This window comes from Leifsonia sp. EB34, from assembly GCF_041260585.1.
GTDB lineage: Bacteria > Actinomycetota > Actinomycetes > Actinomycetales > Microbacteriaceae > Leifsonia.
Genome location: NZ_JBGCCV010000001.1, coordinates 333,540 through 445,295, shown reverse-complemented (window position 1 = coordinate 445,295; position 111,756 = coordinate 333,540). Strand labels below are relative to the sequence as shown.

Below are 111,756 nucleotides of genomic sequence, written 5' to 3'. Positions count from 1 at the left end.
AGAATGACGTGAACAACTCACGCAGCACCAAAGGGCAACGGCGCCGCTCCATCGCGCGACGTGCCACCATCGCCGTCGGAGCGGCCGTCGCCGCGGCCGTCGCGCTGACCTCGTGCTCGCTGTCGCCGAGCGCAGCGGGCAGCGGCAGCGGCAGCAACACCCTCACCGTCGCCATCTGGAAGGGCTACGGCGCCGACCTGCCCTGGGTCGCCACCGACTTCAAGAAGCAGACCGGGGCCACCCTCAAGTTCCAGTACATCGACTCCGAGTCGAACGAGTTGCAGCTGGTGAACAAGGCCAACGGCGGCATCGACGTCGCGCTGCCGAACATCCAGTACATCGGCCAGGGCATCGACCAGGGCATCTTCCACGAGCTGGACACCTCCAAGCTGACGAACTACACCGACTTCTACCCGGAGTTCTCCGGCCGCAAGGAGATCCGCAAGGACGGCAAGCTCTACGGCGTCCCGTGGACCTGGGGGAGCACCGGCCTCTTCTTCGACGGCAGCAAGGTGGCGCCGACCCCCGACTCGCTCAGCGTGCTGTGGGACCCGAAGTACAAGGGCCAGATCGCCCTCATCGACGACGCGACCGTGCTCGTCCCGATCACCGCCCTCTACCTCGGTGAGGACCCGCAGAACCCGGACATGGCCAAGGTCACGCCGGCGCTGCAGAAGCTGAAGGACAACGCCAAGCTGCTTTACTCGTCCACCGACGACCTCGCCAAAGGCATCGCGAGCGGTGCCATCGTCGCGGGCATCGCGAACTCCGACGGCATCGGCGGACTGGTCGCCGGCAACGCGCCGGGCACGTCGAACTTCCGGTACGAGGTCACCAAGGAGGGCGCGGTCGGCTGGATCGACAACTGGGCGATCGCGGCCAAGACGCAGCACCTCGACCTCGCCTACAAGTGGCTGAACTACATGACAGGCAAGGACTTCCTGACCAAGTGGGCGAACACCCCCGCCGACTCCTCGCCCGCCCCGGCGAACAAGTCGGTCGTCGCGTCGCTCGAACCGGCCACGCTGGACCGCCTCCAGGCCAACCCCGACAAGATCTCGAGCCTCGCGCTGCAGCTCCCGCAGCCCGCGGACCGGCTCCAGTCGTGGGTCGACGCCTGGACGCAGGTGAAAGCCGGCTCCTGATGACCACCGCCCCGCTGTCCCTGGCCCGCCGTCCCCGGCGGCGGGCCAGGGGGGCCCTGGGCACGGGCTTCCTGCTCACGCCCGGCGGCCTCCTGCTCGTCCTGTTCGCGCTGCTGCCGCTGGTCGCGTTGCTGATCATCGGCTTCACGAACGGCTCGGGCGGCGTCACCGTCGAGAACTTCACGGAGATGTTCTCGAGCGCGGTGTACATGTCGTTGCTGGGCCGGACGCTGCTGATCGCGTTCTGCGTGACGGTGGTCAGCATCGCGCTGGCCTGGCCGGCGGCGTGGGCGCTGGCCCGCTACACGAGCCCGAAGGCGAAGCCGCTGATCCTCGGGTTCGTCATCATCCCGTACATCACGTCGCAGCTTCTGCTGATCTACGGGTTCGTCAGCCTGATCCAGGCCGGCGGCCCGGTGATGTCGCTCCTGTCCTCGATCGGGCTGGCCGACCCGCAGGCGTCGATCATGTACACCCCCGCGGCGAACATCCTGATGCTGGTCCAGGAGTCCATCCCCACCGCCATCCTGGTGATGTACTCGGCGTCCGAGCAGATCAGCGGTTCGGTGCTGGAGGCCTCCCGCACCCTGGGCGCGTCGGAGGGGTTCGTGTTCACCCGCGTGATCTGGCCCTTATCGACCGCGATGATCGGCGTGAACTTCGCGCTCACCTTCGTCCAGACCGTCGGCGCGTTCGCCGAGCCCGCCATCCTCGGCGGACCGAACGGGCAGATGCTCGGCAACACCATCTCGGCGCAGCTCTCGGCGGGAGTCCACCAGCAGTTCGCCGTTGCGATGTCGCTGGTGCTGCTCGTGACGTCGCTGGCGATCGTCGGCGGGGTGACCGGGCTGCTGTCGTGGTCGCGCTCCGCGCTGTCGGGCGTGTCCAAGGCGAGGCGGCCCCAGGCCGAGCGGGTGACCGCGCAGGCGCGGCTGGCGGAGGATGCGCTGACAACCGAAGGAGTGCTCCGATGAAGACCGCCGTCCTGCCCCGGCTGATGAAGATCTGGCTGTACGTGGTGCTCGTCGTCCTGGCGCTGCCGCTGCTGGCCATGACCGCGCTCAGCCTCAACCAGTCCCGGTACGGCACCTTCCCGTTCCACTTCACCTTCGACTGGTACGCGAACCTCGCCAACAACCAGGCCCTCGTCGACGCGCTGCTCACCAGCCTCAACCTGGCCATGCAGGCGACCATCTTCGCCGTGATCGTCGGCACCCTCCTCTCGCTCGGGATGGCGCGCAGCCGCATCTACATCACCGCGCCGATCAACAGCCTCCTGCTCGCCCTGCTCACGGTCCCGGCGCTGATCCTGGCCGCCGGGTTCGTCGTGGTGTTCGGCTGGCTGGGCCTCGGGTCGAGCACGCTCGGGCTGATCCTCGCGTCGATCGTGACCTCGCTGCCGTTCGTCGTGCTGATCGTCTCCGGCCGCCTGCGCGACCTGAACCCGCACTACGCGGAGGCCGCGCACTCTCTCGGCGCGGGCCCGCTGCGGACGTTCCTCACCATCACCATCCCGCTGATCGGACCGTCCATCATCGCGGGCGGCCTGCTGGCGTTCGTGATCACGTTCAACAACTTCGCGATCCAGCTGTTCTTGGCTCCGATCGGGGTCTCGACCCTGCCGGTGCAGATCTACTCGATGGTGCGCCTGGGTGTGACGCCGGATGTGGATGCGCTGGCGACGATCATCATCCTCTCCACGGTGCTGCTGGTGGTCATCCTGAACTGGCTGTCCGGCAACGCCGCCAAGCTCTTCACGACTTCTACGAACAAAGGAAACTGATGGCCGAGCTCACTGTGACCGGTGTGTCCAAGACGTTCAACGGCACCCGCGTCCTCGAACCGCTGGACCTGACCGTCGGCGACGGCCGGTTCTCCTGCATGCTGGGCTCCTCCGGGTCCGGCAAGTCCACCCTGCTGCGCATCGTCGCCGGACTGGAGGACCCCGATGGCGGGGCGATCCGGGTCGGGAACCGGGATGTGACCCGGCTGTCGGTGGAGAAGCGCAACATCGGGTTCGTCTTCCAGAACTACGCGCTCTTCCCGCACCTGAGCGTGCTGGCGAACGTGATGTACGGGCTGCGCGCCCGCCGCACCCCGCGGTCGGCGGCGAAGAAGAAGGCGGAGGAGATGCTCGGCCTGGTCGGCCTGGGCGACTTCGGCGGCCGTTCCCCGGCCCAGCTCTCCGGAGGCCAGCAGCAGCGTGTCGCGCTGGCGCGGGCGCTGGTGACCTCCCCGGACCTGCTGCTGCTGGACGAGCCGCTCTCCGCGCTGGACAAGAAGATCCGCGGGGAGATGCAGCGCGAGCTCAAGCGCATCCACCGGGAAACGGGCTTGACCACGATCATGGTCACCCACGACCAGGAGGAGGCGATGGACCTCGGCGACCAGGTGATGATGCTCGACCACGGTGTCGTCCAGCAGAACGACACCCCCGAGTCCCTGTACCGCGCGCCGGGCAACCGGTTCGTCGCCCAGTTCCTCGGCGGCCAGTCCCTCGGCACCGGCGTCGTCCACGGCTTCGGGGCGGCCGCCACGGTGGAGATCGGCGGCCTGTCGCTGACCACCTCGCAGGACGACCTCCGCGAGGGCGACCGCGTCGACGTGCTCGTCATGGCCGAGCGGGTGCGCATCCTGGCGGACGACGCGGCGACCACCGCCGGATCCGCGTCCGGCGTGCTGCGCGCGCTCGACTTCTTCGGGCCGTTCGCGCGGGCCGAGATCGTCGCCGGCGACCTCCGCATCCCGGTCACGATGCTCTCGCAGGCGGCCGACGCACTCACCCCCGGCCAACAGGTCCGCTTTACCATCGCACCCGAGGGCCTGCACGCCTTCCCCGAAGAGCGCGCCGCCTGACCATCGGTTCCGGAGTTGTGCACGCGACACGCCGTCGGAAGGCGTGCACAACTCCGGAATGGATAGCGGCGGCTACGTGGGGCAGACCGTGATGCCGGCGAGGAGGGTCTCGACCACGCGGGCGGTGTCGAGGCCGCGGCCGTCGGAGATGTCGCGGTCGAGGAGGACGAGGTCGGCGGCGAAGCCGGCGGCGAGTCTTCCGGTCACGTCCTCCATCCGCCCGACCCACGCCGCCGTGCCCGTGTACGCGTCCAGCACGGTCGCGAGCGGCAGCGCCTCCGCGGCGAGCAGCGGCTCCGTCAGCGCTTGCCCTGTCGCGTGCGGGTCGGTGGAGGGCGCCAGCCGCGTCGTGCCGGTGTGCATCGCCCACAGCGGGTTCGGGTCGGAGACCGGCCAGTCGCTGCCGCCGACGATGCGCGCGCCGTGCCGGCGGAGCGACTCGAACGGGAAGTGCCGCGTGGCGCGGTCGTGGCCCATCATCGGCAGCTTGCGCTCGACGATCTCGGTGTCCGTGCGCGCCCAGAGCAGCTGCGCGTTGGCGGTGACGTCCAGCGCCGCGAAGCGGTCGAAGTCGGCCGGGTCGACCACGTCGAGGTGGGCGAGCTGGTGGCGGCCGCCGTCCGGGCCGTTGGCGGTGCGCGCGTGCTCCACCGCGTCCAGGCACTCGCGGACGGCGCGGTCGCCGACGGCGTGCAGGTGCACGTCGAAGCCGTGCGCGTCCAGTTCGGCGACGATCGTCTTCAGCAGGTCGGGCGGGATGAAGGAGTCGCCGTTCCCACCAGAGCCGTCGGCATAGTCCTCCAGGAGGGCGCCGGTGTGGTTCTCGATCACGCCGTCCTGCATGATCTTGACGACGCCGGCCGTCACGCCGGGGACGTCAGCGGCCCGCTCGCGCCGCTCGATGAGCTCGTCCACCTGCTCGAGACCGCGGTCGCGGTCCCACCACTGGCAGAGCACGACCCGCGCGGTGAGTGCGCCGCGGGAGGCGAGGGCCAGATAGCTGTCGAAGGAGTCCGGCCCCAGCTCACTCTTGCCGACGGCCGCGTCGTGCCAGGTCGTGATGCCGACCGAGTGGAGGCGCTGCTGCGCGGCGAGGATCGCCTCCTCCAGAAACCCGGGCGCAGGCGGCGGCGTGATGGCCTCCAGTGCCTGCACCGCGGTGTCGAGCAGCACGCCGGTGAGGCGTCCGGCGCCGTCGCGCACGAACCGGCCGCCGAGCGGGTCGGTCACGTCGTCGCGCACGCCCGCGGCCTCCAGTGCCCGCGAATTCACCCAGACACCGTGCCCATCGTGGCTGGTGAGGATGACCGGGCGCCCCGGGACCACGGCGTCGAGCAGTTCCCGCGTGGGGAGGCCGCCGGGGAAGACGTCGCCGTACCAGCCGACGCCGACGATGGTGTCGAGCTCGGGATGCGCTGCCGCGTACGCCGCGATCACCCGGCGGTACTCGCCGGCGTCGTGCACCGGCATCAGGTCGATGCCGAGCAGCGAGCTGCCCGCCATCGGCGGGTGCACGTGCGTGTCGTGGAAGCCGGGGAGGAGGGAGCCGCCGGCCGCGTCGCGGACGACCGTGCCGGCGTCCCGCAGCGCTGCGAGCTCGTCGTCCGCTCCGACCGCCGCGATGCGGCCGTCGCGCACGAGCACTCCGCCGTCCCGCCAGACGCCGTCGCCCAGGTACAGGCGTGCGTTCGTGAAGTGCAGACTCGTCATCGGCGTCCCTTTCGCGTATCCGACCAGTCTCGGCGGGCGCGATAGATCATGCAAATAGTTTCGGTTGGATCAGTTCATCATCCACGCAGATGTGTGATCTGCCCGAAACGTCGTCGTCATCTCAGGCGCGCAGCGGGTCGGGGTTCAGCGCCTCCGCGACCACCTGGGCGGCGATGTCGCTCACCGCGCGCGCCCGGGCCGTCGCCCGCACCGAGCGCATCGCCGCGAGCACCACCGGGAGGGCGGGGACGCTGTCCGCGATGGGGAGCGCCGCCACCCGCTCGCCGTCGTAGCTGAAGTCGTGCCGCGGCCGCTGGTTGAGGATCGAGAAGCCGTGCCCGTGCGCGACGAACGCGCGCACGGTCTCGTAGTTGAGCGACCGGTGCCGGATCTCGGGCTGGAGGCCGGCGCCGGCGAGGATCCCGAGGAAGTACTCGCGGCTGTGCGGCAGGTCGAGCAGGATCATCGGCTCACGCGACAGCTCGCGCAGGAACACCTGCGGCGACGCGGCCAGCGGGTGGTCGGCGGGCAGGATCACGTGCGGGGGAGCATCCGACAGCACGGCGGTGCGGATGTCGTTGCCGAAGCCGAAGTCGTAGCCGATCAGCAGCTCCACCCGGCCGCTGCGCAGCGCCGCCCGCGCACCGTCGGTATCCAGCTCGTCCACCTCGATGTCGAGATAGGGATGCTCGGACCGCACCCGGCTGACGATCGCCGGGAGGATGAACGGCGCGAGCGTGACGAAGCAGCCGATCCGGATGGTGCCGCGGACCTGGTTGTCGATGCCGCGCGCGGTGTCGAGCGCCTCCTCCAGATTGAGCAGGAGCGCCCTGGCGTCGCCGAGGAACTGCTGCCCGGCGGGCGTGAGCGTCAGCCCGCGCGAGCGCTGGCGGATGAAGAGCTGCGCGCCGACCTGCTGCTCGAGCTGCGCGATGGCGGACGAGACGGCCGACTGCGCGACGAACAGCTCCTCGGCCGCGCGGGTCATCGAGAGGTGCGTCGCGGCCTCGATGAAGTAGCGGAGCTGCGCGAGCGTGACATCCGGCTTCTTGCTCATGCGAGGCCTCCCGTCGGTCGGGCCGATTACGGCGATGTTTCGGTTCGGTTTCCCGCGGCGCGGTATCTAACGAAGTGATGCAGTGCTTCAGGCAACCTTACTTGATAGATGCGGCGCAACAGCAGAGGCTTCTATGCCAAGCGACGAACAACCCGAAGCACCAGGGCGAGGAGCACACCATGACCACAGAGGTCCGCAGCGACGCCCTCGGCGTCGAGACCCGCACCATCGACTACATCCCCGAGGATGAGCGACACGGCAAGGCCCGTAACCTGTTCACGATCTGGTTCGGCGGCAACATCATGATGCTGTCGATCGCGACGGGCCTCCTCGCGACGGCGGTGTACGGCCTCCCGATCTGGGCGGCGATCGTCGCGCTCGTCGTCGGCAACCTGGTCGGCGGCGTCGTCATGGCGCTGCACGCCGCGCAGGGCCCGCAGATGGGCGTGCCGCAGATGCTGCAGACCCGGGCGCAGTTCGGGTCGTACGGCAGCCTCCTGGTCGTGGTGATCGTGGTCGGGATGTACGTGGCCTTCTTCGCCTCGAACGTGATCCTGGGAGGCCAGGCGCTCGACTCGCTCACCCACCTCGGCGCGTTCTGGTCGACCGTGATCGTCGGCCTCATCAGCGTCTTCGGAGCCGTGTTCGGCTACCGGCTGCTGCACGTCTTCGGCACCGTGATGAGCATCGTCGCCGGCCTGACGATCGCGATCGTCTTCGTCTACATCTTCGCCGCGGGTACCCTCCCCGCCAGCGCCATCAACTACGGCTCGGTCACCGCCACCGGCATCATGGGCACCGTCTCCGTCGCGGCGCTCTGGCAGATCGCCTACGCGCCATACGTGTCCGACTACACCCGCTACATGCCGAAGGACACCGGCGTGCGCGCCGCGTTCTGGGCGACGTTCGCCGGCTGCGTCGCCGGGTCGGTCATCCCGATGGTGCTCGGCTCCATCGTCGGCGCCGCGTTCCCGAAGGACGACGTCGCGACCGGCCTCAGCGCGCTCGTCCCCGGGATCGCCGGGCTTGCGATGCTTGTGTTCGGCGTCGGCATCAGCGTCAGCAACGGGATGAACCTCTACTGCGGCAGCCTCGCCATCATCACCATCGGGCAGACGCTGTTCCCGAAGTGGATCCCGCGGGCCGTCACCCGCGGCGCCATCGCGGTCATCCTCTTCCTCGTCGCGCTCGTGCTCGGCTTCGCCTTCTCGGCCAACTTCCTGGTCAACCTGTCGAACCTGATGATCCTGCTGCTCTGCGTGCTCATCCCGTGGACGGCCGTCAACCTCGTCGACTACTACGCGGTCAAGCACGGCAAGTACGACATCGCGTCGCTGTTCCGCCAGGACGGCGGAATCTACGGCCGGATCAGCCGCAACGCCGTGATCTGCTACGTGCTCGGCGTCCTCATCCAGCTGCCGTTCATCAACACCGCCTTCTACACCGGCCCGATCGCGACCGCGCTCGGCGGCGTCGACATCTCGTGGATCGTCGGCCTGGCCGTGATCTGCCCGCTCTACTACGCGCTCATGAAGTGGGCGCCGTCGAAGACGCCGGTGCTCGCCGTGGCCTCCACCTCCCTCCCCACCACCGTCGCAGGAGCAGAATGACCCTCGATCCAGCAGCACAGCCCGCCGCCGCCGAGTACGACCACGTCGTGGTCGGCGGCGGCACTGCGGGCGCCATCGTCGCCGCGCGCCTCTCCGAGAAGCCGGACGTGACGGTCGCCCTCCTGGAGTGGGGCCCGAGCGACCGCGACGAGGGTCGCGCCCGCGAGCTCCGGCGCTGGGAGGAGATGATCGAGAGCGAGTACGACCTCGACTACCGCAGCGTGCCGCAGGAGCGCGGCAACTCGGGCATCCGCCAGTCGCGGATGCGGATCCTCGGCGGCTGCTCGACCGCGAACACCATGATCGCCTGGCGTCCGCTCGCCTCCGACCTCGCCGAATGGGTGGAGGCCGGGGCCGCCGGGTGGGACGCGGAGAGCTTCCAGCCCTACTTCGACCGACTCGCCATCCCGGTGCACCCGGTCGGGGCGGCGGACCGGAATCCGTTCGTCGCGGATGTGGTCACCTCCGCCGTCACGGCCCTCGGCCTCCCGTTGCAGGAGCGCTGGAACGACGGCCGCACTGACTCTTTGGCGCGCGGCGCGGGCTTCTTCGAGGTCGGCTACGATCCGGCGACGAACGTGCGCGGGTCGAGTTCCATCCACTACCTGCACGACGTGATGGACACGCGCGCAACGCTGGACGTCATCACCGGAGCGCGGGCCTCGCGGATCGTGGTGGACGACGGCCGTGCCGGCGCCGTGCACTACCGCGACGCCACCGGCGCGCTGCACGAGGTTCGCGCACGGCGGGAGATCGTCCTCGCCTGCGGCGCCATCGACACCCCGCGGCTGCTCCTGCTCTCCGGGATCGGGCCGTCGACGGTGCTGTCGGCCGCGGGCGTCGACACCGTGCTCGACCTCCCCGGTGTCGGCGAGAACCTGCAGGACCACGCCGAGGGCCTGGTCGTCTGGGAGGCCGTGTCGCCTCCGCCTGCGGTCTCCGCCTCCGGCTGGGACGCCGGCGCGATGGTCGGCGTGGACGGCGACCCGACCAAGCCGGACGTGCTCATGCACTTCCCGGTCGAGCCGGTCGTCGACCATCCGCGCGCCCGCGGTGTGCGGTTCCCGTCCTCGATCGTCGCCATCGCACCGAACGTCGCCAAGCCGCACAGCCGCGGCCGTGTCACCATCGCCTCCGCCGACCCCGACGAGCCGCCGGTGATCGACTACCGCTACTTCACGGACGCGGCCGGGCACGACGAGCGGATGCTGGTCGCCGGGGTGCGGCTCGCGCGCGAGATCGCCGAGGCAGAGCCGATGCGCAGCCACCTGGTGCGGGAGGTCTTCCCCGGCCCCGACGTCCAGACGGACGAGGAGCTGTCGGCCGTGCAGCGCGCCATCCACCAGACCGTGTACCACGTGAGCGGAACGTGCCGGATGGGCGCGGCCGACGACGAACTCGCGGTCGTGGACCCGGAGCTGCGCGTGCGCGGGATCGCCGGCCTACGGATCGCGGACGCGTCGGTGTTCCCGACGCTCACGTCGGTGAACCCGGTCATCACGGTGATGATGGTGGCCGAGCGCGCGGCGGAGCTTGTCTCGGCCGCGGCCGTCCCGGCCTGAACCGCTGTCGGCAACGGAGGACATCCGCCACCCGCGGGCCTCGAAACGCAGTGAACGGAGGAGACCCCGGCCGCCTGGGCCGGGGTCTCCTCCGTTGTCCGCGGGTGCGGTGGCCGCTCAGTCGCGCACCGGCTCCAGCAGCACCTCGGGCCCCGCGTCGACGCGCCGGTCCCGCGCCCGCTGCCAGAAGTATCCGGCCAGCGCCAGCACCGTGATGACGATCAGTGTGCCGACCGTGAAGCCTTCGAAGGTCGGCCGGTCGACGCCCCAAGTGTCGACGAAGTCGTACTTGACGCCGAGGACCGACTCGAGCGTTCCCGGGAAGACCGCGACCCACGACCCGAGCAGCACCCACGCGTAGATGACCACCACCGCGGTCCACAGCCCGGCGCGGCCTCCCGGCACGCGGAACGGCCGCTCCACGTCCGGGTACTTCTTCCGCAGCCGGATGATCGACGGGAAGATCACCAGGTACGACAGCAGCAGCGTCGAGATGGCGACGGTCAGCACCACCGTGAACACGGCCGCCGTGCTGCCCTTCAACAGCAGCGTCGCCGCGACGCAGAACACCGTCGCCACGATCCCGGACAGCAGGTTCATCCGCACCGGGGTGCCGAACCGCTTGGAGAAGACACCGAAGTAGCGGAAGAACGCGCCGTCCGCGCCCGCGGCGGCCTGCACGCGGTCGGAGGCGATCATCCACGCGCTCGCCTGGGTCAGCACCACGAACACGAACAGCAGCGCCGCGACGACCATCACGGGTCCCGTCGCGATGCCGTAGACGGAGAAGACCTCCTTGAACGCGTCCAGGAGGCCGCTGGCGCCCTGCACCTTGTTCGCCGGCAGCACGGCCAGGATGGCGAAGATCGGCACGAGGTAGCAGAGGATCGAGATGATGCCGGAGGACGTGATCGCCCGCGGCACGTCCCGCTGCGGGTTCCGCATCTCCTCGGCCGCCCCGTTCGGCGCCTCGAAGCCGACGACCGCGAACAGGATGACCGGCGTCACCGCGAGGAACCCGCCGAGCGTCGGCGAGAACGCGCCGGCCGCATAGCCGTGCACGCCGTTCTTGACCGCGTACACGGCGACGGTGACGACGAAGACCACGAGCAGCAGGATCTTCACGATCGCGCCGGCGGCGACGATGTGCTTGCCGTACTGGAGGCCGATGATCGCCGTGCCGATGGCCAGCCAGATGAAGACCAGCTTGAACGCGATGTCGCCGACGCTGCCCTCCGGGAGCGGGGCGATGTACGCGCCCCAGGTCGCGGCGGAGATGAACACCAGCGAGCCGCCCATCCAGAGCGGGTTGGTGATCCAGTAGAACAGGGTCGCGATCGCCGCCGTCAGCTTGCCGAACGCGAGCCGCACCCAGACGAAGGGGCCGCCCTCGTCGTGGAAGGTGCTGCCGAGCTCGGAGATGACGAGCGCGTACGGGAACAGGAACGTGAGGCCGATCACCGCGGTCCAGGTGAATGCCTCTGCGCCGCCTCCCGCCGCGATCTGGGCGACGGTGTCGATGGAGATGACCGCGCTGATCGACAGGAACACGATGTCGAGCCGGCCGAGGGTCTTCCGGAAGTGCTGGGTGCGGATGTTCGAGGTCTGGAGCTTCGTGTCGGTCATCGGGGACTCCTTCGTCCTTGCATTCTCTTCGGGTGGGGACTGGTGGGGAAAATCCGGCGGAGGGCGGGGACTGCGCCGGTCAGGGATCAGCCGTTGGGCGCGCGGTCCTCCTACGCGTGCTGGAACCACGTGGTCTTCAGGCCCACGTAGTTGTCGATGGCGTGCCGGGAGAGGTCGCGGCCGAAACCGGACTGCTTGAACCCGCCGAACGGTGTCGTGGCGCCGAGCGCGTCGACGGTGTTCACCGAGACGGTGCCGGCGACCAGGCGCTCGGACACCCGGTGGGCGCGGGAGAGGCTGGAGGTCCAGAGCGACGCGGCGAGGCCGTAGTCGGTCGCGTTGGCGGCCCGCACGGCGTCGTCCTCGTGGTCGAAGGCCTGGACGACGACCAGCGGGCCGAAGACCTCCTCGCGGTGCAGGGCGTGCGACAGCGGGAGGCCGGCGACGATCGCCGGGTCGATGAACGCGCGCGAGCCCTGCCGCTCGATGCGCTCGCCGCCGATCAGGTCGCCGTCGCGGGCTGCGGCCTCGATGGCTGCGGCGACGCCGTCGGCATGCGACTCGGAGACGAGCGCGCCGTTGCCGCTGGCCGGGTCGAGCGGGTCGCCCGAGCGGTAGGCCTCGGCGGCGGTGGTCAGCAGCGCCACGAACTCGTTGTAGACCGTGCGCTCGACGAAGATGCGCGAGTTGGCCGAGCAGACCTCGCCCTGGTTGTAGAACGCCCCGAACGCGGCCTTCTCGGCGGCCAGCGCCAGGTCCTCCACGTCGGCGAAGATCAGGTTGGAGCTCTTGCCGCCCGCCTCCAGGCTCAGCCGCTTCATGTTCGACTCGCCCGCGTAGGTCAGCAGCTTCTTGGCAACCGCCGTCGAGCCGGTGAAGGTGAGCGCGTCGACGTCCATGTGGAGGCCGAGCGCCCGGCCGATCACCGAGCCGGGACCGGGGACGACGTTGAGCACACCAGCGGGGATACCGGCCTCCAGCGCCAGCTCGCCGAGGCGGAGGGCGGTGAGGCTGGTGGTCTCCGCGGGCTTCAGGACGACGCTGTTGCCGGCGACCAGTGCAGGCGCGAGCTTCCAGGCGGCGATGTCGAGCGGGTAGTTCCACGGGACGATCGCGGCGACGACGCCCAGGGCCACCCGGCTGACGATCGCGGTCGAGCCCGGGGGAGTGGAGGGCACCTCGTCGGTGAGCTTGTCGGCGAGCTCGCCGTACCAGCGGAAGGTCGTCGCGGTGCCGGGCACGTCGACGGTGCTGGTCTGCGCGAGTGGCTTGCCCATGTCGAGGGATTCGAGGAGGGCGAGCTCGTCGGCGTTCCGCTCGATGAGGGCGGCGAGGCGGCGGAGGACGGCGCCGCGGTCGGCGGCGTCGCGGCGGCTCCACGCGCCGGACTCGAAGGCGGCGCGGGCCGCGGCCACGGCGCGGTCGACGTCGGCGGCGCCGCCCTTGGCGACCTCCGCGAGCGCCTCGCCGGTGGCCGGGTTGATCGTGACGAACGTCTCGCCCGACGCGGAGGGGACGCGGTCGCCGCCGATGACGGCGCGGCCGTCGATGCGGGTCGCGAGGCGGATCGTGGTCTCGAGCGTCATACGGGGCTCTCCTCCGTTCGCCACGGCCGGGGACCTCCCGCCGTGGTCTTCGCAGAGTACGCACCAGTGGTGCATCGAAACGAGCGTTGAAAAGCGTTGAAGTGCATCATTTGAACTGATGCAATCGTCTGGCGTGGCCGGGCCGTCGCGATCGAGAGGTTGGATTCGCGCACACGTCGCACACGCGAGCATCACTTCTACTGATCTAATGCCCCGATTCTCATTGTTTTACAGATTCGCGCTGACCTGCTGACAATGGCCAGACCATCACGCATCAGCGAAGGAGATCAGCATGTCGAGCCAGGAAATCGAGGTCCTCGTCGTCGGCGCGGGACAGGCCGGTGTCGCGATGAGCGCCCACCTGACCGAGCGCGGCATCCCGCATCTCGTGCTGGAGCGCGGCCGCATCGCCGAGCGCTGGCGGTCCGGACGCTGGGACTCGCTCGTCGCGAACGGGCCGGCCTGGCACGACCGCTTCCCCGGCCTGGAGTTCGACGACGTCGACCCGGACGGCTTCGCGCCCAAGGAGCGGGTCGCCGACTACTTCGTCGCCTACGCCGCGATGACGAACGCGCCCATCCGCAGCGGCGTAGAGGTGCTGTCGGTCCGCCGCAACACCGGCGCGCCCGGCTTCCAGGTGGAGACCACGGACGGCTCGTACACCGCGCGCTATGTCGTGGCCGCGACCGGGCCGTTCCAGAAGCCGGTCATCCCCACCGTCATCCCGGCCGCGGCGGGCGTCGAGCAGCTGCACTCCAGCGACTACCGCAACCCGGGCCAGCTCCCGGCCGGCGGCGTGCTCGTGGTCGGCGCCGGCTCCTCGGGCGTGCAGATCGCCGACGAGCTGCGCCGCGCCGGCCGGCAGGTGCACCTCTCCGTCGGACCGCACGACCGGCCGCCGCGCCGCTACCGGGGCCGCGACAACGTGTGGTGGCTGGGCGTCCTCGGCAAGTGGGAGGCCTCCGCCCCCGCCGCCGGCGCGGAGCACGTGACCATCGCCGTCAGCGGCGCGCGCGGCGGCCGCACCGTGGACTTCCGCGAGCTCGCCGAGAGCGGCATCACGCTGGTCGGCCGCACCCAGGACTACGCAAACGGCGTCATCCGGTTCGGCGGCGACCTGGCCGCCAACATCCACGCCGGCGATGCCAACTACCTCTCGGTGCTCGACGAGGCCGACGCCTACATCGAGCGCAACGGTCTCGACCTCCCCGAGGAGCCGGAGGCGCGCATCCTCGGCGCGGACCCCGCGTGCGTCACCGACCCGGTCACCGAGCTCGACCTCGCCGCGGCCGGGATCACCTCCATCGTGTGGGCGACCGGCTTCGGCGTCGACTACAGCTGGCTGCAGGTGGATGCGCTGGACGCGGCGGGCCGGCCCGTGCACCAGCGCGGCGTCTCCGCCGAGCGCGGCGTCTACTTCCTGGGCCTGCCGTGGCAGTCGCGCCGCGGCTCCAGCTTCATCTGGGGCGTCTGGCACGACGCCGGCTACATCGCCGACCAGATCCAGATCCAGCGCACCTACCTGTCGTACGAGAACGCCGCGGTCGCGGCGGAAGGAGCAGCCGTCTGATGCCGACCCACACCCGCATTCGCCCGTTCAACACCAAGGACACCTACCCAGAGCAGAACCTCGACAACGACCTCTGCCAGGCCGTCGTCGCGGGCGGCGTCGTCTACCTGCGCGGCCAGATCGGCCAGGACCTCGACACCCGCGAGTCGGTCGGCATCGGCGACGTGGAGGCGCAGGCCGAGAAGGCGATGGCCAACATCGCGATGCTGCTGGAGGAGGCCGGATCGAGCCTCGAGGACGTCGTGAAGGTCGTCATCTACATCATCGACCCGCGCTACCGGGAGGCCGTCTACCGGGTGGTCGGACGCTGGCTGAAGGGCGTCTTCCCGGTCTCCACCGGCATCGTCGTGTCTGCGCTGGCCCGGCCGGAGTGGCTGGTCGAGATCGACGCGACGGCGGTCATCAGCTCGCCGACCGCCGCGGCGGGAGGCGCGAAGTGACCTTCTCCATCCTCGCCGTCGACGGCACCGGGGCGATCGGCTCGGCCATCTGCTCCTCGTCGCCCGCGGTCGCCGCCCGCTGCGTGAACCTCGCCGACGGCGTCGGCGGCGCGCACTCCCAGAACATCACCGACCCCCGCCTCGGGCCGCAGCTCATCGACGGCCTGAGCGACGGCCGGTCGGTGGGGGAGGTGCTGGCGTGGGTCGTGGACTCCACGCCGGATATCGACTACCGGCAGCTCCTCGTGATCGACCGGAACGGCCGCTCGGCCATCCACTCGGGCTCGCACGTGCTCGGCCACCACGGCCAGGCGCAGTCGGCGCACGCCGTCGCGGCGGGCAACATGCTCGCGTCCGACGACATCCCGCAGCGCATGGTGGACGCGTTCGAGGCGTCCACGGGCGAGCTGGAGGTGCGGCTGCTGGCCGCGCTCCAGGCCGCGATCGCCGCGGGCGGCGAGGAGGGGCCGGTGCACTCGGCCGGCGTCGCGGTCGTGCGCGACGCCGGCTGGCGGGTCACCGACCTCCGCGTCGACTGGGCAGAGAACCCGGTCGAGCTGCTGGGGGAGATCCTGGTCGAGACGTGGCTCCCGCAGCGGGACGCGTACGTGACGCGCGGGCTGATGCCCGCGGGCGCGCCGAGCTACGGAGTGCCGGGGGATGAGTGAGGTCGCGGTCGACGCGGCCACGAGTCTGAAGGACCGCGTCCGCGCGCTCGTCGACGCCGGCCTCCCGTCGCTCGTCGCCCTCTCCGAGGCGCTGCACGCCGACCCGGAGACAGCGTGGAACGAGCACCGCGCCAGCGCCCGCCTCCAGGAGGCCCTGGCCGCCCGCGGCTTCGCCGTCACGCCCGCCTACCTCGGCCTGGACACGGCGTTTCTGGCCACGGCCGGTTCGGGGCCGGTCCGCATCGGCGTCTGCGCCGAGTACGACGCCCTCCCCGGCCTCGGGCACGCCTGCGGCCACAACCTCATCGCCGCGATCGGCGTCGGCGTCGCGTCCGCTCTCGCCCCGCTCGCCGATGAACTCGGCATCACCGTGGAGGTCTACGGCACCCCGGCCGAGGAGGGTGGCGGCGGCAAGATCGAGCTGCTCGACCGCGGAGCGTTCGGCGGCCTCGACCTCGCGCTGATGGCGCACCCCGGGCCCGTGGACGTTGCCGAGGCGCGCCCGTTCGCGGTCGCGCACTCGCACGTTCAGTACGACGGGAAGGCGGCCCACGCCGGCGCCTATCCCGAGGAGGGCGTCAACGCCAACGACGCCTTCGTGGTCGCGCAGGTGGCGATCGGGCTGCTGCGCCAGCAGCTCCCGCACTCGGCGCGGGTGCACGGCATCCAGACGGTCGGCGGGCAGGCGCCCAACGCCATCCCGGACCGCACCGAGGGCCGCTGGTACGTCCGCGCCGAGACGCTGGCGGAACTGGAGCGCATCGAGGAGAAGGTGAACCGCTGCTTCGAGGCGGGCGCGCTCGCCTCCGGCACGACGCTCACCGTCACACCGGAGAGCAAGCCGTACTCGGAGTTCCGCAACGACGAGCGGGCGCTGGCGTTCTACCGCGCGAACGCCGAAGCGCTCGGCCGGGTGTTCGACGGCTCGTCCGCCGCAGGGCGGATGAACCGCGCCTCCACCGACATGGGCAACGTGTCGCAGGTCGTCCCGGCCATCCACCCGTACATCGGCGTCGGCAGCCTCCCGGCGACCAACCATCAGCCCGAGTTCGCAGCCGCGTGCGTCGGGCCGCTCGCCGAGAAGGCGCTGCGGGACGCCGCGGTCGCGCTCGCACAGACCGTCGTGGATGTCGTGTCGTGACCGCGACCCGAATCGAGCACGACTCGCTCGGGCCGGTCGAGGTGCCGGCCGACGCCTACTGGGGCGCGCACACCCAGCGCGCCGTCGAGAACTTCCCGATCTCCGGGCGGGGGATCGGCACGTATCCCGAGCTCGTGACCGCCCTGGCGCTGGTCAAGCAGGCAGCCGCACGGGCGAACGCGGAGATCGGGGTGCTGGAGCCGTCCGTCGCCGGCGTCATCGACACCGCCTGCCAGGACATCGTGGAGGGCGGCCTGCACGACCAGTTCGTGGTCGACCTCATCCAGGGCGGCGCCGGCACCTCCACGAACATGAACGCCAACGAGGTGATCGCGAACCTCGCGCTCGAACGCCTCGGGCTTGCGCGCGGGAGGTACGACGTCCTCCACCCGTTGGACCACGTCAACCGCAGCCAGAGCACGAACGACGTGTACCCGACCGCCGTCAAGGTCGCGCTCACCATCGGGCTGCGGCGGCTGATCGCCGAGCACGCCCTGCTGGCGTCGGCCTTCCGCGCCAAGGGAGTGGAGTTCCGCGACCACCTGAAGATCGGCCGTACGCAGTTGCAGGACGCCGTGCCGATGACGCTCGGCCAGGAGTTCACGGCGTTCGCGGTGACGATGGACGAGGACAACCTGCGGCTGACCGAGACCATCCCGCTGCTGGCCGAGATCAACCTCGGCGCGACCGCGATCGGCACCGGCATCACCGCGTCGCCCGGCTACGCGTCCGCGGTCGTGCGGCACCTGGCGGCGTCGACCAGGCTGCCGCTCGTGACCGCCACCGACCTCATCGAGGCGACCTCGGACACCGGCGTCTTCATGCTCGTCTCGGCGGCCCTGAAGCGCGCCGCGATCAAGCTGTCCAAGATCTCCTCGGACCTGCGCCTGCTGTCGAGCGGCCCCCAGTTCGGCTTCGGCGAGCTGCACCTCCCGCCGCGCCAGGCCGGCTCGTCGATCATGCCCGGCAAGGTCAACCCGGTCGTCCCGGAGGTGGTCAACCAGGTCGCGTTCGCCATCGCGGGCGCGGACGTGTCGATCACCATGGCGGCCGACAACGGCCAGCTCCAGCTGAACGCGTTCGAGCCGGTCATCGCCAACGCGCTGCTGCAGGGGATCACCTGGCTGACGAACGCGTGCCGCACGCTGCGGGTGAACTGCGTGGACGGCATCCAGGCCGACGCCGAGCTGCTGCGCACCCGCGTGGCCTCCTCCGTCGGCCTCGTGACGGCGCTGACTCCGCGGATCGGCTACACCACAGCCGCGCAGATCGCCCACGAGGCGCTCGAGACCGGCGGAGACGTGCGCACCGCGATCGTCGGCCGCGGCCTGCTCACCGCGGAGGAGTACGACGCGATCACCGACCCCCGCGCCCTCACCGGCGCGCGCTGAGCCCCGCGCCATCGGTTCCGGAGTTGTGTACGCCTCCACTCGGCGTGTCGCGTGCACGACTCCGGGAGCGATGGCTCGGGTCAGTCGGCGGGGATCACGCGCACAATGCGCTCGAGGCCGGCGAAGTCGGCGAGGTTGTGCGTGACGATCGCGGCGCCGTGCGCCCGGGCGACCGCGGCGATCATGAGGTCGGCGATCCGACCGCGCGGTGACCTCCCGGAGGCGTGCACGGCCTCGACGATCCGTCCGTAGTACATCGCTGCGACATCATCGAATGGGACTCCGCTGCCGAACGCCTGCCGGATTTCGAGAACCTGGAGCTTGCGATCGGCAAGCGCCGCCGCATCCAGGTCGGGCGCGACGAGCCCCTGCTCGAGTTCGGCGTAGCTGATGGAGCAGATCGACACTTCGGTGATCTCGTCCGGCACGACGTATCCGCCGGTGATGACGACGTTGGTGTCCAGCAGCGCCCTCACTGCCAGGGGTCTCGCAGGTCCTGCTCGGAGCGCTGAGCCTGGAGCTCGTGCGCCCAGTCCTCGTCGCCGCTCCTGCCGAGAAGGGGCGCGACCTGGCCGACCGGCACCCAGGCCGAGTCGACGTGCGGCACGATGTCCGCGATGGCCCTGCCATGGCTGGTCACCACATAGCGTTCGCCGCTTTGGACATCGGCGAGCATCTTCGTCGGGTTCTGTCGAAGCTGCCCGACCGTGATGCTGTGGTCAGCGATGGTCGAAATCATCTCTCAACCGTACATCCCCCCGTAGACAATTGTCTACAGGGGGTATCAGCTCGCCCAGTCGCGGAGGGTCGCGGCGGCGGGGGAGGCGGTGCCGCTCAGCCACGGCACGACCGCTGTCGCGAGCGTCCGGCGGACCTGCGTCGTGTCGTCCTCCACGGATTCCGCCGCCCAGATCACCTGTTCGCCGGCGTAGACCGAGTCGAGCAGGCGCACCAGTGGCTCGATCGGCGTGGTCGCCACGAGCTCGCCGTCGGCCACCGCGTCCGCGAGCGCCGTGCGGGTCAGCTCGGTGAACTCGCGCGGCCGGCCGAACGCCGAGCGGGGGTCGGAGCCCGCGTGCACCTGCCCCCAGAACGCCACCACCACGCGCGCTTCCTCGCGGGTCACCGCGGACGTCGGCAGGATCTCCTCCGCGATCGCGAGCAGCGCCGCGAGCCCGCGGGTGTCGCCCGTGCGCGCCGCGATCCGCTCCAGCGTGCGGTCGATCCCCCGCTGGGCCGCTGCCTCCGCGATCTGTTCGACCGAGTCGAAGTAGTGCCAGAGGGTGCCCGGCACCACGCCGAGGTCGGCCGCGACCGAGCGCCCGTGCGTCCCGGCGACGCCGGTGCGCGCGAGCACGCGCAGGTAGGCGTCCACGATGTCGCGGCGGCGCTGGTCGTGATCGACGATCTTCGGCACGCGTCCCATCTTGCACGACGAGGGGGTCGCGCTCTTCCCAACACGGGTTTTTGACGCTACAGTCAATAACAATCGGGATCCGCCGACGAAGGAGTTTCTGGAATGTCCCTGACGATCGCCACCGCGACCTCCCACCCGCTCGCCGCGCTCACCGGAGCCGAGATCGACCGCGCCCGCGAGGTGTTCGCCGCCGCCGGCCTCGTGACCGAGCACACCCGGTTCACCTACGTGATGCTGCGCGAGCCGCACAAGCGCGACGTCCTCGACCCCGACCGCGCCGCCGGCCTGCACCGCGAGGTGGAGGCCCTGCTGCTCGACTTCTCGACCGGTGCCGTCACCCAGGCCGTTGCCGACCTCACCACCGGCACCGTCGTCCACACCCGCGAGCTCGATCCTGTGACCGAGGGCACCGCGCCCGTCCTGGATGAGGAGTTCGGCCTGGTGGACGAGATCGTCAAGGCCGACGCCGGCTGGGTCGCCGCGCTCGCCAAGCGGGGAGTCCACGACCTCAGCACGGTCCGCACCTGCCCGCTGACCGCCGGCCACTTCGACTACGACGACGAGGAGGGCCGCCGGATGTTCCGCGTGCTCGCGTTCGTCCAGCGGAGCGAGTCCGACCTCCCGTGGGCGCACCCGATCGACGGCGTCGTCGCCCACGTCGACACCCTCTCCCGCTCGGTGATCCGCCTGGTGGAGACCCCGATCGACACCGTCCCGATGGAGTCCGGCGACTACCTCGACCCGGAGGTCACCGGCCCGCTGCGCACCTCGCTGAAGCCCATCGAGATCGCCCAGCCGGAGGGCGTCAGCTTCCAATACCGGGACGGCGTGCTGAGCTGGGAGAACTGGGACCTGCGCGTCGGCTTCAACGGCCGCGAGGGCCTCACCCTCCACGACGTCGCGTTCACCTACCAGCAAGAGCGCCGCCCCATCCTGTACCGGGCCTCCATCTCGGAGATGGTCGTCAACTACGCCGACCCCACGCCCATCCACGGCTGGCAGAACTACTACGACGCCGGCGAGTACCAGTTCGGCCGCCTCGCCAACTCGCTGGAGCTCGGCTGCGACTGCCTCGGCGACATCTTCTATCTGGATGCCGTGGTCGCCGACGACTTCTGCAACCCGCGAGTGATCACGAACGCGATCTGCATCCACGAGGAGGACTACGGCATCCTCTGGAAGCACACCGACGAGTTCACCCACACCTCGGAGGCCCGCCGCCAGCGCCGCCTGGTCGTCTCCTTCTTCACGACCGTCGGCAACTACGACTACGGCTTCTACTTCTACTTCTACCTGGACGGCACGTTCGAGGTGGAGGCCAAAGCGACCGGCATCGTCTTCACCGGCGCCCACGACGGCGGCGACGACCCGTACTCCACCCCGCTCGGGCCCGGCCTCGGCGCACCCGTGCACCAGCACATGTTCTGCGCCCGGCTCGACATGACCGTGGACGGCGTGGCCAACGCGGTCGACGAGATCGACGTCGCACGCGTGCCCGTCTCCGAGAGCAACCCGTGGGGGAGCGCGATCGGCCGGACCATCACCCGCCTGTCCTCGGAGTCCTCGGCTGTTCGAGATGCCGACGGCTCGGTGGGCCGCGTCTGGTCGATCAGCAGCGCCTCCCGCCGCAACCGCGTCGGCCGCCCGACCAGCTACGTGCTGCACCCGTCGTCGGAGCCCGCGCTGTTCTCGGCCGACGAGGCGCACCAGCGTCGCCGTGCGGGCTTCGCCGCCCACCACCTCTGGGTGACGCAGTACGAGCCGTCCGAGCTGTGGGCGGCCGGCTACGCGGTGAACCTGCATCCCGGCGGCGCCGGCCTCCCCGCCTACGTCGCGCAGGACCGCCCGCTCGACGGCGAGGACATCGTGGTGTGGCACACGTTCGGCCTGACGCACTTCCCGCGGCTGGAGGACTGGCCGATCATGCCGGTGGACTACGCGGGGTTCACGCTGAAGCCGTACGGATTCTTCGACCGGAACCCGACACTGGACGTGCCGCGGTCGGCGTCGGCGTCGTGCCACGCTGCACCTTCCACGGCCGCCTCCTGCGGCGCGGATTGCACCTGCGGGCACTGATGCTGCTCGACGTGGGAGCGCTCGGGGCCTCCACGGTCTCCGCGTGCTGCCTGCTCGGATCGCCGCGTCCGGTGCGCGTGTGGGTGTCCGCCGGACTGATGGTGCTGGCGATGGTCGGCTGCGTGCTGGGGGCTTCCGTGCCCGGGGTCGGCTTGGCCTCCGTCGTGCTGTCGCTGGCGTCGGCGGGGTTCGCTCTGCAGCGACGGGCGGGTCGGGTGCAGCCGATGAGCCTCCACCGGGCCCTCGGCGGGGTGACGATGGCGGCGCTCGTGGCGATGTCGCTCGGGATGGCGCACGGCGGCGGCGCTCCTGTTGCGGCGCACGCGCACGGGGTGTCGCTCGGTGCGATCGTGGGCGCGTTCGTCGCGGGGTACCTCGCCTACAGTGCGTGGCTGCTCGTCACGATGGCGCGGGCGCGCAGGCTCCCGCATCGTCTCGGCGCACGCGGACTGCTGGAGTTCGGCGAGGTCGCCGGGATGGCCGTCGGCGTCCTGCTGATGTCGGTGATGTAGGCCGGCTCAGCCTTCGTCGGCCTGCCCGGCCTCCGCGATCGCCACGCGCAGCTCCCGCGAGACATCCTCGAGTGTCCGCCCGGCCCCGACCGCCATCCCGGCGATGTAGGTCGTGAGCGGCGCGGCCGGACGCGTCACCCCGTGGGCGGCGTCCTTCGCGAGGTCGAGCAGGGCGGCGACGTCGCCCGGCTCCAGGCTCACACCCAGCCGCCGCGCGGCTGCACCGGCCCAGGCGTCAAGTTCCTGCGGTTCCATCAGTGTCGCTCCTTCAGTCGTTCGAGGTCGTGCTGTTCGTCGATGTCCGCGACGGCGTCTCGGTGGGCGCGGACGATCGGGAGGCCGAGGTGCCCGATCAGCGCGCGGGCCGGCTGGCCGGCGGTGCCCCCGGTGACGTCGAGCTGTTCGAGCTGCGCCCGGAGCGCCGCCACCGGGACACGCGCGAGCAGCCACTGCACGTTCCCGTCGTCGTCGGCGAGCACGCCCGCGTCGACGGCGTGCAGCGCGGCGATCGTGCTGCGTGGTCGAGCAAGATCGGCCGAGACGATCAGGGTCTCGGAGGCCGTCTCCGGCAGCGCCGCAACGCCCGCCGCGATGCCCGCGCACGGCCCACCCCACCGCGGATACTCGGACACGACCACGACCCTGCGCGGCACCGTCTCGTTGGTCGCAGACACCAGGACGACGGTCCCGCAGCCGCTCACGGCCTCCATCGTCCGCTGCAGCAGCGTGCGCCCATCGACCTCCGCGAGCAGCTTGTCACTGCCGAAACGCGTCGAGCGGCCGCCGGCGATGACGATGGCGGCGGGTGGTGGGGGAGGGAGGGGCACGGGGTCCAGCCTGGCACGGTTTGACCACTATCGTTTGGGAAAACGCACGGTAGACAGCTCGTACCTCCAACTGGGTGTGTCGAGACCAGAGCGTCCCGACAAAGCTGAAGCCGGAAACGAAAGTGGGAGGGCACCCCGTGGCTTCGGCAGGATATTCGGCTGGGGAGGAAGCGCGAATGCGCGCAGCTTTGGCGGCGGAGCACGATCGGCTTGCCGCGATCGCACGCCAGGACGCTGAACGGTGGATGATCGCCCATCGCACGGAAAAGCAGGTCGCGGTCAGTCTGGCTCCTCTGACCGCCGCGGGATACGTCCTCGTCCATGATCGAGGCTGGCCGGGTTCGCGCTCGCGCGCCCAGATCGATCACGTCGTGGTCGGGCCGGGAGGCTTGTTCATCGTCGACACCAAGGCGTGGGCTGACGTCGAGATCATGCTCAACCGAATCTTCCGAGGCCAGGCCGACGTCACCGATGAGCTCGCGGGACTCGCCGAGGTGGGACGTGGCACCGAGGAGGTCATGGCCGAGCTGGGTCTCGCGCCGGGGCAGGTCCACGTGGTCGTCGTGCTCGCCGGACGCACGATGAGGGCGACGGAGGTCGCCGGTGTCGTCGTGGTCGGAGAGAAGCAGGCAGCCAAGCACATCAACTCGTACGGCAGGCGGCTCACAGAGTCTCAGGTCAATGGCGTTCTGACCGCTGCTCTCCGTCACTTCCCGGTCCTCGACGCGGCGCAGATCGACCTCGACGCGAGCATCGCCGAGCCTGTGATCCCAGAGGCCGATCCTGAACCGTTGTTCGATGTCGAGGAGGTTGCCGACATTCTCCTCGAGGGCTTGATGGCGGCTCCGATCGAGGAATGGATGGCGTTCCTTCATCCCAGCCAGGCGAAGCTCGTCCGTCGGAGTTTCAATGGTCCCTCGCGTGTGCGCGGCTCTGCGGGGACGGGGAAGACCGTGATCGGTCTTCATCGAGCTGCCTATCTCGCTCGTTCTCAACGGGACAAGATCCTCGTCACGTCTTTCGTGAGGACGCTTCCCGACGTGCTGGGAAACCTGCTGGCGAGGCTCGCTCCGGACGTGGCCGGACGAGTGGAGTTCACGGGTGTCCACGCTTTCGCGTCACGTCTTCTCAAGCAGCGCGGGGTCCGAATCAGACTCAACGGAACCGAGGCGGATCACGCCTTCACCTCGGCGTGGCTATCGACGGGGGCGCGTGGTGCTCTTGTCGAGGTGGACCACAATCTGCGCTATTGGAAGGACGAGATCAGCTACGTCATCAAGGGACGCGGGCTTACGCGCTTCGAGCAGTACGCGGAACTGACCAGAACCGGTCGACGGCGGCCGCTCGGGCTGGATCAGCGCCGTGAGGTGTGGAGGTTGTACGTCGCCTATCAGGAGGAGCTGAAGCGTCGGGGAGTGGACGACTTCGATGATGTGATCCTGCGCGCGGAGGCGTCTCTTCGGGACAGGCCGCTGGCCGGCTACGGCGCGGTCGTCATCGACGAGGCGCAGGATCTCACGTGCGCGATGGTCCGCATGCTGCATCTGCTCGTAGGCGACAAGGCGGATGGTCTCACCCTCATCGGCGATGGGCAGCAGTCGATCTACCCGGGAGGCTTCACGCTCAATGAGGCGAACGTGTCGATCGCCGGGCGCGGCGTCGTGATGTCGACCAACTACCGGAACACGCGCGAGATCCTGGAGTTTGCGTCCGTGCTCATCGAAGGCGACGTGTTCGCTGACATCGACGGGGGAGTCCGGGGCCGCGATGGCCTCAGCAACGTCCCCCGCTCGGGCCCTGCGCCGATTTCCCGCCGCTTCGACGCGCGAGCCGTTCACGACAGGGAGTTCGTGGCTCACTTCGCGAACCTGCCGTGTCCGCCCGGCGATGTCGGGGTTCTGTGTCTGACGTCGCAAGGAGTACAGGCTGCCATTCGCACACTGACAGCGGCGGGGATTCCGGTGCACGAACTGACCGAATACAAGGGCATCCCCGTGAACGCCGTCAAGGTCGGCACGATCAAGCGAGCGAAAGGTCTCGAGTTCAAGCAGGTGATGCTGCCGCGCGTCCCGGCGTGGGTCGTGGATGCGAACGGCACGGACGACGAGGCCCTGACGATCCACCGACGTGAGCTCTACGTTGGGATGACGCGCGCGCGTGACGGACTCTGGGTGGGCGTGTGCAGTTAGGGGCTGAATAGGTGAAGTCTCGGGTGACGCCGGACGGCCGGATTCCGCATGTTCAGCGAACCTTCCGAGTCGCTGCGAACCCTCCCGTTTTCACCTCGAACGATATATCGTTAACTATCGTTACCGACTCACCCCGATCCCTTTCAGGAGGCACATCATGAGCGGAACATTCACCGGCGGCGGTGGCTGGGGCAACATGAACGCGGACGGCCTGTTCCAGGCGTTCGACCAGCTGCGGTCGCAGTTCGAGAAGAAGGTCGGCACCCGGATGGGCCGCGGCGACGTGCGCGCCGCCGTGCTCGCGCTGCTCGCCGAGAAGCCCATGCACGGGTATCAGATCATCCGGGAGATCGAGGAGCGCAGCGGCGGGAGCTGGAAGCCGTCGGCCGGGTCCGTCTACCCGACGCTTCAGTTGCTCGCGGATGAGGGGCTCATCACGGCCGACGAGTCCAATGGGCGCAAGACCTACTCGCTCACCGAGGAGGGCCGTGCGGCCGCCGAGGAGGCCGGGCCGGCGCCGTGGGCTCCCGAGGAGAAGAAGGAGGACAGCCGCGGCTGGGGTCCGGGCAACTGGACCGGCGGGCACAACCCGTTCGACTCCGAGCTGCCGAAGGCCGGCATGGCGCTCGCGCAGGCCGCCGCCCAGGTGCGGCGCACGGGCACGCCCGAGCAGGTCAAGGAGGCCGCCGCGGTCCTCGACGAGGCGCGGCGGAAGCTGTACTCGATCCTCGCCCAGGACGCCCAGGACTGAGCGGGTGGCGGCGCCCGACGCGGCCGGATCAGGCGCGACGACGACACCAGGGACGAACAACAGGACATCAGCAGTGGCGGGCTCGGGGAAGACCCGGGCCCGCTACCGCCGCATCCTGCGGTTCGCCGCGGCCAACCTCATCCACATCTGGTGGTACGACCTCGTCCTGCCGCGGATCGGGCTCGCGCGTCTCAGTGAACGCGGGCGCACCAAGCGGCTCACGGGGTTCGCCCGCCGCTTCCACAACCTGGCTGTCGAGCTCGGCGGGCTGATGATCAAGGTCGGGCAGTTCCTGTCCTCCCGGCTCGACATCCTGCCGCCGGAGATCACCAAGGAGCTCGAAGGGTTGCAGGACGAGGTGCCGGCGGTGCCGTTCGAGGCCATCCGGCGGCTCGCCGAGGCTGAGCTGGGGATGCCGTTGGAGCGCGTCTTCGACAGCATCGACCCCGTCCCGGTCGCGGCGGCCTCCCTCGGGCAGGCGCACCGGGCGCGGCTCGCCGCACAGGACCGCGAAGAGACGGGGCTCGATACCGTCGTCGTCAAAGTGCAGCGGCCGGGGATCGACGCGATCGTCGACGTCGACCTCGCGGCGCTGCGGCGCGTCGGCGGCTGGCTCAAGCGGGTCCGGGTGGTGGCCGACCGGGTGGACATGCCGGCGCTGGTGGAAGAGTTCGCGGCGACCAGCCTGGAGGAGATCGACTACCTCCACGAGGCACGGAGCGCTGCGCGGTTCGCGGAGGACTTCACCCACGACCCGCGCGTGGCGGTGCCGGAGGTGGTCTGGGAGCGAACCACGCGGCGCGTGCTCACGCTCGAAGACGTGACGGCGATCAAGATTACCGACGTGGTCGCGTTGCGTGCCGCCGGCATCGACCCGGCGCACGTGGCCCCGGTGTTCGCCTCCGTCATGTTCGACCAGCTCTTCACGAACGGGTTCTTCCACGCCGACCCGCACCCGGGCAACATCTTCGTCACGCCCAGAGTCGCGCAGCCCGGCGACGGGATGGACGCGACGACGGCGCACCCGTGGAAGCTGACGTTCATCGACTTCGGGATGATGGGGGAGGTCCCCGAGGGCACACGGCGCGGCCTCCGCAAGCTCCTCATCGCGGCGGCGGGCCGCGACGGCAAGGGGCTCGTGAGCGCGATGCGCGACGTCGGGGTGCTGCTGCCGACCTCCGACACCTCCGAGCTGGAGCGGGCGATGACGCAGCTCTTCGCGCGATTCGGCGGGATGGGCTTCGCGCAGTTGCGGGAGGTCGACCAGCGCGAGTTCCGCGACTTCGCCATCCAGTTCGGCGATGTGATCCGCTCGCTGCCGTTCCAGCTCCCGGAGCACTTCCTCCTCATCATCCGGGCGATGTCGCTCACGTCCGGCGTGAGCAGCGCGCTCGACCCCGAGTTCAACATGTGGGACTCGATCGAGCCGTACGCGACGCAGCTCCTCCGCGACGAGAGCGGCAACATGGTGCAGGACGCCCTGAAGGAGGCCGTGACGATCGCGGGTGTGGCCGTCCGGCTGCCGAAACGGCTCGACGGGATGGTCAACCGCATCGAGGAGGGCAACTTCTCGGTGAAGACGCCGGCGCTCGACCAGCGGATCGGGCGGCTCGAACGCGTCACCCGGCGGCTCATCGCGGCGGTCCTGTTCAGCGGGTTCCTGGTCGCGGGCGCGGTGCTGCTGCCGACGGTGCAGGCGTTCGGGATCGTGCTGATGAGCGTGTCCGCGGTGCCGCTGATCTACGTGCTCGTCGGCGGCCGGCGACACTAGCCGGGCGGCGTCGCTAGCCGGGCGGCGTCGCTAGCCGGGCGGCGTCGCTAGCCGGGCGGCGTCGCTAGCCGGGCGGCGTCGCTAGCCGGGCGGTGTCAGGCGCCCGTCACCCAGTGCCGGGTCACAGCCTGCACGTGCGCGCCGTCCAGGTCCGCGAGCTTCACGGCGGCGAACCGCTGCGCGGCCTCCGACGTCTGCACGCGAGCGGGAGGCTGCGCTGCGGTCAGCGTCTCGACGATCACGTCGGCCACCCCCTCCGGGGTCTGCGCCGCCGCCGGGTCGAACGCGGCGGCGGTGCGCGCCAGGTACGCGTTCAACGCGCCCTCGTACGGCGTCCCCGCCACGGCCGGCGCCTGCTGCGCCTGCACGTTCGCGACGAACTCGGTCGTCACGGCGCCGGGCTCGATCACGCTCACGCCGACGCCCACGGTGGCGGCGACCGGTGTCAGCGACTCCATGAAGCCCTCGACGGCGAACTTCGCGGCGCAGTACGCCTCGTTGAAGGGCTGGCCGACCACGCCGCCGACGCTCGACACGGTGACCACCCGGCCGCCGCTCTCGCGCAGCAGCGGCAGCGCCGCCTTGGTCATCGCGACGACGCCGAAGAAGTTGACCTCCATCACGGCGCGCACGGCCTCGACGGACTCCAGCTCGACCGTCCCGAGGTGCCCGGCGCCCGCGTTGTTGAGGAGGGCGTCGAGGCGGCCGTACGTCGACCGGATGTGGTCGAGGCAGGCCTCGATGGAGCGCGGCGACGTCACATCCAGCGACTGCAGGTCGAGGGTGACGCCGGCGGCGTCGGCAGCCGCGCGCAGCTCGGACGCCCTGCCGAGGTCGCGCATGGTGGCCACGACGGTGAACCCGTGGCGGGCGGCGGCGACCGCGGTCGCGAGGCCGATACCGGAGGACGTTCCGGTGACGAGGAGGATCGATTCGGTCACGATGTCATCCTGCCACCGCGGTCAGTGCTCGGGCAGGGTCACCCGCTCCCCGTCCCGGGTGAACCCGCGCGTCGCCTCGTCGTAGGTCGTGTGCGAGCGTTTCGGCGACGAGTCGGCCGGCGGCGGCACCTCGGCGTGTTCGAGGGCGCGGAGCACGAGCGTCTCGACCAGGTGGGATGCCGTGGTGTGGCGGTGCAGCGCGATCCGGACGAGCGCGGCGTACTCCGGCTCGCTCAGGTGCAGTTTGAGGGGGATGCCTCCGGGCACGGTGCCGGGGCCGAGGGCGGTCGGGCCGGTGGCGTTGGCTTCGCTCATGTGCGGATTGTGCCTCGTGCGGCACCGCCTTGGCTATTCCCGAGATTTTGTCCCCCGGACCAGGCGACGACACGTCTTGCCGCGTCCGGGACGGCAGGTGCATCATGCGGCCACACGTCGCGGGAGACTTTCGGGGGGTGGGCTCATGGACGATTCGAGCGGCACCTTCGTCGCCGTCTTCCTCTACCCGGACGACTCCGCCGAGGGCGTGAGTCGGCGGCTCCCGATCGTCGGCGCCGGCCCTCCCGCGGTGATCCGGGCGGCCTCGGCGTTCGAGGGCGCCGCCGCGGTCGACGTGTTCCGTCTGGTCGACGCCAGCGCGTGGCCGGAGGCCGCGGCCTACCTCTACGAGGGGACGGTGCCCGGCACCCTGGCCGACGACGACGGCGTCGAGCAGGTGTCCACGCCCGACGACTGAGCGCTACCGCGGGGTGTACTCGTACACGACCGCCGACCAGTGGTTGTCCAGCTCGTCCCACGCCGCGTCGTCCATGTACGCCAACCGGAACTGCAGGTTCAGCACCGGGCCGAGCACCTCGAGCACGTCGGGACGGAACGGCATCTCGGGAGGGAGCCCGAGCCCGAAGCTGTGGATGACGCTGTCGTCGGCGGCACGCAGCCACACGCCCCAGCCGCGGTCGAGTGGCATGGCGACCACGCGGAACACGTGCGCTGGCTCGTAGTCGGCGGGGAGCGCGTCCGGGAGGTCGGTCATGGGACCAAACTACACAGCAGGGTCGGACGGGCACAGCAGCAGCGCTACGCCACAGCGCCACAGCGCCACCGGGTCGCCGGGCCGCCGGGCCGCGCTCAGGACGGCGCCTGCGCCTTGGCCGCCGGATCCGCCGCCGCGGTATCGGGCCGCCCACGCCGCACCTCCGCCACCCCGGCGCAGAACGCGCACATCGCCGCCGCCAGCAGCACCACGAGCGCGTCCACCAGCCGGACCGTGCTCAGCTCGGCACCGGGCGTCGTCGCCAGAGCGACCAGGGCGACAATGGCCACCGCCCCCGCGAATCTGGCGAGCTCCCGCATCGAACATCCCCGCATCTCGTTCCGGCCGGCAGCGCGGCCCTGAGCGCTCCGTGGCCGGCCTCCCCACCGGCCGCCCTGCTCGGCCACAGGATGCATCATCGGGACGGCGCCGGGAAGGTCCCAATCGGGTCGGGCGGCCCCGATTCCGAACTTTTCCGGATGCGCGCGAATCGGGTGTAGCCACGGCACGCCGCGCGGGGGTACATTCCGGTCGCCGGGCCGAGGATCCGGCGAAGGGGAGGAGCACCGATCATGAACAACTTCTGGAGTTTCGTGGCGCTGTTCTTCTGGAGCTTCGCTTTCATCGCGTACCTGTTCGCGCTGTTCGCGATCATCGGCGACCTGTTCCGGGACCACACGCTCAACGGGTGGTGGAAGGCGGTGTGGATCATCTTCCTGATCTTCGTGCCCTTCCTCACCGCTCTGGTTTACCTGATCGCCCGCGGCCGCGGGATGGCGGAGCGGAACATGAAGGAGGCCGTCGACACGCAGGCCGCGGTGGACGCGCACATCCGCGACGTCACCTCCGCTGCGAGCCCGGCGGACGAGATCGCCAAGGCGCAGGCGCTGCTGGACTCTGGCGCGATCTCGCAGGACGAGTTCGCGCACCTGAAGGCGCGGGCACTGGGGTAGGCGCGAGCGTCAGGCGTCGATTTCGGGCGCCACGGCGGTTCAACCCCTGTGCGCCGTGGTGCCCGGGTCTTCCCGCGCCTAGTCATGCCTGCGGCGATGACAGGAGATCACCGCTGGATCTCCTGTCGGACGGCGTTCCGCAGGAGTCCGCGCGGCGTGCCGAGCCCGAACTCCTGCCGAGGCGGCGCGTCGGCGCGTAGCGCCGGCCCCGCCGGACCCGTAGGGTCTTACCGAGGCCTCCTCGCCGGAGGCTGCCTCAGCCACGTTCACCCCAGGGCCACGACCCCGTCACTGTAGGAATAAGGAGCAACATGAGCTACGCCGTGACCAATCCCGCCACGGGCGAGACGGTCAAGACCTTCGACACGATCACCGACGCCGGTCTCGAAGCCGCGATCGCGTCGGCCGAGAACGCGTACCGCACCTGGTCGAAGACGACCACGGTGGAGGAGCGCGCGGCCCTGGTGCGCCGCGTCGGGGAGCTGCACATCGAGCGCCGCCAGGAGCTGGCCGACATCATCGTGCGCGAGATGGGTAAGCCGGTCGAGCAGGCGCTCGGCGAGGTGGACTTCGCCGGGGCGATCTACGAGTACTACGCCGACCACGCGTCGGAGTTCCTGAAGGACGAGCCCATCCAGCTGCTCGACGGCACCGGCTCTGCGGTCGTCCGCCGCTCGGCGCTGGGCGTGCTGCTCGGGATCATGCCGTGGAACTTCCCGTACTACCAGGTCGCCCGCTTCGCCGGCCCGAACCTGATCATCGGCAACACCATCCTGCTCAAGCACGCCGAGCAGTGCCCGGAGTCCGCCGCCGCGATCGAGAAGATGTTCCTGGACGCCGGCTTCCCGGAGGGCGCCTACGTCAACATCTACGCGTCGCACGACCAGATCGAGAAGGTCATCGCCGACCCGCGCGTGCAGGGCGTCTCGCTGACCGGCTCGGAGCGCGCAGGTGCGGCGGTCGCCGAGATCGCCGGCCGCAACCTCAAGAAGGTCGTGCTGGAGCTGGGCGGCTCCGACCCGTTCATCCTGCTCTCGACCGACGACCTGGACGCGACCGTGCAGAACGCCGTCGACGCCCGCCTCGACAACAGCGGCCAGTCCTGCAACGCCGCGAAGCGCTTCGTGGTCGCGGACGAGCTGTACGACTCCTTCCTGGAGAAGTTCACCGCCAAGCTCGCCGAGGTGGAGGCCACCGACCCGACCAGCGAGTCCTCCGCGCTCGGCCCGCTCTCGTCGCTGAAGGCGGCCGAGGGCCTGGACGAGCAGGTCAAGCGCGCCGTCGCCAACGGCGCGACCCTGGTGCGCGGCGGCGGCCGCAATGGCGCGTTCTTCGAGACGACCGTGCTCACCGACGTCACCCCGGACAACCCGGCCTCCAAGGAGGAGTTCTTCGGGCCGGTCGCGCAGGTGTTCCGCGCGAAGGACGAGGCGGACGCTGTGCGCATCGCGAACGACACCCCGTTCGGGCTCGGCTCGTACCTCTACACGACCGACGAGGAGCAGGCCCTCCGGGTCGCCGACCAGATCGAGGCCGGCATGGTCTTCGTCAACGTCGTGCTGGCCGACGGTGCGGAACTGCCCTTCGGCGGCGTGAAGCGCTCCGGCTCGGGCCGCGAGCTCGGCCGCTTCGGCGCCGACGAGTTCGTCAACAAGAAGCTCATCCGCATCGGGGGCTGAGGCTCTCGCTGCTACGGACGGCCGGTCGCCTTCGGGTGGCCGGCCGTCCGGCGTTGTGTTTGGGCAAACCAGGAGTAGGGGCCAGTAGACCCTCCGGTCTTGACACTTCCTCACTATCGGCGGGACCCTGTCCCCGTGCAAGAGCTGCCGATCGTCTACTGCCGCGGGTATGCCGGCCCGACCAGCCAGATCGACTCCACGGTCAACGATCCTTTCTACGGCTTCAACGAGGGCGCCACCCACACCCGGGTCAACGGGGATGGCGAGCCGATGTTCTACCAGTTCGAGGGGCCGCTGCTACGGCTGCTGGGGGAGCGCGCCTACCAGGTGCTCGTGCGCGGCAGCCAGAAGGAGCTGCTGGCGACCGCCGCTGACGGCTCGCTGGCGCAGAAGTCCATCTGGATCCACCGCTTCTACGACGAGGCCGCCACCACCTATGCGGCGCCGACGCCGCGCTCCGGTAACCTGTTCGACCGGGCGGTGACCTGGACCGAGGACCTGGTCCACGAGCACTTGGAGTCGCGCGGCTTCGACATCGAGCAGGCCGCGCGCGAGCTGTACGACCTCGTGCTGCTGGTCCGTGCCAAGACCGGGGCGCCGAAGGTGTTCCTGGTCGCGCACTCGATGGGCGGCCTGGTCGCGCGCTGCATGATGCAGAAGGTGTGCGAGGAGGACGGCCGCATCCCGGCGAAGGAGCTGGTCGCCAAGCTCTGCACCTACGCGACGCCGCACGGCGGGATCGTGTTCACCGGCGGCCTCCTCAACTGGCTGATGGAGACCTTCGGCCCGGCCGGGTCGGACATCTTCTCGCCGCCCAAGATGTACGGCTACCTGACCCCGGGCAAGAAGTTCGGGGACACCCCGGTCGGGCACACCTGGGACCCGCGCATCATCCCGCCGTCGGTCTTCGACGTGGACGACGTGTTCTGCATCATCGGCACCGACCAGAACGACTACAACCTGGCGAAGCTCGGCGTCGGGCCGCGCAGCGACGGGCTGGTGCTGATCGAGAACGCCTACGTGAAGGGCGCGCACCGTGCGTTCGTCTACAAGTCGCACTCCGGCCCCTACGGCGAGGTGAACTCCGAGGAGGGCTACCAGAACCTGTCGCGCTTCCTGTTCGGGCACTGGGCGGTGCAGGTCGAGCTGAGCAAGCTGCCGCCCGCGTCGGTCGTGGCCGCGCAGCCGGACGTCGCGTGGCAGGCCGACCTCCAGCTCGCCATCCGCGGGCTGTCGGTGCTGATCACCGAGCAGAAGGCCATGCACTACAACCCGGTTCAGCTCAACGCGGAGATCGCACAGCACGCGCCCGGCGCCACGGGCGACGACTCGGTGGACGCGCCCATCCCGCTGGTGGGGACGTTCCTGTTCTCGAAGGAGCCGCCCGCCGACCTCCCGCCCACGCACGTCACCCCGGGGGTGGGGGACGACACGGGGCCGGCCGCCGCGCCCGCCGCGTCGAGCACCGCGCCCGCCGCGTCGAGCACCGCGCACGCCGCGCCGACCGCGCCGAGCGCCGCGCCCGCGCGCCAGGGCTGGTGGCACCGCTTCGTGGAGTCGTTCGGAGCAGGGGAGGACGAGCCCGCCGCCGACGCCGCCTCGCTCCAGCCGGTGGACATCGCCCTCGAGAACCCCCTCGACCCCACGCTCCCCGAGGTGTCGGCCGCCGCGGTCGCCTCCGTCGCGCACGACCTCACCGCGGCGGCCGCCGCCGCGCCGGTCGCCTCCGACTACGCCCGCCTCAGCCAGGACCTCTCCCGCTACGCCCTCACCCTCCGCGTCTACCAGGTCATCACGCACGACGGCGTCTTCGACTTCTCCAGCAACCTGGAGCAGGTCGGCGACTGGCAGGACGTGCTGATCGTCGACATCGGCCGGGCCGCCGACGGGAGGTTCGGCGCATGGACGGGCTGGAACAGCGCGGTTCCGGGGGCGGTGAACCAGGTCGGCCAGATGGCGGACGAGCTCACGCTGACCCCCGACCGGCAGGACCGCAACGTCATCCACGCCGTGCTCGACCTCCCCGCCGCCGCCCGCGCCCTCCCGATCTTCGGCCCGGCCGCGCAGCTCGCGTTCACGATCGTCAACCGGGACCCGGAGGGGTAGGCCCGGCGGCCCGATGCGGCTAACGTCGGCCGCATGACCTCCGCCGAAACCCTGGACGTCGAGGATCGCGCCCACCCGCACCACCACCACGGCTGGTGGTGGAAAACGCTCCTGGCCGGGTTCGGGCTGTGGGTGGTCACCATCGTGGTCACCGCGTTCACCGGCAATATCAACCTGGTCCCGACGCTCATCCTGCTGGGCAGCTTCCTGGTGCCGTTCTGCGTCGTGCTGTTCGCCATCGAGCGCGTGACCGGGTCGATCAGCACGCTGCAGCTCATCCTCGCGTTCTTCGTCGGCGGCATCTTCGGTGTGCTCGGCGCCTCGCTGCTGGAGGCCGACCTCCACCAGAGCTTCTGGGTCTACGGCCTGGTCGGGCTGATCGAGGAGTTCGTCAAAGTGGTGCTGCTGCTGATCTTCGGCTGGCGGACCGTGCCGAAGACCGCGAAGCAGGGCGCTCTGCTCGGCGCGACGATCGGGGCGGGCTTCGCGGCGTTCGAGTCGGCGGGCTATGCGTTCAACGCGGCCATCACCTCCCGCGGAATCGACCTGGTCTCCCTGCTGCAGACGGAGTTGGTGCGCGCCATCCTCGCGCCGGTCGGGCACGTGCTGTGGACGGCCATCCTCGGCGCGGTGATCTTCGGCGCGGCCCACGGCGGGAGACGGTTCCGCTGGTCGTGGTGGATCCTGCTCACCTACGCGTGCGTGTCGCTGCTGCACGCGGCCTGGGACTCCGCGTCGGACGTCGCCACGTTCTTCGCGGTGCTGACCAACGGGAGGGCGGTGCAGGAGCTGCAGAGCGGAGGGTTGCAGCAGGGCACGGCGAACCAGGTGGAGTCGCTGGCGACCGTGCTCTACGTGGTGGGGCTGGCGATCGTGTCGGCGGCGGGCATCGTCACGCTGTGGCTGGTGCTGCGGCACTACCGCCGGGCGCAGGCGCTCGCGGAGGCGCGGGCGGCGCCCGTGCAATAGCGGTCAGCGCGCGATCGGGCCGGGGCGGTCGGCGTAGGTGCGCCCGGTGACCACGAGCCGAAGGATCGCGGGCGCGACGTCGTAGCGCTCGGCCAGTTCGGCGAGGGGCGTGCCCGCGGCGTACGCCTCGCGGATGCCGCGCACCTCCTCGTCGCCGAGCCGTCTGCGGTGGGCCTCGGCGATCGGACCGCCGTGGCCGGCGTGCGAACTTCCGCGCACGATGAGGCTGACCCGCTGCTGGCTGGTGCCGAACCGGCGGGCGATCTCGGTCTGCGACACCCCGGCGCTGTGCAGCCGGCGCATCTGGACGACCTCGTCGTCGTCACCGGTCGCCTCCGCCACCCCGGTCGTCGCGCCGCGGACGACGGACGCGACCGTCCAGTGCGAGACGCCGAAGCTGTCTGCGATCGCCTGGCGGTCCTCGCCGGCGCGCACCCGCTCGCGGATCCGCTCCACCTGCTCCACGGTCAGCGGCCGGGCGCGCGTCGCCGCGGCGCCGGTCAGCGGGCCGCCGACGTCCGCGAACGCGCGGCCGGAGGCGATATTGGAGACCATCTGGTGCGAGATCCCGTAGCGCTCGGAGACCTCCGCTCGCGAGGCGCCGGCCGCGACGGCCTCCCGGATCGCCACGACCTCCGCGCTCGTCACCTTGCGGGCCTTGCCTGGCATGATCGGGCCGCCGGCCTCCTGACGCGACCTGCCCGTCACCAGGCTCGACACGGTGTTCTGGCGCACGCCGTACTCCGCCGCGAGCTGCACCTGCCGTGCGCCCGCCGCGTACTTCTCGCGCAGCTCGCGCACCTGCGCGTCGGTGAGCGGGACGGAGGCCATGAGCCGAGAGTATCGGTGCGGGCCGGGCTCGGAAAAGGTTCCCCGTGCCGGCCTCCCGCGGCACGGCTCTGTGCGCAGGCGCTACCCGGCGCCGCCCCTACTCGCTACTCTGTCGGCCATGAGCGACAATTCGCGCGGCCGGGTGGTCGTGCAGTCGGCGCAGTGGGGGTTCTTCTTCTTCATCGCGTACATCGGCGCGGCGGTCTACTTCGTGTCGGTCTCCGACGGCTCGTTCTGGGGAGTCGTGCTCGGCCTGCTGCAGGCGATCGTCTGGCCGGCGTACGTGGTCTACCACGTGCTGGTGCTGCTGCATGTGTGAGGCGCCGGTGTCGGACGTGCGCCCTACGATGGCGGAATGACGCCCGCCGCCTCCGCAGCCGCGACCGAGCTGATCGTCGCCGACGCCGCCGCCTGGCGGGCGTGGCTCGACGCCAACGAGGATGCGTCGGACGGCGTGTGGCTCGTGCTCGCCAAGAAGGGCACGACCGACCCGACCTCCCTCAGCTACGCGGAGGCGGTGGACGAGGCGCTCTGCAGCGGTTGGATCGACGGGCAGAAGCGGAGCCGCGACGCGGGGACGTTCGTGGAGCGGTTCACGCCGCGCCGCCCGGCATCGCTGTGGTCGCAGCGCAACATCGGGCTCGTCGAGGCGCTCATCGCCGAGGGCAGGATGCGGGACCGCGGCCGGGCCGAGATCGAGCGCGCCAAGGCGGACGGTCGTTGGGAGCGCGCGTACGCGCCGTCGAGCACGGCGGAGATCCCGGAGGACCTGGCCGCGGCGCTCGAGGTCTCGGCGGCCGCCGCCGCGACCTTCGCGACGCTCAACGCCGCGAACCGCTACTCCGTCATCCATCGCGTGGCCACCGCGCCGAGTGCCACCAGCCGCGGCAACCGCCTCGCCAAGCTGATCGGGATGCTGGAGGCGGGCCAGACGCCGCATCCGCAGTAGCGCCGCATCCGCAGTAACGCCGCATCCGCAGTGGCGCCGCATCCGCAGTGATGCTGCCGCAGTACCCCGGCTGACACCCGAATCGGGGAGCATCGGCGAACGGCCTCGCGCCCTAGGCTCGCTCCGTGACCGACACCGCGCCGCAGCGGACCCAGTACGACCTGGTTCCCGGGATGACCGCCTACCGCCTCAACGCCATCGTGAAGCGCGTGCAGATCGGGGTGTACGTGGCCGCCGGCGCCGTGGTGGCCCTGTACGTCATCGGCGTCTCGATACACGGTCGCCCCGCCGACCGGATCGTCATGACCCTGATCATCGTCGCTCCGTCCCTGACCTGGATCATGGTCAGCATGCTCCTCGTGCGGCGACGCGATATCGCCGAGACGGCCGCCGGATACACGACCCGCGCGGGCGTCCTCCATCAGTTCGACCAAGTGGACCCGGCGACCGGAGTCGTCATCCGGCGCGCGGGCTCCGCCGTGCTCACCAAGCCCGGACGCACGGCCGGGGACGGCGAGACGGCCGGACTGTCCGCGGGGGCGGTGCTGAACGGCGGGTCGTCCGGCGGCGTGCGGTTCGACGGAAGGTCTCGTCGGACGGGCGGCCTGCTCCTCGGCAGCGTCGTGACCGTCGCCCTCCTGCTCGTGGTCGGCATCCCTCTCGTCGTCGCCTCGGCGCACGGCGCGGACATCGGCGTGCCGCTCGTCGTGGTCCTGCTCGTGCTCGGTTTCACGGCCGGAGTCATCGCGATCGTCTACGGCGCCACCGCGCTCCGCACACGCCAGAAGACGAACGCGGTCGCCCGGCGGCGGCCCGACGCCTTCGTCTTCCTCAGCCGGCGCACGCCCGAGCTGGAGGACGCGCTCGAGGAGTGGGAGGGCGCGCACGGCACCCTCGGACAGTCGATCACGGTGTCGGTCGGCCCGGCGGGCGTCGAGCTGTGGCGCGGGTCCGCCGACGAACCGCGGGCTGCTTTCGCGTGGAGCGCGATCGGCCACGTCCATCCCGGGCGGCTGCTCGTGAGCATCAACAATCGGGAGTTCCCGGCCCGCACCATCCACATCTTCCTCGGCGACGGCACCCGGCTGGACGCGCCGCTCCCGGTCTACGGCCGACACGGGATCACCATCGCCGGCGCCGACCACGCCAACGAGGTGCTGGACGCCTTCCGCCGTTACACGACGGTCGCCTGAGCAGCAGCCTCCCCGCTGTCGGCGCCCCCGGCTAAAGTTCCCACCATGGAGCGACGCACCGCGCGTCCCGACGACGTGGACGCGATCACCACCACCATCGCGCTCGCGTTCCGCGACGACCCGGTGTGGGGCCCCGCGCTCGTCTCCGCAGACGGCGGCACCGGCCACCTCCTTCCGTTCTGGCGGTTCTTCGTGGCGGGAGCGGTCGGTCACGGAACCGTCTCCGTCATGGACGGGCCGGCGGGAGAGGCCGCCACGGTCGCGGTCTGGCTGCCCCCGGACGTGGACGAGCTCACCCCTGAGCAGGAGCGCGACCTCGACGCCCTCCTGGTCTCGACGCTGTCGCCGGAGCGATATTCCGCCTACGAAGAGCTGTACGCGCTGTTCGACGGCGCCCACCCGCGGGAGCCCGCCCACATGTACCTGAGCCTGCTGGCGACGCATCCCGACCACCGCGGGCAGGGCATCGGGCAGCGGCTGCTCGCGGAGGACCTCGCCCGGTTCGACGTGGACGGGCTTCCCGCCTACCTCGAGTCGACCAACCCGGCGAACGACCACCGTTACGCGCGCGCCGGCTTCCGGCCGGTGGGCGGCTTCCACGCGGTGATCGACGGCGCCCCCGTCACGACGATGTGGCGCGATCCGGCGGATCGGGGCTAGACGCTCCGTTCGTGCCTGAGGAAACCTCGGCGGTAACGGTGCGCACCACCGCACGGCCCCGAGGGAGAGACCCATGAAGCAGAACGAGCCGACCGCCACCATCGCTGACGCCAACCGCGCGCTGCTCGACACGCTGCCGTTCGCCGACACGGACGACTTCGCCGACGCCGACCGCGGCTTCCTCGGCACGCTGGAGGACGCGGTGATCCGCGACGCCGACGGCAACCCGGTGTGGGACGCGGCGGCGTACGACTTCGTCGACGGGGACGCGCCCGCCACCGTCAACCCGAGCCTGTGGCGGCAGTCGAAGCTGGCCGCCAAGCACGGCCTCTACGAGGTGGTCGAGGGCGTGTACCGGGCACGCGGGTTCGACCTGTCGGTCATGTCCTTCGTCGAGTCGGACACCGGCGTGATCGTCGTGGACCCGCTCATCTCGAAGGAGACCGCCGCGGCCGCGCTCGGCCTGTACCGCGCCCACCGCGGCGACCGCCCCGTGGTCGCGGTGATCTTCACGCACAGTCACATCGACCACTTCGGCGGCGTGCTCGGGGTGGTGGAGTCCGCCGACCTGGAGGGCCGCACGGTGCAGATCATCGCACCCGAAGGCTTCCTCGGCCACGCCATCTCCGAGAACGTCTACGCCGGAACCGCGATGGGCCGCCGTGCCGGCTACATGTACGGCGCGGCGCTCGACAAGGGACCGTCGGGTCAGGTGGGCGCCGGTCTCGGCCAGACCACCTCCGCCGGCGAGCCCGGCATCCTCGTTCCGACCGTGGACATCCGGGAGACCGGCCAGACGCTCACGGTCGACGGCGTCGAGGTCGAGTTCCAACTGGCGCCGGGCACCGAGGCCCCCGCGGAGATGCACTTCTACCTGCCCCGCTACCGCGCGCTGTGCATGGCCGAGAACGCGACCCACAACCTCCCCACAACCTGCTCACCCTGCGCGGCGCGCTGGTGCGCGACCCGCACATCTGGTCCGCCTACCTGACCGAGGCGATCGAGCGCTTCGGCGACCGGTCCGATGTGCTGTTCGCCTCCCACCACTGGCCGACCTGGGGCGGCGACCGCATCCGGCGCTTCCTCGGCGTGCAGCGCGACCTGTACGGCTACCTCCACGACCAGACGCTGCGCGGCATCAACCGCGGCTACACGGGAGCGGAGATGGCCGAGGACTTCGAGCTGCCGCCCGCGCTGGTGGCCGAGTGGAGCACCCACGGCTACTACGGGTCGGTGTCGCACAACGTGAAGGCGATCTACCAGCGCTACATGGGCTGGTTCGACGGCAACCCGGCGCGGCTCTGGCCGCACCCGCCGCAGGCGCTGGCCGAACGGTACGTGGCGGCGATCGGCGGCGTGGACCGCGTGGTCGAGCTCGCGCGGTCGGCCTACGAGGCGGGCGACTTCCGCTGGGCCGCGACCCTGCTGGACCACGCCGTCTTCGCCTCGCCGGCGGACGAGGCGGCCACCGCGCTCTACGCCGACACCCTGGAACAGCTCGCCTACGGTTCGGAGAACGGCACCTGGCGCAACTTCTTCCTGTCCGGGGCGACGGAGCTGCGCGAAGGCAACTTCGGCACCCCGACCGCGACGGCGTCGCCGGCCATCCTCATCCAGCTCTCCCCGGAACAGCTCTTCGACTCGGTCGCGATCCGCGTCGACGGACCGCGCGCGTGGAACCTGGACCTGGCGTTCGACATCACGCTGACCGACCTGGGCCGCAGCTTCCACCTCACCCTGCGCAACGGCGTGTTCGTGTACGTGGAGCGCGAGCCGTCGCGGGAGGCGCCGCTGCACCTCACCCTCACGAAGCCGCGACTGCTGGGGCTGGTCGCCGGCGACACGGAGTCGGACGGGCTGACGGTGGAGGGGGACCTGGGCGTGCTGACGGCGCTCGTCGGGGTGCTGGACCAGGGGGACCCGGACTTCGACATCGTGGTGCCGTAGGGCGGAGGGTGCGGGTCGGGGGTATCGTTTCCGGCGCCCTCGGTCTTGGGGTGGCCTGTTCTCGCTCCGGCTCCCCGTGCCGTTCTCGCTCCGGCTCCAACGTTCTGTTGTGGCTCCGGCTCCCCGTGCCGTTCTCGCCCCGGCTCCCGGGGTCGTTCTAGGGCGCTTCCCCCGGATCGTTCTCGGGCACTTCCTCCGGTTCGAACTCTCCGCGACCCACTTCCAAAGCCTCCGCGACCGCCTCCTCGACGGTGAGTTCCCGCCCGGCCGCGATGGCAGCGGCGACCTCGTCGCCGTGCGGCCCGGAGAGCAGGTCGTCGAGGTAGCGCCGGTGGAACGTGAACGTCGGCCCGTTGTGGAGGCCGCTGCGCTCGCGGAGGGCCTGCGCCGCGCCCGCGAGCTCGCCCGCGCGCTCATCGTCGTGCGACAGTGCGGCAACCGCGACCATGCCCTCCAGGCCGTACGCGATGCCCTCCGGGTGCCCGACCGCCGCGGAGATCGTGACGCTGAGCGCGAAGTCCGAGCGCGCCGCCGCCACGTCGCCGAGCATCAGTTCGGTCCACCCGAGGTGGTAGGACGCGATCCGCTGGCCCACGCGGTCTCCGGAGCGGTTCGTGAGCGCGAGGCTCGCGGTGAAGTGGTCCTGCGCCTCCGCCAGGTCGCCCTCCCGCAAGGCCACCCGCCCCAGCAGCACCAGCGCCATCGACTCGCCCCATGCGCTGCCGGTCGACCGGTACAGGTCGAGGGCGGCCTCCATCACCCGCCGGGCGCGCGCGGTGTCCGGGGCGTCGCCGGCGAGCAGAGCGAGGGCGAGCGAGATGGAGGCGATCCCCTCGCCGTTGGGGTCGCCGGTCTGCCGGAAGAGCTCGATGCTCTCGGCGAGGTCGGCGGCGACGCTGCCGTCGGGGTCCTTCCAGAACATGATGGTGCGGCTGAAGTAGAGCGCGATGGCGCGGGTGTGCGCGGACAGCTCGTCGCCGGACGACAGCGCCTCCTCCATCCAGGTGCGCACCTCGCCGAGGAGGCCGGTGACCCACCAGTACAGGTAGAGGCTGAAGGCGAGGCGCGCGGCCCGGTCCCAGTCGTGGCCGTCGAGCAGGAACCGCTCGGCCGCCCGCAGGTTGTCGCGCTCGTCGCCGAGCCGCTGCATCCACCGGCGCTGCCCGGCCCCGCGGAGGTCGTCCTCCGCGTCGTCGCCGAGGGCGAGGAAGTAGCGCGCGTGCGCGTCGCGGACTGCCGGCTGCTCGCCGCTGCGGGCGAGCTGCTCCCTGGCGTACTCGCGGACGATCGCCTGCAAGGAGAACCGTGGCCGGTCGTCGCTGTCGTGCTGGCCGACGAGGCTGCTGTCGACGAGTGCGGCGAGGCTCTCGAGGACGTCATTTTCGCCGGTGGCGCCGGTGGCGCCGGTGGGGCTGCTGGCGCGGTCGCTGGTCTCGTCTGCACTGACGTCGCCGGTGTCACTCAGCCCACCCCGCGCGTTCTCCGACCCGACGAACTCCGCGGCCTCCAGCGTGAATCCGCCTTCGAACACCCCCAGCCGGGCGAGCAGTTTCCGCTGGTCGCTGTCGAGGAGCTGCGTGCTCCACTCGATCGTCCTGCGGATGGTCTGCTGGCGGGCCGGGAGGTCGCGTGGTCCGCCGACGAGCACGGACAGCCGTCGGTCCAGCCGCTCCAGGAGTTCGGCGGGGGAGAGCACCCGCACCCGCGCTGCGGCCAGTTCGATCGCGAGCGGTACGCCGTCGAGGGCTTCGCAGACCCGTTCGACGGCCTCCTCATTGTCGGGGGTGATCTCGAAGTCCGGTTTGACGGCGTGGGCGCGCTCGACGAAGAGGTCGACCGCGTGCTCGTCGGCGAGCGGCTCGACGTCGTAGCTCTGTTCGCCGCTGATGCGCAGCAGGACCCTGCTGGTGACCATGATCGCGAGCTCGGGTGCCTCCGCGAGCAACGTGGTGAGAGCGGGCGCGGCCTCCACCACCTGCTCGAAGTTGTCGAGCACGAGCAGGATGCTGCGCTCGCGCAGTGCGGTCGCGAGGTTGTCCATGATCGGTGCGTCTCCCGTGTCACGGACGCCGAGCGATTGGGCGATGCGGCTGGGGACCCGTTCGGGGTCGTGCACGGCCGACAGGTCGACGAAGACGGCGCCGTCCTCGAACTCCGGCGCCGAAGCGCGGGCCGCCGCGATGGCCAGCCGGCTCTTCCCGATCCCGCCCGCACCGACCAGGGTGACGAATCGGGTGCCGGACGCGAGCATCCCGCGGATCTCCGCGATGTCCCGCTCGCGCCCGACGAGCCCGGTGAGCGGCACCGGGAGGCGAACGGGATCCGCTACCGCCGGGTCCGGCCCCGACCGTCGGAGGCCCGCGAGCGACGGATCCGGCTCGTCCTGGACCGAGGGCCTGCTCTGATCGAACCGCTCCGCGAGGAGGGTGGCGAGGTCGGCCTCCACCAGCCGGGCGAGCTCTTTGGAGGTCTCGAAGTATTTGTAGGCGGCCCGATCGTCCTCGCGGATCCGGTTCAGGAGGCCCGTCAGCCGCTCGTCGCGGTGGTCGGACGCCTTCACGTAGAGCAACCGCGGGACGTCGTCGGGGCAGAGGTTGTATTCGTCCTCGAGCCCGGAGACCTGCTCGTCGGGCGCCACCCAGCCATATCGTTCCCAGTACAGGCCGAGGAAGACATCGGACTGCTGGAGGTACGAACGATAGAGCTCGCGAGGCGGATGCGGCCGCGCACCGAGCTCGAACATGACGGGAGCGAGGTGAAGCCGTTCGATGGCGTTCCGGGCGGCACGCCGCTCCTCCGCAAGCTCCTGCAGGGTGGAGGAGACGAAAATGCGTAATCGCTGATCGGGAGTCCGGATTACATGAGGGTGGCTCATGTTATGTCATTGTGTTGCGTTCGTATGGAAATGTACAGGGAGGTGTGGCAACGAATTCCTGGTCCGAAGCGGGCGACCCCAGGCGACCCGGCGAGCAGAGGCAGTCTTGCCTGACGGGTCACCGGCTTCGCCCGCCGCGGGAAATCCTGCGGGCTGAGCCTTGCAGGCTCCGCGTTGCCGGCTCTGCCTTCCCGTCCTCCGCTTTCCCGGCTACGAGTCCTTGTCCGCTTTCCCGGTTACGACTCCTCGTCCGCTTTCCCGGTTATGCCTTCCCTCTGCCCACCTCCCCACCCGGCGCCTTGCCACCCTGCGGCGTCGCGTCGGCACCCTTCACCGGCCCGCACCGCACCTGCGCCGTGTCGCATGCGGCCACGTCCGCGTCCATCCGGCTCTGCTGCCAGCCGCTCATGAAGTCGGCGTGACCGGTGACGGGCTCGCCCTGGCTCTGCGGCCCGGTCGAGAGCGTGATCCCCGCGCCGCTCGCGGTGGGATACGTCACGTGGAGCACGATCTGCGGGATGTGCACGGGGTGCGAGGCCGGGCATCCCGTGCTCGTGGCGTAGACCGCGCCGGAGCGGTCGCGGCCGTCCATCGTGTGCCCGTCCCAGCAGTTCGGGAACGTGATGACGAGCCGGAGTTGCGAGCCCGACGGGCAGTCGTGCGGCAACGACGCCTTGCCCGGCCGTGGGTCGGAGGCGGTCGTCGTGCAGGTCCAATCGACGATCGAGGTGCTCTGCGGTGCCGTCGCCGTCTCGTTGCCCGCGATGAGGCTGATGCCCTCCGGCATGGTGCGGGTCGAGGACGCGATCCCCGCCGGGGTGCGCCAGTAGAGCAGGGTGCGCTCCGGCACGAGGGCGGTGCCGTTCTGGTAGACGACGGGCGTCCAGTACGCCGATGCGTCGGCGGATGTCGAGCAAGTCGTCGAGCCGGCGCGGAGCATCGCCGCGGTGGAGGAGGCGTTCACGGCGGGGTTGCCGAAGAAGTCGTGCTGCATCGACATCCCTGTCATGCCCGGCATCATGATCGGGTCGTCGGGTGCGGTCTCGGACCGTGCGCACGTGTCGGTGAAGATGCCCGGGTTGGAGCCTCCGGCGGGGAAGCCGGTCGTGTCGACGCGGGGAAGCGGAGCCGATGACGCGACGGCCGCGGCCGTCGCAGCTGCGGCCCCTGCGGCGAGCACGAGCGCGGCGCCGAACGCGATCAGCAGCGCCAGCGGGCTGCGGAGGCGGGATGAAGTGGACATAGAGAGAGTCAACGCTCGGAGTGTTCGGCGGATGAGAGCGGAATGTAAGGAAACGGTAAGGGAGCGCGGAAACGGGGGCGCGCAGCCGCGTGACCAGAGAAGATGGTCAGGTGAGTGAAGAGAGAGGGCTGGTGCTCGTCGTGGAGGACGAGGCCTCCATCGTCGAGCTGGAACGGCTGTACCTGTCCGGCGCGGGCTTCGGGGTGCACGTCGAGTCCGACGGTCGCGAGGCTCTGGCCGCGGTCGAGCGCCTCCGGCCGGCGGCCATCGTGCTCGACGTCGGGATCCCGAGCCTCGACGGCATCGAGGTCTGCCGTGCCCTGCGGGCGCGCGACGACTGGACGCCCGTCATCTTCGTCACCGCGCGCGACGACGAGGTGGACCGCGTTGTGGGCCTCGAGCTGGGCGCCGACGACTATCTCACCAAGCCGTTCTCACCGCGCGAGCTCGTCGCGCGGGTCAAAGGGATGGTGCGGCGTGCCGCCGGCCCGATCGCAGCGCCCGCCCGCACGGTCGGCGGCGTGCACATCGACGGCGCGCGCCGGCGGGTGGAGACCGCGGCGGGCCGAGTCGAGTTGACGGCGACCGAGTTCGACCTCCTCGACCGGCTGATGAGCCAGCCGGGCCGCGTGTTCACCCGCGAACAGCTCCTGTCGTCGGTGTGGGGGGTCGCGAACTACAGCAGCAGTCGCACTGTCGATGTGCATATCGCGCAGCTGCGTCTCAAACTCGGCGACGCGGCGGGGATCGTGCGCACGGTCCGCGGAGTGGGCTATAGCGTGGCGGACGAGGCCTAGGCGTGGCGCAACCCAGACGGCCGCTCGGTTCGCTGAGCGCGCGATTCGTTCTGGTGACGTTCGCCGTCGCCCTCATCGCGGTGCTCGTGACCGCGCTGGTCGCGGTCCAGGTGATCCAGACGGTCGAGCAGAACCAGGCGCGGCAGCAGCTCAAGGCGCAAGCGACGGCGCTGGTCGCATCGGGACGCGCGGCGGCCGGGCGGGTCGGCGTGGTGGGCGACCGCTTCGCCGTCGTCTCGCCCGACGGCACGGTCACCGGCGCGGCGCGGGGTTCGGTCAGCGCGGACGTGGCCCGGAGGCTCCAGGACGGCAAGCCGGTCTCGGCGAACACGACGCTGAACGGCAAGGACGCGGTCCTGGTGGGCATTCCGGGCCCGAACGGCGGCGGCATCGTCGGCGTGCGCAAGGTGGCCGACATCGCCGCGGGCGACGCGGAGCTGCTGCGCGGCATGGTGCTCGCGCTCGCGATCGGCCTCGCGGTCGCCACCGTGGCGGGTGTCCTGCTCGCGCGCCTGCTCGGGCGGCCGCTGCGCCGGCTGGCCGACATCGCACGGGCGCTCGCCGGCGGCTGGCGTGACGTCGAGATCGAGCCTCAGTCGGTCGCCGAGATCGACGACATCGCGCAGGCGCTCCGCACGCTCGACTCCGCGCTCGCGACGAGCGAGGACCGTCAGCGCGAGTTCCTGCTCTCCGTCTCGCACGAGATCCGCACGCCCCTCACGGCGATCCGCGGCTATGCCGAGGCGCTGGCGGACGGGGTCATCCCTCCCGGCGACGTGGCGGAGGCCGGGCGCACGCTCTCGGCGGAGTCCGAGCGGTTGCGGAGGTTCCTCGACGATCTGCTGGAGCTCGCCCGGCTGGAGGCGGACGAGTTCACCATCTCGAAGACGCACTTCGACGCGCGGGAGACGGTCGGCGCCGTCGTGCGGGCGTGGGCGGGCTCGGCCGGGGGAGCGGACGTGGCCTTGCGCGCCGCGCTGCCGGACGAACCGATCCCGGTCCACACCGACGAGATGCGGCTGCGACAGGTCCTGGACGGCCTCGTCGAGAACGCGCTGCGCGTCGCGCCGGCCGGCACGGAGATCGTCATCGTGGGACGCCTCTCCCCGCAGCGGGTGGTCGAGCTCGCCGTCCGGGACCGCGGTCCCGGGCTGAGCGCTGAGGACACCGCCGTCGCGTTCGACCGAGGGGCCCTCCACGCGCGCTACCGCGGTGCCCGGCCGGTCGGGACCGGCCTCGGCCTCTCTATTGCGCGGGCGCTCGTCGGGCGGCTGGGCGGCTGGATCAACGTGTCCGCTGTCGAGGGCGGCGGGACTGAGTTCCGGGTGGCTTTACCTTCCTCTGACATTCCGTGAGCATGGCCCTGATGTGCGCCTGTCACCGTTGAGACATGGACACGAATGACGCCGGCACCACCCCCGAGAACGACGCGGGGACCGAGAACGACGCGGGGACCGAGAACGACGCGGGGACCGAGAACAACGCGGGGAACAACGTCGAGGACAACGCGGACGATCACCGTGACGACGCTGCGCGGGGAGCGGTGAGCGGTGCGGATGGAGGCCGCGAGCTGCCGACGGAGCCGCTGCCCTGGTGGGTCGAAGCGCATGAGGGCGGGGCTGGGGACACGGTGCCCTTGCGGTCGGTCGACGCGCGGCACGCTACGGCAGCGGGGTCAGCGGATAATCCAGATGATCCGAGGGAGTCGGGTGCAGGGCCGACTTCTCCGCCGCGTGCCGCGTGGGCCGGAGCTTCCAGCGCGCCCGCCGCGGGCATGGCAGTCACGGACTCGATGAAGTCGGGCGAACCGGGTCGGGCCTCGTTCCTGCGACGTCACTTGGTCGGGCTCTCCGTCGCGGCCGCGGCGCTCGCGATCGTCGTGGTCGCAGGCGGGACGGCATGGGGGGTCTCGGCGGCAGTCGCGGGGGGAGACTCCGTGGCCCCGGCAGCGATGAACACCGGGGTGCACGCCAAGAACGGCGGCGCGGGCACCGCCAAACAGAAGCACGCTCACGGCACCGTCGGGGTGGTGACGGCCATGTCCGGCGGCACCTGGACGATTCAGTCGGCCGCCGGCGCGACCGTCACCGTCACCGTCGATTCGGCCACCATGTTCGGCACCGCGAAGAAGCCGGCCGCCCAGGCCTCGTTCGCGGTCGGCGACCGGATCGGGGTGATCGGACCCCGCAGCGGCGACTCCGTCACAGCCACCCGCATCGTTCACCTCGCGCCGGCGAAGCACGGCACGACTGCCACCACGGCTCCGACCCCGAACACCTGATCGGTCCGCGGGGAGAGCCGTGCGAGGCGAGGGGAGGAGGTGAGGATCCCTGGCACGCCAGCGGGTGCCGGGCGAACGGTCCGAGGCGAAGCGGGTGGGTCCCTGATAGCGGGGGGCCTGCGAAGGGAGGCTGAGCGCTTCCTGCGTTGCCGGTGACGAGTGCCGTACGAGACCGAACCGGGACCTGTGGCGGCGGGGGCGGTCCGAGGTGGCGAACACGGCAGGATGGAGGGATGGAGACGGTGCTCGAACTGCGCGATGTGACCTTCCGGCGTGACGGGCGCCACATCCTGGAGGACATCGGCTTCGTGGTGCGCGCGGGCGAGCACTGGGCGCTGCTCGGCCCGAACGGCGCAGGCAAGAGCACGGTGCTCGGCTTCTGCGGCGCCGTCGCGTTCCCCACCTCCGGCACCGTCGACGTGCTCGGCCGGCGGCTCGGACGCGTGGAGCTGCAGGAACTCCGCCGGCACATCGGCCACGTGAACCCGCGTCATCCCGTGCGCTCGCCGCTCACCGTGACGGAGGTCGTCCTCACCGGGATCACCGGCACGCTGGAGCCACCGATGCGCTGGGCGGCGACCGCCGACGAGACAGACCGCGCCCGGGAGCTGATCCGCACGATCGGCCTCGACGACCGGCGCGACGCCCGCTGGCCCACGCTCTCCCAGGGCGAGCGCGGCCGGGCGCTGATCGCGCGGGCGCTCGTGTCCGAGCCGCGGCTGCTGCTGCTGGACGAGCCGACCACCGGGCTCGACGTCGCCGCGCGCGAGCAGCTCCTGGAGACCATCGACGGACTGTCCGTCGCGGTGCCCGATCTCGCCAGCGTCCTCGTCACGCACCACCTGGAGGAGCTGCCGGAGACCACCTCGCACGCGTTGCTGCTCTCGCACGGCCGAATCGTCGCGGCCGGGCCGATCGCGGAGGCCGTGACGACGGAGACCGTGAGCACCGCTTTCGAGCACCCGATCCGGGTGGAGCGGGAGGACGGGCGCTGGAGCGCGCGGGCCGTACGAGGGGAGCGCATGAAGGTCGGGGAGTAGTCGGACACGGGCGGCCCGAGCAGTAGAGCGGCAGAGACCACCCCCGCTCAGCGCAGCTCCAGCAGCAGCTCCTCCACCGGGCCTCCGGCGCCCGCGGCGTAGGAGGACTCCCGCCCGGTCTCCACGAACCCGGCCCGCGCCAGGACCCGCTGCGATCCGACGTTCGCCGCGGAGACGCGCGCGTGAAGCGGTCGGGCCGGCTCCGCCGCGACGAGCAGGAGGAGGGCCGCTGTCGCGATGCCGTGCCCCCAGAGCACGCGGCGGATCCAGTACGTGACCTCCCGGCCGCCGTCGAGCGTGAACGCCGCCACGGTTCCCGCGAAGCCGCCGTCGGCCTCCACCGCGCGCAGCGTGATCGCCGGATCGCTGAGGTGGCGTCGCCACCGTGCGTCGAAGTCGGCCCGGTCGTCGGGGTCGGCAGCGGTGAACGCCGCCATCCGGACGGCCTCCGGATCGCGCATCATCTCGAAGGCGGCGTCCGCGTCGGCGTCGGTCACCGGGCGCAGTCGCACATGCATGCCGCGATGCTAGCGGCGGCGGCCGCTAGACTCACACCCCGTGCCCCCTCTCGCGACCGCCGACGATGGTGTGCCGATCGCGTTCGAGGAACGCGGGAGCGGCGTCCCCCTGCTGCTCATCGCCGGTCAGGCGACCGGGATGCACGGCTGGGGACCGTTCGCGGACGCGCTCCCCGAGGACTTCCGCGTGATCGTGTTCGACCATCGCGGCATCGGCGACAGCGGCGGGGGCGACCCGGCCGCGTACAGCACCCGGCTGTTCGCCGACGACGCGCTCGCCGTGCTGGACGAGGCGGGCGTTTCGGCTGCTCACGTGGTCGGGCACTCGATGGGCGGGCGCGTGGCGCAGTGGCTGGCGGCCGAGCATCCGTCGCGGGTCCGCCGGCTGGTGCTCATCGGCACGACCGCGAGCGACCGGGCCGGAGGGGCGCACGCGCGACGCGACCCGGCCGTCGTCGGCGACCTGCTCAGCGGCGACCGGGAGCGGATGCTGCCGCTGTTCTTCGACGCGGACTGGGCGCAGGGGCACCCGGAGGCCGTGGCCGGGTTCTTCGACCGGGTGGCGTCGCGCCCGGCCCTGCGCGGGCACTTTGCGGCGAGCCGCGATCACGACGCGCGGGAGGCACTCGGCCGGATCCGCGCCGAGACCCTGGTCATCCACGGGCGGGACGACGCGCTCACCCCGGTGTCCCACGCGCGGCTGCTGGCCGCGGGGATCCCGGACGCGCGGATGCTGGAGCTGGACGCGCGTCACGGGCTGCACCTGGACACGCCGGCAGTGCTGGACGCGGTCCGCGCGTTCCTCGCCCGGCCGTGAGCTGCGCTCCCACGTCGCCCTTCACACGCCGAGGGTGACGTGGGGCGCCTCAGACGCGAGCCTGGTTCTCACGGTGGCCGCAACCTCCCGAACCCGGGTGTCGCGACCATCCTGAGAACCAGCCGCGCTCACCCGAACTGGCCGGAGCGGACCGCTTCGACGAACGTCGCGTAGTCTGCTTCGGACTGGTCCGCGTAGGCGTGCGCCCACTCGGCCACCGCTCGCACGAAGGTGCCGCCCGTCCCCATGTACCCGGCCGCGAACTGCGCCTTCGGCGAGCGCGCGTGTGCACGGCCCAGGACGATCGCGCAGGCCTGCGCGTACTCGCCGAACTGGACGCGGTTCATGTCCGCGATCTCGAACGAGGCGTTCCGGTTGCGGAAGATGCGCATGTAGAAGCTGTAATCCTCCACGTTCAGGTAGCCGAGGAACGGGTCGGACACCGCCTGCAGGATGCGTTGGCAGCCGACGACCCGGTAGCCCTCGTGCTGTGCCTCCAGTTCCGGGTCGAGGTAGCCGGCCACGGGCTCGATCCCGCCGAACTGCTGGACGACGGAGCGGCTGGCCTCCTTGAGCTGCAGGATGAGCACGTCGCCGGTCGGGTCGCCGAGGGCGAGGATGAAGCAGCGCGTCCCGACGCTGCCGACGCCGACCACGCGGCGGGCGGCGTCGAGCACGGTGTACTGCGACAGCATCAGCGCGAGGTTCGCGGGGACCGTCGTGCGGTACGCGGCGAAGACCGACTCGATGAGCGTGCGGACCTCCGGCTCCAGCCGGGTGAGCACCGGCGGGTTCTCGACGAACTGCAGGCCCCCGTCGCCGCCCTCCTCCAGGGAGCGCTGGGCGACGCGCTCGCTCGTCCGCTTCTCCGACTCCTTGAGGGTGCGCTTGATCATGCGCTCGCTGTCCGGGCTGAGGATCTGCCGGTCGACCAGGCTGGTGGGGCGGAAGTAGCGGTTGTACAGGGTCTGCTGGAGGGCGTTGCGGAGCGAATTGCGGTACATCGCGGCCGCGGAGATCACGACGGCACGGAGGTCTGAGCCGCCCATCCCGAGCGAGCGCCCGGCCAGGACGACGCTGGCGAGCAGGCGTTTGACGTCCCACTCCCACGGGCCGACCGACGACTCGTCGAAGTCGTTGATGTCGAACACCATCGAGCGCTCCGGCGACCGGTAGATGCCGAAGTTGCTCACGTGCGCGTCGCCGCAGATCACGACCTCGGCGCCGGAGGTCGGAGCCCCCCGCAGATCGGCGGCCTGGATGGCCGCGGTGCCGCGGTAGAAGGCGAACGGGTCGGTGCTCATCCGCTGCATGCGCAACTGCACCAGGTTCGGGAGCCGCGACTCGTTCTGCTCGTGCAGGATGCCGAGGGGGTCGCGCCCGGGCGGCGGCGTGTACTCCGCCTGGGCGGACCGCGGCACCTGCGCGCGGGCCGCGCGGCCGGCCTCGTAGAGCTCGGTTTCGGTGAGCGGGGTCGCGATCGTCGTCATGACGCACCTCCTGGGTGGCGCTCATGCTAGCTCGGTGGGCGGTGGGCGGGTAGACGCTTCTGGTCGGCGCCCGAGAGCCTCCGCGTCCTCCGCCGCTGATTGCCGTCTGGTGCGCCGCATCGGCCGCGGGCTACCATCGGGCAGATTTCCCGGGAGGGGCTGTCATGGCGAGTCGGTGGGGTGCGGTCACGGTGCTGGCGTCGGCGCAGTTCGTGATGACGCTCGACAGCACCGTGATGAACGTCTCCATCTCGACCGTCGTCAAGGACCTGCACACGACCATCTCGGCCATGCAGGCGTGCATCACCTTCTACACACTGACGATGGCGGCCTTCATGCTGCTTGGCGCGAAACTCGGCGATGTCTGGGGCCGGCGCCGGGCGCTCGTGATCGGCTCGATCGTCTACGCGGTCGGCTCCGGCACGACGGCGCTCGCGCCGAACATCGTCGTGCTGTTCCTCGGCTGGTCGGTGGTGGAAGGGCTCGGTGCGGTGTTGGTAATCCCGGCCATCGCGGCGCTGATCGCGAACAACTACACGGGGCACGCGCGAGTGACGGCGTTCGCCACCATCGGGGCCGCTTCCGGCGTGGCGGTCGCCGTCGGGCCGCTGATCGGCGGCTTCCTCACGACCTACGCGAGCTGGCGGTACGTGTTCGCGGGCGAGGTCGTCATCATGGCGATCGTGCTGCTGTTCCGCAACGTCGTGTCCGACACCGGCGAGCGCGCGCACATCCGGATCGACATCCTGTCGGTGCTGCTGTCGGCGGCCGCCCTCGTGCTCATCGTCTACGGCCTGCTGCAGACGAAGACCTGGGGCTGGATCCTGCCGACCCAGCAGGACATCAAGATCCTCGGGATCTCGCCGGTGCCGTTCATCGTGGGACTCGGGGCCGTGCTGCTCTGGCTGTTCTTCCTGCGGCAGCGGCGGCTGATCCGGCTCGGGAGGCCTCCACTGCTGAACACCGCCATCCTGCGGCTGCGCCAGCTCCGGGCGGGCGTCGGGAGCCTCGGCATCCAGTACACGGTGACCGCCGGGCTGTTCTTCATCGTGCCGATCTTCCTGCAGCTCTCGCTGGGGCTGGACGCGCTGGCGACGGGGCTGCGGATCTTCCCGCTGTCGGTCGCGCTCGTGCTGTTCTCCATCCTCGGGACCGTGCTCGCGCGGAGGCTGTCGCCCAAGCTCATCGCCCGGATCGGGCAGTTCGGGCTCGTGCTGTCCAGCCTGGTGCTGCTCGGCTCGGTGGACACCACGCTCTCCAACTGGATCTTCGGCACCGGGATGTTCCTGGCCGGGGCCGCCCTCGGGCTGCTCGCCTCCCAGCTCGGCAACGTCACGATGTCCGCGGTCGGGGAGGACGAGCTCAGCGAAGCCGGGGGAGTGCAGGGCGTCTACCAGAACCTGGGATCGTCGCTCGGCACGGCGCTGATCGGCTCGGTGATGATCGCCTCGCTGACCACGCTCTTCAGCGGAGCCGTCGCGGCGAGCACGCTCCCGGAGTCCGTGCAGCAGCAGATCGCGTCGCAGACGCAGGCGGGCGTCGCCGTCGTGCCCGTCGCGGAGGTGCCGAAGATCGCGACCGACGCCGGCCTCAGCCAGGATCAGGCCAACCAGCTCTCCACCATCTACAGCACGTCGCAGCTCGACGCCCTGCGCCTGTCGTTCGCGGCGCTGGCGATCGTGTCGCTCGGCGCGGTGTTCTTCTCGCGCAACCTGCCGTCGAGCGTGCTGGGGAAGCCGGAAGGGGAGGCGGCGGAGGAGAACGAGGAGTCCGCTCCCTCCCGCTGACGGGTCTGGTGCCGTGCTCGCTCCCGGAGCTAGCATGCGGCCGTCCACGCACGGAACCGGGGCAGGGAGGAGACCGGCATGGAGGCGTTCCCCGACATCGCGGACCACGGTCTGATCGGCGACCTGCAGACCGTGGCGCTGGTCTCGACCGGCGGCTCCATCGACTGGTTCTGCGCGCCCCGGTTCGACTCGCCGACCATGTTCGCGTCGCTGCTCGACCGGGAGAAGGGCGGGTACTTCCGCATCCACGCGCTGGCGGACGACGTGCGGATCCGGCAGATGTACTTCCCGCAGACGGCGGTGCTCATCACCCGGTTCATGTCGTCCGCCGGTGTCGGGGAGGTCATCGACTTCATGCCCGTCGCCGACGAGCCGCGCGTCGCCACCGCCCGGCGCGTGATCGTGCGTGCGGTGCGGGTGGTCCGCGGCGAGCTGACGTTCCGGCTGGAGTGCCGCCCGCGGTTCGACTACGGCCGCAGCGCCCACACGGCCACGGCCTCGGCGAACGGCGTGCTCTTCGCCGACGAGACCACCAGCGCTGCACTGCACGGCGTCCCTGCCGAGGCGCTGGTCGACGGCGACGTCGACCTGGAGTTCACGCTGGCCTCCGGGGACCTGCGGATCTTCGCGTTCGAGACCGAGCCGCGCGGCGAGCCCCGGGAGATCGGCCGCGCCCGCGGCCTCCGGCTGTTCCGTGAGACGGTCGCCTTCTGGCGGGATTGGATCGCGCGCAGCAACTACTCCGGCCGCTGGCGGGAGGACGTCGAGCGCTCCGCCATGGTGCTGAAGCTGCTGCAGTACGCGCCGAGCGGAGCCCTGGTGGCCGCCCCGACCGCCGCGCTGCCCGAGCAGCTCGGCGGGGTGCGCAACTGGGACTACCGCTACACCTGGATCCGCGACGCCTCGTTCTCGGTCTACTCGCTGCTCGCCCTCGGCTACCAGGAGGAGGCCATCGCCTTCGCGCTCTGGATGGCCGACCGGGTGTCCGAGCAGGTGGGCGAGAGCTCCGGCCCGCTGAAGATCATGTACCGCATCGACGGCTCCTCGGACCTGGAGGAGCTGACCCTCGACCACTTCGAGGGCTACGCCGGCTCGACGCCGGTGCACGTCGGCAACGGCGCCGCCGACCAGCTCCAACTCGACATCTACGGCGAGGCGCTGGATGCGCTGTCCATCGCCGAGGACCGCCGCCCGATCGGGCATCCCGGCTGGATGAAGCTCCTCGGCATCCTGGACTGGCTGGCCGACAACTGGGACCAGCCCGACGAGGGCGTCTGGGAGACCCGGGGCGGCCGCAAGGACTTCACGTACGGCCGGATCATGTGCTGGGTCGCCTTCGACCGCGCCATCGCCATCGCCCGGGAGCGCAGCCGCCCGGCGCCGCTGGAGCGCTGGATCACGACCCGCGACGCGATCTACGAGCAGGTCTTCACGAAGTGCTGGAACCCGGAACGCCAGGCGTTCACGCAGCATCCCGGCACCGACGTGGTGGATGCGATCACGCTGCTGATGCCGTTGGTCGGGATGATCTCGCCGCAGGACCCGATGTGGCTGTCCACCCTCGACGTGATCGGGGAGGAGCTGGTCACCGACAGCCTCGTCTACCGCTACAACCCGTCGGCGTCGCCGGACGGCCTCCCGGGTGAGGAGGGCACCTTCTCGCTGTGCTCGTTCTTCTACGTGTGCGCGCTGACCGACGCCGGCCGGCTGGATGAGGCGCAGTACGCGTTCGAGAAGATGCTGACCTACGGCAACCACGTCGGCCTGTTCGCCGAGGAGATCGACCCGGCCGGCCTCCAGCTCGGTAACTTCCCGCAGGCGTTCACCCACCTCGCGCTGATCCGGGCGGCGATCACCCTCGACGCCGCGCTGACCGCCCAGAGCAGCACCAACCGGAAGGCCGCGCGATGATCCCGCTCACCATCGGCACCACCGTCGACGCCCCCGAGCGTCCCGCCGTCATCGACGGGTCGCGCTTCAACCGGCACACCTTCTGGTGCGGCCAGAGCGGGTCGGGCAAGACGTACGCGCTGGGAGTCGTGCTGGAGCAGCTCCTGCTGCAGACCGAGCTGCCGATGGCGGTGCTCGACCCCAACGCCGACTTCGTGCGGGTGTCGCAGACCCGGGAGGACGCCTCGCCCGAGGAGCGCGAACGGTTCGCGGGGTTGGACATCCGTGTCTTCCACTCCAGCACCCGCACCGAGCCCCAGCTGCACGCCCGGTACGTCGACCTCAGCGTGCGGTCGCAGGCCGCCGTCGGGAGGCTCGACCCGATCGCCGACGAGGAGGAGTACAACGCGCTCCTGCACCTGGACAAGTCGCCGGGGCAGCACTTCGACAAGCAGCGCTTCCTGGAAGGGCTGGCCGCCTCCAACGACCCGGCGCAGCGCCGGCTCGGCATGCGGATCGACAACCTGCAGATCCTGGAATGGCCGCTCTGGTCGTTCGGTGGTTCCTCGGCCGTCGACACCATCGACGAGCGGCCACGCGTCACCGTGCTCGATGTCGGCGGGTTCGCCCACCAGGCCGAGCCGCAGGCCGCGGCGCTGTGCGTGCTGGAGCACCTCTGGGAGAAGCGGATGGAGCGCGACCCGCTGCTGATCGTCCTGGACGAGGCGCACAACTTCTGCCCGCCCGTGCCGCGGAACAGCGTGGAGGCCCATCTCACCGAGCAGCTCATCCAGATCGCCGCGGAGGGCCGCAAGTTCGGCCTGTGGCTGTTCCTCTCCACGCAGCGGCCCACCAAGATCCACCCGAACGTGCTGTCCCAGTGCGACAACCTCGGCCTGATGCGGATGAACTCGCCGCGCGACATCGACGAGATCGGCGACGTGTTCGGGTTCGTGCCGCAGCACCTGCTGGAACAGTCCCCGTCGTTCCGTAAGGGCGAGGCGCTGTTCGCGGGCGCGTTCTCGGACGAGCCGCAGCTCGTCCGGGTGGGCCGGCGCATCACCGTCGAGGGCGGCAGCGACCTGTCGGTCGAGCCGAGCACGGTGGCGGTTGGGTGACCCCCCGGAGGCAGCATGACCGAGGAGGCAGCATGAGCCAGGAGGCAGCATGAGCCAGGAGCAGACCCGCCGGGACGCCGCCGAGGCGCGCGGGATCATGAACGACGTCGTCCACGGCAGGCTCCTGCACGTGCCCGCCTCGATCGAGCAGTCCATCGAGGACTTCCACGACACGTCGCAGGAGTGGCGGAGGCTGTTCTCCGAACTGCTGGGCACCTTCTTCCTGGTGCTGGTGGCCGCCGGCGGCGGGATGATGGGCCAGGCGTTCCCGAACACCATCTCCCGCACCGCCGCGGTGACCGCGCCCGCGCTGATGGTGTTCGCGATCATCCTGTTCATGGGCAAGGTCTCCGGCGCGCACCTCAACCCGGCGGTCAGCGTGGCGTTCGCCCTCCGCGGCGACTTCCCCTGGTCGCGCGTGCCCGGCTACATCGTCGTGCAGCTCGGCGGGGCCGCCCTGGCGGCGTGGTTCCTGGAGGGCGTCACGCACGTCTCCGCACGTTACGGGTCGAACTACCCGGCGACCGGCTTCACCTCGTGGGACGCGCTGCTGATGGAGACGGTGCTCACGTTCGGCCTGGTCAGCGTCATCCTCGGCACGGCCTCCGGAGCACAGAACCTGGGCATCATCGGCGCGTTCGGCGTCGGCGCCTACATCGCGTTGGCCGGACTGTGGGGGAGCCCGATCTCCGGCGCCTCGATGAACCCCGCGCGCACCTTCGGTCCCGACCTGGTGAGCGGGCACTGGGACGCCTACTGGGTGTACATCGTCGGGCCGCTCGCCGGTGCGGTGATCGCGGTGGGCGCGGCGTTCCTGCTGCGCGGTCGCGGGGGAGGCCTCGCCGGCTCGGAGGCGGCGCAGGGCGGCCTGAACACGGAGGCGCGCTTCCCCGAACAGGGCTGACGGAGCCCTCGCGCGCGGACCATGATGTCCTCATGGACTCGATGGACCTCAACTCGTCCGCGGCGGAGCCCGGCGACAGCGGCGTCCGCGTGCGGCGCGCGCTGTGGCGGCACTGGGGGACGCCGGCCGGGATCTACGGCACCATCGTCTACGCGAGCGTGGTCGCGGCGAGCTCGGGCGGCGCGTCCAGCCGCTCCGACGCGCTGCACGTCCTGGTCTTCACGCTGGTGAGCATCGTGGTCTTCTGGCTGGCCCACGTCTACTCGACGGCCCTCGGCTTCCACGCCGACGACGAGAGCGCCCGCTCCCGCATCGTCGACTCCCTCCGCCACGCCCTGTTCGAGTCGGGCGGGATGCTGGAGGCGGCGGTGGTGCCGAGCATCCCGCTGCTGCTGGCGGCGCTGGGCATCCTGCCGGCGGCGTTAGGGGTGACGGTGTCGCTGTGGCTGACGGTGCTGCTGCTGGGGCTGCTCGGGTACCTGGTTTTCCTGATCCGGGGGCGGCCGGTGTGGGTGTGCCTGACGGGGGCGGTGGTGACGGGGTTGTTCGGGGTGGTCGTGATCGTGCTGAAGACGACGTTGCAGCATTAGGGGGTCTGCTGAGGACCCGTGCCGTCTGCGCCACCCGGAGCCGACGGCGGCCGGCCACCCGATCGCGCGCCCGCCTTCGCCGAGCGCCGCTCCGCCTTCGCGGCGACGGACTCCTCCTTCATCAGGTCCTTCGTCTCCCGCAGGTCGCCGATCGCGGCCCGCCAGATGCGCGCACGCGGATCGGAGTCGACCAGGATCGCCCGGCCGAGCAGGGTCAGCGGGATGGCGAGGATCGCTCCGATCGCGCCGAGCACCACCGCCCACAGCAGCACGGAGAAGAACGTGAGCGTCTGGCTGAGCGCCACCGCGTTGCCGACCACCTTCGGCTGCACCACCGACTGGACGACGGCGTTGACGACCCCGTAGATGATGATGATCGCGATGACCGTGCCCCAGCCGCCGATGAGGTAGCCGAACACCAAAGGAGGCACCAGCGCCAGGAAGTAGCCGACGTTCGGGATGAAGCTGCACAGGAACGACAGGATCGCCCAGAGCAGCGCGGCGGGCACGCCCAGGATGAAGAGCGCGATGCCGTTGATGACGCCCTGCACGATGCCGAGCAGGGTGGTGACGACCATGTACCGGCGGACACTGTGGGCGAAGCCGGTCATCGCGTAGACCAGGTTCGGTTTGGTCGGCTCGAGCTGGCGCAGCAGCGTCGGCGTGTATGCGGCGTCGGCGGGCATCAGGATGAGCATGGTCAGCACGATCACACCGAACGTCACCAGGCCCAGGGCGCCGCCGAGCAGGCCGCTGAAGAAATTCAGGAGCTTGGTCGGGTCGAAGCCTTTCGTGACCGCCTGGATGTCCTGCACGCTGATGCCGATGCTCGTCAGCCAGCTCGCGAACTGCTGCCCGATCTGCTGGAACTGCTCCTTGTACTGCGGCAGCATCGACACGAACTGGGCCATCGCGATGATCAGGAGCGCGACGAAACCGGCCAGCAGCGCGAACGTCGTCAACGCGACCGCGCCCGTCGCGACACCGCTGGGGGTGCCGTGGCGTTCCAGCCAGACGCGCACCGGCTGCGCGCAGATGACCAGCACGAGCGCCAGCAGCGACGGGGCGAGGATGCCGGCGATCGCGTGCATCCCGATCAGGATGACGGTGCCGCCCGCCAGGCCGAGCAGGATGCGGACGCTGCGGCCGGTAGAGGCGCTGGCCTCCTGTTCGGGGTCCGGCCCGGCCGGCGGTGATGCCTCGGGCCGGCGGGTGCGGCGGCGGAACGGCCAGATACCGCTAGCGGCGGCCATGATCGGATCCTGTGATGGGTGTTCGGAGCGCCATGATGGCCTCCCGGTCGGTGTCGAACAGTCCGGTATTGGGGGCGACGGTCAGCCCGTTCGGCCGGGACGGCGCCGGAGCCCTGGAGGACTCCGGCGCCGTCGCGGTCGGGTCGGTCACGTCGGTCACCGATCCCGTTCGATCACGCGGTGGGCGTTGCCGGCGGCGGGGTCGGCGCGGACGGGGTGGTGGGCGCTGCTCCCGCCGGAGCCGCGTGGGCTCCTGCTCCGGCCTGGTGACCGAGTGCGACGCTCTTGAGGTGCGCGAACTCCTCCGGGGTGATGGTGCCGGCGTCGAGGAGGGCCTTCGCCTTCGCGATCTCGTCGGACGGGCTGGAGGACGCCACCTCGCGGATGTAGGCGTCGGTGCTCTGCTGCACCTGGCGGGCCTCCTTCTGGCTGCGCTCCGCCATCCCCGGCCCGCGGGCGATGAGGTAGACGAGAGCTGTCAGGAACGGCACGAAGATCAGGAAGAGGATCCACACCGCCTTCCACCAGCCGTTCAGCTTGTGGTCCCGGAACAGGTCGCTGATGATCGCGAAGAGCGCGAACAGGTACGCGATGAAAGCGAAGCTCCAGAAGAACAGCCAGATGATGTTCCAGAAGTTGTTCCAGAAATCCATGTCGTTTTACCTTTCCCCCTGGGCTCGGGGCCGAGCCTGGATGTGGGCTGACAGTAACGCCGTCAGGGTTCGGGCGTCTAGTAGGCGATGGGGTGGGGTGGAGGTGAAAATAAGGATGACGCTTATTTACGTTTAATAAGCTAAGTGTAAATAAGGCGTAGTGTTGTTCTCATGTCCGCGATCGACGCCTGGCCCGCCCTCACCCGGGAGCAGTACGCGTGGCAGTCGCGCTACAACCGGGAGCACCTGACCCAGCGCCAATGGGCGGCGAGCCGCGGTCCGTATGAAGCCGCGATCGTGGCGCCGATCGCTGAGCTCGCTGTCCCCGTCAGCCCCGCTGTCGCCGCCGAAGCGGTGGAGGCGGCCGCCCTGCTCACCCGCTTCGACACGGAGTTCGGGGTGTCCGTGCTCCCGTTCGCGTCGATCCTCCTCCGGAGCGAGTCGGCCTCGTCGTCGCAGATCGAGAACCTGACCAGCGGCGCGCGGGCGATCGCGGAGACCGAGCTCGGCGAGCGCGACACGGGCAATGCCCCGCTGATCGTGCGCAACGTTCACGCTATGCAGGCCGCGCTGGAGCTCTCCGACGCCCTCGACGGCGGAGGCATCATCGCGATGCACGCGGCGCTCCTGGAGGATCATGCGCCCGAGCTGACCGGAGGCTACCGCCGCGAGCAGGTGTGGATCGGCGGCTCGGGCGTGAGCCCGCACGGCGCCGCCTTCGTCCCTCCCCACCACGAACGGGTGCCCGCGGCGATGGCCGACCTCGTCGCGTTCGCGGGCCGCTGGGACATCCCGGCGCTCGTCCACGCGGCGATCGCCCACGCGCAGTTCGAGACCATCCACCCGTTCCCCGACGGCAACGGCCGTACCGGGCGTGCGATCGTCCAGGCGATGCTGCGGCGCGCGCGCACGACCACGACTGTCGTCGTTCCAGTGTCGGCCGGCCTCCTCCACGACGTGGACGGCTACTACGACGCGCTCACCGCCTACCGCGCGGGCGACGTCGACCCCATCGTCCGCGCCTTCACGGAGGCGGCAGGGTTCGCGGTCCGCACCGGGCGCGAGCTCGCCGCGTCGATAGCCGAGCTCCGCGGGCGCTGGGACGACGCGCTGACCGGCCTGCGCTCCGACAGCTCGGCACGGCGGGTCGCGACCCTCGCCCTCGAGCAGCCTGTGCTCAACGCAGCGGTCGTGGAGGCCAAGCTCGGGCTGTCGGCGCCCGGTACGTACCGCGCGTTGGAGACCCTAGTAGATCGTGGCATCCTCCACGCGGCGAACTCGCGCAAGCGCAACCGGCTCTGGATCGCGGACGACATGATCCAAGCGCTGGACGCCTTCGCGGACCGTGCCGCCCGTCGGTCGGCGTTGTAACGGCCGGGTCCACTACATCCGGAGGGCCGGATCGGGGACGAGCTACGCCCCCGCCCACTCCAGCACCCGCAGCGCCCGCAGCGTGTTCCACCGGCTCGGCTCGCCGACCGTCTCCATGTCCAGCAGCGCCCGGCCGGAGTGCTCGTGGTCGAGGAGCCAGCGGCCGTCGGGTTGCCTGCGCGACGCGACGACCGACACCGCCTCGGCGGCCCGCTCGTCCGCCGGGACGCCCGACGCGCGCAGGTGGTCGAGGCCGCGCAGGACGTCGAACGACCAGTAGTACGGGAAGGAGAACCGGAGCCAGGTCTCCGCGATGATCGACCCGTCGCTCCGGCGGCGCATCAGCCCGCGCGACAGCAGGTACTCGTGGCCGCGCTCGATCGCCGCTGCCACCTCGGTCGGGCCGCCGGCGTCGCGGTAGGCGGTCAGGCCTTCCAGCGCGCAGATCGTGCTGTGGAACGAGCCGGGGTCCTGGCGGGTCTCGGCGTAGCAGTTCCAGCCGCCGTCGTCCTGCTGCTCGTTCAGCAGCCGCTCCACGATGAGCTCGCTGGGATGCCCGAAGCGTGCGCCGGCGACGAGCACGCGGCCGTTGATGCACGGCTCCACCTCGCCGTCGAAGAAGGGATGGTTCCACCACTCCTCGCCCCAGTCCACCTGGCGCACGACCCGGTCCACCGCGACGCCCATGCGCTCGCCGTCCGCCGGCGCGCCCAGCACCGCGAGCAGCAGCATCGCGTCGTCGACGCCGGTCCGGTCGCGCTGGGTCCAGACGCCGGCTCCCCAGGTGCCGTCCTCCTGCTGCAGGTCGAGCAGGCGGGCGCCCCAGCCCTCGGTCTCCACGTTCGCGCGCTCCGCGGCGACGGCGGCGTCCGGCTCGTGCAGGAGGTCGCGGCGCACCTGCCAGCGGATCGCGGGGTCGCCGTCGAGAAGCCAGCCGATGACATCCACGGCGCACAGGCTACCCGGCGAACGACTGCGTGCCCAGTACCGCCAGCAGCGCCAGCTTCTCCGCCGCCTCGGTGCGCGGCGCGGCCGTCAGCACCAGCAGGCACTGGGACTGGTCCTCGGTGAACAGCGCCTGGCAGTCGAGTTCGATCGCGCCCAGCTCCGGGTGCACGAGCGTCTTGTGGTCCTCGAACCGGCGCGCGACCTCGTGCCGCTCCCACAGTTCCGCGAACTCGGCGCTCCGCTCCAGCAGCGCGCGCACCAGCTCGCCGGCGCGCGACTGCGGTCCCAGCGCGCCGTATGCGTCGCGGAGGGAGGCCACCTGGGCGCGGCTCTGCCGGTCATGGTCGGCCTCCGGGTACATCGCCCGGGCCGCCTCCGGAGCGGTGAACCAGCGGTAGAACTCGCTGCGCTCGAGACCGGTGTAGTGCGACCGGTCTCCGAGCAGCGCGACGGCCAGCCGGTTCTGCAGCAGCGTCTCGCCGAGGTTAGACAGCACCAGTGCCGGGGTGTCGTCCAGCCGGTCGAGCACGCGCTGCAGCGCGGGAGGCACGTGCGCGCCGCCGAGCCGGTCGGGGGTGTTGTGGCCGGCCACCCGGTACAGGTAGTCGCGCTCGTCGGCCGACAGCCGCAGGGCGCGGGCGAGGGAGGCGAGCATCTGGTCGCTCGGCTGCGGGCCCCGGCGCTGCTCCAGCCGCGTGTAGTAGTCGTTCGACATCGCGGCGAGGAGGGCGACCTCCTCGCGGCGGAGGCCCGGCGCGCGGCGGCGGGCGCCGGAGGGCAGGCCGACGTCCTCCGGGCGGAGCGCCTCGCGGCGGCGGCGGAGGAAGTCGGCGAGCGCGGTGCGGTCCATCACACCATCATCCGTCGCCGGGCGCGCCCGAGCCAGGGATCGCGGATCCCCCGATGAGCGCTCCGCTCCCGCCCGCGGGGGAACGCCCGCAGAGTGGAGGCATGAACATCACAGGGAACACCGTCTTCATCCCCGGCGCCACCAGCGGCATCGGGCTCGCCCTCGCCGTCGCGCTGCACGAGCGCGGCAACACCGTCATCGTCGGAGGCCGCCGCACCGAGCTGCTCGAGCGGATCGCCGCCGAGCACCCCGGCATCGACACGGTGCGGATCGACACCGCCGACGCCGGGAGCATCCGGGAGGCCGCGGACACCGTGCTCGCCGCCCACCCTGACCTGAACGTCCTGGTCACGATGGCCGGCATCATGCGCGCGGAGGACTGGCGCCGCCCGGAGGCGTTCCTCGCCTCCGCGGAGTCGATCGTCACCACCAACGTGCTCGGCCCGATCCGGCTGATCGCCGCGTTCGTGGAGCACCTGCAGACCCGCCCGGACGCCACGATCGTGACGGTCTCGTCTGGCCTGGCGTTCACGCCCCTGAAGGTGACGCCCAGCTACAACGCCAGCAAGGCGGCCATCCACATGCTGAGCGAGAGCATCCGCCTGCAGCTCTCGGGCACGTCCGTCAGCGTCGTGGAGCTGGAGCCGCCGGCGGTGCGCACGGCGCTCATGCCGGGCCAGGAGGAGAGCGACTTCGCGATGCCGCTCGACGAGTTCGTGGCGGAGGTCATGGAGCTCATCGAGACGCAGCCCGACGCGACGGAGCTCCAGGTCGAACGGGTGAAGTTCCTCCGCTACGGCGAGGCCCGCGGCGACTACGACCGCGTCGTCGAGGTGCTCAACGGCTCCGACCCGCACGCCCGCGAGTCCGCCGCCTGACCGCCGGAGGGTGCGGAGGGCGGTTACGACTCGATGCGCGACTTGCGGCGCCGCAGGGCGATCGCCCGCACCAGCACCGGACCGACCGAGATGACGACGATCCCGATGAGCACGTAGTCCAGGTACTTCGACACGAAGTCCGCGACGCCCGGGATGTGGCCGAGCCCGTAGCCGATCAAGGTGACCCCGGCCGCCCACACCGCGGCGCCGATCACGTTGAAGACGCTGAACACGCGGTGGCGCATCCGGCCGACGCCCGCCGCGACGGGAGCGAAGGTGCGGACGACGGGCACGAACCGCGCGACGACGACGGCGCCACTGCCGTACTTGTCGAAGAACTTCTGCGTCCGCAGGACGCTCGCGCGGCTGAACACACCGGACTCGCGCCGGTCGAACACCGCGGGGCCGGACTTCCAGCCGATCAGGTAACCGACCTCGCCGCCCGCGATCGCGGCGACGGCGACGGCGACGATCACGAGCCAGAGCGGCTGCGGGATGTGCCCGGTGAGGGTGAGCACGCCCGCGAAGAACAGCAGGGTGTCGCCGGGCAGGAAGAAGCCCAGCAGGAGGCCGGTCTCGGCGAAGACGATCGCGCAAATGCCGAGCAGCGCCCACGGGCCCGCGGCCTGGATGAGGCCCTGCGGGTCGAGCAGTCCGGTGTGGACGAGGGCGCCGGCGGCGGCCAGTGCGTGGGGGATCATGGGGTCCTTTCGTACAGCGAGATCAGCTCGCGATGGGTCGCGATCCTGGTCGTGGTCTCGTGGAAGCCGAGAGCGGTGAGGTCGGCGACGCCGTAGTCGTCGACGGCGCCGGGGGTGGAGGCGTATTCGATCAGCCAGACCCGGTGGACGCCGTCGAAGCGGCCGAGGGCGGCTGCCTGGCGCACAGTGTAGGCGCTGTCCCGCCAGGTGGTGGTCTGGGCGAACGGCAGGTGGAGAGTGACGTCGGTGGTGTCGCGGAAGCCGCCGGGGTAGGTGTGCTCGGCGAGGCGCGGGAGCTTGGAGGGTTTGGTCGACTCGTCGAACACCACGCCGTCGCCGGGGCGGGCGTGCGCGCCGATCGCGGCGGAGACCTCCGCCCAGTCGCTCTGGTTCTTCGCGTAGGGGGTCCGGTCGGCGACGTACGCCGGCACGCAGAGGGCCAGGACGAGCACTCCTGCAACGATCCCGGCCCAGCGCCGCCAACGGAGGATGTCGTCCACGCCGCACGCGATCAGGAGTGCCGCCGCCGGGGCGCAGAACGACACGTAGCGGGCGGTGAAGTCGGGCACGAACGACTGCACGGCGATCAGGATGACGGGCGGGATCACGAGCCAGGGCAGAGCGACGCCGACGAGGGACGGGAGGCTCGACTCCGGGAGGGCGAGGAAGCGCTCCCCGCGGGCACGCGCACGGAGCACCCGCTGCCGGATCGCGACCGCCACGGCTAGGACGATGAGCGCCCAGGCCGCGATCCCGAGCGGCCACGAGTCGCCGAACCACAGTCCGCTGAACAGAGTCTCCGGCGCGAGCTGTTGCACGGCGCCGAGGTAGGAGATCTGGTGGTGCTGGCCGATCGCGACGACGAGCAGGGGTGCGACGGCGAGCACCGCCCCTCCGACCGCGAACAGCAGGCCGCGCACGGTGCGCCGCGGCGGCCGGCACACGGCGACGATCGCCCCGTGGACCAGGACGAACAGGATCGTGTAGAGGAAGACGTACGTCCCGAGCGCGAGCAGCGCGCCGTAGCCGACGAACCACGCGGCCCGCGGGCGCTCGCGGTCGAGCGCGGCGACGAGCAGCACGGTCAGCCACGCGACGATCGCCGCCGAGAACGCGAACGAGCGCGCCTCCTCGCCCATGTAGGTGACGCGGGGGAGGATCGCGCAGACCAGCCCGGCGATCACGGCCGTGCGGGCGTTGCGCAGGCGCGCAGCGAGCAGGACGACCGCCGCGGTGGCGAGCCCGACCACGATCGCGCTCGGCAGCCGGACGGCGAACGGGGAGAACCCGAACAGGTCGCCCCAGAAGTGCAGGCCGAGATAGTAGGTTCCGTGCACGGCGTCGAGGTGGCCGAGCATCCGGAACAGGGTCGGCAGCGGGCGCTCCGCCGACATGATGCTGGTGGCCTCGTCGCCCCACAGCGACGGGATGCCGGAGCCGATGGCGGCGAGCGCGGTCGCGAGCACGCCGAACAGCGCGGCGAGCGCCGCGGGGCGGGTGAACGACGCGGCCCGGTCCGTTGGGGCCGGCCGCAGCATCGTGACAGACAGGTCGGCACCGCCCTTTCGAATCAGCGTCCGTTTCCAGTCAATCCCAGTCCTCCCCAGAAAAGTCCAAGACGGTGGTGAACGGTCCTGGAATAATCCCTCCCCCCGAACGTTGAACTTGAGTGCAACCAACTCAACTTTCAGAAACAGGAGATCAGGTGCCTGAGAACTTCACCCCCGAGAGCGGCAGCGAGAACTCGTTCGACGAGTTCCTCTCGCGCTACCTCGCGGGCGAGCGCGCCCGCGCCGCGCGCTCCATCGACATCAGCCGGTTCCTCAGCCGGCGTACGCAGGAACTCCTCGCCGAGGCGGGCCGTTACGCCCTCGAGCACGGCCACCGCGAGCTGGACGCCCTGCACATCCTCCGCGTGATGGCCGGGCAGGAGCCCGCGTCCGACGCCATGCGCCGCATCGGCGTCGACCCGTCCGCGGTCGCCGCCGCCGCCGAGCAGCGCCTCCCCGCCTCCGGCGAGCCCATCGACGCCGACGGCGCCTCGATCACGGCGTCCGCCCAGCGCGTGCTGTTCCACGCGTACCAGGTGGCTCGTGCCTCCGGCGCGACCTACATCGACCCCGAGCACCTCTTCTTCGCGCTCGTGATCGGCCAGGACGCCCCCGCCGGCCAGGTCCTCCAGGCCGCCGGCGTCACCCCCGACTCCCTGACCAACGCCATGCGGCAGTCCGCCACGGTCGGCGCGGGAGGCCAGGACGACCAGGACACCGCTGGGACCGCAGGCGACTCCGCGACCCCGATGCTCGACCAGTTCGGCACCGACCTGACCGCGCTCGCGCGCGACGGCAAGCTGGACCCGGTGATCGGCCGGCTCGACGAGATCGAGCAGACCGTCGAGATCCTCTCCCGCCGGACCAAGAACAACCCCGTCCTGGTCGGCGAGGCCGGCGTCGGCAAGACCGCGATCGTCGAGGGCCTGGCCCGCGCGATCGTCGCGGGCGACGTCCCCGAGCAGCTGCGCGACAAGAAGGTCGTCGCGCTCGACCTCGCCGGAATGGTCGCCGGCACCCGGTACCGCGGCGACTTCGAGGAGCGGCTCACCAAGCTCATGGACGAGATCAGTGCAGGCAAGGACGAGCTGATCGTGTTCGTGGACGAGCTGCACACCGTGGTCGGCGCCGGAGGGTCCGGCGAGTCCGGCGGCATGGACGCCGGCAACATCCTCAAGCCCCGGCTGTCGCGCGGCGACCTCCACCTGGTGGGGGCCACCACGCTCAAGGAGTACCGCCGCATCGAGAAGGACCCGGCGCTGGAGCGTCGTTTCCAGCCGGTGATGGTGGGCGAGCCGAGCGTGGAGGACGCCGTGCTCATCCTCGACGGCCTGCGCGGCGCGTACGAGGAGCACCACGCGGTCACGTACACCGCCGAGGCGATCCGTGCCGCCGTCGAGCTGTCGAACCGCTACATCTCCGACCGGTTCCTGCCGGACAAGGCGATCGACCTGATCGACCAGGCGGGCGCCCGGCTTCGGCTGTCGCTCGGCAAGCGTGTCGACGCGTCCGAGCTGATGCAGCGCCTGGCGACTCTGGAGTCCGAGAAGAACTCCGCCGTCGCCGCCGAGCACTACGAGGAGGCGTCCCGTCTGCGCGACGAGATCGAGGCCGTGCAGCGCGGCATCGACGAGCTCGGGAAGACCCCGCGCCACGCCGCCGAGGCGGTCGTGGACGAGGCCGAGATCGCGGCCATCGTGTCCCGCGCCACCGGCATCCCGGTGTCCCGCATCGGCGACGCCGACCGCGAGCGCCTCGCCGCGCTGGAGTCGGAGCTGCACGCGCGCGTCATCGGCCAGGACGACGCGGTGACCGCGGTCGCCAAGGCGGTCCGCCGCAGCCGCACCGGCCTCGGCGACGAGCGCCGTCCGGTGGGTTCGTTCCTGTTCCTCGGCCCGACCGGCGTGGGCAAGACCGAGCTGGCCAAGTCGCTGGCGGAGTCGCTGTTCGGCGACGACAAGGCGATGATCCGGTTCGACATGAGCGAGTTCGGCGAGCGCCACACCGTCGCCCGCCTGGTCGGCGCCCCTCCCGGGTACGTCGGCTACGACGAGGCCGGCCAGCTCACCGAGCGCGTGCGCCGCAACCCGTACTCGGTGGTGCTGTTCGACGAGATCGAGAAGGCGCACCCGGACGTGTTCAACCTGCTGCTGCAGGTGCTGGACGACGGCAGGCTGACCGACGGCCAGGGCCGCACGGTCGACTTCCGCAACACGGTCGTCATCATGACCTCCAACCTGGGCTCGGAGTTCCTGGCGTCCCGCAGCGGCGCCCTCGGCTTCGTGCCGGCGGGCTCCGACGGGTTCGCGTCCGACAAGGACATCCGCGACCGGGTGATGGGCAAGCTCCGGGAGGCCATGCGTCCCGAGTTCCTGAACCGCATCGACGAGATCGTGCTGTTCCGCAAGCTGGACGCCGAGCAGCTCCGCGACATCGTCCGCCTGCTGCTGCAGGCGACGGCCACCCGGCTGGCGCACCGTGCGATCGGGTTCGAGGTCACGGACGCGGCCGTGGCGTGGGTCGCCGAGGCCGGCTACGAGCCGGAGTACGGCGCCCGCCCGCTGCGCCGCGTCATCCAGCGCGAGGTGGACGACCGGATCGCCGAGCTGATGGTGGCGGGAGAGGTCACGGACGGCGGAGCGGTCGTGATCGACGCCGTCGACGGGGCGCTGCAGGTGCGGCCGCGGGCGGTGTTCGCGGCGGCGGCGTAGTCGCACTCAGCGTGAGAGGCGCCGGCTCCTTCGGGGGCCGGCGCTTCTCTGCATGCACCCTTCCTGAAAAACCACATAGGGGTACAGTGCATGTCTCAGCCCCTCACACAGCAGACCCTGGAAGCGTGGATACGTGCCCAACCCGGACAGATTCCAGAATTCCCCGCGCCTTCAGGCGATCGACGAGCGTCTCGAGCCCCTCAAACGGTTCGAGATGGCTGCTCCGCGCTCGCGAAACGCCGCCATCGTGCAGTGGGTCGCGCTCGCGCTGGTCGCCGCGGTGCTCTCCACCCTGTTCTTTCTTCCGGGTTTCCTGGGAGCCGGCGTAGCGGCCGCTGCGGGCATCAGCGACTTCAACAAGCTTCCGGGCGACCTCAACATCGGTCAGTTCGCGCAGAACTCCACCGTGTACGCGAAGCAGGGCGGCAACGATGTCCCGATCGCCCAGTTCTATGCGCAGAACCGGAAGGACGTGGGCTGGGCCGACGTCGCCCAGGTCGCCAAAGACGCGACGACCTCCGCGGAGGATCCCCGCTTCTACAGCGAGGGCGCCGTCGACCTGTTCGGCACCGTGCGCGGCGCGCTCTCCACCGTCGTCGGCGGCAACGTGCAGGGCGGCTCGTCCATCACCCAGCAGTACGTCAAGAACGTGGAGGTCGAGCACTGCGAGGGGCTCACCGACCAGAAGAAGGTGCAGGCCTGCTACAACGACGCAGCCGGCGTGACCCTGCAGCGCAAGATCCAGGAGATGCGCTACGCGGTGGGCCTGGAGAAGAAGTACAGCAAGCAGGACATCCTGCTCGGCTATCTGAACGTCGTCGGCTTCGGCGGCCAGACCTACGGCATCGAGGCCGCCTCGGAGTACTACTTCAACACCAGCGCCGCCAAGCTCACCCTCCCGCAGGCGGCGACGCTGATCGCCATCGTCAACAACCCGTCCAATCTGCGCATCGACCAGCCGGACAACAAGGACAACGGCGCGGCGAACGGGTACAAGCTGACCAAGGCGCGGCGTGACTACGTGCTCGATCGTATGTACATCAACAACAAGATCTCCCTGGCCGACCGGGATGCCGCCAAGAAGACCCCGATCCAGCCGACCGTCACGGTGACGCCCTCGGGCTGCGCGGTCGCCCAGAACGTCAACGCGGCCTTCTTCTGCGACTACGTCCGTGACGTCATCCTCAACGACCCGGCCTACGGCAAGACCAGCGCCGACCGCTGGGCGACCCTCAACCGCGGCGGGCTCAAGATCTACACGACGCTGAACCTCGACCTCCAGCAGACGGCGCAGCAGTCGCTGTCCAAGTACATCCCCGGCTCGCGCTCCGACATCGACGTCGGAGCCTCCAACGTGTCCGTGGAGGTCGGCACCGGGCGCATCGTCACGATGGTGGAGAACCGCGCGTTCAACAACACCGACCAGGCCCAGCCCGGCACCACCGCGGTGAATTACAACACCGACGAGGCGTACGGAGGCTCGCAGGGCTTCCAGACCGGTTCGACGTTCAAGGCGTTCGACCTCGCCGGCTGGCTGGAGGGCGGCCACAGCCTCTACGAGACGATCGACGCCTCCCAGCACACCTTCCCGATGTCCGACTTCTCCAGCAGCTGCGGGCCGGTCTCGGGTCCGCCGTGGCCGGTGTCCAACGACGAAGGCTCCGCGAGCCGGCTGTCGGTGATGTCGGCGACGGCGCAGTCCGTCAACACGGCCTTCGCCAAGATGGCCACCAAGACCGACCTGTGCTCCATCCTCAAGGCGGCGCAGGGCCTGGGCGTGCACCCGGCCAAGACCGGCGCGCAGCTCAACTCGTACCCGTCGATGATCCTCGGCACCAACAACATCGCGCCGCTGACGATGGCGACGGCCTACGCCGGCATCGCCAACAGCGGGACCGTCTGCACCCCGATCGCGATCGACAAGGTCATCAACGCCGACGGCACCCCGCACAAGGTGAGCCCGTCGACCTGCACGCAGGGCCTCCCGAAGAACATCGCGAACGGCGTCACCTATGCGCTCCAGGGCGTGATGCGCGGCGGCGGCACCGCGGCCAGCGCGAACCCGTACGACGGCACCCCGATCATGGGCAAGACCGGCACGACGGACGACTCGCTGCAGAACTGGATGATCACCTCCACCACGAAGGTCGCCCAGGCCACCTGGGTCGGCAACGTGTCCGGCACCGTCCCGCTGCGGAGCCTCGACTTCAACGGAATCGGCGGCGGCAACGTCAAGTTCTCGATCGCCAAGCCGATCCTGAAGGCCCTCGACGACGTCTACGGAGGCGACTCCTTCCCGAAGCCGAACAACTCGGTGCTGTACGGAAGCCAGGTGACCGTGCCGGATGTGAGCGGCAAGACGCCCGACCAGGCGACCTCGCTGCTCCAGGGCCTCGGGCTGACGGTGACCGTCGACCCGACGCCGGTCCCCAGCGACCAGCCGGCCGGGACCGTCGCGAGCACGAACCCCTCCTCGGGCTCCTCGGTGGACGGCGGATCGAGCATCACCATCCAGGTCAGCTCGGGGCAGAACACCGGGACGCCGGGACCGACCACCACCACCACCACGCCCGCGCCAACGCCGCAGCCGACCAACACCCCCGGCGCGGGGAAGGGCGGCGGCGCCGGTGGAGGTACCGGCGGCTAAGCAGGGCCGCGGTCCCCGGCGGCCGTGACCGCCCGACCGCCCGGCCACGCGTCGAGCACCCGCGCGCGCAGCGCGTTCGACCGCTCGGCGAACTCGCGCTGGCGGCGCACGTACTCGGCCTTGCCCTCGGCGGTCTCGATGCGCACGGGCTCCGCGCCCCACGGCCGCATGTCGTAGGGGGAGGCCTGCATGTCGAGCATCCGGATGTCGCGCGCCAGCTCGAACGCGTCGAGGAGGACTTCGCCGGGGACGAGCGGGCCGAGCTTCATCGCCCACTTGTAGACGTCCATCCCGGCGTGCAGGCAGCCGGGCTGCTCCAGCTCCGGCTGCGTCTCACGGGTGGGCGCGAACCGGTTGAGCGGGACGGCGTCCGGCGTGAAGAAGCGGAACGCGTCGATGTGCGTGCAGCGCAGCTCCGCCGCCTCCACCACGGCGTCGGTGCCGCTCCGGCCGAGACGCAGCGGCACGTCATGGCGGTGCTCGTCCTCCCGGTAGACCATCGCCCACTCGTGCAGGCCGAAGCAGCCGAACCGTCCGGGACGGGAGGCGGTCGAGCGCAGGATGCGCTCGATGGTCGTCAGCAGGGGCGCCTTCTCGCGTTCCATCGCGGCGCGGTCGACCACGAGGGCGCCGGGCGTCGCGCCGGGGGAGTACCAGCGCCAGGACGCGCGCGGTTCGTCCGCGGCCTCCAGCAGCTCGACTCCGGCACCGGGATGCCAGCGGCGCAGCACCGACGGCGAGTAGGCGTAGTAGGTGAAGAGGAAGTCCTCGATCGGGTGCTTCTCGCCGCGGGCGGCGCGAGCGCGGTGACCCGCCGTGAGCGCGTCGGCGCGCTGAGCGTGCGCGGCTTCGTGGGCGCGCCAGTCCGCGGCGGGGAGCGTGAGGGTCACCACACGAGGATACGTCGGCGCGCCCGCGCGGTTCAGCCGAGCGTCTCGAGCGGGTTCCGCTGCAGCTTTCCGGCGACCCCGCGCTCGACGATCCGCTTCGCCGCGGTGTCCGGCTTGCGCTCGGCCTGGTCGGTCACGCAGGCCGTGAACTCGGCGGCGAGGCCGAGCCGCGGGAACGCGGTCACCACCTCCCGCAGGAAGTCCCGCGGCAGCGCGTCGGGCCGGACACCGGAGATGTCGAGAGCGGTCGCGACCTCCAGCAGGTGGCCCTCCGGGTCGAACGCCGGGTCGACCTCCGGCCAGTTGTGCCGCACGATCACCTCGTGCGCCCGGGTCCGGCGCGCGGCCGGCCAGCCGGCGCCCGCGGTGAGAGCCTTCGCGACGTGGCCGCCGGCGTCCTCGTAGGCGAGCGTGTGGTTGTCGAACGCGGGCACGATGCCGATGTCGTGGAGGACCGCGGAGACGTAGAGCAGCTCGCGGTCGATGCCGTGCAGCCCCTCCACCGTCGCGAAGCCTTCCGCCCACAGCCACGACCGCAGCACATGGTTCAGCAGCGACGGCGTGTGGTACTCGGTGGCGAGCTCGAGCGCCGCGCGGGCCGCGGCGGTGTCGGGGACGGGGATGTCGGCGAGGCGCATGCCACCATCCTGCCGCGACCCGTCGTACAAATCCTGCCCCTCACCATCCATTCGCCGCCGACTTCCCCGCCAGCGCCACGGCGCGAGGCTGCTACGGGAGGGTCGGGTCGAGCACGGTGATGCCGGTGGAGGGCGCGGCCTCGGCCAGCGGGAGGAGTCGCGCGGCCTCCGCCAGGCCGACGGTGCGGCCGACGAGCAGCTCCGGCCGGAGGGCGCCGGACGCCACCAGAGCGAGCATCCCCGGGTAGTCGGCGGCCGCCATCCCGTGGCTGCCCAGGATGTCCAGCTCCCACGCGATCGCGCGGTCCAGCGGCAGCACCGGCATCCCGCCCGCCAGGAGGCCGATCTGCACGTGGCGTCCGCGCCGCCGCAGCGACAGCACGCTCGCGGTCGCGGTCTCCGCGGAGCCCACCGCGTCGACCGAGACGTGCGCGCCGCCGCCGGTGAGCTCGGCGACGGCAGTGGGCGCGTCGGGGCCGGCAGGGACCGTGTGCTCGGCGCCGAGCCGCGCCGCCGTCTCCAGTGCTGCCGCCGAACGGTCGACCGCGATCGGCCGGGCGCCGAGCGCGCGGGCGATGACGATCGCGCTGAGCCCGACGCCACCGGCGCCGTAGACCGCGATCCACTCGCCCGACCGGAGGCCGGCGCGCGCGGTCAACGCCCGGTACGCGGTGGCGAACCGGCAGCCCAGGGCGGCCGCCGCGGCGTCGGGCAGCCCATCCGGGATCCCGACGAGGTTGAGGTCGGCCGCCCGCACCGCCACGAGCTCGGCGTGCGAGCCCCAGTGGGTGAACCCCGGCTGGGTCTGGTCCGGGCACACCTGCGCCTGACCCGACGGGCACCATTCGCACCGGCCGCAGCCGTTCACGAACGGCGCCGTGACCCGGTCACCCGGTCGCCACTTCGCGACGCCGGCGCCGACCGCCTCCACGACCCCGGCGAACTCGTGCCCGGGCACGTGCGGCAGCCGCACCGAGTCGTCGTGTCCGGCCCACGCGTGCCAGTCGCTGCGGCACAGGCCGGAGGCGCCCACCCGGATCAGCGCGCCGCCGTCCGGAAGCTCGGGGGCCGGGAGGTCGGCGACCGTGACCGGCCCGGAGAACGTCTCGTAGTGCAGCGCCTTCATCGGGCCTCCTCGCTCGCCGCGACCGCCGCGGCCAGCCGCTCCCGACCGAGCCCGGCGAGCACCGCGACGAGCGGACGGTCCGCGTCGGCCCAGTCGAGCCCGGCCAGGTCGTCCGTGCCGCGCCACTCCAGCGCGTCGTGATCGGTGGAGGCCACCGGCGCTTCTCCGGACAGGGTGGTCGCATAGCCGGCGAGGTCGACGGCGCCGGTCGTCGAGCGGTCCAGGAGCGACCCCACCCGCACCTGCACGCCGAGCTCCTCGCGCAGCTCCCGGGCGAGCGCGGCCTCCGGTGTCTCGCCCGGCTCCACCTTGCCGCCGGGGAACTCCCACCGCCCCGCCGCGTCCTTGTGCGGGGCCCGCCGGCAGGCGAGCACGGCGCCGTCGCGCACGATCACGGCGGCGACGACCTGAAGGGTCCGGCTCGGAGAGGTCACCGTCCCATCCTGCCGCACCGTCCCATCCTGCCGCCCGGTCCCATCGTGCCGCCGTGGGGATGCCAGGATGGTCACGTGACCGACTCGAACCCCACCGTCCTGCTCGTGATCGACCTGCAGAAGGGGGTGCTGCCGGGCTGTCTCGACGCGGACGGCGTGGTCGCCCGCGCCGCCGCACTGGTCGACCGGGCGCGGGCCGCCGGCACCCCGGTGGTATGGGTCCAGCACGAGGCGGAGGACCTCCCGTGGGAGAGCGCCCCGTGGCAGCTCGCCGACGGCCTGGTCCCGGCGAAAGGCGAGGCGCTCGTCCGCAAGGAGTACCGGGACGCGTTCGCGGGCACCGACCTCGACGAGGTGCTGGAGTCCCTGGACGTCACCCGGCTGGTGGTCGCGGGCGCGCAGACGGACTACTGCATCCGCACGACGACGCAGAGCGCCGCGGTGCGCGGCTACGACGTCGTGCTCGTCGGCGACGCGCACACGACCACCGACGCGGAGTGGGAGGGCGTGACGATCAGCGCCGAGCAGATCGTCGCGCACACCAACCGTTACTTCTCGGGGCTGCGGTATCCGGGGCAGGAGTTCGCGGTGGTGGCGGCGGCGGCGGTGGAGTTCTGACCCCCGGACCTGATCGCGCTCACGGCCTCCACCGCAGCTCGATGATCTCGTGGGCGTCGCTGAGGTAGAACACGTTCTGCGTCCCCTCGTCCACCTCCACGAACGCGACCGGGTCGCCGACGATCGGCGGGGCGCCGACGAGCGGGCCGATGTCGTTGGTGTGCCAGACGCCCTCGCGCCACCAGAGCTCGTGCACGAACCCGTCGCGCCCCGTGAAGATCACGTGCTGGGTCGCGACCGGCTGGAAGAGGCCGGCCTCGAACGCGTAGCCCGCCGGGCTGGAGGTCGGGTACGGCGTCACCGCGCCGGCCGCGGCCGAGAGGTCGAAGTGGTGCCAGCCCGTGGTGTCCCACCACAGCTCTTGCAGGTGGCCGTTCCCGCCGACGTAGTCGATGTGCTGGGTGCCCTGTCCGCGGAACACGTAGCCGTTCACGGTTTCGGCGTCGCTCACGACCGGGGCGCCGGTGGCCGCGGTCAGGTCGCCCCAGTGCCACGCGGCGGCGTCCTTCCAGAACTCCAGGACGTGGCCCAGCTCGGTGCGCACCAGCACGTGCGCGGTCTGCTGGTCCTCGAACGAGTACCCGGTCGGCGCGGCGTCGGGCGCGCATGGCGGGGCCCCGGTCGCGGCGGTCAGGTCGAGGTCGTGCCAGCCGTCCCCGGAGTTGCTCAGCTCGTGGATGTGGCCGCCGTGCTGCGCCTGGTAGACCACCCGCTGGGTGCCGTCGTAGTACGTCTCGTAGCCGTACGGCTGCGACAGGGTGAGCGGCGCTCCCGCGGCGTCGGTGAGGTCGTTCGCGTTCCAGCCGTCGTCCTCCGTGTACCAGAGTTCGTGCACGTGGCCGTCGAACCGCTGGCCCTGGTAGACCACGTGCTGCGAGCCCTGGTGCGCCCAGATGTAGCCGTTGGAGTTGGTCGCGGCCGGCGCGCCTCCCGCCTCGGAGACGAGGTTCTTGACGTTCCAGTCGTCGCTCGCGCTGCAGTACAGCTCGTAGAGCTGGCCGTCGCCTCCGGTGGTGGAGTTGTAGCCCTGGAACACGACGTGGCGCGTGAACTGCGCGAACAGCCACGCGGTCGGCTGGTAGACGGCGTGCGGCGCTCCGGAGGTCGCCGTCGTCAGGTTCTTGAGACTCCATCCCATGGTTCCGCTCCGATCATCCGGGCGTCGGCGTCGGGAATCGGCGTTGACAGCACCCAGAGTAAAACGTGAGCGGGCCGCTGGGGACTGGCGGATTCGGGTGGGTGCGGCCCTACAGCTGCGCCCCCAGCTTGAACCCGTGCTCGGTGTCGTCCTTGCGCGTGTACGAGAACCCGTCCGCGCCGATCGTGACCGCCATCTCCGAGTCGTCGGTGCGGGCCGTCAGCGGCTGCACGTTGCCGTCCAGGTCGAGCACCGGGGACGCGTCCGTGTACCAGGACGGCACGACAGGGTTGCCCCACCAGTCGCGGCGCTGGTTGTCGTGGACATCCCAGGTGACGACGGGGTTGTCCGGGTCGCCGGTGTAGTAGTCCTGGGTGTAGATCTCGACTCGGTGGCCGTCGGGGTCGCGCAGGTACAGGTAGAACGCGTTGGAGACGCCGTGCCGGCCGGGGCCGCGCTCGATGGCGTCGCTGCGGCGGAGGGCGCCGAGCTTGTCGCAGATCGCGATGATGTTGTGCTTCTCGTGGGTGGCGAAGGCGACGTGGTGCATGCGCGGGCCGTCGCCGCCGGTCATCGCGGTGTCGTGCACGGTGGGCTTGCGGCGCATCCACGCGGCGTAGGTGGTGCCGGCCTCGTCCTGAATGTCCTCGGTCACCCGGAAGCCGAGGTCCTCCATGTACTTCACGGCGCGCGGCACGTCCGGGGTCACCTGGTTGAAGTGGTCGATGCGGACCAGCTCGCCCGGGGTGTGGACGTCGTAGCTCCAGGTCAGCCGCTCGACGTGCTGCACGTCGTAGAAGAACTCATACGGGAAGCCGAGCGGGTCCTCCACGCGCACGCTGTCGCCGACGCCCTTGGTGAAGCCGCCGGCCCGCCGCTCGACGCGGCAGCCGAGCTCGGTGTAGAACGCGACGGCGCGGTCCAGGTCCTCCGGCGTACGCACGCGGTAGGCGAAGGCGGCGACGGCCGCGACCGGGCCCTTCCGCAGCACGAGGTTGTGGTGGATGAACTCCTCCAGGCTGCGCAGGTAGACGGCCTCCTCGTCCTCCTCAGTGACGTGCAGGCCGAGCACGTCGACGTAGAAGTCGCGGCTCGCCTGCAGGTCGGTGACGACGAGCTCCATGTACGCGGCGCGCACGACGTCCGGCGGCGTGGCGGCGGGGGTGGGGATTGGGGTGCTCATGCTGACTCCTTCGTCATTCGGCGCCGAAGCGCGGCGTGTGGACCGGGCCCAGGGTGATGTGGACGGCCTGCTGGTCGGTGTAGAAGTCGATGGAGCGGTAGCCGCCCTCGTGGCCGAGGCCGGATGCCTTCACTCCACCGAAGGGGGTGCGGAGGTCGCGGACGTTGTGCGAGTTCAGCCAGACCATCCCCGCCTCCACGCTCTGGGCGAAGGTGTGGGCGCGGGTGAGGTCGTTGGTCCAGAGGTAGGCGGCGAGACCGTACTTCACCCCGTTGGCGAGCTCCAGCGCCTCGGCCTCGGAGTCGAACGGCGTGATCGCGACCACGGGGCCGAAGATCTCCTCCTGGAAGATGCGCGCGTCGGGCGCGACGTCGGCGAACACGGTCGGCGCGATGTAGTTGCCTTGGTCGATCCCGTCGGGACGGCCGCCGCCGGCCAGCAGGCGGCCCTCCTGCTTGCCGAGCTCGACGTAGCTCATCACCTTGTCGTAGTGCTCGGGGTGCACGAGCGCGCCCACCTCGGTCTTCGGGTCGTGCGGGTCGCCGACGACGATGCGCTTCGCCCGCTCGGCGTAGCGCTCGCAGAACTCGTCGTAGACCGCACGCTCTACCAGGATGCGGGAGCCGGCGGTGCAGCGCTCGCCGTTCAGCGAGAACACGCCGAACAGGGTGGAGTCGATCGCGGCGTCCAGGTCGGCGTCGGCGAAGACGATCGCGGGGGACTTGCCGCCGAGCTCCATCGACAGGCCCTTCAGGAACGGCGCGGCGTTCGCGAAGATGAGCTGGCCGGTGCTGCTCTCGCCGGTGAAGGAGATGAGCGGGACGTCGGGATGCTTCACCAGCGCGTCACCCGCCTCCTCACCCAGGCCGTTGACCAGGTTGAAGACGCCGTCCGGCACACCGGCCTCGCGGAAGATCCCGGCCCACAGCGACGCCGACAGCGGGGTGAACTCGGCCGGCTTGAGCACGACGGTGTTGCCGGTCGCGAGTGCGGGGGCGAGCTTCCAGCTCTCCAGCATGAACGGCGTGTTCCACGGCGTGATGAGCCCGGCGACGCCGATCGGTTTGCGGTTGACGTAGTTAAGCTGGCTGCCCGGGACCTTGTAGGCGTCGTCGGCCTGCGCCACGATCAGGTCGGCGAAGAACCGGAAGTTCTCGGCCGCGCGCTGCGCCTGCCCGAGCGCCTGCGTGATTGGGAGGCCGGTGTCGAAGGTCTCCAGCTCGGCGAGCCGGGCGTCCTGCGCGGAGACGGCGTCGGCGATCCGGTTGAGGACGCGGGCGCGCTCGCGCGGCTTCATCCGCGGCCACGGTCCCTCGCGGAAGGCGCGGCGAGCGGCGGCGACGGCGAGGTCGATGTCCTCCTTCTGCCCGGCGGCGGCCTGCACGTAGGTCTGGTTGGACACCGGGTCGAGCACGTCGAACGTCGCGCCGGAGACGCTGTCGACGAACCTCCCGTCGATGAAGTGCTGGATCTTCGCCGGGAGATCGGCGGGGACGTGGTGCTGCGGCATGCGCGGCCTCCTCGGTGGTTCGGTCGGTGCTGGGTCTCGGTCAGCACCGGGGGTGTCGGTCAGTGCTGGCGCTCGGCCTGATAGTGCTGGAGCGCGTCCAGGGTCGCGAGCCGGTGGTCGCGGGCGGCGAGCTCGATGTCGATGGGGTCGGCGCCGGTCTCGATCAGCCGGAGGATCTGCTCGTGCTCGGCCACCGACTCGCGGGCGCGGCCCGGCACGAAGCTGAAGGTGGAGTCGCGCAGCACGGTCAGGCGGTTCCAGCCGCGGTGCACGAGGTCCAGGATGTGCGGGTTCGGGCACTCCTCGAACAGCACCGAGTGGAACTGCTGGTTGAGCTCGGTGAAGCGGTGCGGGATGAAGTCGTCCAGGCACGCGATCAGCTCGCGGTTGATCAGCCGGGCGCGGTGCAGGTGGTCGCCGTTCAGCAGCGGGGCGGACAGCCGGGTGGCCGCGCCCTCCACGAGCGCGAGCGTCTCCATCGTGTACGCGTACTCGGCGTCGTGTAGCAGGGCGACCTGGGCGCCGACGTTCTTCTCGAACGTGACGAGCCCCTCGGCCTCCAGCCGCCGGATCGCCTCCCGCACGGGGACGACGCTGACGTTCAGCTCGCCGGCGATCTGGCCGAGGACGAGCCGGAACCCGGACACGTAGCGACCGTCGTCGATGCGCGCGCGGATGAAGTCGTACGCGAGCTGGGATTTGCTCGGGGTCGCGGCCTTCGCGGGCGGCGCCGTCCTCAGTGCTGCGTCAGCCACGTCCGGTACCTCTCCTTCCACGCGGCGTTCATCGGGAACAGCCCGTCGACCTTCTCGCCGCCGCGCACCATCTCCGCGATGAACTCCTCCTCGCGCTCCTGCTCGATCGCGTCCGCGACCACCTCGGCGACGAGGCCGGGCGGGATGACGAGGAGGCCGTCCGCGTCGCCCACGATGACGTCGCCGGGCAGCACCGTCGCGCCGCCGCAGGCGATCGCGACGTCCGCGTCCCACGGCACGTGCTTGCGGCCGAGCACCGCCGGGTGCGGCCCGGCGTGATAGGTGGGGATGTCGAGGGCGGCGACCTCCGCGAGGTCCCGGACACCTCCGTCGGTCACGATGCCGGCCGCGCCCCTGACCTGGGCGCGCAGCGCGAGGACGTCGCCGACGGTGCCACTGCCGCGCTCGCCGCGGGCCTCGATCACGAGCACCTCGCCGGCGCCGACCGCGTCGAACGCGCGCTTCTGGGCGTTGTAGCCGCCGCCGTGCGACGCGAAGAGGTCCTCGCGGCCGGGGAGGTAGCGGAGCGTCCGGGCGGTCCCGACCAGGCGCGCGCCGGGCCGGGTGGAGGTGAGGCCGTCGATGGAGACCGCGTTCAAGCCGCGCTTGCGGAGCTGAGAGCTGAGGGTGGCGGTGGAGACGGAGGCGAGCTGGGCGCGGAGCTGGTCGGTCAATACGAAGGCTGGTGCCGGTGGGGTGCCGAAGGCCTCCGCCCGCTGCAGATCATCCACGCTCGGCTTCGACCCGAAGTCGCCGAACGGGACGGTTCCCTCGGTGATCCGCGTGACAAGCCGGCCGGACGTCGGCGCTCCGGGCGCGGTCGGGGCGTCCACCTCCACCTCCACCGTGTCGCCCGGCTGGGTGACCGACGACCCGGCCGGCGTGCCGGTGAGGATGACGTCGCCGGGCTCCAGGGTCATCAGTTGCGAGAGGTCGGCGATCAGGCGGCCGAACGGGAAGAGCAGGTCGTCGCTCGTGCCCTCCTGCACCAGCTCGCCGTTCAGCCAGGTGCGCACCCGCACGGCGGCGGGGTCGACGGCCTCCGCCGGGATGATCGCGGGGCCGAGCGGTGTGAAGCCGTCGCCGCCCTTCGACCGGACGTTGGAGCCCTTGTCCGCCGCGCGCAGGTCGTAGAGGCCGAAGTCGTTCGCGGCGGTGATGCCGGAGACGGCCGCCCAGCCCTCCTCGGGGGAGACCCGGCGGGCGGGCCGGCCGATGATGAGCGCGACCTCGCCCTCGAACGCCAGGAGCTCGGTGCCGGCCGGGCGCTCGAGCACGTCGCCGGAGGAGCCGACAGAGGAGGCCGGCTTGAAGAAGTAGGAGGGCTGCGCCGGAGTGCGCCCGCGCTGCGCGGCGCGCGAGCGGTAGTTGAGGTGCACCGCGATGATCTTGCCGGGCCGGCCGATGTCGCTCACAGCTCAGGTCTCCTCGTCGTCGGGGATGGGTGGAACGTATTCGAGATTGTATACGATCTGGCGACCGTGCGGAAGGGCGTGTGTCAGTAGGACGCCGGGGCCGGTCCGTCTGCCGCGTCCCCGATGAACCGCGCCGCCAGCCCCTCGGAGGCCCGCGCCAGCAGTGTCACGTCGCTGCCGACCAGGACGTACGCCGCCCCGGCCTCCGCGTACCGGGCGGCCATCGCCGGGTCGAACGCGTTGACGCCCACCGGCGTCCCGGCCTCCCGCCCGGCACGGATGACGTCCTCGACCGCCGCGACGACCTCCGGGTGGTCCTGCTGCCCGAGCAGGCCCATCGACGCGGCGAGGTCCGCCGGTCCGACGAGCAGCGCGTCCACGCCCTCCACTGCAGCGATGTCCGCCGCCGCGTGCAAGCCGTCCGTCGTCTCGATCTGCACGGTCAGCGACACCAGCTCGTGGGCGCGGGCCAGGTAGTCCGGGATGCGGCTCCAGCGCGACGACCGCGCCAGTGCGCTGCCCACGCCGCGCACGCCGAGCGGCGGATACCGCACCGCCCGCACCATCTCCTCGGCCTCCCGCACGCTGGACACCATTGGCACGAGCACGTTCTGCGCGCCCAGGTCGAGGAGTTGCTTGAGGATCACCGCGTCCCCGATCGGTGCGCGCACCACCGGGACGACCGGGTAGGCGGCCGCCGCCTGAAGCTGCGCGAGGACCGACTCCAAACCGATGGGGGAGTGCTCGCCGTCGATCAGGAGGATGTCGAGCCCGCTGCCCGCGCAGATCTCCGCGACGAGCGGGCTGCCCGCGCACGACCACATCCCGTACAGGGTGCGGTCGGCCGCGCGGAGGCGGTCGGCGAACGTCGGGGCGGAAGTCAGGCGAATCGGCATGTCACGGCTCCCAGGGTCCCGTAGTCGGCGTGGATGGTGTCGCCGCGCTCCACCCAGAGCGGGCGGGTGAACGAGCCGGCGAGGACGATGTCCCCGGCCTCCAGTCGCGTGCCGTGCTGGGCGAGCTTGTTCGCGAGCCAGGCGACCCCGGCGGCGGGATGGTCGAGCACGGCGGCGGCGACGCCGGACTCCTCGATGGTCTCGTTGCGGTACAGCAGCGCGGACACCCAGCGCAGGTCGACCGCGTCCACCGCGACGGGGCGGCCGCCGACGACCATGCCACCCATCGCGGCGTTGTCGGAGATCGTGTCGACGATGGTGCGGCCCGGCAACTCGATGCGCGAGCTCAGGATCTCCAACGCCGGCACGACGTACTTCGTCGCGTCCAGCACGTCGAACAGCGTGATGTCCGGGCCCTCCAGCGGCTCGGCGAGCACGAAGGCCAGCTCGACCTCGATCCGCACGTTCGAGTACCGGTCGAACGGGATGACGGAACCCGTCTCGTGGACCATGTCCGCGAAGATGGCGCCGTAGTCCGGTTCGGTGATCCCCGTCGCCTGCTGCATCACCTTCGAGGTCAGCCCGATCTTGCGGCCGACCAGCCGGCGCCCGGCGGCGAGCCCGCGCTCGACCCACACGCGCTGCACGGCGTAGGAGTCCTCGACCGTCATGCCGGGGTGCCGGGCGGTGAGGAGCGGGACCGTCGTGCGCTCGCGCTCGGCGGTCGCGAGCTCGTCCGCGATCGCATGGATGGTGGAGGTGTCGAGCATCGGCGGCTCCCTGTCGTCGTCGGAGGGCGTCATCCGGGCCCGGAGGGGGCCCGTTCAGGATCGTATATCATCCGGCGGCGATCGTCCCGCGATTATTCTGCGGCGCCTCACCGCTACCCTGAATCCGTGCCGGACCGTCTGCATCGCGTCGCCGTCCTCGTGCTGGAGGGCGCCAAGCCGATGGACGTCGGCATCCCGGCGCAGGTGTTCACCACGCGCGCCAGCATGCCGTACGAGGTGCGCGTGTGCGGTGCGGCCCCCGGGCTGGTGACCGGTGGGGATGGGCTCTCGTACCACGTGGCGCACGGCCTCGAGGCGCTCGACTGGGCGGACGTCGTCTTCCTGCCGGGGTACCGGCATCCCGACCGGGAGGACCCGCCGGCCGCGGTGGTGGCGGCGCTACTCGCGGCGCACGCGCGCGGCGCCCGGCTGGCCGCGATCTCCACGGGCGCGTTCGCGCTCGCGGCGACCGGCCTCCTCGACGGCAAGCGCGCCACGACGCACTGGCACTACACGCGGGCCCTCGCACAGCGGCACCCGCTGATCCGGGTCGACGAGAACGTGCTGTTCGTCGACGAGGGCGACGTGCTCACCTCGGCGGGCGCCGCCAGCGGCATCGACCTCTGCCTGCACATCCTGCGCGGCGACCTCGGCATCGCCGCCGCCAACCACGCCGCCCGACGCCTGGTCGCCGCGCCGTACCGCAGCGGGGGACAGGCGCAGTACGTCCCGCGCAGTGTGCCCGAGCCGCTCGGCGAGCGGTTCGCGGCGGTGCGCGAGTGGGCGCTGCACCGGCTCGGCGACCCGCTCACCCTGGAGGTGCTCGCACGCCGGGCCGCGGTGTCGCCGCGCACGTTCTCGCGGCGCTTCGTGGAGGACACGGGCTACACGCCCATGCAGTGGGTGATGCGGGCGCGCATCGACGTCGCCCGGGAGCTGCTGGAGCGCTCCGAGCTCAGCGTCGAGCAGATCGCGGCGGACGTCGGGCTCGGCACCGGAGCGAACCTGCGGCTGCACTTCCAGCGCATCCTCGGCACGACGCCCAGCGAGTACCGGCGCACCTTCAGCGGCGACGCCGGCTGACGCGTTCAGGGCCGCTGGCGGGATCCTTTCGAACCATGACGTTCGCGCCCCTGTCGGGTCGGCGCAACGGCGGCGAGGCTGTGTTTGAACGAAAGGATCCCCTCCGCATGACCCGCATCGCCATCAATGGCTTCGGCCGCATCGGCCGCAACGTCCTCCGTGCCCTCCTGGAGCGCGACAGCGACCTGGAGGTCGTGGCCGTCAACGACCTGACCGAGCCGGCCGCGCTCGCCAAGCTGCTCGCCTTCGACTCCACCGCGGGTCGCCTCGGCCGGCCCGTCTCCGTGGACGGCGACGTGCTCGTGGTCGACGGCCGCCGCATCCGCGTGCTCGCCGAGCGCGAGCCGGCGCAGCTCCCGTGGGGCGAGCTCGGCGTCGACATCGTGCTGGAGTCCACCGGCCGGTTCACCTCCGCGACCGCCGCCCGAGCCCACCTGGAGGCCGGCGCGAAGAAGGTGCTCATCAGCGCACCCGCGGACGGCGCCGACGTCACCCTCGCCTACGGCGTCAACACCGACGCGTACGACCCGGCGGTCCACACGATCGTCTCCAACGCCTCCTGCACGACGAACGCGCTCGCGCCGCTCGCCGCGGTCCTGGACGAGCTGGCCGGCATCGAGCACGGCTTCATGACCACGGTCCACGCCTACACGCAGGAGCAGAACCTGCAGGACGGCCCGCACCGCGACCCGCGCCGCGCCCGCGCCGCCGCCGTCAACATCGTGCCGACCACGACCGGTGCGGCGAAGGCGATCGGCCTGGTCCTGCCGAACCTGGACGGCAAGCTCTCCGGCGACTCGATCCGCGTGCCCGTCCCGGTCGGCTCGATCGTGGAGCTTAACACCGTCGTCGCCCGCGACGTCACCCGCGACCAGGTGCTCGCCGCCTACCGCGCCGCCGCCGAGGGTCCGCTCGCCGGCGTCCTGGAGTACTCCGAGGACGCGCTCGTCTCCTCCGACATCACCGGCAACCCGGCGTCGTCGATCTTCGACTCCGAGCTCACCCGCGTGGACGGCCGCCACGTGAAGGTGGTCGCCTGGTACGACAACGAGTGGGGTTTCTCCAACCGCGTGGTCGACACGCTCGGGCTGCTCGCGGGCTGACACCCCGCGTCCCGAACGGACCGCGTCCCTCGCCGGGGCGCGGTCCGTTCGCGTGCGCGGCGGCGTCGGCTAGCGTGTGGGGATGCCCTCCACCGCCGCGGCCGAGTCGGTCGCCCCCGGCGTCCGTCGCGTGCGCGTCCCCATGCCGCCCGGCACCGGCCTCCCGTTCAGCAACGCCTACCTGATCGCAGACACGGACGGCCGCGTCCACCTGATCGACCCCGGCTCCCCGACCGCGGAGGCGCGCGAAGCACTGCGCACGGCCCTCGACGGCGCCCCGGTCGCCTCGATCGTGCTCACCCATCTGCACGCCGACCACTCGGGAGGCGCCGCGGACCTCGCAGCCGAGACGGGCGCGCCGGTGCTCGTCCACGAGCGCGAACGGGCAGCGCTGCGGCTGATCGCCGCCGGACTCCCGGCGCCGGACCTGAAGGCGTGGGGCGTCCCCGCCGAACGCCACCCCGAGCTCCTCGCCGCTGCGGCCGTGCCGACCGGTCCGGCCGCACAGCTCGTGGACGCGGCGATCACGGGCGTGCTGACGGACGGCGAGTTGCTCGACGTCCCCGGCCGCCGCCTCCGTGTCGTCGGGACGCCCGGCCACACCGACGGGCACCTCTGCCTGCACGACGAGGAGGCCGGCCTGATCTTCACGGGCGACCACGTGCTGCCGACGATCAACTCGGGTTTGGGCCTGGGCGGTCCCACCGCCACCAACCCCATCGCCGACTACCTCGCATCCCTCGACCGGGTCGCGGAGCTCGATCGCGGCACCCTGACGGCCCTCCCTGGCCACGAGAACCCCTTCACCGGCCTGCGCGAGCGCTGCGCCGCCCTCGCCGCCCACCACCTGCGTCGCGCGGACGAGGTCGCCGCCCACCCCGGCGGCACCGTGTGGGAGGCCGCGCGCACCCTGACCTGGACCGGCGGCTGGGACGCCCTCGCCGGTTTCACCCTGCTCTCCGCGCTGCGGCAGACGGCTCAGCACCGGCAGTTCGTCGCCCAGCGAGCGTGAACGGCTACAGCATCGTCTCCACGCCGAGCGTCACGCGATCGCCGAGCCCGACGCCTTCGCGCCTGCGCACGTCGCCCTTGATGGCCACCACGTAGGCGCCGTCCGCGCTCTCCGGGAACACCGACGTCGACCAGCGCGAACCGCCGAGCGTCACCGTCACCTTGACCGAGCCCCAGCCGGCGGGCGGGTGCGGCTGCAGGCGGATCTCCTCCGAGATGTCGTCGGGCAGGCGGGCGAACACCCACAGGTCGCGCCGGGCCTCCCAGCGGAACAGCTCCGTCTCGAACTCGTAGCGCACCCCCGACATGGCCCCCAGCCTGCCACCGACCACCGACATCCGCACGCCGAACGCACCACGGACGCACCACGAGTGCACGTCGTCGCCCCTGCCCGGCACGGCACCCGCGGCGCTATCCTCGCAGCGACCGTCAGGAGGACCCATGCCCGCCACCCGTCCCGGCACCGTGACGTTCGTCGCCGTGCTCGCCTACATCAACGGCGTCCTCAACATCGTCGGCGGCGTCGTCATCCTGTTCACCCGCGACCAGATGGCGAGCGCGTCGAACGCCGGGGCGCAGGCCGGGCTCATCACCTCTGCGATCCTGGCGATCATCCTGGGCGTCGTCATCCTGGTCGTCGCCCGCGGCCTCCTGAACGGCAGCCGCTTCGCCCGAGGCTTGGTCACCGTCGTCATGATCCTGAACGCGGTGGGCGGCGTCCTCCTGCTGTTCAGCCTGCAGTTCTTCAGCGGGATCCTGGAGATCCTGTGGGCGATCGTCATGCTGTCGCTGCTCTACACGCGGCGGGCGAACGCGTTCTTCGCGAGCCGCGGCTGACCCGGAGGCTGACCCGTCGGGCCGACCTGTCGGCGCGATCGGACAGAATGGGAGGTGGCGCCGACGCCCGGCGTCCCCGACCGACCCGAAAGGCTGTGGCCATGCGCTGGCCGAACTGGCTCAGGAAGCGCGCGGAGAAGACCGTGCGCACGCGTCCCTTCGACGAGGACGCCCTGCCGGAGACCGCCGCGCCCACGCTGGAGCAGACCGTCGAGGAAGGTATGCTCCTGGCGGAATACGCCACCCGGATGGCGGTCAAGAACCACATCGTGGTCGACACCCTGCAGTACGGCAACGACTTCGACCCGGCCCGGCACACCGGCGAGGCGGCGCGCCTGCTGCGCGAGCTCGCCTCCGAGCAGGGGGAGGCCGCCGGCCGCATCGAGGCGGACCTGGAGGTCGCGCAGGGCCTCCGCGGCGACGCGACCCACCCGCACGACTACCGCGACGTGGACGTGGCGAACCTGCGGCTGCGGCGGGACGCGGCGGTCGCGCTGGCGAGCGCGCTGCGGGCGAAGGCCGACTCGGATGAGGAGCTGCTCGCCCTGGTCGAGCGCGGCCGGGTGGACGCCTGGGACGAGGTCGGCCGGGCGATCGAGGCGGGGCTGGACGCGTTCTCCGGCGTGGAGGCGCTGAAGGCCGACTACGAGCACGAGAAGGCGGGGCGGCTCAAGCTGCTGATCTGGCGCGACCTGGCCCGGCTGCAGGAGGAGCGCACAGGGTACTGAGGGCGCCGCTCACCCGCCGTCGCGCAGCGCCACCGGGGGCACCAGCGTCCCGACCTCGGTGCGCACCCACCGGTCCCCGGTCGCCCGCTTCTCCGCGTGCGTCGCGAACCGGTACAGGAACATCCGCGCCCGCACCGCCCGCGGCGCCCGGCCGCCGAACGGGTCGTCCCGCAGCAGCCGCAGCGTCGGCCGGTCGGCCTCCAGCAGTCGCAGCAGGAAGACCTCGAACCACGGCGAGTCCCGGGAGCCCAGCGCGAGGAACCACATCAGCCAGTCCAGCCGCAGATGGTACGGCGCGTACTGCCGCGGCAGCCTCCGCACGTCGCCCGGTTTTCCCTTGAAGCCGTATTCGCGCCACTCGGCGCCCTGGTCGTGCGGGTCGTCCGCCGTGCCCTCCACGACCACCTCGTAGCGCTCCTTCGTCACACTCCCGAATGCGCCGTAGGCGTTGACCAGGTGCCAGCGGTTGAAGCTCGCGTTCATGAGCTGCCGCCGCCGGAACAGGTTCCGCAGCGGCCACCAGCTCAGCGCCACCAGGAACGCGCTCACCAGGAGGACGACGACCGCATACCAGAGCGGCACGCCGGCCGCGCCGATCCCGCCCTGGATCGCGCCGCCGCTGATCCACCGCCACGCGCCGTCGCTCACGCCCGCGAAGGCCAGCACGATCGTGATCCAGTTCAGCCAGGCGAAGTTGCCGGTCGCCACCAGCCAGAGCTGGGTGAGGATGACGACCGCGGCCGCGATGCTCGCCACCGGCTGCGGCAGGAACAGCAGCCACGGCACGACGAGCTGCGCGAAGTGATTGCCCAGCACCTCCACGCGGTGCCACCACTTGGGCAGCAGGTGCGCGGTGCGGCTGTGCGGGTTCGGCATCGGCTGCGTCTCGTGGTGGTAGTACAGGGCGGTCAGGTCGCGCCAGGAGCGGTCGCCGCGCATCTTGATCATCCCGGCGCCGAACTCCAGCCGGAACACCAACCAGCGCAGCAGGATGACGACCGTGATCGGGGGAGCGGTGTCCCAGGAGCCGAGGAACGCGACGGTGAAGCCCGCCTCGCAGATCAGGCTCTCCCAGCCGAAGCCGTAGAAGGTCTGGCCGATGTTCGCGATCGAGAGGTACAGGAACCAGATGATCAGGAACACGGGCACGAACACGTACGACGGGGTGAGCTGGAGGACGCCGACGACGACGAGGGCCGCGAGCACAGCGCCGGTCCACGCGACGGCGCGCAGCAAGCGGTCGGAGTAGCGCCAGCGGAACAGCGTCGGCTGCCGGCGGGCGTAGGTCGAGCGCAGGAAGCGCGGCGCGGGTAGGAGGCCGTGCTCGCCGAGCAGCGCGGGGAACTGCGCGACGGCCGAGAGGAAGGCCACCACGTAGAGGGCCGCGACGCCGCGCTGCAGGATCTCCCGCGCGATCGTGTAATCGGTCCCGGCCAGCCAGCCCAGAGCGTCCATCGGTCATCACCGTACGCTCGCCGCGGCGGAGCGCGAACGCCGGATCAGGACGCTACGCGGCCAGCTCCGCGTCCAGCCGGATCGCCCGGTGGTCGGACGCGCCGGCGGGGAGCACGTCCACGCGTTCCACGTCGAAGCCCGTCGAGGTGACGAAGTCGAAGTAGCCGCTGAAGAACTTGTAGCGCAGGTACGTCGGCTCGTCGGTGCGCTTGAGGGTGTAGCCGGAGGTGGTCAGGTGCCGCTCCAGGCCGCGGATGAACCACGGGTAGTTGAAGTCGCCGACCATGATGGCGGGAGTCTCGGGCGCGAGTGACCGCATCCCCTCGTGGGCGGCGGCGATCTGCTTGCGGCGCAGCGAGTTGGAGGCCGTCAGCGGCGCAGCATGGAACGAGCCCACCAGCACGCGCTCGCCGGAGTCGCGGTCGCGCAGCAGCGCCGCCAGCAGGCGCTCGTTGGCGGGCGCGAGCACCCGGTCGTGGAGGGACTTCTGCACGGCGAACACCTGGGTGTCGAGCACCTCGTAGCGCTCGTCGCGCACGTACATCGCGAGGCCGAGCCGGTTGGCCTTGGTGGTGTCGGCGAGCTGGAGGTCGTGCAGCCGCGGCGCGAGCGCCTCGCTGTCGCACTCCTGCAGGCACAGCGCGTCGGCGTCGTACGTCTTCGCGATGTCCTCGAGCTCGTGACCGGCGGCGTGCTTGCGCAGGTTGTAGCTGATGATCCTCAGGGCCCCGCACCTCCTCGCGTCGTTGGGTCGCCCGGGGAGCGCGCAGCCACCCGGGCCGCCCGCGTGGTGTTCGGGGCGGTCACCGTTCATTGTGGCCCACTTCGGGCCGGGCGCTAGGCAGGCCGCCAGCATCCCACACGGAATTCACACCCTGGTCGTCGCCCGTTGGGCCGGTACGGTGGTCGCATGGCAGGCGACGCAGTCATCCTCACGGTGCCCGGTCCGCACGGGGAGCGGGAGGTCCGCATCTCGAGCCCGGGCCGCGTGCTCTACCCGGAGCTCGGGATCACGAAGCTCGACCTGGCGAACTACCTCGTGGAGGTCGGCGAGGCGTTCGTCCGCGCGAACGGCGACCGGCCGCTGTCGCTGCAGCGCTTCCCGGACGGGATCGACGGCGAGCAGTTCTTCTCCAAGAACCCGCCGCGCGGCACCCCGGACTTCGTCCGCTCGGTGATGGTCGTCTACCCGAGCGCGCGGACGCACCCGCAGCTCGTGATCGACGAGCCGGCCGCTGCGGTGTGGGCCGCGCAGATGAACACGGTGGTCTTCCACCCGTGGCCGTCGCGGGCGGAGGACTCGGACAACCCGGACCAGCTCCGGATCGACCTCGACCCGCAGCCGGGCACGGACTTCAGCGACGCCATCCCGGCCGCGATCGAGCTGCGTGCGGTGCTCGCCGAGGCCGGGCTGGAGACGTACATCAAGACCTCCGGCAACCGCGGCCTCCACGTGTTCGCGCCGATCGAGCCGAAACGGGAGTTCCTGGATGTGCGGCACGCGGTGATCGCGGCGGCGCGCGAGCTGGAGCGGCGGATGCCCGAGAAGGTGACGACGGCGTGGTGGAAGGAGGAGCGCGGCGAGCGGATCTTCGTCGACTTCAACCAGGCCAACCGCGACCGGACCATGGCCGGCGCCTACAGCCCGCGGGCGCTGGCCCACGCGCCGGTGTCCACACCGGTGACCTGGGACGAGCTGCCGGAGGTCGACCCGCGCGACTTCACGGTCCGCACGGTCCCGGAGCGGCTGCGCACGACGGGCGACCCGTGGCAGGACTTCGGCGAGCGCCCCGGCACGATCGACACGCTGCTGGAGTGGTGGCAGCGCGACCTCGACAACGGCCTCGGCGAACTCCCGTTCCCGCCCGACTACCCGAAGATGCCCGGAGAGCCCCCACGCGTCCAGCCCAGCCGCGCCAAGAAGGCGTAGCGCCCGCACCCGCCCGCCGAGTACGCAGAAAGTCAGCCCGAAACCGCCGAGTACGCAGATTATCGACGTACTCGCGGGTTTGCGGCTGGGGTCAGGACATGACGTCGGCGAGGTCGTAGGCGATGGGACGGTCGAGCTGGTCGTAGGTGCAGGAGGCCGCGTCGCGGTCCGGGCGCCAGCGCTCGAACTGCGCGGTGTGCCGGAAGCGCCAGCCCTCCATCTGGTCGTAGCGCACCTCCATGACCCGCTCCGGGCGGAGGCGCACGAACGAGACGTCCTTGCTCGCCGAGAACCGGCTGCGGTCGGTCTCGCCGGTGACCGCGGCGCCGCTGTCGTCGCGCTCGACCAGCGGCTCCAGGTCGTCGACGAGCTGGAGGCGCACCTTGTCGCTGAACGCGGAGACGCCGCCGACGTTGCGCAGCACGCCGTCGTCCCCGTAGAGCCCGACGAGGAGCGATCCGACGCCCTGGCCGCTCTTGTGCACGCGGTAGCCGAGCACGACCACGTCGGCCGTGCGGTGGTGCTTGATCTTGAGCATGGTCCGCTTGTTCGGTGCGTACACGCCGTCCAGCGGCTTCGCGACCACGCCGTCGAGCCCGGCGCCCTCGAATTCGACCAGCCACTGCCGGGCGCGCTCGGTGTCGACGGTCGTCCGGGTGACCCTGATGGGGTCGGGGAGGTCGCCGGCGAACTCCTCCAGGGCCGCGCGCCGCTCGGAGAACGGCCGGTCGAGGTACGACTCGGCGCCGAGGGCGAGCAGGTCGAAGGCGACGAACGTGGCGGGGGTCTGCTCCGACAGCAGTTTCACGCGGCTGGCGGCCGGGTGGATGCGCTGCGAGAGCGCCTCCCAGTCGAGCCGCTGCGCGCCGGGCTCGCCGGTGGGGACGACGATCTCGCCGTCGAGCACGCACGGTCCGGGCAGCAGCTCGCGGAACGCCGCGATCAGCTCGGGGAAGTAGCGGGTCAGCATTTTGGAGCCGCGGCTGCCGATCTCGATGCGGCCGATGGTGCCGTCGCCGGCGTCGTCCGCGTACACCAGCGCGCGGAAGCCGTCCCACTTCGGCTCGAAGCTGAGCCCGCCTGGGACGCTGTCCTGGTCGGGCACGGCGGGGAGCGCCTTGGCGAGCATGGGGGCGACGGGGGAGTCGGCGGTCGGACGCATGTCTCGATCATGCCGCGAGGCGCTGCCATCCGGAAGGGTGCCGCCCTGCAGCCGGAGGATGTCAGCCCCGCTCCGCGACTCCGGTGAGTCCTTCGCTCAGCGTCCAGAGGTCGCGGGCGAGCTGCGGGTCCTTCCCCTGCCGGGTCACCCGGCCGTTGGCGGCGAACCGGTCGAAGTACGTCCCGCTCGGCGCCCCGACGGGCACCGGCCCGGTGAGCCGTTCCAGCGGTGCGGCGCCGACCTCGGGCGTTTCGCCGTATCTTCCGCCGGTGACGGCCGCGCCGAAGCGGATGAGCGGAGAGCTCGCGCCGAAACTGGTGACGACCGTCCCGGGATGGAACGAGTAGGCCGAGACACCGGTACCGGTGAGCCGCTCCGCGAGCTCGGACGCGAACAGGATGGTCGCGATCTTGGACGTGCCGTACGCCTGCCAGCCGCCGCGCCAGCGTCGCCGCTCCCAGTCCAGGTCGTCCAGCCGCAGGTTCCCGAACATATTGGCCATGCTCGCGGTCGAGACCACCCGGACGTCGCGCCCCGCCGCCGCCGTCTCCACCAGGCGCGGCTGCAGGAGCCGCGTGAGCAGGAACGGCGCCAGGTGGTTGAGCTGGATGGTGCGCTCGTGCCCGTCGGCCGTGACGCGCCGCTCGTGGTACAGCCCGCCCGCGTTGTTGGCCAGCACGTCGATGGTGTCGTAGCGGTCGAGGAGGGCGGCGGCGAGCGCACGCACATCGTCCAGCCGCTCGAAGTCGGCGAGGAACGGCGTCGCGCCGATCCGCTCCGCGACCGCCCGGGTCCGCTCCGGGTCGCGGCCGACCACGGCGACGTCGTCGCCGGCGGCCGCGAGGCGTCCCGCGGCGACGGCGCCGATGCCGGAGCTGGCGCCGGTGACGACCACGGTGCGCCGTTCCTGGGCGTTCATCGGGTCTCCTGGGCGTTCATCGATAGCCGCCTTTCTCGAGGCCTGCCTCGATCTCGAACCGGTTGTGCAGCGGGTCGCGGCCCGCCAGCAGGTAGAGGAAGGGGAACAGCATGCCGTAGCGCTGCCACTGCCGCTTGTGGACGGCCTCGTGCTCGAGGACGTCCTCGCTCACGTTGCGGTCGGTGAGGTAGCACGCGCCGACGCACGAGCCGCCGCGGCCGAACGTCCACCGGGGCATGCCGCGAAACACGAACAAGCCGGCGCGCCGCTCAACGCGGCCGGTGCTCCAGGCGAACCCCCAGACCAGACCGACCGCGGTGGCGTAGAGGTAGCCGAGCCGGCTGATCGGCGAGTCGAGGAAGACCGCAGAGAGCGACGGCACCGCGGCTCTGCGCGCCGCACCTCCCTGGGCCGCACCTCCTCGCGCCGCACCTCCCTGGGCCGGACCTCCCTGCGCCGCACCTCCCTGCGCCGCACCTCCTCGCGCCGCACCTCCCCGGGCCGTCGGGTCCGCACGTCCCGTCACAGCGCGGGCCGGCCGTATGTCTCGAGCAGCCGCAGCCAGACCTCGCTGACCGTGGGGTAGGAGGGCACGGCGTGCCACAGCCGCTCCAACGGCACCTCGCCGACGATCGCGACCGTCGCCGAGTGCAGCAGCTCGCCGACATCCTGGCCGACGAAGGTCGCGCCGAGGACGACGCCGCGGTCCTCGTCCACGACCATGCGCGCCATGCCGTCGTAGTCGTCGGCCAGCACGTAGGCGCCGCTCACCGAGCCGATCGGATAGTCCACGACGCGGGTGCGGTACCCGGCCTTCTCCGCGGCGGCCGCGGTCAGCCCGACGGAGGCGACCTCGGGCTCGGTGAAGGTGACCTGCGGGACCGCCTGGTGGTCGGCCGTCGCGACGAACGCGCCCCACGGCGCGAGGGAGACCTCGTGACCCTTCGCCCGGGCGGCGATCGCGTCGCCGGCCGCACGCGCCTGGTACTTGCCTTGGTGGGTGAGCAGCGCGCGGTGGTTGACGTCGCCCGCGGCGTACAGCCAGCCGCCGTCGACCGGCTCGCCCTCGGCGTCGAGCACCCGCATGCTGTCGTCGACGGTGAGCCAGCCGCCGTCCTCCAGCCCGAAGCTCTGCAGCCCGATCCCCGAGGTGCGCGGCAGCCGGCCGGTCGCGACCAGCAGCTCGTCGGTCTCGACCACGGTGCCGTCGCCGAGCCGGATGCGGAACCGGTCGTCGTCGGTGCGCTCGACGGATTCGGTCGTGACGTCGAGGTGCACGGTCGCCCCGAGCTCCTTCAGCCCGGCGGCCACGCGTTCGCCGGCGAACGGCTCCGCGCCGCCGAGCAGCCCGTGCCGGGCGATCAGGTGCACCTCGGTGCCGAACCCGGCGAAGGCGGTGGCCATCTCGGTGCCGACCGTGCCGCCGCCCAGGATCGCCAGCGAGCCGGGGACGTTCTGGACGCTGGTCGCGTCGCGGCTCGTCCACGGCTCGCTCTCGCGCAGGCCAGGGATGTCGGGCAGCAGCGCCGCCGAGCCCGTGCAGACGGCCACGGCGTGCTTCGCGGTGAGGACCGTCGTCGCGCCGTCCTCGCCCACGACGGTGACCTCGCGCGGCCCGGAGAGGGTGGCCCGGCCGCGGACCAGGTCGATGCCCGCGCCCTTCAGCCACTCCACCTGGCCGTCGTCCTTCCAGTCGCTGGTCATGTAGTCGCGCCGGCGGAGGACCGCGGCGACGTCGAGCGGACCGGTCACGGCCTCCCGCGCGCCGCCGACCCGCTGCGCCGCCCGGAGCGCCGCAGAGGAGCGCAGCAGGGTCTTCGACGGGATGCAGGCCCAGTAGGAGCACTCGCCCCCGATCAGCTCGGCCTCGACGATCACCGTGCGCATGCCGCCCTGGGCGGTGCGGTCGGCGACGTTCTCGCCGACGGTCCCGGCTCCGATCACGATGACGTCGTATTCGGTCGTTGCGGGCATCTCTCCTCCTGGGTGTTCGTGGCCTGGGTGCTCGTGGGACTGGGTGTTCGTGGTCTGGGTGTTTCGAGATCTAGGGCGGCCCGATCGTCGGAGCGCGCGGGCTCAGCGCCCCACGAACTCCGCCGTGGTGCGCGTCAGGAACGACTGCATGCCGATCCGGGCGTCCTCGCTGCCCGCCAGCCGGACCAGCTCCGGCTGCAGCGCGGCCTCCGCCGCTGCCTCGCCGTCGCGCACGGCCGTGACCGCGTTGGCGAGCGTCGCCTGCACCGCGAGCGGGGCCTGGGCGGCGATCCGCTCGGCGATGGCGAGGGCGGCGTCGAGCTGGGCGCCGTCGTCGACGACCTCCTGCACGAGCCCTATCCGGTACGCCTCGTCGGCGTCGAACGGGTCGCCGGTGAGGATGTAGCGCATGGCGTTGCCCCAGCCCGCCGCGCGCGGGAACCGGATGGTCGCGCCGCCGAACGGCAGGATGCCCCTGGCCACCTCGATCTGCGCGAACGTGGTGGAGCGCGCCGCCACCGCGACGTCGGCCGCGAGGATGAGCTCGATGCCGAGCGTCAGGCAGGTGCCCTGCACGGCGACCACGACCGGCTTGCGCACCCGCGGGCCGGACACGCCCCACGGGTCGACGCCGGTTTCCCCGACGAACGACAGCCCCTCCGGGCCGATGCGCGGCCCGACGTCCGCGAGGTCCAGCCCGCCGGTGAAGTGGTCGCCGATCGCGTGCACCACGCCCACCCGCAGCTCGGGGTCGCGGTCGAGCTCCCCGTAGGCCTCGGCCAGCGCGTTCAGCAGCTCGAAGTCGGCCGCATTGCGCTTGTCGGGTCGGTTGAGGCCGATCAGCAGCACAGGGCCGCGCCGCTCGGTCAGGATCTTCGGTTCGCTCATGCCTCTCAAGCTACCGGCGGGATCAGCGGACGTCATCCGGCGGCGCGGTATCGGTGGACAAGTGGCGCGGCCCGGGTTCTGTGGAGGAACCTCCGCCGGCCGAATTCCCGACCGCACTGCCGGCCGCACTTCCGGCCGCCTGCGCCTCCGCTGTGCCGTTCTTCAACGGCGCCGTCAGGCTCCCGAGCACCCGCAGGATCACGCTCAGGTCGTGCCCGGCCGCCTCCGGCGACTCGGGCGCGAACTCCGTCACCGCCGCCCCGGCTAGTTCGAATCGCGAGCGGAGCGCCCGGATGGCGTCGGTGAGCTGCTCCGGCGACACCCCGAACGGCTCGGGGAACCCGATGCCGTCGATCGCGGCGGGGTCGAGCACGTCGAGGTCGACGTGCAGGTACACCGCATCGGCGCCGGTCGCCTCCACCGCGCGCACCAGCGCCTGCGGGTCCTCGAACTCGCCCGGCGCCACCACGCGGATCCCCATCCGCTCCACGAACGCCGACTCGCCGTCGTCCAGGGCGCGCACGCCCGCGAGGACGAGCTGCTCGTGGTGCAGCCGCGCCGCCCCGGTCGCGGCCAGCCCGTCCGGGCCGTCGCCGAGGAGGGCGCGCACGACCATGCCGTGGAAGGCACCGGACGGCGAGGTCGACACATTGTTGAGGTCGCCGTGCGCGTCGAACCACACGACAGCGACCGACCCTGCCGGATGCGACTCCACCGCGTGCTGCACGCCCGCGAGGTCGGCGCCGCAGTCGCCGCCGATCGTGACGACCGGCGCCTCCAGCACCGCCAGCTCGGCGGCCGCCAGCTCGCGGACCAGGCTGAGCGACGAGAACCGCAGCACGCCGGTCCCGAGGGCCTCGCCCGCCGCGGCCGGGACCGCCACACTGTGCGTCGCGTTCGCGGGGAGGTCGCCGCAGATGGCCTCCGCCCCGTCGATCAGGCGCATCGCCCGGGAGGAGCCGGAGCCCTGCCACTGCGGTACGACGAGGAATGATGCTGGGCTCATCCTTTTTCCTTCCTGATCGCCGCCGCGGCCGCATTGCGCAGGCCCGAGGCGGTCAGATGCTGTCCATAGGCGGGCATGTCGCGCTCGAACCGCCAGCCTTCGGCGAGCGGGCCGAGGTCGACCACGTCGAAGCCGAACTCGTCCAGCAGCTCCGAGACGAGCGCCTGCGCGTCGGCGTCGTCGCCGGCGATGGCGAGGGCGCGGCGGCCGGGGGTCCCCGGCGGTGCGGCGTCCGCGGTCAGGTTCGCGGCCGGGATGTGGTTGAACGCCTTGACGACGCGCGCCTGCGGCAGGATGCGCTGCAGCAGCCCGGACACGGTCTCGCGGCCGTCCTCCAGCTCGGGGATGACGCCGTCGCGGGCCGGGTAGTAGTTGCCGGTGTCGATGACGACCTTGCCGGCGAACGGGGCGGGCGGCAGCGCGGCGATCGAGCGCAGCGGGATGGCGACCACGACGATGTCGCCGGCCTGGGCGGCCTCCGCCACCGTCCCGGCTCGCGCGTGCGGCCCGAGCTCGCCGACCAGTGCGGCGAGCGACTGCGGCGCCCGCGAATTGCTGACTACGACGTCGTGGCCGTGCGCGATCCCGAGGCGGGCGAGTTGGCTGCCGATCCGCCCCGCACCGACCAGGCCCAAGGTCTTCACGTGCCCGGCGTTCACATGCTCGGTGGTCACGATGCGCTCTCCCTGTGCTCCCCGTGCTCCCTGTGCTCCCCGTGCTCCGTGTGCTCCACGATCCGCCTCGCGCCGCGCCTCCGCCGGAGTTCCAGCCACAGCGCGATGCCGCCGACGACCAGGACGACCGCCAATGCCACCCAGAAGATCACGACCCCGCTGCCGGCGCCCACCGCGGCGCCGAGCCCCTGCGCGGCGGCGACGGCGGCGGCCGCCCAGTCCTGCGTGAGGAGCTTCGGCTCGACCTGCGTCTGCTCGATGGTGGTCAGCTCCCGGTCGCTGACCGGCCCGCTGTCGTCGCCGGACAGGTAGTACGCCTGGCCGTCCGTCGCGACCGCGAGCAGGTAGTCCGTCGGGCCGAGGTCGTTGCGGGCCGCGGTCTCGTTGGCCCAGTCCTCCGCGTCGGTCGGGTTGGTGAACTGGGCGACGTAGGCGACGTAGAGCCGGATGCCGTGGCTCTTGTAGAGCGAGTTCGAGGCGGCCTCGATGGTGTCGACGTCGGCGTCCGAGAGCACCCGCGCCTGGTCCACGACGTGACCGGAGCCGAAGGAGACCGGATCCTGCGAGCGCGTCGCCTGCGCTGTGGGCGAGGACAGGAGGAGCGGGGCCGTGACGGCGCCCACCGCGAGCAGGATGAGGAGCGCGCGACGCCCGATCAGCGAACGATGCACAGACACTCACCCACTCTCCCGAGCTTTCCTGTCATCGAGCCGAGTCTAGGAGGGCGCTCCGGGCCGTGTCACTGTTTCGACCTGTTACGCGCCCGGGTGCGCCGGGGCGGGGGCCGTCGCAGAATGGCTGTCATGTCTCCGGCCGTCCGCACCCTCGCCGTCGTCGAGGCGACGCGCGTGCGCGCCCACGACCCGGAGTACCACGCCTACGTGCAGGTGCTCGTCGGGGGAGTCGTCCGCGCGGCGGAGGCCGACGGCTGGACCGTCTCCCGGCTCGCGGCGGACGGCGGGACGGACGCGCTGCTCGCGGCGACCGAGCGGGCGGACGCTGTGGTGATCGTCGGCGGCGAGGACATCGCGCCGCGCTTCTACGGCGGCTCGGGCGGCTACCCGCACGAGAGCCTGCACCGCGAGACCGCCGACGCCGCACAGCTCGCGCTCGTGCACCGCGCGATCGAGCGCGGGCTGCCGCTGCTCGGCATCTGCCGCGGCCTGCAGATCGTCAACGTCGCCCTCGGCGGCACGCTCGTCCAGGACCTGGGGGAGTCCGACCACGTGCGTCGCGGCGTGCCCATCCCGGAGGTGCTCACCACGCATCCCGTGCTCCTGGAGCCGGACAGCCGCGTGGAGGAGGTGCTCGGCGGACCGGTCGTCGCCGTGCGCAGCGCACACCACCAGGCGGTGGCGGTCGTGGGCGAGGGCCTGCGCGTCACCGGGCGGGCGCCCGACGGCCACGTCGAGGCGATCGAGCATGAGAGCGCGCCGATCCTCGCCGTGCAGTGGCACCCGGAGGACCCGGGAGCGCCGGCGGGTCAGCTCGCCGCACTGCTCGGCGCGCTGCGCGTGGCCGCACCCGCGGCCTCCCTCGCCGCCTGACGCCGCGCACCTTCGTGACGAAGGTCGCGAATGCCGCCGCGAAACGCGACATTCGTGACGAATGCGCGCGGGCTCAGGCCCGCCAGCCGTCGTCGCCGATGAGGGGGACGAACGCGACCGCGCCGAGGTTGCGCTCGTGCAGTGCGCCGTCGGCGGCGCGCTCGAACACGGCCAGGTGCTGGGCACCTCCCGGATGCCCGACCGGCATCACGATCCGGCCGCCCGGCGCGAGCTGCTCGGGCCAGGCGCGGGGCACGGCCGGCCCGGTCGCGGCGGCCACGATCGCGTCGTACGGCGCCCCAGGAGGCCAGCCGAGCGTCCCGTCGCCGGTCACGACGTTCACGCGGTAGCCGAGCGCCTCCAGCGTCGCCGCCGCGGTGACGGCGAGCTCGGCGTGCCGCTCGATGCTGACCACCCGGTGGCCGAGCTCCGCGGCAACGGCCGCCGCATAGCCCGAGCCGGTGCCGACGTCGAGCACGGCGTCCTCCGGGCCGATCCGGGCGGCCTCCAGCATCAGCGCGACGATGTACGGTTGGGAGATGGTCTGGCCGTCGCCGATCGGCATCGGATGGTCCTCGTAGGCGTACCGCTCCGCGCCCTCCGGGACGAATTCGTGCCGGGGCACGCGCCTCATCGCGTCGAGGACCCGCTGGTCCTCGATCCCGCGGAGGCGGAGCTGCTCCTCGACCATCCGCTCGCGTTCGGCGCTGAATTCCCTGTTCGTAGGGCTATTGAACCACCGCGGCCCGGCGGTCCTGAAGGCTGGATGTCGCGGTCTCCAGCGCCTCCGCGCCGGCTCCGGCGGCCTCCAGCGCCAGCAGTGCGGCGCCGAGGATGGGCGCCGCCGTGACCAGCCGGATGCGCGCCAGCGGGGCACGCGCCGACAGGCGGCGCTCCACCCCGGACAGCAGCCGCTCGCCGCGCGAGCCGATCACGCCGCCGCCCAGGACGACCGGGACCTCGCGGTCCAGGAGCCCGAGCCGGCGCAGCGTCGTCACGGCGAACACCACGATCTCCTCGGCCTGCCGGTCGACCAGCTCCTGCGCGACCAGGTCGCCCGCGCGCGACGCGGCCAGCACCGCGGGAGCGATGCGGGAGAGGTCGCTGCTCGGGATGCGACCGAAATGCAGTGCCTCGATCACGTCCGGGATGCCGCCCAGCCCGTAGAGCGGCGGGATGGCCTCCACCAGCGCGGTCGCCGAGCCGCGCCCGTCGACGGCGCGCGCGGCGTGCCAGAGCGCCTGCTCGCCGAGGTGCCAGCCGCCGCCCCAGTCGCCGGAGGTCATCCCGAGCGAGGGGTACCGGACGACCTCGCCGTCGGCGCGGACGCCGACGCAGTTAATGCCGGTGCCGCAGACCACGGCGACGGCGTCCGGCTCGCTGGTGCCGGCGCGCAGCAGCGCGAACAGGTCGTTGTCGACGACCGCGTCCGCCCACGCGTAGCCGGCGATGCCGGCGCGGAACTCGACCTCCTCCGCGGGGAGGTCGAGCCCGGACAGGTAGATGTTCGCCGCGGCGATGGGGCGCGGCCCGGTCTCGGCCAGCAGCTGCTCGATCAGCTCGTCCACGAGGGCGGCGGTCGCGGCCATCCCGATCAGGTGCGGGCTGGAGGTGGCGCCGCGGGCGATGGCCGCGACGGTCCCGTCGAGTTCCAGCGCGACCGCGTCGGTCTTCGACCCGCCGCCGTCGACGGCGATCACGAGGGGCGCCCCCAGGCCGGGTGTCCCGCTCATCGGGCCCACGCCAGGTGCGCACGGTTCTCCGCCAGGAGCAGGTCGGTCAGCTTCTCGGCGCGGTCGTACTGACCGACGAGCGGGTGCGCGAGCATCGCCCGCAGCACCCGGTCGCGGCCGCCGTGCACGGCGGCGTCGAGGGCGAGCCGCTCGTACCCGGCGACGTGCCCGATCAGCCCGGCGAGATCGTCGGGGAGGGCGGGGACGTCCACCGCGCGCACGCCGGAGGCGCCGACGACCGCGGGCACCTCGATCACGTGGTCGTCGGGCAGGAACGGCAGCGTCCCGTCGTTGCGGAGGTTGACCACTTGCACATCGCCGCGGTCGCCGGTCAGCGACGCCAGGAGGTCCACAGCGGCCTCGGAGTAGAAGGCGCCGCCGCGCTGGGCGAGTTGCTCGGGCTTGGTGTCGACGGCCGGGTCCGCGTAGAGCTCCAGGAGCTCGCGCTCCACCCGCTGCACGGCCTCCGCCCTGGTCGGCGCGTCGAGCTGCTCGCGGAGGACCTCGTCGTGGGCGTAGTAATAGCGCAGGTAGTAGCTCGGCACGTTCCCGAGCAGCCGGATCAGGGAGGCGGGCAGCTCGATCTCCTCGGCCAGCTGCGACAGGTGTGTGCCCAGGAGGTCGGGGAGGACGTCCCGGCCGCCCACGGTGACCGACCGCTCCCAGGTGAGGTGGTTGAGCCCGACGTGCCCGAGGGCGACCTCGGACGGCGCGACCCCCAGCATTCCGGCGAACCGGCGCTGGAAGCCGATCGCGACGTTGCAGAGGCCGACCGCGCGGTGGCCCTCCTGGAGCAGCGCGCGCGTGACGATCCCGACCGGGTTGGTGAAGTCCACGATCCAGGCGTCCGGCTTGGCGTGTGCGCGCACGGCGTCCGCGACCCGGAGCACGACGGGCACGGTGCGCAGCGCCTTGGCGAAACCGCCGGGGCCTGTGGTCTCCTGCCCGATGCAGCCGCACGCGTGCGGGAACGTCTCGTCTCCGTGCCGGGCGGCCTGGCCGCCCACGCGGAGCTGGATGAGCACGGCGTCGGCGTCCGCCACGCCGGCGACCAGGTCGGAGGTGGTCACGATCCGCCCCGGATGCCCCGCGGCGTGGAACATCCGCTCGCTCATCCCGCCGACCAGCCGGAGGCGCTCCGGGTCGGTGTCGACGAGCCAGAGCTCCTCGATCGGCAGCAGGTCGCGCAGCCGGGCAAACCCGTCCACGAGTTCGGGGGTGTAGGTGGAGCCTCCGCCCACGACGGCCAGTTTCACGCGTTATCCCTTCACGCCGGTGAGTGCGATGCCCTCCACGAAGACGCGTTGGGCGAAGAAGAAGATGATGACGACGGGCACGGTGACGAGCATGGTCATCGCCATGGTGAGCCCCCAGTCGGTGCCGTGCACGCCGCGGAACGACGCCAGCCCGTAGGCGACCGGCCACGCGGCCGGGTTCTCGGACGTGTACAGCAACGGGCCGTAGTAGTCGTTCCAGGAGGCGAAGAACATGAAGATCGCGGTGGCCGCGATCCCGGGCTTGGCCATCGGCAGCACGACCCGCCAGAGCACGCCGAAGTCCCCGTTGCCGTCGATCCTGGCCGCGTCGGAGTACTCCGGCGGGATCGTCAGGAAGAACTGGCGCAGCAGGAAGATCGAGAACGCGTCGCCCAGCAGGTTCGGCAGGATGAGCGGCCAGAGCGTGCCGGTGAGGCCGAGCTGCGACCACATCACGTAGATCGGGATGGCCGTGACCTGCGGCGGCAGCAGCATCGCGACGATGATCGCGGTGAACAGCACGCCGGAGCCGCGGAAGCGGATCTTCGCCAGGGCGTACGCGGCGGGGACCGACGAGAGCAGCATGAAGGCCGTGGCCAGGATCGCGTACATCGCCGAGTTCGCGAACCACTGCGCGAGCGGCACGGTCGTGAACACGGTGACGTAGTTGCTCCAGACGAACGGCTGCGGCCAGAGCGACGCCGTCAGCGTCTGCGAGCTCGACATCAGCGACGTCAGGAGCACGAACACGACGGGGGAGACGAACAGGACGGCGAGCACGATGAGCACCGCGTGCTCGGCGATCCAGCCGAGCGCCTTGCGGGTGCGCAGCGAGCGCGGGCTGCGGATCCGCCGCTGGGGTGTGGCGGGAGACGCGGGCGCCTCGGGGGTCAGGGTTGCGGACGTCATCGTGCGCCTTCCGGGGTGAACGCCTTGAAGCGGCGGAGCAGCAGGACGAGGATGATCGCGGCGACGACGAACAGCAGCACCGCCAGCGCCGAGGCGTAGCCGAGCTGGTACGTGCCGAAGCCGCGGACGTAGAGCCACTGCGTGTAGGTGAGCAGGGAGCCGTCCGGGTAGCCGAGCGTGTTGCCGATGCCTTCGCCGACCACGGCCTTGCCGCTGGCGACCGAGGAGGCGACGGCGGCCTCCGTGAAGTACTGGATGGCTGCGATGACACCGGTGACCACCGCGAACAGCAGCACGGGCGAGATGCTCGGCAGCGTGACGTAGCGGACCTTCTGGAGGCCGCCCGCGCCGTCGAGGGAGGCCGCCTCGTACTGCTCGCGCGGCACGTCGAGCAGCGCGGCCAGCAGGATGATCATGATGTCGCCCATCACCCACACGCCGAGCAGCACGAGCGACGGCTTCGACCAGGCCGGGTCGTTGAACCAGAGCGGTCCCTTGATCCCGAACCAGGCGAGCACCTGGTTGACCGGGCCGGTGCCGGGATTGAACAGGAAGACGAACGCGACGACGCTCGCGACCGGCGGCACCAGCGCGGGCAGGTAGAAGATCGTCCGCCAGATCCCGGAGGCCCGGCGGGCTCTGGCGAGGAGGCCGGCGACGATGAGCGCGAACCCGGTCTTCACCGGCACCCAGATCACCACGAACCACAGTGTGTTGAGCGTGGCGAGCCAGACGTTCGGGTCCTGCGTGAACAGGTACTCGTAGTTGCGCAGGCCGATCCACTCCGGCGGCGAGATCAGGTCGAAGCGCGTGAACGAGTAGTAGACGGAGGCGATCAGCGGGTAGACGAAGAAGATCGCGAGCCCGAGCAGGGCGGGGGCGAGCAGGGCCAGCGTCACCAGGTTGCGGCGCAGGCGCGCTCGGGAGGACCGCGCGGGGCGGGCGGCCACCCGCCCCGCGCTGCGAGCCGTGGTCGTCACGAGCTCACGGTCCCTTGGACAGGGCGAGGGCGTCGTTGATCTGCTTGTCGACCGACTTCAGCCCGGCGTCGATGTCGCCGCCCTGGCTCTGGTACTTGTTCCACCAGTCCTCGAAGGTGTTCTGGTAGCCCGCGCCGAGCGGGCTGGCCGGCGTGGTCATGACGTTCTTGTTCGAGGCGATGTCGAGGAACGTCTTGTACTGCGGCGAGACCTCCAGAGTCGGGGAGGCCAGCGCGTCCTTCGTGGTGGGCACGTTCTTCAGGCCGTTGGCGAGCTTCACGACCGCGCCGGTGTCGGTGGTGAGGTACTTCAGCAGCGTCCAGGCCAGCTCCGGCTGCTTGGAGCCCTTGGAGATGCCGATGATGTTGCCCGTGATGTAGCCGCCGCCGTAGAGGTCGGTGTGGTCGTCCGCGGTCGGGAACGGCGCGGTGCCGTAGTCGAGGCCCTTCGCCTGGTCGTCGATGAACGCGGTGCGGTACTCGCCGTCCATGTTCATCGCCACCTGGCCGGTCTGGAACGCGTTGTCGGCCGAGAACTCCTGGCCGAGCCCCGAGGTGAACGTGTTGAGCTTGTCCCAGCCGATCTTGTCGACGTAGGCCTTCTGCCACTGGATCAGCTCCTTCCAGCCGGGGGAGGAGGAGATCGCGCTGGTGCCGTCGGCCTTCAGCCACTCCGCGCCCGCGGCGGGGCCGTAGTGGGCGGCCGAGTTCTCGTACCAGCCCATGGTCGGGTTGAAGCCGAGCGTCTTGATCGAGCCGTCGGCGTTGAAGGTCGTCAGCTTGTCGGCCATCGACTCCAGCTGGCTCAGCGTCTTCGGCGGCTCGGTGAAGCCGGCCGCCTGCAGCAGCTTCTTGTTGTAGTAGAGGCCGTAGACGTCGGCGAGCATCGGCATCGCGCAGCGGTTGCCCTTGAACTCGGTGTACGACTTCACGGTGTCGCTGAACTGGCTCATGTCGACGTGGTCGCGCGCGATCACCTTGTTGAGCGAGCGGAACGCGCCGTTGGTGCAGAAGTTGCCGACGATGTCGGTCGAGTAGGAGAGGCCGACGTCGACCTTGCTGCCGGTGGCGATGGCCTTCTGCAGCTTCTCGTCGTCCTGGCCGGCGTGCACGTCGACCTTGATCTTGGGGTACTTTTTCTCGAAGTCGTCGACGACCGACTGGATGACCTTGGCCTCCCGGTCGGAGAAGAAGTGCCAGAACGACACGGTGCCGGAGAGGTCGGACGGTGCGCTGTCCTGGAACGACGCTCCGCTGGACCCGCCGGAGCAGCCGGCCAGGGTGAGGGCCGCGGCCGCCGCGACGGCGACGGCTGCGATGAGGTGGCGTTTTTTCACGGGTGGTTCCTCGCTGATCCTTCTCGTGATTTCGGTGGACGGTCGGTGCTGGGTGGGGCGCGGGGCGCGTGCGTCGCCTCAGACGGCGATGCGCGACACCTCGTCGAAGAGCGCCTCGCGCACCTCGCCGAGGAGGTGCTCGCGTGCGCCGCGGAGGACGGGATGGGTGGGGACGCCGGTGGCGACGACGGAGCGCTCGCCCCAGGCGGCGCGCAGCTCGGCGGCGACGAGCTCGGCGAGCCGGGGGCCGCAGGCCGCGCCCGTCGGTCCGCCGAGCACGACCAGTTCGGGGTCGAGCAGCGCGAGCACGGGGACGACGCCGACGGCGACGCGCGCGGCGAGCTCGGCCACCAGCGCCTCCCGGGCGGCGTCGTCGCCCTGGAGGTCGTCACCCTGAAGCCCGAAGCTCAGGCCGTGGCGGGCGGCGAGCTTCGCGACCGCAGGGCCGCCGACGAGGTCCTGGAGGTCGGCGGCCTCCGGGTCGAGGTCCGCGGCCGAGCGCGGGATGGGCAGGTAGCCGATCTCGCCCGCGCCGCCGGAGACCCCGCGGTGCACGGCGCCGGCCTGGTCGACGGCGAGGCCGAGGCCGTCGCCCATCCAGAGCAGCGCGAAGCCGCCGGCGTCCGTGCCGGCGCCGTCGGTGCGCTCGGCGACCGCGGCGAGGTTCACGTCGTTGTCGATGTGGACCGCGATGCCGAGCGTGTCCTCGAGCCGGCGGCGGATGCCCTGCTTGGGCCAGCCCGGGAGGGTCTCGATGTAGGTGAGCTCGTCCGTCCGCGGGTCGAGTGCACCCTGCACGCCGACGCACACGGCGCGCACCCGGTCCGTGTCGACGCCCGCCGCCGCGCACGCGGCCTCGATCGCGAGCCGGAGGTCGGCCTCCGGAGTCCGGGCGGCGAGCGGGGTGACGGCGATGGGGTGTTCCGCCCCGGCGGCGTCGACGATGGTCGAGCGGATGGAGGCCGCGTCGATGTCGACCGCGACGCCCAGCATCCGGTCCGTGCGCACCGCGTAGCCGGCCGCGTTCGGACCGCGTCCGGAGGAGACCTCGCCCACGACGTGGATGAGGCCGGCCGTCTCGAGGCGGGAGACCATCTGCGCCGCGGTGGGCTTGGAGAGCCCGGAGAGCTCGCCGATCCGGGTGCGGGTCAGCACGCCGTGCTCGAGCAGCAGGGCTAGCGCCGTGCGGTCGTTGGTCTCGCGGAGCCACCCCGGGGTCCCCCGGACGGGTCGTTCGGCCATGGTCATCCCCTCGTCGGAACGATTGCTGGGGCCGAATGTATCAGGAAAGTTTCTTTATAGTAAAGAGGCAAACGAGAACGAGACCGGACGGTGACCTTTCCGCCGGGTCAGACCACCGAGCGCGCGTGCTCCACGAGCCGGTCGAACGCAGCGTCCAGGTCGGGATCGAGCCGCTGACGAGACGCGTCCGCGAGGTACCAGTCGACGATCTCGCCGGCGCCGTGCGCGAAGCTGACCTCGGCGCGGTACTCGGGCACCAGCGACTTCACCTTGGTGTTGTCGAAGTGCATCGAGTGGGCCTTGTCGCCCAGGAGCCCGGGGCCGAGGTCGGGGATGACGGCGGCGATGGTCTCGCTCGCGACGTGCACGAGCTCGGCCTCCACGCCCAGCGCCTCGGCGAGGTAGCAGTAGATCTGGTCCCAGGTCGGCGCCTCGTCGGAGGTGATGTGGAAGGAGTCGCCCACGGCCTCCGGGCGGCCGAGCAGCCCGACGAACGCGACCGCGAAGTCCGTGTTGTGGGTGATTGTCCACCGGCTGCTGCCGTCGCCGTGCACCACCACCGGCGCGCCGCGGCGCATCCGCTCCAGGTCGGTCCAGTGCCCGCTGGTCGGGATCATGGTGCGGTCGTAGGTGTGCGACGGGCGCACGATCGTGATCGGGAAGCCGCGCTCCCGGTAGGCCTCCACCAGGAGGTCCTCGCACGCGATCTTGTCGCGGGAGTACTGCCAGAACGGGTTGCGCAGCGGCGTCGACTCGATCACCGGCACTCGTGCGGGCGGGGTCTGGTAGGCGGACGCCGACGAGATGAACACGTACTGGCCGACCCGCCCCTCGAACAGGTCGAAGTCGGTGCGGATGTGCTCCGGCGTGAAGGCGAGGAACTCGGCAGCGACGTCGAAGCTGCGCTCGCCGAGCACGCCGTGCACGCTCTCCGGGTCGCGGATGTCGGCGTGCAGCACCTCCACGCCGTCCGGCAGGGGGCGCAGATCGCTGTTCCCGCGATTCACGACCGTGACCTCGTGGCCCTGCTGGAGGGCCCGTGCGACGCACGCGGAACTGATGACCCCCGTGCCGCCGATGAAGAGTATCCGTGTCGCTGTCATCCCTGCTCCTCGCATCGTCGCCGGCGGTCTCCGCACAGGTTTCGCGGCCGTCGCCGGCCGCGCCCCCAGGCGACCCAGACTAACCCTCTGACGGCCCCGAGGTTAAGGTCGGGTCCGGTCCCGCGTACAGTGAGGTCGTCCACCCGGCCCCCCAGGGAAGGAGTCCTCCCGCCGTGCCTTTGCGTAGCTGGCCCTCACTCGTGATCGCGTGCCTCGTCGCGATCGTCGCCGCCGTCGTGGTGACGGCGATCGTGGGGTTGATCCTGCGCGGCGTGGGCCGTCACCGCCAATGGCCCGCTGTGCTGGTCAAGCGCGCGCGGGTGCCCTTCCGGCTGTTCCTGGCGGTCGTGGTGCTGTGGATCGCGGTCGCGCTGACGCTGCCGAGGGAGGTCCCGGCCGACTGGACGGCGAGGATCAACCACGGCTTCCTCATCCTCGCGATCGCCGCCGGGACGTGGTTCCTGGCGGCTCTGGTGGTCTTCGCCGAGGACCTCGGGCTCGCCCGCTACCGGGTCGACGTCCCGGACAACCGGTACGCCCGCCGGGTGCGCACCCAGGTGCTGGTCCTGCGCCGGCTGACCATCGTCGCGGCGGTCGTGATCGGCCTCGCCGCCATCCTGCTCACCTTCCCCGTGCTGCAGGCGGCCGGCGCCAGCCTGCTCGCGTCCGCGGGGATCATCGGTGTGATCGCCGGTGTGGCCGCCCAGTCGAGCCTTGCGAACCTGTTCGCGGGCATCCAGCTCGCCTTCAGCGACGCCATCCGGCTCGACGACGTGGTCGTGGTCGAGCAGCAGTGGGGGACCATCGAGGAGCTCACCCTCACCTACGTGGTCGTGCACATCTGGGACGACCGCCGGCTGGTGCTGCCGTCCACCTACTTCACGACGAAGCCGTTCGAGAACTGGACCCGCAAGAACAGCGAGCTGCTCGGCTCGGTGGAGTTCGACCTCGACTGGCGGGTGTCGCCGTCGGGGATGCGAGCGGAGCTGAACCGCATCCTGGCGGCGACCGACCTCTGGGACGGCCGAACCGGGGTCCTGCAGGTCACCGACGCGACGCTGGGCTGGGTGCGGGTGCGCGTCCTGGTCACCGGCAAGGACGCGCCGACCCTGTTCGACCTGCGCTGCCACGTGCGGGAGCGGCTGATCGACTGGATGCAGCGCTACTCGGACGCCTCGCTGCCGCGCAAGCGCGTGGAGCTGGTGGAGCGGCCGGAGACCCAGGTGCCCACCTCCCGCGCTCGGACCGCCCAGGAGGGCGAGGGCCGCCTGTTCGGCGGCAGCCCCGAGAACGAGCAGCGCGCCTCCCAGTTCACCGACGCCATCCCCATCCAGCCGGACCCCTCCCGCCCCGCCGACCCCGCCGCCGACTAGCCCCACCCCCTCCTTCCCCCCTCCCCGCAAACAGGAGAATCTGGCCCGACACCCCGCGAATCTCCTTCCGAACACCCATCGGAAGGAGATTCGGATCGTGTCTCCTGTTCACACCAGGCGGCCTCCGGCGGGAGTTGTCCACAGATTCGGCGGGGGCGGCCGGGGGCGGCCTTCGGCGCCCCAGGATCGACGCATGACTTGGATGAATCGGCTCAGAGAACTCGGCGGCGCCGCCACCACGCATCAGCTCCGGATGGCGGGTGCGGCTCCGGAGGATTTGAAGCGCGCCGTGCGGGGCGGCGTGGTAGAGCGTGTGCGGAGGGGCGTCTACGTGTCGCCGCTCCTGGATGGTGTGGCGTTGGAGGCCGTGCGGGCGGGAGCGCGCCTGTCGTGCGTGTCGGCCTGCGCCAGCTACGGGCTCTGGTCCGGTTCGGATCGGCGGACGCACGTGACGCTGTCGCCGCAGTCGCGGCGTGCGCCGCCCGGCCTCGTCTGCCACTGGCGGCCGGTCGAAGGTCATCCCGAGCTCTGGCGGGTGTCGCTCGCCGACTGCTTGCGGTCGGTCGCGCGGTGTGCGGACGAGGAGACGGCGGTGGCGGCGTTCGACACGGCGCTCGCGGCGGGGCAGGTCAGCCCGTCCGGGCTTCGGCGCATCCTGGAGGATCTGCCGAAGGCGGCGCGGGAGCGGGCGGCGCTTGCGCGGGCGGGTTCGGACTCCGGAGTCGAGTCGCTCGCGCGGCAACGGCTGGAGCGGTGCGGACGCCGGGTCGAGCAGCAGGTGCACGTCCGCGGCGTCGGCCGGGTGGACATGCGGATCGACGGCGAGCTGTATCTGGAGATCGACGGGTACGCCTTCCACAGCGACGCCGGCTCGTTCGAGCGTGACCGGCTGAGGGACTCCGCCCTGGCCGAGCTCGGACACCGGCGGCTCCGGGTGACCGCGAGGCAGGTGGTCGAGGACTGGCAGAACGTGGAGGCCGCGATCAGCCGCATCCTCGGGAGGGGCGGGTGACCCAGCGAGCTCACAGCACCCCAGCGAGCTCACAGCACCCCCGCGAACTCACAGCACCCCAGCGAACTCACAGCAACCGCGGGACCAACCGGGCACTCCCCGCTGTTCTCCTTACTGACGGCGTCGCAGCCAGCGCTCGCCGCACTCAGGAGGAAACGTGACACAGGACTACCGCAAGAGCCAGGACGCCGTCGCGCGGCTCACCCCCGCGCAGTACGCGGTCACCCAGGAGGCGGCGACCGAGCCCGCCTTCCGCAACGAGTTCTGGAACAATCACGAGGCGGGGCTCTACGTCGACATCGTGTCGGGGGAGCCGCTCTTCGCGTCCGTGAACAAGTACGACAGCCGCTCCGGCTGGCCGAGCTTCACCGTTCCGGTGGAGCCGGGCAATATCGTGGAGAAGACCGACCGCACCTACGGGATGGTCCGCACCGAGGTGCGCTCCGCCCACGGTGACAGCCATCTCGGGCACCTGTTCGACGACGGGCCCGCCGAGGCGGGCGGACTGCGCTACTGCATCAACTCGGCCGCACTCCGGTTCGTCCCGCTCACCGAGCTGGAGGAGCAGGGCTACGGCGACTACCGCCACCTTTTCGAGAACGACGAGCACGAGAACAGCGAGGAGAACCACTGATGACGACCGAGAAGGCCATCCTGGCCGGAGGATGTTTCTGGGGCATGCAGGACCTCATCCGCAAGCGCCCCGGCGTCGTGAGTACGCGCGTCGGCTACACCGGCGGCGACGTGCCGAACGCCACCTACCGCAACCACGGCTCGCACGCCGAGGCGATCGAGATCGAGTTCGACCCGGAGCGGATCAGCTACCGCGACCTGCTCGAGTTCTTCTTCCAGATCCACGACCCGTCGACGAAGAACCGGCAGGGCAACGATGTCGGCACCAGCTACCGGTCGGCGATCTACTACGAGAGCCCCGAGCAGCGCCGCGTCGCGGAGGACACCATCGCCGACGTGGACGCCTCCGGTCTCTGGCCGGGCAAGGTCGTCACCGAAGTGGAGCCCGCCGGGCCGTTCTGGGAGGCCGAGCCC

General features: G+C 71.3%; 107 protein-coding genes and 1 pseudogene (1 of these 108 cut by a window edge). 53 read left to right on the top strand and 55 right to left on the bottom strand.

Translation table 11 applies throughout. The annotated features are described in order from the left end of the window. Positions 1-8 precede the first annotated feature (8 nt). The 4 genes from ABIA36_RS02190 to ABIA36_RS02175 are packed head-to-tail and all read left to right on the top strand — an operon-like array spanning position 9 to position 4,001. A complete protein-coding gene (locus ABIA36_RS02190) occupies positions 9-1,145 on the top strand; it encodes a PotD/PotF family extracellular solute-binding protein (protein ID WP_369960639.1) in 1,137 nt (378 codons plus the stop codon). After that, entirely contained in the window at positions 1,145-2,119 is a 975-nt protein-coding gene (locus ABIA36_RS02185; protein ID WP_369960638.1) for an ABC transporter permease, read from the top strand. Before ABIA36_RS02190 ends, ABIA36_RS02185 begins: the two co-directional genes overlap by 1 nt. Then, positions 2,116-2,928: an ABC transporter permease gene (locus ABIA36_RS02180; protein ID WP_369960637.1), complete on the top strand. Its 813-nt coding sequence runs from the start codon at positions 2,116-2,118 to the stop codon at positions 2,926-2,928. The genes ABIA36_RS02185 and ABIA36_RS02180 overlap by 4 nt, the downstream gene beginning before the upstream one ends. Next, on the top strand, positions 2,928-4,001 hold the full coding sequence (locus tag ABIA36_RS02175) for an ABC transporter ATP-binding protein (protein ID WP_369960636.1): 1,074 nt from the start codon (positions 2,928-2,930) through the stop codon (positions 3,999-4,001). Before ABIA36_RS02180 ends, ABIA36_RS02175 begins: the two co-directional genes overlap by 1 nt. Before the next feature lie 72 nt (positions 4,002-4,073). On the opposite strand, the gene ABIA36_RS02170 is transcribed toward ABIA36_RS02175, so the two are convergent. Together ABIA36_RS02170 and ABIA36_RS02165 are read right to left on the bottom strand one after the other, a co-directional pair. Next, complete coding sequence (locus tag ABIA36_RS02170) at positions 4,074-5,711, bottom strand: amidohydrolase (protein ID WP_369960635.1); 1,638 nt, start codon at positions 5,709-5,711, stop codon at positions 4,074-4,076. Positions 5,712-5,832: 121 nt separating this feature from the next. Continuing rightward, positions 5,833-6,768: a LysR family transcriptional regulator gene (locus tag ABIA36_RS02165; protein ID WP_185278129.1), complete on the bottom strand. Its 936-nt coding sequence runs from the start codon at positions 6,766-6,768 to the stop codon at positions 5,833-5,835. Positions 6,769-6,947: 179 nt separating this feature from the next. On the opposite strand from ABIA36_RS02165, the gene ABIA36_RS02160 reads away from it, so the two are divergent. After that, on the top strand, positions 6,948-8,378 hold the full coding sequence (locus ABIA36_RS02160) for a cytosine permease (protein ID WP_369960634.1): 1,431 nt from the start codon (positions 6,948-6,950) through the stop codon (positions 8,376-8,378). Then, positions 8,375-9,940: a GMC family oxidoreductase gene (locus tag ABIA36_RS02155; RefSeq protein ID WP_369960633.1), complete on the top strand. Its 1,566-nt coding sequence runs from the start codon at positions 8,375-8,377 to the stop codon at positions 9,938-9,940. Before ABIA36_RS02160 ends, ABIA36_RS02155 begins: the two co-directional genes overlap by 4 nt. Positions 9,941-10,057: 117 nt before the next feature. Here the strand turns inward: ABIA36_RS02155 and ABIA36_RS02150 are convergent, their stop codons facing one another. Both ABIA36_RS02150 and ABIA36_RS02145 read right to left on the bottom strand, forming a co-directional pair. Then, the gene (locus tag ABIA36_RS02150) at positions 10,058-11,566 is read right to left on the bottom strand and encodes an APC family permease (protein WP_369960632.1); all 1,509 of its coding nucleotides are present in this window, start codon (positions 11,564-11,566) and stop codon (positions 10,058-10,060) included. A 110-nt stretch (positions 11,567-11,676) separates the two neighbouring features. Beyond that, the gene (locus ABIA36_RS02145; RefSeq protein WP_369960631.1) at positions 11,677-13,152 is read right to left on the bottom strand and encodes an aldehyde dehydrogenase family protein; all 1,476 of its coding nucleotides are present in this window, start codon (positions 13,150-13,152) and stop codon (positions 11,677-11,679) included. A 292-nt stretch (positions 13,153-13,444) separates the two neighbouring features. Here ABIA36_RS02145 and ABIA36_RS02140 point away from each other — a divergent pair, with 292 nt between their 5' ends. Genes ABIA36_RS02140 through ABIA36_RS02120 form a run of 5 tightly spaced genes read left to right on the top strand, consistent with a single transcriptional unit; the run spans position 13,445 to position 18,362 of the window. Continuing rightward, on the top strand, positions 13,445-14,722 hold the full coding sequence (locus ABIA36_RS02140) for a flavin-containing monooxygenase (protein ID WP_369960630.1): 1,278 nt from the start codon (positions 13,445-13,447) through the stop codon (positions 14,720-14,722). Continuing rightward, complete coding sequence (locus ABIA36_RS02135) at positions 14,722-15,162, top strand: RidA family protein (protein ID WP_369960629.1); 441 nt, start codon at positions 14,722-14,724, stop codon at positions 15,160-15,162. The genes ABIA36_RS02140 and ABIA36_RS02135 overlap by 1 nt, the downstream gene beginning before the upstream one ends. Further along, a complete protein-coding gene (locus ABIA36_RS02130) occupies positions 15,159-15,830 on the top strand; it encodes a DUF1028 domain-containing protein (protein WP_369960628.1) in 672 nt (223 codons plus the stop codon). The genes ABIA36_RS02135 and ABIA36_RS02130 overlap by 4 nt, the downstream gene beginning before the upstream one ends. Next, a complete protein-coding gene (locus tag ABIA36_RS02125) occupies positions 15,823-16,971 on the top strand; it encodes a M20 family metallopeptidase (protein WP_369960627.1) in 1,149 nt (382 codons plus the stop codon). Before ABIA36_RS02130 ends, ABIA36_RS02125 begins: the two co-directional genes overlap by 8 nt. After that, positions 16,968-18,362 (top strand): aspartate ammonia-lyase, encoded by a 1,395-nt coding sequence (locus ABIA36_RS02120; RefSeq protein WP_369960626.1) that lies wholly within the window; start codon positions 16,968-16,970, stop codon positions 18,360-18,362. The genes ABIA36_RS02125 and ABIA36_RS02120 overlap by 4 nt, the downstream gene beginning before the upstream one ends. A gap of 80 nt (positions 18,363-18,442) precedes the next feature. Here ABIA36_RS02120 and ABIA36_RS02115 read toward each other — a convergent pair whose 3' ends face one another. Genes ABIA36_RS02115 through ABIA36_RS02105 form a run of 3 tightly spaced genes read right to left on the bottom strand, consistent with a single transcriptional unit; the run spans position 18,443 to position 19,779 of the window. Further along, entirely contained in the window at positions 18,443-18,838 is a 396-nt protein-coding gene (locus ABIA36_RS02115) for a PIN domain-containing protein (protein ID WP_369960625.1), read from the bottom strand. Beyond that, on the bottom strand, positions 18,835-19,101 hold the full coding sequence (locus ABIA36_RS02110; RefSeq protein ID WP_369960624.1) for a type II toxin-antitoxin system Phd/YefM family antitoxin: 267 nt from the start codon (positions 19,099-19,101) through the stop codon (positions 18,835-18,837). The genes ABIA36_RS02115 and ABIA36_RS02110 overlap by 4 nt, the downstream gene beginning before the upstream one ends. A gap of 45 nt (positions 19,102-19,146) precedes the next feature. Further along, entirely contained in the window at positions 19,147-19,779 is a 633-nt protein-coding gene (locus ABIA36_RS02105; RefSeq protein WP_369960623.1) for a TetR/AcrR family transcriptional regulator, read from the bottom strand. Positions 19,780-19,881: 102 nt separating this feature from the next. On the opposite strand from ABIA36_RS02105, the gene ABIA36_RS02100 reads away from it, so the two are divergent. Together ABIA36_RS02100 and ABIA36_RS02095 are read left to right on the top strand one after the other, a co-directional pair. Then, positions 19,882-21,855: a primary-amine oxidase gene (locus ABIA36_RS02100; RefSeq protein ID WP_369960622.1), complete on the top strand. Its 1,974-nt coding sequence runs from the start codon at positions 19,882-19,884 to the stop codon at positions 21,853-21,855. Beyond that, entirely contained in the window at positions 21,855-22,367 is a 513-nt protein-coding gene (locus ABIA36_RS02095; protein WP_369960621.1) for a hypothetical protein, read from the top strand. Before ABIA36_RS02100 ends, ABIA36_RS02095 begins: the two co-directional genes overlap by 1 nt. Positions 22,368-22,373: 6 nt before the next feature. Here ABIA36_RS02095 and ABIA36_RS02090 read toward each other — a convergent pair whose 3' ends face one another. Both ABIA36_RS02090 and ABIA36_RS02085 read right to left on the bottom strand, forming a co-directional pair. After that, positions 22,374-22,622, bottom strand: a complete 249-nt coding sequence (locus ABIA36_RS02090; RefSeq protein WP_369960620.1) for a DUF6457 domain-containing protein — start codon at positions 22,620-22,622, stop codon at positions 22,374-22,376. Continuing rightward, positions 22,622-23,194 carry a molybdenum cofactor guanylyltransferase gene (locus ABIA36_RS02085; protein WP_369960619.1) on the bottom strand — a complete coding sequence of 191 codons (573 nt, stop codon included), beginning with the start codon at positions 23,192-23,194 and terminating at the stop codon, positions 22,622-22,624. Before ABIA36_RS02085 ends, ABIA36_RS02090 begins: the two co-directional genes overlap by 1 nt. Before the next feature lie 176 nt (positions 23,195-23,370). On the opposite strand from ABIA36_RS02085, the gene ABIA36_RS02080 reads away from it, so the two are divergent. The 3 genes from ABIA36_RS02080 (at position 23,371) to ABIA36_RS02070 (ending at position 27,905) form a co-directional block, all read left to right on the top strand. Continuing rightward, positions 23,371-25,383, top strand: a complete 2,013-nt coding sequence (locus ABIA36_RS02080; RefSeq protein WP_369960618.1) for a UvrD-helicase domain-containing protein — start codon at positions 23,371-23,373, stop codon at positions 25,381-25,383. Positions 25,384-25,540: 157 nt separating this feature from the next. Then, positions 25,541-26,134: a PadR family transcriptional regulator gene (locus tag ABIA36_RS02075; RefSeq protein ID WP_369960617.1), complete on the top strand. Its 594-nt coding sequence runs from the start codon at positions 25,541-25,543 to the stop codon at positions 26,132-26,134. Positions 26,135-26,207: 73 nt separating this feature from the next. Next, positions 26,208-27,905: an ABC1 kinase family protein gene (locus tag ABIA36_RS02070; protein ID WP_369960616.1), complete on the top strand. Its 1,698-nt coding sequence runs from the start codon at positions 26,208-26,210 to the stop codon at positions 27,903-27,905. A gap of 95 nt (positions 27,906-28,000) precedes the next feature. Here the strand turns inward: ABIA36_RS02070 and ABIA36_RS02065 are convergent, their stop codons facing one another. Both ABIA36_RS02065 and ABIA36_RS02060 read right to left on the bottom strand, forming a co-directional pair. Then, positions 28,001-28,846 carry an SDR family NAD(P)-dependent oxidoreductase gene (locus ABIA36_RS02065; RefSeq protein ID WP_369960615.1) on the bottom strand — a complete coding sequence of 282 codons (846 nt, stop codon included), beginning with the start codon at positions 28,844-28,846 and terminating at the stop codon, positions 28,001-28,003. A 21-nt stretch (positions 28,847-28,867) separates the two neighbouring features. Continuing rightward, positions 28,868-29,161 carry a hypothetical protein gene (locus tag ABIA36_RS02060; RefSeq protein ID WP_369960614.1) on the bottom strand — a complete coding sequence of 98 codons (294 nt, stop codon included), beginning with the start codon at positions 29,159-29,161 and terminating at the stop codon, positions 28,868-28,870. Positions 29,162-29,306: 145 nt separating this feature from the next. Between ABIA36_RS02060 and ABIA36_RS02055 the strand changes: the two genes are divergently transcribed. Next, positions 29,307-29,579 (top strand): hypothetical protein, encoded by a 273-nt coding sequence (locus tag ABIA36_RS02055; RefSeq protein ID WP_369960613.1) that lies wholly within the window; start codon positions 29,307-29,309, stop codon positions 29,577-29,579. A 3-nt stretch (positions 29,580-29,582) separates the two neighbouring features. Here the strand turns inward: ABIA36_RS02055 and ABIA36_RS02050 are convergent, their stop codons facing one another. Next, entirely contained in the window at positions 29,583-29,876 is a 294-nt protein-coding gene (locus ABIA36_RS02050; RefSeq protein WP_369960612.1) for a hypothetical protein, read from the bottom strand. Positions 29,877-29,971: 95 nt separating this feature from the next. Next, positions 29,972-30,166: a hypothetical protein gene (locus ABIA36_RS02045; RefSeq protein ID WP_369960611.1), complete on the bottom strand. Its 195-nt coding sequence runs from the start codon at positions 30,164-30,166 to the stop codon at positions 29,972-29,974. A gap of 282 nt (positions 30,167-30,448) precedes the next feature. Here ABIA36_RS02045 and ABIA36_RS02040 point away from each other — a divergent pair, with 282 nt between their 5' ends. The 4 genes from ABIA36_RS02040 (at position 30,449) to ABIA36_RS02025 (ending at position 35,583) form a co-directional block, all read left to right on the top strand. After that, positions 30,449-30,829: an SHOCT domain-containing protein gene (locus tag ABIA36_RS02040; RefSeq protein WP_369960610.1), complete on the top strand. Its 381-nt coding sequence runs from the start codon at positions 30,449-30,451 to the stop codon at positions 30,827-30,829. Between the two features lie 311 nt (positions 30,830-31,140). Continuing rightward, entirely contained in the window at positions 31,141-32,508 is a 1,368-nt protein-coding gene (locus ABIA36_RS02035; RefSeq protein ID WP_369960609.1) for an NAD-dependent succinate-semialdehyde dehydrogenase, read from the top strand. 135 nt (positions 32,509-32,643) lie between these two features. Continuing rightward, the gene (locus tag ABIA36_RS02030) at positions 32,644-34,614 is read left to right on the top strand and encodes an esterase/lipase family protein (protein ID WP_369960608.1); all 1,971 of its coding nucleotides are present in this window, start codon (positions 32,644-32,646) and stop codon (positions 34,612-34,614) included. A gap of 33 nt (positions 34,615-34,647) precedes the next feature. Then, complete coding sequence (locus tag ABIA36_RS02025) at positions 34,648-35,583, top strand: PrsW family intramembrane metalloprotease (RefSeq protein WP_369960607.1); 936 nt, start codon at positions 34,648-34,650, stop codon at positions 35,581-35,583. 3 nt (positions 35,584-35,586) lie between these two features. Here ABIA36_RS02025 and ABIA36_RS02020 read toward each other — a convergent pair whose 3' ends face one another. Further along, the gene (locus tag ABIA36_RS02020; protein ID WP_369960606.1) at positions 35,587-36,414 is read right to left on the bottom strand and encodes a hypothetical protein; all 828 of its coding nucleotides are present in this window, start codon (positions 36,412-36,414) and stop codon (positions 35,587-35,589) included. Between the two features lie 118 nt (positions 36,415-36,532). Between ABIA36_RS02020 and ABIA36_RS02015 the strand changes: the two genes are divergently transcribed. From ABIA36_RS02015 to ABIA36_RS01990, 6 genes are all read left to right on the top strand, one after another. Next, complete coding sequence (locus tag ABIA36_RS02015) at positions 36,533-36,733, top strand: hypothetical protein (protein WP_369960605.1); 201 nt, start codon at positions 36,533-36,535, stop codon at positions 36,731-36,733. 36 nt (positions 36,734-36,769) lie between these two features. Then, positions 36,770-37,363 (top strand): YdeI family protein, encoded by a 594-nt coding sequence (locus ABIA36_RS02010; protein WP_369960604.1) that lies wholly within the window; start codon positions 36,770-36,772, stop codon positions 37,361-37,363. A gap of 125 nt (positions 37,364-37,488) precedes the next feature. After that, entirely contained in the window at positions 37,489-38,556 is a 1,068-nt protein-coding gene (locus tag ABIA36_RS02005) for a hypothetical protein (RefSeq protein ID WP_369960603.1), read from the top strand. 45 nt (positions 38,557-38,601) lie between these two features. Next, positions 38,602-39,216 (top strand): GNAT family N-acetyltransferase, encoded by a 615-nt coding sequence (locus tag ABIA36_RS02000; protein WP_369960602.1) that lies wholly within the window; start codon positions 38,602-38,604, stop codon positions 39,214-39,216. 73 nt (positions 39,217-39,289) lie between these two features. Next, a complete protein-coding gene (locus tag ABIA36_RS01995) occupies positions 39,290-40,207 on the top strand; it encodes an MBL fold metallo-hydrolase (protein WP_369960601.1) in 918 nt (305 codons plus the stop codon). After that, positions 40,111-41,163, top strand: coding sequence for an alkyl sulfatase dimerization domain-containing protein (locus ABIA36_RS01990; protein WP_369960600.1), 1,053 nt, complete (start codon positions 40,111-40,113; stop codon positions 41,161-41,163). Before ABIA36_RS01995 ends, ABIA36_RS01990 begins: the two co-directional genes overlap by 97 nt. Before the next feature lie 157 nt (positions 41,164-41,320). On the opposite strand, the gene ABIA36_RS01985 is transcribed toward ABIA36_RS01990, so the two are convergent. After that, positions 41,321-44,038 carry a DUF4062 domain-containing protein gene (locus ABIA36_RS01985; protein ID WP_369960599.1) on the bottom strand — a complete coding sequence of 906 codons (2,718 nt, stop codon included), beginning with the start codon at positions 44,036-44,038 and terminating at the stop codon, positions 41,321-41,323. 262 nt (positions 44,039-44,300) lie between these two features. Next, positions 44,301-45,281 (bottom strand): DUF1996 domain-containing protein, encoded by a 981-nt coding sequence (locus tag ABIA36_RS01980; protein ID WP_369960598.1) that lies wholly within the window; start codon positions 45,279-45,281, stop codon positions 44,301-44,303. A 110-nt stretch (positions 45,282-45,391) separates the two neighbouring features. Here ABIA36_RS01980 and ABIA36_RS01975 point away from each other — a divergent pair, with 110 nt between their 5' ends. The 4 genes from ABIA36_RS01975 to ABIA36_RS01960 all read left to right on the top strand — a co-directional run bounded on the left by ABIA36_RS01975 (position 45,392) and on the right by ABIA36_RS01960 (position 49,399). Further along, the gene (locus ABIA36_RS01975; protein WP_369960597.1) at positions 45,392-46,078 is read left to right on the top strand and encodes a response regulator transcription factor; all 687 of its coding nucleotides are present in this window, start codon (positions 45,392-45,394) and stop codon (positions 46,076-46,078) included. 2 nt (positions 46,079-46,080) lie between these two features. Then, positions 46,081-47,433, top strand: a complete 1,353-nt coding sequence (locus ABIA36_RS01970) for a sensor histidine kinase (protein WP_369960596.1) — start codon at positions 46,081-46,083, stop codon at positions 47,431-47,433. Between the two features lie 35 nt (positions 47,434-47,468). Continuing rightward, positions 47,469-48,359 (top strand): DUF5666 domain-containing protein, encoded by an 891-nt coding sequence (locus tag ABIA36_RS01965; RefSeq protein ID WP_369960595.1) that lies wholly within the window; start codon positions 47,469-47,471, stop codon positions 48,357-48,359. Between the two features lie 233 nt (positions 48,360-48,592). Beyond that, positions 48,593-49,399: an ABC transporter ATP-binding protein gene (locus ABIA36_RS01960; RefSeq protein WP_369960594.1), complete on the top strand. Its 807-nt coding sequence runs from the start codon at positions 48,593-48,595 to the stop codon at positions 49,397-49,399. Between the two features lie 47 nt (positions 49,400-49,446). Here the strand turns inward: ABIA36_RS01960 and ABIA36_RS01955 are convergent, their stop codons facing one another. Beyond that, a complete protein-coding gene (locus ABIA36_RS01955) occupies positions 49,447-49,917 on the bottom strand; it encodes a GNAT family N-acetyltransferase (protein WP_369960593.1) in 471 nt (156 codons plus the stop codon). Positions 49,918-49,957: 40 nt separating this feature from the next. On the opposite strand from ABIA36_RS01955, the gene ABIA36_RS01950 reads away from it, so the two are divergent. After that, positions 49,958-50,734 (top strand): alpha/beta fold hydrolase, encoded by a 777-nt coding sequence (locus tag ABIA36_RS01950; RefSeq protein WP_369960592.1) that lies wholly within the window; start codon positions 49,958-49,960, stop codon positions 50,732-50,734. A 128-nt stretch (positions 50,735-50,862) separates the two neighbouring features. Here ABIA36_RS01950 and ABIA36_RS01945 read toward each other — a convergent pair whose 3' ends face one another. Continuing rightward, positions 50,863-52,224 (bottom strand): DUF2252 domain-containing protein, encoded by a 1,362-nt coding sequence (locus ABIA36_RS01945; protein WP_369960591.1) that lies wholly within the window; start codon positions 52,222-52,224, stop codon positions 50,863-50,865. A gap of 164 nt (positions 52,225-52,388) precedes the next feature. Here ABIA36_RS01945 and ABIA36_RS01940 point away from each other — a divergent pair, with 164 nt between their 5' ends. From ABIA36_RS01940 to ABIA36_RS01920, 5 genes are all read left to right on the top strand, one after another. Beyond that, complete coding sequence (locus tag ABIA36_RS01940) at positions 52,389-54,011, top strand: MFS transporter (protein WP_369960590.1); 1,623 nt, start codon at positions 52,389-52,391, stop codon at positions 54,009-54,011. Positions 54,012-54,089: 78 nt separating this feature from the next. Next, positions 54,090-55,922 (top strand): glycoside hydrolase family 15 protein, encoded by a 1,833-nt coding sequence (locus tag ABIA36_RS01935; RefSeq protein ID WP_369960589.1) that lies wholly within the window; start codon positions 54,090-54,092, stop codon positions 55,920-55,922. Then, complete coding sequence (locus ABIA36_RS01930; RefSeq protein ID WP_369960588.1) at positions 55,919-57,019, top strand: ATP-binding protein; 1,101 nt, start codon at positions 55,919-55,921, stop codon at positions 57,017-57,019. Before ABIA36_RS01935 ends, ABIA36_RS01930 begins: the two co-directional genes overlap by 4 nt. A 49-nt stretch (positions 57,020-57,068) precedes the next feature. Further along, positions 57,069-57,923: an MIP/aquaporin family protein gene (locus ABIA36_RS01925; RefSeq protein ID WP_369960587.1), complete on the top strand. Its 855-nt coding sequence runs from the start codon at positions 57,069-57,071 to the stop codon at positions 57,921-57,923. 32 nt (positions 57,924-57,955) lie between these two features. Next, positions 57,956-58,513 carry a hypothetical protein gene (locus ABIA36_RS01920; RefSeq protein WP_369960586.1) on the top strand — a complete coding sequence of 186 codons (558 nt, stop codon included), beginning with the start codon at positions 57,956-57,958 and terminating at the stop codon, positions 58,511-58,513. Here the strand turns inward: ABIA36_RS01920 and ABIA36_RS01915 are convergent. Genes ABIA36_RS01915 through ABIA36_RS01905 form a run of 3 tightly spaced genes read right to left on the bottom strand, consistent with a single transcriptional unit; the run spans position 58,510 to position 60,419 of the window. Next, on the bottom strand, positions 58,510-59,766 hold the full coding sequence (locus ABIA36_RS01915; RefSeq protein WP_369960585.1) for an AI-2E family transporter: 1,257 nt from the start codon (positions 59,764-59,766) through the stop codon (positions 58,510-58,512). The genes ABIA36_RS01920 and ABIA36_RS01915 overlap by 4 nt on opposite strands. Further along, positions 59,753-59,926, bottom strand: a complete 174-nt coding sequence (locus ABIA36_RS01910) for a hypothetical protein (protein ID WP_369960584.1) — start codon at positions 59,924-59,926, stop codon at positions 59,753-59,755. Before ABIA36_RS01910 ends, ABIA36_RS01915 begins: the two co-directional genes overlap by 14 nt. 13 nt (positions 59,927-59,939) lie before the next feature. After that, entirely contained in the window at positions 59,940-60,419 is a 480-nt protein-coding gene (locus tag ABIA36_RS01905) for an SHOCT domain-containing protein (RefSeq protein ID WP_369960583.1), read from the bottom strand. A 171-nt stretch (positions 60,420-60,590) separates the two neighbouring features. Here ABIA36_RS01905 and ABIA36_RS01900 point away from each other — a divergent pair, with 171 nt between their 5' ends. Beyond that, positions 60,591-61,790, top strand: coding sequence for a Fic family protein (locus ABIA36_RS01900; protein WP_369960582.1), 1,200 nt, complete (start codon positions 60,591-60,593; stop codon positions 61,788-61,790). A gap of 42 nt (positions 61,791-61,832) precedes the next feature. Here the strand turns inward: ABIA36_RS01900 and ABIA36_RS01895 are convergent, their stop codons facing one another. Together ABIA36_RS01895 and ABIA36_RS01890 are read right to left on the bottom strand one after the other, a co-directional pair. Further along, positions 61,833-62,738, bottom strand: coding sequence for a hypothetical protein (locus tag ABIA36_RS01895; RefSeq protein WP_369960581.1), 906 nt, complete (start codon positions 62,736-62,738; stop codon positions 61,833-61,835). A gap of 10 nt (positions 62,739-62,748) precedes the next feature. Then, a complete protein-coding gene (locus ABIA36_RS01890) occupies positions 62,749-63,588 on the bottom strand; it encodes a helix-turn-helix transcriptional regulator (protein ID WP_369962055.1) in 840 nt (279 codons plus the stop codon). A gap of 101 nt (positions 63,589-63,689) precedes the next feature. On the opposite strand from ABIA36_RS01890, the gene ABIA36_RS01885 reads away from it, so the two are divergent. After that, positions 63,690-64,466 carry an SDR family oxidoreductase gene (locus tag ABIA36_RS01885; RefSeq protein WP_369960580.1) on the top strand — a complete coding sequence of 259 codons (777 nt, stop codon included), beginning with the start codon at positions 63,690-63,692 and terminating at the stop codon, positions 64,464-64,466. A 23-nt stretch (positions 64,467-64,489) separates the two neighbouring features. Here ABIA36_RS01885 and ABIA36_RS01880 read toward each other — a convergent pair whose 3' ends face one another. Both ABIA36_RS01880 and ABIA36_RS01875 read right to left on the bottom strand, forming a co-directional pair. Then, positions 64,490-65,167 (bottom strand): DedA family protein, encoded by a 678-nt coding sequence (locus ABIA36_RS01880; protein WP_369960579.1) that lies wholly within the window; start codon positions 65,165-65,167, stop codon positions 64,490-64,492. Continuing rightward, positions 65,164-66,705 (bottom strand): glycosyltransferase family 39 protein, encoded by a 1,542-nt coding sequence (locus tag ABIA36_RS01875; RefSeq protein ID WP_369960578.1) that lies wholly within the window; start codon positions 66,703-66,705, stop codon positions 65,164-65,166. The genes ABIA36_RS01880 and ABIA36_RS01875 overlap by 4 nt, the downstream gene beginning before the upstream one ends. A 167-nt stretch (positions 66,706-66,872) precedes the next feature. Between ABIA36_RS01875 and ABIA36_RS01870 the strand changes: the two genes are divergently transcribed. Together ABIA36_RS01870 and ABIA36_RS01865 are read left to right on the top strand one after the other, a co-directional pair. After that, positions 66,873-69,428 carry an ATP-dependent Clp protease ATP-binding subunit gene (locus ABIA36_RS01870; RefSeq protein WP_369960577.1) on the top strand — a complete coding sequence of 852 codons (2,556 nt, stop codon included), beginning with the start codon at positions 66,873-66,875 and terminating at the stop codon, positions 69,426-69,428. 214 nt (positions 69,429-69,642) lie between these two features. Then, positions 69,643-72,075, top strand: coding sequence for a transglycosylase domain-containing protein (locus tag ABIA36_RS01865; RefSeq protein WP_369960576.1), 2,433 nt, complete (start codon positions 69,643-69,645; stop codon positions 72,073-72,075). On the opposite strand, the gene ABIA36_RS01860 is transcribed toward ABIA36_RS01865, so the two are convergent. The 4 genes from ABIA36_RS01860 to ABIA36_RS01845 form a co-directional block, all read right to left on the bottom strand. Beyond that, the gene (locus tag ABIA36_RS01860) at positions 72,072-72,968 is read right to left on the bottom strand and encodes a 3-methyladenine DNA glycosylase (RefSeq protein WP_369960575.1); all 897 of its coding nucleotides are present in this window, start codon (positions 72,966-72,968) and stop codon (positions 72,072-72,074) included. The genes ABIA36_RS01865 and ABIA36_RS01860 overlap by 4 nt on opposite strands. 29 nt (positions 72,969-72,997) lie before the next feature. After that, the gene (locus ABIA36_RS01855) at positions 72,998-73,603 is read right to left on the bottom strand and encodes an HD domain-containing protein (RefSeq protein ID WP_369960574.1); all 606 of its coding nucleotides are present in this window, start codon (positions 73,601-73,603) and stop codon (positions 72,998-73,000) included. Positions 73,604-73,694: 91 nt separating this feature from the next. After that, complete coding sequence (locus tag ABIA36_RS01850) at positions 73,695-74,729, bottom strand: zinc-dependent alcohol dehydrogenase family protein (RefSeq protein WP_369960573.1); 1,035 nt, start codon at positions 74,727-74,729, stop codon at positions 73,695-73,697. Further along, positions 74,726-75,163 (bottom strand): (deoxy)nucleoside triphosphate pyrophosphohydrolase, encoded by a 438-nt coding sequence (locus ABIA36_RS01845; RefSeq protein ID WP_369960572.1) that lies wholly within the window; start codon positions 75,161-75,163, stop codon positions 74,726-74,728. Before ABIA36_RS01845 ends, ABIA36_RS01850 begins: the two co-directional genes overlap by 4 nt. 75 nt (positions 75,164-75,238) lie before the next feature. Here ABIA36_RS01845 and ABIA36_RS01840 point away from each other — a divergent pair, with 75 nt between their 5' ends. Then, complete coding sequence (locus tag ABIA36_RS01840; protein WP_369960571.1) at positions 75,239-75,781, top strand: cysteine hydrolase family protein; 543 nt, start codon at positions 75,239-75,241, stop codon at positions 75,779-75,781. Positions 75,782-75,800: 19 nt separating this feature from the next. On the opposite strand, the gene ABIA36_RS01835 is transcribed toward ABIA36_RS01840, so the two are convergent. The 7 genes from ABIA36_RS01835 to hpaH form a co-directional block, all read right to left on the bottom strand. Then, positions 75,801-76,919, bottom strand: a complete 1,119-nt coding sequence (locus ABIA36_RS01835) for a hypothetical protein (RefSeq protein ID WP_369960570.1) — start codon at positions 76,917-76,919, stop codon at positions 75,801-75,803. A 109-nt stretch (positions 76,920-77,028) separates the two neighbouring features. Beyond that, positions 77,029-78,102 carry a 3,4-dihydroxyphenylacetate 2,3-dioxygenase gene (hpaD, locus tag ABIA36_RS01830; RefSeq protein WP_369960569.1) on the bottom strand — a complete coding sequence of 358 codons (1,074 nt, stop codon included), beginning with the start codon at positions 78,100-78,102 and terminating at the stop codon, positions 77,029-77,031. A gap of 13 nt (positions 78,103-78,115) precedes the next feature. Further along, positions 78,116-79,612, bottom strand: coding sequence for a 5-carboxymethyl-2-hydroxymuconate semialdehyde dehydrogenase (gene hpaE / locus ABIA36_RS01825; protein WP_369960568.1), 1,497 nt, complete (start codon positions 79,610-79,612; stop codon positions 78,116-78,118). Between the two features lie 59 nt (positions 79,613-79,671). After that, positions 79,672-80,367, bottom strand: a complete 696-nt coding sequence (locus ABIA36_RS01820) for a GntR family transcriptional regulator (protein ID WP_369960567.1) — start codon at positions 80,365-80,367, stop codon at positions 79,672-79,674. Further along, positions 80,349-81,782 carry a fumarylacetoacetate hydrolase family protein gene (locus tag ABIA36_RS01815; RefSeq protein WP_369960566.1) on the bottom strand — a complete coding sequence of 478 codons (1,434 nt, stop codon included), beginning with the start codon at positions 81,780-81,782 and terminating at the stop codon, positions 80,349-80,351. The genes ABIA36_RS01820 and ABIA36_RS01815 overlap by 19 nt, the downstream gene beginning before the upstream one ends. A gap of 83 nt (positions 81,783-81,865) precedes the next feature. Next, entirely contained in the window at positions 81,866-82,678 is an 813-nt protein-coding gene (locus ABIA36_RS01810; protein ID WP_369960565.1) for an HpcH/HpaI aldolase/citrate lyase family protein, read from the bottom strand. Further along, positions 82,663-83,448, bottom strand: coding sequence for a 2-oxo-hept-4-ene-1,7-dioate hydratase (gene hpaH / locus ABIA36_RS01805; protein ID WP_369960564.1), 786 nt, complete (start codon positions 83,446-83,448; stop codon positions 82,663-82,665). Before hpaH ends, ABIA36_RS01810 begins: the two co-directional genes overlap by 16 nt. Positions 83,449-83,574: 126 nt before the next feature. Here hpaH and ABIA36_RS01800 point away from each other — a divergent pair, with 126 nt between their 5' ends. From ABIA36_RS01800 to ABIA36_RS01790, 3 genes are all read left to right on the top strand, one after another. After that, positions 83,575-84,531, top strand: a complete 957-nt coding sequence (locus ABIA36_RS01800; RefSeq protein ID WP_369960563.1) for a GlxA family transcriptional regulator — start codon at positions 83,575-83,577, stop codon at positions 84,529-84,531. A gap of 107 nt (positions 84,532-84,638) precedes the next feature. Beyond that, on the top strand, positions 84,639-85,634 hold the full coding sequence (gene gap, locus ABIA36_RS01795; protein ID WP_369960562.1) for a type I glyceraldehyde-3-phosphate dehydrogenase: 996 nt from the start codon (positions 84,639-84,641) through the stop codon (positions 85,632-85,634). A gap of 82 nt (positions 85,635-85,716) precedes the next feature. Then, positions 85,717-86,646 (top strand): MBL fold metallo-hydrolase, encoded by a 930-nt coding sequence (locus tag ABIA36_RS01790; RefSeq protein WP_369960561.1) that lies wholly within the window; start codon positions 85,717-85,719, stop codon positions 86,644-86,646. A 4-nt stretch (positions 86,647-86,650) separates the two neighbouring features. Here the strand turns inward: ABIA36_RS01790 and ABIA36_RS01785 are convergent, their stop codons facing one another. After that, entirely contained in the window at positions 86,651-86,953 is a 303-nt protein-coding gene (locus ABIA36_RS01785; RefSeq protein WP_369960560.1) for a DUF1905 domain-containing protein, read from the bottom strand. A 133-nt stretch (positions 86,954-87,086) separates the two neighbouring features. Between ABIA36_RS01785 and ABIA36_RS01780 the strand changes: the two genes are divergently transcribed. Beyond that, the gene (locus ABIA36_RS01780) at positions 87,087-87,482 is read left to right on the top strand and encodes a hypothetical protein (RefSeq protein WP_369960559.1); all 396 of its coding nucleotides are present in this window, start codon (positions 87,087-87,089) and stop codon (positions 87,480-87,482) included. Between the two features lie 101 nt (positions 87,483-87,583). Then, positions 87,584-88,210, top strand: a complete 627-nt coding sequence (locus tag ABIA36_RS01775) for a hypothetical protein (RefSeq protein WP_369960558.1) — start codon at positions 87,584-87,586, stop codon at positions 88,208-88,210. A gap of 9 nt (positions 88,211-88,219) precedes the next feature. On the opposite strand, the gene ABIA36_RS01770 is transcribed toward ABIA36_RS01775, so the two are convergent. Continuing rightward, positions 88,220-89,665, bottom strand: a complete 1,446-nt coding sequence (locus tag ABIA36_RS01770) for a lipase maturation factor family protein (protein WP_369960557.1) — start codon at positions 89,663-89,665, stop codon at positions 88,220-88,222. Between the two features lie 52 nt (positions 89,666-89,717). Further along, a complete protein-coding gene (locus ABIA36_RS01765; RefSeq protein WP_369962054.1) occupies positions 89,718-90,389 on the bottom strand; it encodes an endonuclease/exonuclease/phosphatase family protein in 672 nt (223 codons plus the stop codon). Positions 90,390-90,575: 186 nt separating this feature from the next. On the opposite strand from ABIA36_RS01765, the gene ligD reads away from it, so the two are divergent. Further along, entirely contained in the window at positions 90,576-91,595 is a 1,020-nt protein-coding gene (gene ligD, locus ABIA36_RS01760; RefSeq protein ID WP_369960556.1) for a non-homologous end-joining DNA ligase, read from the top strand. Between the two features lie 91 nt (positions 91,596-91,686). Here the strand turns inward: ligD and ABIA36_RS01755 are convergent, their stop codons facing one another. The 8 genes from ABIA36_RS01755 to ABIA36_RS01720 all read right to left on the bottom strand — a co-directional run bounded on the left by ABIA36_RS01755 (position 91,687) and on the right by ABIA36_RS01720 (position 98,895). Next, complete coding sequence (locus ABIA36_RS01755) at positions 91,687-92,757, bottom strand: ATP-dependent DNA ligase (RefSeq protein ID WP_369960555.1); 1,071 nt, start codon at positions 92,755-92,757, stop codon at positions 91,687-91,689. Positions 92,758-92,818: 61 nt separating this feature from the next. Beyond that, positions 92,819-93,676 carry an SDR family NAD(P)-dependent oxidoreductase gene (locus ABIA36_RS01750; RefSeq protein WP_369960554.1) on the bottom strand — a complete coding sequence of 286 codons (858 nt, stop codon included), beginning with the start codon at positions 93,674-93,676 and terminating at the stop codon, positions 92,819-92,821. A 16-nt stretch (positions 93,677-93,692) separates the two neighbouring features. Further along, positions 93,693-94,058: a Fe-S oxidoreductase gene (locus tag ABIA36_RS01745; protein ID WP_369960553.1), complete on the bottom strand. Its 366-nt coding sequence runs from the start codon at positions 94,056-94,058 to the stop codon at positions 93,693-93,695. Positions 94,059-94,198: 140 nt separating this feature from the next. Next, on the bottom strand, positions 94,199-95,650 hold the full coding sequence (locus ABIA36_RS01740) for an NAD(P)/FAD-dependent oxidoreductase (protein WP_369960552.1): 1,452 nt from the start codon (positions 95,648-95,650) through the stop codon (positions 94,199-94,201). Positions 95,651-95,752: 102 nt separating this feature from the next. Then, entirely contained in the window at positions 95,753-96,538 is a 786-nt protein-coding gene (locus tag ABIA36_RS01735) for a crotonase/enoyl-CoA hydratase family protein (protein ID WP_369960551.1), read from the bottom strand. Positions 96,539-96,560: 22 nt separating this feature from the next. Beyond that, a complete protein-coding gene (locus ABIA36_RS01730) occupies positions 96,561-97,544 on the bottom strand; it encodes an arginase family protein (RefSeq protein WP_369960550.1) in 984 nt (327 codons plus the stop codon). Then, positions 97,541-98,218: an NADPH-dependent F420 reductase gene (locus ABIA36_RS01725; RefSeq protein ID WP_369960549.1), complete on the bottom strand. Its 678-nt coding sequence runs from the start codon at positions 98,216-98,218 to the stop codon at positions 97,541-97,543. Before ABIA36_RS01725 ends, ABIA36_RS01730 begins: the two co-directional genes overlap by 4 nt. Next, complete coding sequence (locus ABIA36_RS01720) at positions 98,215-98,895, bottom strand: YgcG family protein (RefSeq protein ID WP_369960548.1); 681 nt, start codon at positions 98,893-98,895, stop codon at positions 98,215-98,217. Before ABIA36_RS01720 ends, ABIA36_RS01725 begins: the two co-directional genes overlap by 4 nt. A gap of 126 nt (positions 98,896-99,021) precedes the next feature. Between ABIA36_RS01720 and ABIA36_RS01715 the strand changes: the two genes are divergently transcribed. Further along, positions 99,022-99,765 carry a gamma-glutamyl-gamma-aminobutyrate hydrolase family protein gene (locus ABIA36_RS01715; protein ID WP_369960547.1) on the top strand — a complete coding sequence of 248 codons (744 nt, stop codon included), beginning with the start codon at positions 99,022-99,024 and terminating at the stop codon, positions 99,763-99,765. Between the two features lie 73 nt (positions 99,766-99,838). Here ABIA36_RS01715 and ABIA36_RS01710 read toward each other — a convergent pair. From ABIA36_RS01710 to ABIA36_RS01675, 8 genes and pseudogenes are all read right to left on the bottom strand, one after another. After that, positions 99,839-100,468: pseudogene (locus ABIA36_RS01710) on the bottom strand (protein-L-isoaspartate(D-aspartate) O-methyltransferase); the annotation flags it as partial. Positions 100,469-100,493: 25 nt separating this feature from the next. Then, positions 100,494-101,498, bottom strand: a complete 1,005-nt coding sequence (locus tag ABIA36_RS01705) for an N-acetylglucosamine kinase (protein WP_369960546.1) — start codon at positions 101,496-101,498, stop codon at positions 100,494-100,496. Continuing rightward, the gene (locus tag ABIA36_RS01700) at positions 101,495-102,754 is read right to left on the bottom strand and encodes a 6-phospho-beta-glucosidase (RefSeq protein ID WP_369960545.1); all 1,260 of its coding nucleotides are present in this window, start codon (positions 102,752-102,754) and stop codon (positions 101,495-101,497) included. The genes ABIA36_RS01705 and ABIA36_RS01700 overlap by 4 nt, the downstream gene beginning before the upstream one ends. A 3-nt stretch (positions 102,755-102,757) precedes the next feature. Beyond that, on the bottom strand, positions 102,758-103,663 hold the full coding sequence (locus tag ABIA36_RS01695; protein WP_369960544.1) for a carbohydrate ABC transporter permease: 906 nt from the start codon (positions 103,661-103,663) through the stop codon (positions 102,758-102,760). Next, a complete protein-coding gene (locus tag ABIA36_RS01690) occupies positions 103,660-104,643 on the bottom strand; it encodes a carbohydrate ABC transporter permease (RefSeq protein ID WP_369960543.1) in 984 nt (327 codons plus the stop codon). The genes ABIA36_RS01695 and ABIA36_RS01690 overlap by 4 nt, the downstream gene beginning before the upstream one ends. Positions 104,644-104,647: 4 nt before the next feature. Then, entirely contained in the window at positions 104,648-105,979 is a 1,332-nt protein-coding gene (locus ABIA36_RS01685) for an ABC transporter substrate-binding protein (protein ID WP_369960542.1), read from the bottom strand. Between the two features lie 78 nt (positions 105,980-106,057). Continuing rightward, complete coding sequence (locus ABIA36_RS01680) at positions 106,058-107,221, bottom strand: ROK family protein (protein WP_369960541.1); 1,164 nt, start codon at positions 107,219-107,221, stop codon at positions 106,058-106,060. A 107-nt stretch (positions 107,222-107,328) separates the two neighbouring features. Beyond that, positions 107,329-108,324: an SDR family oxidoreductase gene (locus ABIA36_RS01675; protein ID WP_369960540.1), complete on the bottom strand. Its 996-nt coding sequence runs from the start codon at positions 108,322-108,324 to the stop codon at positions 107,329-107,331. Positions 108,325-108,497: 173 nt separating this feature from the next. On the opposite strand from ABIA36_RS01675, the gene ABIA36_RS01670 reads away from it, so the two are divergent. The 4 genes from ABIA36_RS01670 to msrA all read left to right on the top strand — a co-directional run. Beyond that, positions 108,498-109,697, top strand: a complete 1,200-nt coding sequence (locus tag ABIA36_RS01670) for a mechanosensitive ion channel family protein (RefSeq protein ID WP_369960539.1) — start codon at positions 108,498-108,500, stop codon at positions 109,695-109,697. A 193-nt stretch (positions 109,698-109,890) separates the two neighbouring features. After that, entirely contained in the window at positions 109,891-110,709 is an 819-nt protein-coding gene (locus ABIA36_RS01665; RefSeq protein ID WP_369960538.1) for a type IV toxin-antitoxin system AbiEi family antitoxin domain-containing protein, read from the top strand. A 157-nt stretch (positions 110,710-110,866) separates the two neighbouring features. After that, the gene (gene msrB, locus ABIA36_RS01660; protein ID WP_369960537.1) at positions 110,867-111,343 is read left to right on the top strand and encodes a peptide-methionine (R)-S-oxide reductase MsrB; all 477 of its coding nucleotides are present in this window, start codon (positions 110,867-110,869) and stop codon (positions 111,341-111,343) included. Next, a protein-coding gene (gene msrA / locus ABIA36_RS01655; RefSeq protein WP_369960536.1) for a peptide-methionine (S)-S-oxide reductase MsrA crosses the window boundary here: on the top strand, positions 111,343-111,756 show its 5' portion. Its footprint extends 99 nt past the window's final position; 414 of the gene's 513 nt are visible here — the first part of the coding sequence; its start codon is at positions 111,343-111,345; its stop codon lies beyond the right edge, outside the window. Before msrB ends, msrA begins: the two co-directional genes overlap by 1 nt.

Excerpts from the sequence above, each read along its gene's own strand:
- ABIA36_RS02185 (WP_369960638.1), top strand. The coding sequence starts at position 1,145 with ATGACCACCGCCCCGCTGTCCCTGGCCCGCCGTCCCCGGCGGCGGGCC.
- ABIA36_RS02180 (WP_369960637.1), top strand. The coding sequence starts at position 2,116 with ATGAAGACCGCCGTCCTGCCCCGGCTGATGAAGATCTGGCTGTACGTG.
- ABIA36_RS02175 (WP_369960636.1), top strand. The coding sequence starts at position 2,928 with ATGGCCGAGCTCACTGTGACCGGTGTGTCCAAGACGTTCAACGGCACC.
- ABIA36_RS02170 (WP_369960635.1), bottom strand. The coding sequence starts at position 5,711 with ATGACGAGTCTGCACTTCACGAACGCACGCCTGTACCTGGGCGACGGC.
- ABIA36_RS02165 (WP_185278129.1), bottom strand. The coding sequence starts at position 6,768 with ATGAGCAAGAAGCCGGATGTCACGCTCGCGCAGCTCCGCTACTTCATC.
- ABIA36_RS02160 (WP_369960634.1), top strand. The coding sequence starts at position 6,948 with ATGACCACAGAGGTCCGCAGCGACGCCCTCGGCGTCGAGACCCGCACC.
- ABIA36_RS02155 (WP_369960633.1), top strand. The coding sequence starts at position 8,375 with ATGACCCTCGATCCAGCAGCACAGCCCGCCGCCGCCGAGTACGACCAC.
- ABIA36_RS02150 (WP_369960632.1), bottom strand. The coding sequence starts at position 11,566 with ATGACCGACACGAAGCTCCAGACCTCGAACATCCGCACCCAGCACTTC.
- ABIA36_RS02145 (WP_369960631.1), bottom strand. The coding sequence starts at position 13,152 with ATGACGCTCGAGACCACGATCCGCCTCGCGACCCGCATCGACGGCCGC.
- ABIA36_RS02140 (WP_369960630.1), top strand. The coding sequence starts at position 13,445 with ATGTCGAGCCAGGAAATCGAGGTCCTCGTCGTCGGCGCGGGACAGGCC.
- ABIA36_RS02135 (WP_369960629.1), top strand. The coding sequence starts at position 14,722 with ATGCCGACCCACACCCGCATTCGCCCGTTCAACACCAAGGACACCTAC.
- ABIA36_RS02125 (WP_369960627.1), top strand. The coding sequence starts at position 15,823 with ATGAGTGAGGTCGCGGTCGACGCGGCCACGAGTCTGAAGGACCGCGTC.
- ABIA36_RS02110 (WP_369960624.1), bottom strand. The coding sequence starts at position 19,101 with ATGATTTCGACCATCGCTGACCACAGCATCACGGTCGGGCAGCTTCGA.
- ABIA36_RS02100 (WP_369960622.1), top strand. The coding sequence starts at position 19,882 with ATGTCCCTGACGATCGCCACCGCGACCTCCCACCCGCTCGCCGCGCTC.
- ABIA36_RS02095 (WP_369960621.1), top strand. The coding sequence starts at position 21,855 with ATGCTGCTCGACGTGGGAGCGCTCGGGGCCTCCACGGTCTCCGCGTGC.
- ABIA36_RS02090 (WP_369960620.1), bottom strand. The coding sequence starts at position 22,622 with ATGGAACCGCAGGAACTTGACGCCTGGGCCGGTGCAGCCGCGCGGCGG.
- ABIA36_RS02080 (WP_369960618.1), top strand. The coding sequence starts at position 23,371 with ATGCGCGCAGCTTTGGCGGCGGAGCACGATCGGCTTGCCGCGATCGCA.
- ABIA36_RS02075 (WP_369960617.1), top strand. The coding sequence starts at position 25,541 with ATGAGCGGAACATTCACCGGCGGCGGTGGCTGGGGCAACATGAACGCG.
- ABIA36_RS02060 (WP_369960614.1), bottom strand. The coding sequence starts at position 29,161 with ATGAGCGAAGCCAACGCCACCGGCCCGACCGCCCTCGGCCCCGGCACC.
- ABIA36_RS02055 (WP_369960613.1), top strand. The coding sequence starts at position 29,307 with ATGGACGATTCGAGCGGCACCTTCGTCGCCGTCTTCCTCTACCCGGAC.
- ABIA36_RS02050 (WP_369960612.1), bottom strand. The coding sequence starts at position 29,876 with ATGACCGACCTCCCGGACGCGCTCCCCGCCGACTACGAGCCAGCGCAC.
- ABIA36_RS02040 (WP_369960610.1), top strand. The coding sequence starts at position 30,449 with ATGAACAACTTCTGGAGTTTCGTGGCGCTGTTCTTCTGGAGCTTCGCT.
- ABIA36_RS02035 (WP_369960609.1), top strand. The coding sequence starts at position 31,141 with ATGAGCTACGCCGTGACCAATCCCGCCACGGGCGAGACGGTCAAGACC.
- ABIA36_RS02025 (WP_369960607.1), top strand. The coding sequence starts at position 34,648 with ATGACCTCCGCCGAAACCCTGGACGTCGAGGATCGCGCCCACCCGCAC.
- ABIA36_RS02020 (WP_369960606.1), bottom strand. The coding sequence starts at position 36,414 with ATGGCCTCCGTCCCGCTCACCGACGCGCAGGTGCGCGAGCTGCGCGAG.
- ABIA36_RS02015 (WP_369960605.1), top strand. The coding sequence starts at position 36,533 with ATGAGCGACAATTCGCGCGGCCGGGTGGTCGTGCAGTCGGCGCAGTGG.
- ABIA36_RS02010 (WP_369960604.1), top strand. The coding sequence starts at position 36,770 with ATGACGCCCGCCGCCTCCGCAGCCGCGACCGAGCTGATCGTCGCCGAC.
- ABIA36_RS02000 (WP_369960602.1), top strand. The coding sequence starts at position 38,602 with ATGGAGCGACGCACCGCGCGTCCCGACGACGTGGACGCGATCACCACC.
- ABIA36_RS01995 (WP_369960601.1), top strand. The coding sequence starts at position 39,290 with ATGAAGCAGAACGAGCCGACCGCCACCATCGCTGACGCCAACCGCGCG.
- ABIA36_RS01985 (WP_369960599.1), bottom strand. The coding sequence starts at position 44,038 with ATGAGCCACCCTCATGTAATCCGGACTCCCGATCAGCGATTACGCATT.
- ABIA36_RS01980 (WP_369960598.1), bottom strand. The coding sequence starts at position 45,281 with ATGTCCACTTCATCCCGCCTCCGCAGCCCGCTGGCGCTGCTGATCGCG.
- ABIA36_RS01965 (WP_369960595.1), top strand. The coding sequence starts at position 47,469 with ATGGACACGAATGACGCCGGCACCACCCCCGAGAACGACGCGGGGACC.
- ABIA36_RS01960 (WP_369960594.1), top strand. The coding sequence starts at position 48,593 with ATGGAGACGGTGCTCGAACTGCGCGATGTGACCTTCCGGCGTGACGGG.
- ABIA36_RS01955 (WP_369960593.1), bottom strand. The coding sequence starts at position 49,917 with ATGCATGTGCGACTGCGCCCGGTGACCGACGCCGACGCGGACGCCGCC.
- ABIA36_RS01945 (WP_369960591.1), bottom strand. The coding sequence starts at position 52,224 with ATGACGACGATCGCGACCCCGCTCACCGAAACCGAGCTCTACGAGGCC.
- ABIA36_RS01940 (WP_369960590.1), top strand. The coding sequence starts at position 52,389 with ATGGCGAGTCGGTGGGGTGCGGTCACGGTGCTGGCGTCGGCGCAGTTC.
- ABIA36_RS01935 (WP_369960589.1), top strand. The coding sequence starts at position 54,090 with ATGGAGGCGTTCCCCGACATCGCGGACCACGGTCTGATCGGCGACCTG.
- ABIA36_RS01930 (WP_369960588.1), top strand. The coding sequence starts at position 55,919 with ATGATCCCGCTCACCATCGGCACCACCGTCGACGCCCCCGAGCGTCCC.
- ABIA36_RS01925 (WP_369960587.1), top strand. The coding sequence starts at position 57,069 with ATGAGCCAGGAGCAGACCCGCCGGGACGCCGCCGAGGCGCGCGGGATC.
- ABIA36_RS01920 (WP_369960586.1), top strand. The coding sequence starts at position 57,956 with ATGGACTCGATGGACCTCAACTCGTCCGCGGCGGAGCCCGGCGACAGC.
- ABIA36_RS01915 (WP_369960585.1), bottom strand. The coding sequence starts at position 59,766 with ATGGCCGCCGCTAGCGGTATCTGGCCGTTCCGCCGCCGCACCCGCCGG.
- ABIA36_RS01905 (WP_369960583.1), bottom strand. The coding sequence starts at position 60,419 with ATGGATTTCTGGAACAACTTCTGGAACATCATCTGGCTGTTCTTCTGG.
- ABIA36_RS01900 (WP_369960582.1), top strand. The coding sequence starts at position 60,591 with ATGTCCGCGATCGACGCCTGGCCCGCCCTCACCCGGGAGCAGTACGCG.
- ABIA36_RS01890 (WP_369962055.1), bottom strand. The coding sequence starts at position 63,588 with ATGGACCGCACCGCGCTCGCCGACTTCCTCCGCCGCCGCCGCGAGGCG.
- ABIA36_RS01885 (WP_369960580.1), top strand. The coding sequence starts at position 63,690 with ATGAACATCACAGGGAACACCGTCTTCATCCCCGGCGCCACCAGCGGC.
- ABIA36_RS01880 (WP_369960579.1), bottom strand. The coding sequence starts at position 65,167 with ATGATCCCCCACGCACTGGCCGCCGCCGGCGCCCTCGTCCACACCGGA.
- ABIA36_RS01875 (WP_369960578.1), bottom strand. The coding sequence starts at position 66,705 with ATGCTGCGGCCGGCCCCAACGGACCGGGCCGCGTCGTTCACCCGCCCC.
- ABIA36_RS01865 (WP_369960576.1), top strand. The coding sequence starts at position 69,643 with ATGGCTGCTCCGCGCTCGCGAAACGCCGCCATCGTGCAGTGGGTCGCG.
- ABIA36_RS01855 (WP_369960574.1), bottom strand. The coding sequence starts at position 73,603 with ATGCGCCTCGCCGACATCCCCGTCCCCGACACCGCCGCGGCCCGCGCG.
- ABIA36_RS01850 (WP_369960573.1), bottom strand. The coding sequence starts at position 74,729 with ATGAAGGCGCTGCACTACGAGACGTTCTCCGGGCCGGTCACGGTCGCC.
- ABIA36_RS01835 (WP_369960570.1), bottom strand. The coding sequence starts at position 76,919 with ATGGGATGGAGTCTCAAGAACCTGACGACGGCGACCTCCGGAGCGCCG.
- hpaD (WP_369960569.1), bottom strand. The coding sequence starts at position 78,102 with ATGAGCACCCCAATCCCCACCCCCGCCGCCACGCCGCCGGACGTCGTG.
- hpaE (WP_369960568.1), bottom strand. The coding sequence starts at position 79,612 with ATGCCGCAGCACCACGTCCCCGCCGATCTCCCGGCGAAGATCCAGCAC.
- ABIA36_RS01810 (WP_369960565.1), bottom strand. The coding sequence starts at position 82,678 with ATGCCGATTCGCCTGACTTCCGCCCCGACGTTCGCCGACCGCCTCCGC.
- hpaH (WP_369960564.1), bottom strand. The coding sequence starts at position 83,448 with ATGCTCGACACCTCCACCATCCATGCGATCGCGGACGAGCTCGCGACC.
- gap (WP_369960562.1), top strand. The coding sequence starts at position 84,639 with ATGACCCGCATCGCCATCAATGGCTTCGGCCGCATCGGCCGCAACGTC.
- ABIA36_RS01790 (WP_369960561.1), top strand. The coding sequence starts at position 85,717 with ATGCCCTCCACCGCCGCGGCCGAGTCGGTCGCCCCCGGCGTCCGTCGC.
- ABIA36_RS01785 (WP_369960560.1), bottom strand. The coding sequence starts at position 86,953 with ATGTCGGGGGTGCGCTACGAGTTCGAGACGGAGCTGTTCCGCTGGGAG.
- ABIA36_RS01780 (WP_369960559.1), top strand. The coding sequence starts at position 87,087 with ATGCCCGCCACCCGTCCCGGCACCGTGACGTTCGTCGCCGTGCTCGCC.
- ABIA36_RS01775 (WP_369960558.1), top strand. The coding sequence starts at position 87,584 with ATGCGCTGGCCGAACTGGCTCAGGAAGCGCGCGGAGAAGACCGTGCGC.
- ABIA36_RS01770 (WP_369960557.1), bottom strand. The coding sequence starts at position 89,665 with ATGGACGCTCTGGGCTGGCTGGCCGGGACCGATTACACGATCGCGCGG.
- ligD (WP_369960556.1), top strand. The coding sequence starts at position 90,576 with ATGGCAGGCGACGCAGTCATCCTCACGGTGCCCGGTCCGCACGGGGAG.
- ABIA36_RS01755 (WP_369960555.1), bottom strand. The coding sequence starts at position 92,757 with ATGCGTCCGACCGCCGACTCCCCCGTCGCCCCCATGCTCGCCAAGGCG.
- ABIA36_RS01750 (WP_369960554.1), bottom strand. The coding sequence starts at position 93,676 with ATGAACGCCCAGGAACGGCGCACCGTGGTCGTCACCGGCGCCAGCTCC.
- ABIA36_RS01740 (WP_369960552.1), bottom strand. The coding sequence starts at position 95,650 with ATGCCCGCAACGACCGAATACGACGTCATCGTGATCGGAGCCGGGACC.
- ABIA36_RS01735 (WP_369960551.1), bottom strand. The coding sequence starts at position 96,538 with ATGAGCGAACCGAAGATCCTGACCGAGCGGCGCGGCCCTGTGCTGCTG.
- ABIA36_RS01730 (WP_369960550.1), bottom strand. The coding sequence starts at position 97,544 with ATGAGCCCAGCATCATTCCTCGTCGTACCGCAGTGGCAGGGCTCCGGC.
- ABIA36_RS01715 (WP_369960547.1), top strand. The coding sequence starts at position 99,022 with ATGTCTCCGGCCGTCCGCACCCTCGCCGTCGTCGAGGCGACGCGCGTG.
- ABIA36_RS01705 (WP_369960546.1), bottom strand. The coding sequence starts at position 101,498 with ATGAGCGGGACACCCGGCCTGGGGGCGCCCCTCGTGATCGCCGTCGAC.
- ABIA36_RS01695 (WP_369960544.1), bottom strand. The coding sequence starts at position 103,663 with ATGACGTCCGCAACCCTGACCCCCGAGGCGCCCGCGTCTCCCGCCACA.
- ABIA36_RS01680 (WP_369960541.1), bottom strand. The coding sequence starts at position 107,221 with ATGGCCGAACGACCCGTCCGGGGGACCCCGGGGTGGCTCCGCGAGACC.
- ABIA36_RS01675 (WP_369960540.1), bottom strand. The coding sequence starts at position 108,324 with ATGACAGCGACACGGATACTCTTCATCGGCGGCACGGGGGTCATCAGT.
- ABIA36_RS01665 (WP_369960538.1), top strand. The coding sequence starts at position 109,891 with ATGACTTGGATGAATCGGCTCAGAGAACTCGGCGGCGCCGCCACCACG.